The 115343-nt window shown below is 63.2% G+C and carries 104 protein-coding genes, 2 tRNA genes and 1 pseudogene; 56 read left to right on the top strand and 51 right to left on the bottom strand.

Going from position 1 to position 115343, the window contains the following annotated elements:
• The first annotated feature begins 172 nt into the window (after positions 1-172).
• The gene (locus NKH35_RS11510) at positions 173-1816 is read left to right on the top strand and encodes an MFS transporter (RefSeq protein WP_023671898.1); all 1644 of its coding nucleotides are present in this window, start codon (positions 173-175) and stop codon (positions 1814-1816) included.
• 23 nt (positions 1817-1839) lie between these two features.
• Here the strand turns inward: NKH35_RS11510 and NKH35_RS11505 are convergent, their stop codons facing one another.
• The 8 genes from NKH35_RS11505 to NKH35_RS11470 all read right to left on the bottom strand — a co-directional run bounded on the left by NKH35_RS11505 (position 1840) and on the right by NKH35_RS11470 (position 8684).
• Positions 1840-2208 carry a cupin domain-containing protein gene (locus NKH35_RS11505; protein WP_081725355.1) on the bottom strand — a complete coding sequence of 123 codons (369 nt, stop codon included), beginning with the start codon at positions 2206-2208 and terminating at the stop codon, positions 1840-1842.
• Positions 2209-2266: 58 nt separating this feature from the next.
• Positions 2267-3652: an NAD(P)/FAD-dependent oxidoreductase gene (locus NKH35_RS11500; protein WP_352914551.1), complete on the bottom strand. Its 1386-nt coding sequence runs from the start codon at positions 3650-3652 to the stop codon at positions 2267-2269.
• A gap of 50 nt (positions 3653-3702) precedes the next feature.
• Positions 3703-4818 (bottom strand): ABC transporter ATP-binding protein, encoded by a 1116-nt coding sequence (locus NKH35_RS11495; RefSeq protein WP_023686365.1) that lies wholly within the window; start codon positions 4816-4818, stop codon positions 3703-3705.
• Positions 4815-5612, bottom strand: a complete 798-nt coding sequence (locus NKH35_RS11490; protein ID WP_352914548.1) for an ABC transporter permease — start codon at positions 5610-5612, stop codon at positions 4815-4817. Before NKH35_RS11490 ends, NKH35_RS11495 begins: the two co-directional genes overlap by 4 nt.
• On the bottom strand, positions 5612-6394 hold the full coding sequence (locus NKH35_RS11485; protein WP_352914578.1) for an ABC transporter permease: 783 nt from the start codon (positions 6392-6394) through the stop codon (positions 5612-5614). The genes NKH35_RS11490 and NKH35_RS11485 overlap by 1 nt, the downstream gene beginning before the upstream one ends.
• A gap of 166 nt (positions 6395-6560) precedes the next feature.
• Positions 6561-7637 (bottom strand): extracellular solute-binding protein, encoded by a 1077-nt coding sequence (locus NKH35_RS11480; RefSeq protein WP_023728389.1) that lies wholly within the window; start codon positions 7635-7637, stop codon positions 6561-6563.
• Positions 7638-7674: 37 nt separating this feature from the next.
• A complete protein-coding gene (locus tag NKH35_RS11475; protein WP_027049833.1) occupies positions 7675-8328 on the bottom strand; it encodes a helix-turn-helix domain-containing protein in 654 nt (217 codons plus the stop codon).
• 71 nt (positions 8329-8399) lie between these two features.
• Positions 8400-8684: a hypothetical protein gene (locus tag NKH35_RS11470; protein ID WP_023671906.1), complete on the bottom strand. Its 285-nt coding sequence runs from the start codon at positions 8682-8684 to the stop codon at positions 8400-8402.
• 170 nt (positions 8685-8854) lie between these two features.
• Between NKH35_RS11470 and NKH35_RS11465 the strand changes: the two genes are divergently transcribed.
• Complete coding sequence (locus NKH35_RS11465) at positions 8855-9169, top strand: hypothetical protein (protein ID WP_155921527.1); 315 nt, start codon at positions 8855-8857, stop codon at positions 9167-9169.
• A 39-nt stretch (positions 9170-9208) separates the two neighbouring features.
• Here the strand turns inward: NKH35_RS11465 and NKH35_RS11460 are convergent, their stop codons facing one another.
• Positions 9209-9508 (bottom strand): putative quinol monooxygenase, encoded by a 300-nt coding sequence (locus NKH35_RS11460; protein ID WP_023671907.1) that lies wholly within the window; start codon positions 9506-9508, stop codon positions 9209-9211.
• A gap of 123 nt (positions 9509-9631) precedes the next feature.
• On the opposite strand from NKH35_RS11460, the gene flhA reads away from it, so the two are divergent.
• The 7 genes from flhA to NKH35_RS11425 all read left to right on the top strand — a co-directional run bounded on the left by flhA (position 9632) and on the right by NKH35_RS11425 (position 15203).
• A complete protein-coding gene (gene flhA, locus NKH35_RS11455) occupies positions 9632-11719 on the top strand; it encodes a flagellar biosynthesis protein FlhA (RefSeq protein WP_023671908.1) in 2088 nt (695 codons plus the stop codon).
• A complete protein-coding gene (fliR, locus tag NKH35_RS11450; RefSeq protein WP_352914545.1) occupies positions 11716-12468 on the top strand; it encodes a flagellar biosynthetic protein FliR in 753 nt (250 codons plus the stop codon). Before flhA ends, fliR begins: the two co-directional genes overlap by 4 nt.
• A gap of 1 nt (position 12469) precedes the next feature.
• Positions 12470-12853 carry a hypothetical protein gene (locus tag NKH35_RS11445; RefSeq protein WP_023701060.1) on the top strand — a complete coding sequence of 128 codons (384 nt, stop codon included), beginning with the start codon at positions 12470-12472 and terminating at the stop codon, positions 12851-12853.
• 290 nt (positions 12854-13143) lie between these two features.
• Positions 13144-13716, top strand: coding sequence for a rod-binding protein (locus NKH35_RS11440; RefSeq protein ID WP_023701058.1), 573 nt, complete (start codon positions 13144-13146; stop codon positions 13714-13716).
• A 13-nt stretch (positions 13717-13729) separates the two neighbouring features.
• Positions 13730-14146 carry a hypothetical protein gene (locus NKH35_RS11435; protein ID WP_023671919.1) on the top strand — a complete coding sequence of 139 codons (417 nt, stop codon included), beginning with the start codon at positions 13730-13732 and terminating at the stop codon, positions 14144-14146.
• A 28-nt stretch (positions 14147-14174) separates the two neighbouring features.
• The gene (locus NKH35_RS11430) at positions 14175-14723 is read left to right on the top strand and encodes a hypothetical protein (RefSeq protein WP_023683275.1); all 549 of its coding nucleotides are present in this window, start codon (positions 14175-14177) and stop codon (positions 14721-14723) included.
• 195 nt (positions 14724-14918) lie between these two features.
• Complete coding sequence (locus tag NKH35_RS11425; protein ID WP_023671921.1) at positions 14919-15203, top strand: SCP2 sterol-binding domain-containing protein; 285 nt, start codon at positions 14919-14921, stop codon at positions 15201-15203.
• Positions 15204-15272: 69 nt separating this feature from the next.
• On the opposite strand, the gene NKH35_RS11420 is transcribed toward NKH35_RS11425, so the two are convergent.
• Positions 15273-15944, bottom strand: a complete 672-nt coding sequence (locus tag NKH35_RS11420) for a GNAT family N-acetyltransferase (RefSeq protein ID WP_352914542.1) — start codon at positions 15942-15944, stop codon at positions 15273-15275.
• Between the two features lie 147 nt (positions 15945-16091).
• A complete protein-coding gene (gene odc2 / locus NKH35_RS11415) occupies positions 16092-17225 on the bottom strand; it encodes an ornithine/lysine decarboxylase (RefSeq protein ID WP_023671923.1) in 1134 nt (377 codons plus the stop codon).
• Between the two features lie 540 nt (positions 17226-17765).
• Here odc2 and NKH35_RS11410 point away from each other — a divergent pair.
• The 4 genes from NKH35_RS11410 to NKH35_RS11395 all read left to right on the top strand — a co-directional run bounded on the left by NKH35_RS11410 (position 17766) and on the right by NKH35_RS11395 (position 21794).
• Positions 17766-18965: an amidase gene (locus NKH35_RS11410; RefSeq protein WP_023683272.1), complete on the top strand. Its 1200-nt coding sequence runs from the start codon at positions 17766-17768 to the stop codon at positions 18963-18965.
• Positions 18966-18967: 2 nt separating this feature from the next.
• Complete coding sequence (locus NKH35_RS11405; RefSeq protein ID WP_023671925.1) at positions 18968-19867, top strand: LysR family transcriptional regulator; 900 nt, start codon at positions 18968-18970, stop codon at positions 19865-19867.
• 89 nt (positions 19868-19956) lie between these two features.
• A complete protein-coding gene (locus NKH35_RS11400; RefSeq protein ID WP_023683271.1) occupies positions 19957-20625 on the top strand; it encodes a DUF1007 family protein in 669 nt (222 codons plus the stop codon).
• Between the two features lie 8 nt (positions 20626-20633).
• Entirely contained in the window at positions 20634-21794 is a 1161-nt protein-coding gene (locus NKH35_RS11395) for a nickel/cobalt transporter (protein WP_198031495.1), read from the top strand.
• A 10-nt stretch (positions 21795-21804) separates the two neighbouring features.
• Here the strand turns inward: NKH35_RS11395 and denD are convergent, their stop codons facing one another.
• From denD to NKH35_RS11375, 4 genes are read right to left on the bottom strand one after another with little or no spacing between them, the layout of a single operon-like run.
• A complete protein-coding gene (denD, locus tag NKH35_RS11390; RefSeq protein ID WP_023683269.1) occupies positions 21805-22788 on the bottom strand; it encodes a D-erythronate dehydrogenase in 984 nt (327 codons plus the stop codon).
• A gap of 11 nt (positions 22789-22799) precedes the next feature.
• A complete protein-coding gene (locus tag NKH35_RS11385; protein ID WP_023683268.1) occupies positions 22800-23006 on the bottom strand; it encodes a hypothetical protein in 207 nt (68 codons plus the stop codon).
• Between the two features lie 58 nt (positions 23007-23064).
• A complete protein-coding gene (locus NKH35_RS11380) occupies positions 23065-24036 on the bottom strand; it encodes a cation diffusion facilitator family transporter (RefSeq protein ID WP_023714027.1) in 972 nt (323 codons plus the stop codon).
• 15 nt (positions 24037-24051) lie between these two features.
• The gene (locus NKH35_RS11375) at positions 24052-24738 is read right to left on the bottom strand and encodes a GNAT family N-acetyltransferase (RefSeq protein ID WP_023701049.1); all 687 of its coding nucleotides are present in this window, start codon (positions 24736-24738) and stop codon (positions 24052-24054) included.
• A gap of 83 nt (positions 24739-24821) precedes the next feature.
• Between NKH35_RS11375 and NKH35_RS11370 the strand changes: the two genes are divergently transcribed.
• Positions 24822-26006: a pyridoxal phosphate-dependent aminotransferase gene (locus NKH35_RS11370; RefSeq protein ID WP_023683265.1), complete on the top strand. Its 1185-nt coding sequence runs from the start codon at positions 24822-24824 to the stop codon at positions 26004-26006.
• Between the two features lie 12 nt (positions 26007-26018).
• Here NKH35_RS11370 and NKH35_RS11365 read toward each other — a convergent pair whose 3' ends face one another.
• Positions 26019-26780, bottom strand: coding sequence for an SDR family oxidoreductase (locus NKH35_RS11365; protein WP_023683264.1), 762 nt, complete (start codon positions 26778-26780; stop codon positions 26019-26021).
• A 332-nt stretch (positions 26781-27112) separates the two neighbouring features.
• Positions 27113-27850: a tellurite resistance TerB family protein gene (locus tag NKH35_RS11360; protein WP_023671935.1), complete on the bottom strand. Its 738-nt coding sequence runs from the start codon at positions 27848-27850 to the stop codon at positions 27113-27115.
• 204 nt (positions 27851-28054) lie between these two features.
• Here NKH35_RS11360 and NKH35_RS11355 point away from each other — a divergent pair, with 204 nt between their 5' ends.
• On the top strand, positions 28055-28417 hold the full coding sequence (locus tag NKH35_RS11355) for a YybH family protein (protein WP_023683263.1): 363 nt from the start codon (positions 28055-28057) through the stop codon (positions 28415-28417).
• Positions 28418-28440: 23 nt separating this feature from the next.
• Here the strand turns inward: NKH35_RS11355 and trhO are convergent, their stop codons facing one another.
• The gene (gene trhO, locus NKH35_RS11350) at positions 28441-29367 is read right to left on the bottom strand and encodes an oxygen-dependent tRNA uridine(34) hydroxylase TrhO (RefSeq protein WP_023683262.1); all 927 of its coding nucleotides are present in this window, start codon (positions 29365-29367) and stop codon (positions 28441-28443) included.
• A 174-nt stretch (positions 29368-29541) separates the two neighbouring features.
• Here trhO and NKH35_RS11345 point away from each other — a divergent pair, with 174 nt between their 5' ends.
• Complete coding sequence (locus tag NKH35_RS11345) at positions 29542-30180, top strand: 2-dehydro-3-deoxy-phosphogluconate aldolase (RefSeq protein WP_023683261.1); 639 nt, start codon at positions 29542-29544, stop codon at positions 30178-30180.
• A gap of 135 nt (positions 30181-30315) precedes the next feature.
• Here NKH35_RS11345 and NKH35_RS11340 read toward each other — a convergent pair.
• The 3 genes from NKH35_RS11340 to NKH35_RS11330 form a co-directional block, all read right to left on the bottom strand.
• Positions 30316-30389, bottom strand: a tRNA-Gln gene (locus NKH35_RS11340).
• A 115-nt stretch (positions 30390-30504) separates the two neighbouring features.
• Positions 30505-32331: a peptidoglycan L,D-endopeptidase MepK gene (mepK, locus tag NKH35_RS11335; RefSeq protein WP_352914536.1), complete on the bottom strand. Its 1827-nt coding sequence runs from the start codon at positions 32329-32331 to the stop codon at positions 30505-30507.
• Positions 32332-32719: 388 nt separating this feature from the next.
• A complete protein-coding gene (locus tag NKH35_RS11330) occupies positions 32720-34258 on the bottom strand; it encodes a sigma-54-dependent transcriptional regulator (protein ID WP_023686396.1) in 1539 nt (512 codons plus the stop codon).
• A 146-nt stretch (positions 34259-34404) separates the two neighbouring features.
• Between NKH35_RS11330 and NKH35_RS11325 the strand changes: the two genes are divergently transcribed.
• From NKH35_RS11325 to NKH35_RS11270, 12 genes are all read left to right on the top strand, one after another.
• Complete coding sequence (locus NKH35_RS11325) at positions 34405-36243, top strand: M3 family oligoendopeptidase (RefSeq protein ID WP_352914533.1); 1839 nt, start codon at positions 34405-34407, stop codon at positions 36241-36243.
• A gap of 413 nt (positions 36244-36656) precedes the next feature.
• Positions 36657-37358, top strand: coding sequence for a helix-hairpin-helix domain-containing protein (locus NKH35_RS11320; protein WP_352914530.1), 702 nt, complete (start codon positions 36657-36659; stop codon positions 37356-37358).
• Between the two features lie 163 nt (positions 37359-37521).
• Positions 37522-38667 carry an aminodeoxychorismate synthase component I gene (locus NKH35_RS11315; RefSeq protein WP_352914527.1) on the top strand — a complete coding sequence of 382 codons (1146 nt, stop codon included), beginning with the start codon at positions 37522-37524 and terminating at the stop codon, positions 38665-38667.
• Positions 38616-39278, top strand: a complete 663-nt coding sequence (locus NKH35_RS11310; RefSeq protein ID WP_027049822.1) for an aminotransferase class IV family protein — start codon at positions 38616-38618, stop codon at positions 39276-39278. Before NKH35_RS11315 ends, NKH35_RS11310 begins: the two co-directional genes overlap by 52 nt.
• 52 nt (positions 39279-39330) lie before the next feature.
• Positions 39331-40254, top strand: coding sequence for a heme-dependent oxidative N-demethylase family protein (locus NKH35_RS11305; RefSeq protein WP_352914524.1), 924 nt, complete (start codon positions 39331-39333; stop codon positions 40252-40254).
• A 2-nt stretch (positions 40255-40256) separates the two neighbouring features.
• A complete protein-coding gene (locus NKH35_RS11300; protein WP_352914521.1) occupies positions 40257-41495 on the top strand; it encodes a hypothetical protein in 1239 nt (412 codons plus the stop codon).
• Between the two features lie 127 nt (positions 41496-41622).
• Entirely contained in the window at positions 41623-43068 is a 1446-nt protein-coding gene (locus NKH35_RS11295) for a homospermidine synthase (protein WP_023691759.1), read from the top strand.
• A 188-nt stretch (positions 43069-43256) separates the two neighbouring features.
• The gene (locus NKH35_RS11290; RefSeq protein ID WP_023671949.1) at positions 43257-43634 is read left to right on the top strand and encodes an Omp10 family outer membrane lipoprotein; all 378 of its coding nucleotides are present in this window, start codon (positions 43257-43259) and stop codon (positions 43632-43634) included.
• Positions 43635-43831: 197 nt separating this feature from the next.
• Complete coding sequence (locus tag NKH35_RS11285) at positions 43832-45859, top strand: 5'-nucleotidase C-terminal domain-containing protein (protein ID WP_352914518.1); 2028 nt, start codon at positions 43832-43834, stop codon at positions 45857-45859.
• Between the two features lie 156 nt (positions 45860-46015).
• The gene (hemH, locus tag NKH35_RS11280) at positions 46016-47080 is read left to right on the top strand and encodes a ferrochelatase (protein ID WP_352914515.1); all 1065 of its coding nucleotides are present in this window, start codon (positions 46016-46018) and stop codon (positions 47078-47080) included.
• Positions 47081-47238: 158 nt separating this feature from the next.
• Positions 47239-48189: an SPFH domain-containing protein gene (locus NKH35_RS11275; RefSeq protein ID WP_023695711.1), complete on the top strand. Its 951-nt coding sequence runs from the start codon at positions 47239-47241 to the stop codon at positions 48187-48189.
• A 37-nt stretch (positions 48190-48226) separates the two neighbouring features.
• Complete coding sequence (locus NKH35_RS11270) at positions 48227-48691, top strand: NfeD family protein (RefSeq protein WP_023671953.1); 465 nt, start codon at positions 48227-48229, stop codon at positions 48689-48691.
• An 86-nt stretch (positions 48692-48777) separates the two neighbouring features.
• Here the strand turns inward: NKH35_RS11270 and NKH35_RS11265 are convergent, their stop codons facing one another.
• Positions 48778-49773: a KpsF/GutQ family sugar-phosphate isomerase gene (locus NKH35_RS11265; RefSeq protein ID WP_023704013.1), complete on the bottom strand. Its 996-nt coding sequence runs from the start codon at positions 49771-49773 to the stop codon at positions 48778-48780.
• A 150-nt stretch (positions 49774-49923) separates the two neighbouring features.
• Here NKH35_RS11265 and NKH35_RS11260 point away from each other — a divergent pair, with 150 nt between their 5' ends.
• On the top strand, positions 49924-51708 hold the full coding sequence (locus NKH35_RS11260; protein WP_031262117.1) for an outer membrane beta-barrel protein: 1785 nt from the start codon (positions 49924-49926) through the stop codon (positions 51706-51708).
• Here NKH35_RS11260 and galU read toward each other — a convergent pair whose 3' ends face one another.
• Entirely contained in the window at positions 51709-52614 is a 906-nt protein-coding gene (galU, locus tag NKH35_RS11255; RefSeq protein WP_023671956.1) for a UTP--glucose-1-phosphate uridylyltransferase GalU, read from the bottom strand.
• Positions 52615-52821: 207 nt separating this feature from the next.
• On the opposite strand from galU, the gene NKH35_RS11250 reads away from it, so the two are divergent.
• Positions 52822-54045, top strand: a complete 1224-nt coding sequence (locus NKH35_RS11250; protein WP_023714036.1) for a lytic murein transglycosylase — start codon at positions 52822-52824, stop codon at positions 54043-54045.
• Between the two features lie 103 nt (positions 54046-54148).
• Entirely contained in the window at positions 54149-55354 is a 1206-nt protein-coding gene (locus NKH35_RS11245; RefSeq protein ID WP_023710940.1) for an SGNH/GDSL hydrolase family protein, read from the top strand.
• On the opposite strand, the gene NKH35_RS11240 is transcribed toward NKH35_RS11245, so the two are convergent.
• On the bottom strand, positions 55351-56805 hold the full coding sequence (locus tag NKH35_RS11240) for a glutamate synthase subunit beta (protein ID WP_023671207.1): 1455 nt from the start codon (positions 56803-56805) through the stop codon (positions 55351-55353). The two genes, NKH35_RS11245 and NKH35_RS11240, sit on opposite strands and share 4 nt — an antisense overlap.
• A gap of 140 nt (positions 56806-56945) precedes the next feature.
• Positions 56946-61682: a glutamate synthase large subunit gene (gene gltB, locus NKH35_RS11235; RefSeq protein ID WP_352914511.1), complete on the bottom strand. Its 4737-nt coding sequence runs from the start codon at positions 61680-61682 to the stop codon at positions 56946-56948.
• Between the two features lie 508 nt (positions 61683-62190).
• Here gltB and NKH35_RS11230 point away from each other — a divergent pair.
• Together NKH35_RS11230 and NKH35_RS11225 are read left to right on the top strand one after the other, a co-directional pair.
• On the top strand, positions 62191-63240 hold the full coding sequence (locus tag NKH35_RS11230) for a threonine aldolase family protein (RefSeq protein ID WP_023686416.1): 1050 nt from the start codon (positions 62191-62193) through the stop codon (positions 63238-63240).
• Between the two features lie 18 nt (positions 63241-63258).
• The gene (locus NKH35_RS11225; protein ID WP_023733485.1) at positions 63259-64155 is read left to right on the top strand and encodes an MBL fold metallo-hydrolase; all 897 of its coding nucleotides are present in this window, start codon (positions 63259-63261) and stop codon (positions 64153-64155) included.
• Here the strand turns inward: NKH35_RS11225 and NKH35_RS11220 are convergent.
• Positions 64152-64916, bottom strand: a complete 765-nt coding sequence (locus tag NKH35_RS11220) for a sulfite exporter TauE/SafE family protein (protein WP_023733486.1) — start codon at positions 64914-64916, stop codon at positions 64152-64154. The genes NKH35_RS11225 and NKH35_RS11220 overlap by 4 nt on opposite strands.
• A gap of 157 nt (positions 64917-65073) precedes the next feature.
• The gene (locus NKH35_RS11215; protein ID WP_352914507.1) at positions 65074-65541 is read right to left on the bottom strand and encodes an Hsp20 family protein; all 468 of its coding nucleotides are present in this window, start codon (positions 65539-65541) and stop codon (positions 65074-65076) included.
• Between the two features lie 458 nt (positions 65542-65999).
• On the opposite strand from NKH35_RS11215, the gene NKH35_RS11210 reads away from it, so the two are divergent.
• The 4 genes from NKH35_RS11210 to NKH35_RS11195 all read left to right on the top strand — a co-directional run bounded on the left by NKH35_RS11210 (position 66000) and on the right by NKH35_RS11195 (position 68492).
• Positions 66000-66959, top strand: a complete 960-nt coding sequence (locus tag NKH35_RS11210) for an alpha/beta fold hydrolase (protein ID WP_023695700.1) — start codon at positions 66000-66002, stop codon at positions 66957-66959.
• 161 nt (positions 66960-67120) lie between these two features.
• On the top strand, positions 67121-67291 hold the full coding sequence (locus NKH35_RS11205) for a hypothetical protein (protein ID WP_023683236.1): 171 nt from the start codon (positions 67121-67123) through the stop codon (positions 67289-67291).
• A gap of 3 nt (positions 67292-67294) precedes the next feature.
• Complete coding sequence (locus tag NKH35_RS11200) at positions 67295-67534, top strand: DUF1127 domain-containing protein (RefSeq protein ID WP_023686421.1); 240 nt, start codon at positions 67295-67297, stop codon at positions 67532-67534.
• Positions 67535-67661: 127 nt separating this feature from the next.
• Positions 67662-68492 (top strand): helix-turn-helix domain-containing protein, encoded by an 831-nt coding sequence (locus NKH35_RS11195; protein ID WP_023728420.1) that lies wholly within the window; start codon positions 67662-67664, stop codon positions 68490-68492.
• A 12-nt stretch (positions 68493-68504) separates the two neighbouring features.
• Here the strand turns inward: NKH35_RS11195 and hisN are convergent, their stop codons facing one another.
• Entirely contained in the window at positions 68505-69278 is a 774-nt protein-coding gene (gene hisN / locus NKH35_RS11190; protein ID WP_023671197.1) for a histidinol-phosphatase, read from the bottom strand.
• Positions 69279-69615: 337 nt separating this feature from the next.
• Positions 69616-70557, bottom strand: a complete 942-nt coding sequence (locus tag NKH35_RS11185; protein WP_023710935.1) for an N-formylglutamate amidohydrolase — start codon at positions 70555-70557, stop codon at positions 69616-69618.
• A 164-nt stretch (positions 70558-70721) separates the two neighbouring features.
• On the opposite strand from NKH35_RS11185, the gene cpdR reads away from it, so the two are divergent.
• Both cpdR and NKH35_RS11175 read left to right on the top strand, forming a co-directional pair.
• Positions 70722-71084 carry a cell cycle two-component system response regulator CpdR gene (cpdR, locus tag NKH35_RS11180; RefSeq protein WP_023671195.1) on the top strand — a complete coding sequence of 121 codons (363 nt, stop codon included), beginning with the start codon at positions 70722-70724 and terminating at the stop codon, positions 71082-71084.
• A gap of 115 nt (positions 71085-71199) precedes the next feature.
• Positions 71200-71274 (top strand) — tRNA-Val (locus NKH35_RS11175).
• 207 nt (positions 71275-71481) lie between these two features.
• Here NKH35_RS11175 and NKH35_RS11170 read toward each other — a convergent pair.
• From NKH35_RS11170 to NKH35_RS11140, 7 genes are all read right to left on the bottom strand, one after another.
• A complete protein-coding gene (locus NKH35_RS11170) occupies positions 71482-71769 on the bottom strand; it encodes a DUF982 domain-containing protein (RefSeq protein WP_245263703.1) in 288 nt (95 codons plus the stop codon).
• 112 nt (positions 71770-71881) lie between these two features.
• Complete coding sequence (locus tag NKH35_RS11165) at positions 71882-72184, bottom strand: DUF982 domain-containing protein (RefSeq protein ID WP_023671193.1); 303 nt, start codon at positions 72182-72184, stop codon at positions 71882-71884.
• A 185-nt stretch (positions 72185-72369) separates the two neighbouring features.
• On the bottom strand, positions 72370-72834 hold the full coding sequence (locus tag NKH35_RS11160; RefSeq protein ID WP_023671192.1) for an Hsp20 family protein: 465 nt from the start codon (positions 72832-72834) through the stop codon (positions 72370-72372).
• 404 nt (positions 72835-73238) lie between these two features.
• Complete coding sequence (locus NKH35_RS11155; RefSeq protein ID WP_352914503.1) at positions 73239-73445, bottom strand: hypothetical protein; 207 nt, start codon at positions 73443-73445, stop codon at positions 73239-73241.
• Between the two features lie 81 nt (positions 73446-73526).
• The gene (gene fcl / locus NKH35_RS11150; protein ID WP_352914501.1) at positions 73527-74495 is read right to left on the bottom strand and encodes a GDP-L-fucose synthase; all 969 of its coding nucleotides are present in this window, start codon (positions 74493-74495) and stop codon (positions 73527-73529) included.
• 9 nt (positions 74496-74504) lie between these two features.
• Positions 74505-75575 (bottom strand): GDP-mannose 4,6-dehydratase, encoded by a 1071-nt coding sequence (gene gmd / locus NKH35_RS11145; protein ID WP_023701025.1) that lies wholly within the window; start codon positions 75573-75575, stop codon positions 74505-74507.
• Between the two features lie 104 nt (positions 75576-75679).
• Entirely contained in the window at positions 75680-76834 is a 1155-nt protein-coding gene (locus NKH35_RS11140) for a dihydrodipicolinate synthase family protein (RefSeq protein ID WP_023725193.1), read from the bottom strand.
• 228 nt (positions 76835-77062) lie between these two features.
• On the opposite strand from NKH35_RS11140, the gene NKH35_RS11135 reads away from it, so the two are divergent.
• The 14 genes and pseudogenes from NKH35_RS11135 to NKH35_RS11070 form a co-directional block, all read left to right on the top strand.
• Complete coding sequence (locus NKH35_RS11135; protein WP_352914498.1) at positions 77063-78121, top strand: LacI family DNA-binding transcriptional regulator; 1059 nt, start codon at positions 77063-77065, stop codon at positions 78119-78121.
• The gene (locus NKH35_RS11130) at positions 78118-79134 is read left to right on the top strand and encodes a Gfo/Idh/MocA family protein (RefSeq protein ID WP_023820638.1); all 1017 of its coding nucleotides are present in this window, start codon (positions 78118-78120) and stop codon (positions 79132-79134) included. The genes NKH35_RS11135 and NKH35_RS11130 overlap by 4 nt, the downstream gene beginning before the upstream one ends.
• Complete coding sequence (locus tag NKH35_RS11125; protein ID WP_023747126.1) at positions 79131-80732, top strand: acyl CoA:acetate/3-ketoacid CoA transferase; 1602 nt, start codon at positions 79131-79133, stop codon at positions 80730-80732. The genes NKH35_RS11130 and NKH35_RS11125 overlap by 4 nt, the downstream gene beginning before the upstream one ends.
• Positions 80725-81501 carry an enoyl-CoA hydratase/isomerase family protein gene (locus NKH35_RS11120; protein WP_023671185.1) on the top strand — a complete coding sequence of 259 codons (777 nt, stop codon included), beginning with the start codon at positions 80725-80727 and terminating at the stop codon, positions 81499-81501. Before NKH35_RS11125 ends, NKH35_RS11120 begins: the two co-directional genes overlap by 8 nt.
• A 10-nt stretch (positions 81502-81511) precedes the next feature.
• On the top strand, positions 81512-83023 hold the full coding sequence (locus NKH35_RS11115; RefSeq protein ID WP_352914573.1) for an aldehyde dehydrogenase family protein: 1512 nt from the start codon (positions 81512-81514) through the stop codon (positions 83021-83023).
• Between the two features lie 59 nt (positions 83024-83082).
• Complete coding sequence (locus NKH35_RS11110) at positions 83083-84336, top strand: ABC transporter substrate-binding protein (RefSeq protein ID WP_352914494.1); 1254 nt, start codon at positions 83083-83085, stop codon at positions 84334-84336.
• Between the two features lie 252 nt (positions 84337-84588).
• Positions 84589-85539, top strand: a complete 951-nt coding sequence (locus NKH35_RS11105; RefSeq protein WP_352498621.1) for a carbohydrate ABC transporter permease — start codon at positions 84589-84591, stop codon at positions 85537-85539.
• Positions 85536-86495, top strand: coding sequence for a carbohydrate ABC transporter permease (locus tag NKH35_RS11100; protein WP_023814627.1), 960 nt, complete (start codon positions 85536-85538; stop codon positions 86493-86495). Before NKH35_RS11105 ends, NKH35_RS11100 begins: the two co-directional genes overlap by 4 nt.
• Before the next feature lie 20 nt (positions 86496-86515).
• A complete protein-coding gene (locus tag NKH35_RS11095) occupies positions 86516-87631 on the top strand; it encodes an ABC transporter ATP-binding protein (RefSeq protein WP_352914489.1) in 1116 nt (371 codons plus the stop codon).
• A gap of 5 nt (positions 87632-87636) precedes the next feature.
• Entirely contained in the window at positions 87637-89139 is a 1503-nt protein-coding gene (locus tag NKH35_RS11090; protein ID WP_023695637.1) for a GMC oxidoreductase, read from the top strand.
• On the top strand, positions 89136-89897 hold the full coding sequence (locus NKH35_RS11085) for a 3-ketoacyl-ACP reductase (RefSeq protein WP_352914486.1): 762 nt from the start codon (positions 89136-89138) through the stop codon (positions 89895-89897). The genes NKH35_RS11090 and NKH35_RS11085 overlap by 4 nt, the downstream gene beginning before the upstream one ends.
• Positions 89898-89909: 12 nt before the next feature.
• On the top strand, positions 89910-91538 hold the full coding sequence (locus NKH35_RS11080) for a GMC family oxidoreductase (RefSeq protein WP_023691834.1): 1629 nt from the start codon (positions 89910-89912) through the stop codon (positions 91536-91538).
• Between the two features lie 20 nt (positions 91539-91558).
• The gene (locus NKH35_RS11075; RefSeq protein ID WP_352914483.1) at positions 91559-91876 is read left to right on the top strand and encodes a Dabb family protein; all 318 of its coding nucleotides are present in this window, start codon (positions 91559-91561) and stop codon (positions 91874-91876) included.
• Between the two features lie 221 nt (positions 91877-92097).
• Positions 92098-92922 (top strand): annotated as a pseudogene (locus NKH35_RS11070) (MFS transporter); the annotation flags it as partial.
• Here the strand turns inward: NKH35_RS11070 and NKH35_RS11065 are convergent.
• The 15 genes from NKH35_RS11065 to NKH35_RS10995 form a co-directional block, all read right to left on the bottom strand.
• Positions 92909-93754: an EamA family transporter gene (locus NKH35_RS11065; RefSeq protein ID WP_023828241.1), complete on the bottom strand. Its 846-nt coding sequence runs from the start codon at positions 93752-93754 to the stop codon at positions 92909-92911. The pseudogene NKH35_RS11070 and the gene NKH35_RS11065 overlap by 14 nt on opposite strands.
• A gap of 7 nt (positions 93755-93761) precedes the next feature.
• The gene (locus NKH35_RS11060) at positions 93762-94670 is read right to left on the bottom strand and encodes an endonuclease/exonuclease/phosphatase family protein (protein ID WP_023710922.1); all 909 of its coding nucleotides are present in this window, start codon (positions 94668-94670) and stop codon (positions 93762-93764) included.
• An 88-nt stretch (positions 94671-94758) separates the two neighbouring features.
• Complete coding sequence (locus tag NKH35_RS11055) at positions 94759-96312, bottom strand: cation:proton antiporter (protein WP_023695635.1); 1554 nt, start codon at positions 96310-96312, stop codon at positions 94759-94761.
• A gap of 149 nt (positions 96313-96461) precedes the next feature.
• A complete protein-coding gene (locus NKH35_RS11050; RefSeq protein WP_023686439.1) occupies positions 96462-97526 on the bottom strand; it encodes an ABC transporter ATP-binding protein in 1065 nt (354 codons plus the stop codon).
• A gap of 30 nt (positions 97527-97556) precedes the next feature.
• On the bottom strand, positions 97557-98348 hold the full coding sequence (locus NKH35_RS11045) for an ABC transporter permease (protein WP_023671171.1): 792 nt from the start codon (positions 98346-98348) through the stop codon (positions 97557-97559).
• Positions 98345-99259: an ABC transporter permease gene (locus NKH35_RS11040; RefSeq protein WP_352914480.1), complete on the bottom strand. Its 915-nt coding sequence runs from the start codon at positions 99257-99259 to the stop codon at positions 98345-98347. Before NKH35_RS11040 ends, NKH35_RS11045 begins: the two co-directional genes overlap by 4 nt.
• Positions 99260-99322: 63 nt before the next feature.
• Complete coding sequence (locus tag NKH35_RS11035) at positions 99323-100429, bottom strand: ABC transporter substrate-binding protein (RefSeq protein ID WP_023671169.1); 1107 nt, start codon at positions 100427-100429, stop codon at positions 99323-99325.
• A gap of 239 nt (positions 100430-100668) precedes the next feature.
• A complete protein-coding gene (locus NKH35_RS11030) occupies positions 100669-101841 on the bottom strand; it encodes an iron-containing alcohol dehydrogenase (RefSeq protein WP_352914477.1) in 1173 nt (390 codons plus the stop codon).
• Positions 101842-101860: 19 nt separating this feature from the next.
• Positions 101861-103246 carry an aldehyde dehydrogenase family protein gene (locus NKH35_RS11025; protein WP_352914474.1) on the bottom strand — a complete coding sequence of 462 codons (1386 nt, stop codon included), beginning with the start codon at positions 103244-103246 and terminating at the stop codon, positions 101861-101863.
• A 13-nt stretch (positions 103247-103259) separates the two neighbouring features.
• On the bottom strand, positions 103260-103679 hold the full coding sequence (locus tag NKH35_RS11020) for a type II toxin-antitoxin system VapC family toxin (RefSeq protein ID WP_031196520.1): 420 nt from the start codon (positions 103677-103679) through the stop codon (positions 103260-103262).
• Complete coding sequence (locus NKH35_RS11015) at positions 103676-104131, bottom strand: DUF7662 domain-containing protein (protein WP_023695631.1); 456 nt, start codon at positions 104129-104131, stop codon at positions 103676-103678. The genes NKH35_RS11020 and NKH35_RS11015 overlap by 4 nt, the downstream gene beginning before the upstream one ends.
• An 89-nt stretch (positions 104132-104220) precedes the next feature.
• Positions 104221-105591 (bottom strand): glutamine synthetase family protein, encoded by a 1371-nt coding sequence (locus NKH35_RS11010; protein WP_023671164.1) that lies wholly within the window; start codon positions 105589-105591, stop codon positions 104221-104223.
• 80 nt (positions 105592-105671) lie between these two features.
• The gene (locus NKH35_RS11005; RefSeq protein WP_023691841.1) at positions 105672-107228 is read right to left on the bottom strand and encodes an amino acid permease; all 1557 of its coding nucleotides are present in this window, start codon (positions 107226-107228) and stop codon (positions 105672-105674) included.
• 78 nt (positions 107229-107306) lie between these two features.
• Positions 107307-108851, bottom strand: coding sequence for an amino acid permease (locus NKH35_RS11000; RefSeq protein WP_023691842.1), 1545 nt, complete (start codon positions 108849-108851; stop codon positions 107307-107309).
• A gap of 15 nt (positions 108852-108866) precedes the next feature.
• Entirely contained in the window at positions 108867-109685 is an 819-nt protein-coding gene (locus NKH35_RS10995) for an N-formylglutamate amidohydrolase (protein ID WP_023671161.1), read from the bottom strand.
• Between the two features lie 147 nt (positions 109686-109832).
• On the opposite strand from NKH35_RS10995, the gene NKH35_RS10990 reads away from it, so the two are divergent.
• The 3 genes from NKH35_RS10990 to NKH35_RS10980 all read left to right on the top strand — a co-directional run bounded on the left by NKH35_RS10990 (position 109833) and on the right by NKH35_RS10980 (position 115119).
• Positions 109833-110657 (top strand): MurR/RpiR family transcriptional regulator, encoded by an 825-nt coding sequence (locus NKH35_RS10990; protein ID WP_023671160.1) that lies wholly within the window; start codon positions 109833-109835, stop codon positions 110655-110657.
• Between the two features lie 170 nt (positions 110658-110827).
• On the top strand, positions 110828-111991 hold the full coding sequence (locus NKH35_RS10985; protein ID WP_352914471.1) for an efflux RND transporter periplasmic adaptor subunit: 1164 nt from the start codon (positions 110828-110830) through the stop codon (positions 111989-111991).
• Entirely contained in the window at positions 111988-115119 is a 3132-nt protein-coding gene (locus tag NKH35_RS10980; RefSeq protein WP_352914468.1) for an efflux RND transporter permease subunit, read from the top strand. Before NKH35_RS10985 ends, NKH35_RS10980 begins: the two co-directional genes overlap by 4 nt.
• Positions 115120-115343: the final 224 nt, after the last annotated feature.

The raw sequence follows: 115343 nt of genomic DNA, 5'->3' as shown, positions 1-115343 counted from the left end.
TGGGTAGCGGACCATTCCCGGCTGACGTATTTTCGCCTTGCTATCCTGTTGTTGGACCATGATCTTTTTCGAAGACGCGTTCGCCCTTTTGGATGTCGTGCTCTATTTCAAACGGATGCCATGATTGTCGTCCCCGCGGACGAAACCAGCACGTTAAGGTGGGACAGGTCTGATGATCGATGACGAGCCGGACAGCGAACGCGTTTCGGCGCTGGCGCCGTTCCGGCACGGCATCTTCCGCGCCGTCTGGTCGGCCAGCCTGGTGTCGAATTTCGGTGGCCTGATCCAGGGCGTCGGCGCCGCCTGGATGATGACCACCATCGCCACGTCGCCCTATCAGGTGGCGCTGGTCCAGGCCTCGGCCACTCTGCCGATCATGCTGTTTGCACTCGTCGCCGGCGCCATCGCCGACAGCTTCAACCGGCGCAAGGTGATGCTGATCGCCCAAATCTTCATGCTGGTCGTCTCTGCACTTCTAACGCTGTTCACCTGGAACGGCTGGATGACGCCGTGGACGCTGCTTGCCTTCACCTTCCTAATCGACAGCGGCACGGCGCTCAACAACCCGTCCTGGCAGGCATCGGTCGGCGACATGGTGCCGCGCAACAAGCTGCCGGCCGCGGTTGCACTCAATTCACTGGGCTTCAACCTGACACGCAGCGTCGGCCCGGCGATCGGCGGCATCATCGTTGCCGCCGCTGGTGCGGCTGCTGCGTTCGCCGCCAATGCGCTGAGCTATATAGGTCTCATCATCGTGCTCTTCCGCTGGAAGCCGGAGCTGCCGGTCTCGACGCTGCCGCGCGAGACGCTGGGCGCCGCCATGGGCGCCGGCCTGCGCTATGTCGCCATGTCGCCCAACATCGGCAAGGTGCTGGTCAGGGGCTCCGCCTTCGGCTTCAGCGCCGGCGCGGTTTTGGCGCTGCTGCCGCTGGTGGCGCGCGACGTCGTCAAGGGCGATGCCTTGACCTACGGCATCATGCTCGGCGCCTTCGGCATCGGCGCCGTCGGCGGCGCGCTGATAAGCGTGCGTCTCAGACAATTGCTGTCCAGCGAGACGATGGTGCGGATGGCCTTCGCCGGCTTTGCCGTCTGCGCCTTCAATGCCGCCATCAGCCTCAATGCCTGGCAGACTGCGGCGGGTTTGCTCATCGGCGGCGCCTGCTGGGTGATCGCGCTGTCGCATTTCAACGTCACGGTGCAGATGTCGACGCCGCGCTGGGTCGTCGGCCGGGTGCTGTCGGTCTACCAGACGGCGACCTTCGGCGGCATTGCGCTGGGCAGCTGGATCTGGGGCGTCGTTGCCGATGCGCATGGCGCCGAAACCGCGCTGATTGCGGCGGCCATCGCGATGCTTGTTGGCGGCGCCATCGGCCTGTTCCTGCCGCTGCCGCAGCAGACGACTCTCAACCTCGACCCGCTCAACCGCTTCAAGGAGCCGCATCTCGGCCTCGACCTGAAGCCGCGCAGCGGCCCCATCGCCATCATGATAGAGTACATTATCCGCGACGAAGATGTACCCGAATTCCTCGCCACCATGGCCGAGCGCGGGCGCATCCGCCGCCGCGACGGCGCCCGCAACTGGACGCTGGCTCGGGACCTAGAAAATCCCGCAGTCTGGATCGAACACTACCACACGCCAACCTGGCTGGAATACATCCGCCACAACCGGCGCGCCACCCATGCCGACGCCGTCGTCGGCGAGCGGGTGCGGGCGCTGCACAGCGGCGACGAACCGCCGCGCGTGCGCCGCCTGATCGAGCGCCCGACGACCGCCGGCACCGCGCTGGTCTCGCCGAAGGGGCCGATCGATCACTGAGCTCGCCATAGCCGTAGCGCCGGTCAGCCGGCGCTCTGGATCATGTAGAGCTTGCGCGTGGTCTCGCGTATCAGCCACTCGCCCTTCCAGCCCTGCGGCAGGACGAGGAGATCGCCCGGACCGAGTTCCCGCACCTCGCCATCGATGCGGCTCAGTTCCACGCGCCCCGAAATGATGTGGCAGATCTCCGACGAGTCCGAACGATCGGCGGTGAAGCGGCCGGGCGTGCATTCCCAGATGCCGACATCGACAGTCCCGTCAGGCGATTGAAAGAACGAGCGCACGGCCTCGACCTGATCGCCTTCAATCGAGCTTGGCTTAGGAGAGAACGCGCCGATCTCGGCCTTGGCGAGATCGTGGAAGGTCGAAAGATCGATCAAGTCTAGCTCCATGGATAAGAGCAATTCCAGGAAAGGGGTCTGCCCCGGAATTGCGTGAGAACAAATGGCTTTAGTGGCCGGTGATGCTGTCGGCCAACGCGGCCAGCTTCGAGGTGCGCGCAAGCCCTGCCGCCTCGCGGCCATCGGCAATGCGATAAAGCTGGTACATCGAATGCACGCCCAGCCAGCGGAAGGGCTCCGGTTCCCATGGCCTGACCTTGCGGTTGACCCAGGGCAGCTTCGTCAGCTCGGTGTTTGCCCCGAGAACAAGGTCAGCCAGCGTGCGCCCCGAAAGGTTGGAGCTGGACACGCCGAGGCCGACATAGCCGCCGGCCCAGCCGATGCGGGTCGCGGGATCGAGGCCGACCGTGGTGCACCAGTCGCGCGGCACGCCGAGCACGCCGCACCAGGCTTGATCGATGCGGCATCCCTTGGTCTGCGGCAAGAGCGTCGTCAGGATCGTGTGCAGCTGGTCGATCGTGGCCTGCTGCGTCTGGCCGTTGACGTCGGTGCGCGAGCCGTAGCGATAAGGCACGCCGCGTCCGCCCATCGTGATGCGTCCCTCACGCGTGCGCTGGGCATAGCAATAGGCATGCGCCGCATTGCCGAGCAGTTCGTGCCCTTCCCAACCGATGTCGCGCCACAGGTCGGCAGGCAGCGGCTCAGTCACGATCTGCGCGCTGTTGAGCGCCAGCCAGGTCCGCTCCTCGCCGGGGATGCCTGATGTAAAACCCTCGGTCGCGCGGATGATCGTCTCCGCCTGCACCGTACCGCGGTCTGTCGTCACGCTGCCCTTGGCGATGCTTGTCACCGTCGTCTTCTCATAGATCGGCACGCCCAGCCGCTCGACGGCATCGGCAAGCCCGCGCACCAGCTTGGCCGGCTGCACCCGCGCCTGGCCATGGACGACGAAGCCGCCCATGACGTTACGGATGTTGATGCGCGTGCGCGTTGAGGCGGCGTCCAGCATCTCGACGCGGTTCGGGTCGACATCCCAGGAACGGATCGTCTCGCATTCTTCGCGCACGCGCTCCAACTGCGCTGCGTTGGTGGCCACCGTCAGATTGTCGACGCGGCGAATGTCGGCGTCGATGCCTTCCTCGGTCGCGACCCGGATCACTTCATCAACGCAGCCTGCCATCGCCGCCTGCATCGCCATCACGCCTTGGCGGCTCGATGTCTTGAGATATTTTTCGCGCGACCAGCTGAAGCCGCCCGACAGCCAGCCGCCATTGCGCCCCGAAGCGCCGAAGCCGGCAAATTCGCGCTCGACGATCACGACGCGCAGCGATGGCTTCGCCTTTTTCAGATAGTAGGCGGTCCACAGGCCGGTATAGCCGGCGCCGACAATGGCGACATCGGCCTCGATGTTTCCAGGCAAGGACGGGCGCGGAACGGGAACCGCCCCCAGATCCGCATACCAGAACGATATGTCGCCGTTGCGCTTGGCTTGCATGGAATGACTTTCAGATGGGATCAGGCCAGATGGGATCAGGCCAGATGGAATCAGGTGAGTGTGGTGTCGGCGCTTGCGTCGTCCGCGAGCAGCTTGGCATCGCTGCCGTCGAAGCAGAGCTCGACCTTGTCGCCGAGGCCAAAACTCTCGCCGGTCAGTGGTGAGCGCACGATCGCGGCCGAGCCGTCGGCGAGCTTAACTTCGTATTTCGATTCCGAGCCGAGATAGATGGCTTCCGCGATCGTCCCCGACAGGCGGTTGGCGCCATTGGCAGCACTTTGGCCGGCTCTTCGGATCGCGAGCTTTTCGGGACGCAGCAGCATCACCGGACTGGCTTCTCCCGACAGCTTACGCGGTACCGTCACCGTCTCGCCGGCGATGCTCAGCGCGGTGCTGTTGCCATCGCTGCGCGCCTTGCCGCGCAGCACGGTGGAATCGCCGATGAAGCGGCCGACGAACAGCGTTGCCGGCTCGTCATAGAGCTGGCGGCCGGTGCCGACCTGCTCGATGCGCCCGCGGTTGAACACGGCGATGCGGTCCGACAGCACCAGCGCCTCTTCCTGATCGTGCGTGACATAGACGAAGGTGGTGCCGAGTTCGCGATGGATGCGCTTGATCTCGAGCTGAAGCCATTCGCGCAGCTTCTTGTCGAGCGCGCCGAGCGGCTCGTCCATCAGGAGCAGCGGCGGGTCGAAGACGATGGCGCGTGCCAACGCCACGCGCTGCTGCTGGCCGCCCGACAATTCGCTGGGATAGCGATGCGCGAAATCGCCCATCTTGACCATGTCGAGCGCCCTTGCCACGCGTGTCTGCCTCGTCGCCTGGTCGACGCCGCGAAGCGTCAGCGGATAGGCGACGTTGCGGCCGACGCTCATATGCGGGAACAGCGCGTAATGCTGGAAGACGACGCCGATGTTGCGCTTGTGCGCCGGCACGCCGACGACGCTTTTTTCCCCGACCAGAAGCTTGCCGCTGGTGACATCGGTGAAACCGGCAATCACGTTGAGCGTCGTCGTCTTGCCCGAGCCGCTGGGGCCGAGCAGCGTCATGAACTCGCCGGGCTCGATGCGCAGCGACACGCCGTCCAGCGCCTTGAAGCCGCCATAGGCCTTGCTGATCGCTTCGAGATCGATCGCCGCGCCCTTGCTTGTCGGCTTCGGATTCATTGGCGTCCTTTCCGCTCGCGGCCAAGAAGGAGCATGCCGCCGCCGATCAGGATCGTGGTCGCGAAAAGCAGGATCGTGCCGACAGCCGCCACCGTCGGATCGGCGTCGCGCGTGATCGAGGCAAAAATCTGCACCGGCAATGTCTTGAGATAGGGGTTCGTGATGAACAGCGACACGACAATCTCGTCGAACGAGGTGGCGAAAGCGAACAGCAGGCCTGAGAGCACGCCCGGCGCGATCAGCGGCAGCGTCACCGTGCGAAACGTGGTCAGTGCGCCGGCGCCCAGGCTCGCGGCGGCTGTCTCCAGCCGGCGGTCGAACACTTCGAGACTGGCCGAGACCGCGATCAGCACGAAGGGCAGCGCAAGGATGGTGTGGGCCAGCACGAAGCCGAGCAGCGTGCCGACGAGCTGCGTGTCGAGATAGACGGCATAGATGCCGATCGCCAGCACCACGCCCGGCACCACCATCGGCGTCAGCATCAGCATACGCAAAAGGTTCGCCGGCCGCGCCTTCATGCGGTAGAGGCCGAAGGCGGCAAGCGTGCCGAGCACCGTTGCCAGGACGGCAACGATGGAGGCGACTTTCAGCGAGTTCAGGAAGCTGTTCGACCAGTCCGGATTGGTGGCGAAATTCTGGTACCACTGCCAGGAAAAGCCTTGCGGCGGAAACGCCAGCGATTTGTTTTCGTTGAACGACATCGGCACCACGACCAGCGTCGGCGCCACCAGCCATATCGCCACCAGCAGGCAGACGAGCCCGAGAAGAACGCGGGTGAGCGGCTTCATCTCCATTAGCGCCGCCCCGCTTCCCGATGCCTGGACCGCATCACGGGTGCTGCCAGCGCCAGCAGCACGAAGGTGGTGACCAGCAGAACGACGCCCATGGCGCCGCCCCTGCCCCATTGCAGCAGGCTCAGCACCTGCGTCTGCACCAGCGTCGACAGCATGGTCGAGCGCGGGCCGCCGAGCAAAGCAGGCGTGATGTAGAAGCCGAGCGACAGGATGAAGACGATGATCGCGCCGGCATAGACGCCGGGCAGCGACAGCGGCAGATAGACGGTGAAGAACGCGCGCGACGGCCGCGCACCGAGGCTTTGCGCCGCACGCATCAGCCTGAGGTCGATGCCTTGCATCACGGAATAGAGCGGCAGGATCATGAACGGCAACAGCACCTGCGCCATGCCGATGACCACGCCGGTCTGGGTGCGGATCAGCTTGACGCCGCCGAACCCGACCGAGCGCAGCAACGAATTGATGACGCCCGAATCCTGCAGCAGGATCACCCATGACAGCGTTCGCACCACACCACTCACCCAGAACGGGATCAGCACGCAAAGCACAAGCACCAGCCGGACGCGCGGCCCGACCGCGGTCATCAGATAGGCATAGGGATAGGCCGCGATGACGCAGACCAGCGTCACCCAGGCCGAAATGACGAAAGTCCGCTGCAGCACTGTCAGGTTGACCGGCGCGCCGAAGAACCAGGCATAGTTCTGCAGCCCCCACTCAGGTTCCGACAGGCTGCGCAGCACGATGGTGAGCAGCGGATACCCGATCACCGCGACGAGCAGGATGAGCGCCGGCGGCGGGGGGGCGGCCCGCCCCCCCGCCCCCCCCCCCCCCCGCCGGGGGGGGGGGGGGGGGGGGGGGGTGGGCGGGCCGCCCGCCGGGGGCGGGCCTGGGGGGGGGGGTGGGGGGAGGGGTGCGGCCGCGCGCACGGCCTGGCTCTCACTTGGCTGTTCAGTTGCCTGCCATCAGCGCCGACCACTTCTCCTGCGCCACCGGGAAGTTCTCGACCCAGAACTTGATGTTCTGCTTGTAACCCTGCTTCTGGCGCTCGGGCGTGTTGGTCAGGAAGGCGGCGACCGACGCATCGACCTTGGGCTGCGCGTCATTGTTGATCGGCGTATAGGAGGTCTGCTGCGCCAGGATCTCCTGCGCCCCCTTGCCGAGATAGGCATTGAGCAGCGCATAAGCCGCATCCGTATCCTTGACGCCGACCGGAATGGTCATCTGGTCCATCACCACCAGCCAGTCCTGCCAGGCCGGCGCATATTTGGCGCCGTTCTTCACCGCCGTCATGGCACGTCCGGTCCACATCATCAGCATGTCGGCTTCGCCAGATTCGGCAAGCTGCTGCGACTCAGCGCCGGTCTTCCAATAGATCGTGTCGGGACCGAGCTTGCGGATGACATCGATGGCCTTGTCGATGTCGGCCGCCGTCATCGCCTTCGGGTCGCCGCCAGACGCCTTCAACGCCTGCTCCAGCAGGCCGCCCGTCGGGTCGCCCGAACCGTCGAGCGCGCGCGTGCCGGGGAATTTTGCCGTGTCGAAGAAATCGGCCCAGTTCTTGGGCGGGTTATCCCCATACTTCTCCTTGTTGTACATCAGCACGACGCCGTAGTTCATGGCCGGCACCGAGCATTCGCCGACCTGGCCCTCGGGCACCTTGGAGACGTCAAGCTTGCTGAAATCAAGCTTCTGGAACAGCTTGCCGCAATAGACGTAAGGCGGCAGGTCGGCGGTGTCGACGACGTCCCAGGTGACGTTGCCGGATTCGACCTGCGCCTGCAGCTTGGCGATCTCTGTCGGCCCGTCATTGAGCAGCGTGGCGCCGGACTTTTCGACGAACTCCTTGAGCGCGGCGGCCTGGCCGTCCTGGTAGATGCCGCCATAAGAGACGAGCGTCAGCGTCTTGCCCTTGAGCGAGCCTTCCTTGACCTCACCCGCGACAGGCTTTTCCTGCGCGAACGCTGCGGTTGCCAGAACGCCGAGCGCCAGCACGGCGCCAAGGCCAAGATGTCTTGTTTTCAGCATGATTATTGTTCTCCCATTTGACCCGCATGGATTGAACCTACCTGGCTGCGAGCGGTTTCCAGGCCCTGTATTGATCGAGTTCGGCGCGCACCGAAGTCGGTGGCGCAATGATCCACATCACCTCGGCTCGGCCACTGCCGATGTTCTCTGAGCGATGTGCTGTCGATGTCGCGTATTCGATGCTGTCGCCCTCTTCCAGCACATGCCTGACATCGCCGAGCGAAACCTCGACGATGCCGCGCAGCACGACGAGCATCTCGTGCGCGTCGCCATGGGTGTAGAGCGCTGGGCCGGTCGAGCCGCCGATTTCGAACTCGCCGACATAGACTTCCATGTCGCTTAAAGGGGGACGCGAGAGCAGCATCTTGCGGCAGCCGTCGCTGGGCGGCAGGCTCGGCCGCTCGCTGCGCAGCAAGACCCCGCGCTGCCCGGCGGCACTATCCTCGAACAGCATCGCCACGCTTACACCCAGCGCCGAGGCCATCTGGTTGAGCGAGGCGGTGCTGGCGCCGGTCAGGCCGCGCTCGAGCTGGCTGATGAAGCTGGCGCTGGTCCCGGTCAGCTCGGCGAGTTCGCGCAGCGAAAGCCGCCGGCCGAGACGCAGGCTCTTCAGCCGCTGGCCCAGCATCTGATGGGCATGCGTCGCCGTCGAGGCGACGCCATTCTTGACCGGAGCCTGGTCGGTGCTCATCCCGTCTTTTTCTCCCACTGAACAATTTGTACAGTGACACTGTACACGTGGCAAGCGCCGAGTAGGGACATTTAAGATGCCGGCCGAGGCCTAGTCTTCGCCCGGTCGCGCCGCGCCTTGTCGAGTTCCTCGGCGTAGCGCCGCATCAGATGGCCCTCGGTCAAAAGCCCGACAACGGCCCGGTTGTCGAAATTCTCGACCACCGCCAGTTCCTCGGCGACGGCGCGCTGGATGGTTTCGGCGGTGGACCGGACGTTCATGGTCGGCACCAGCACCGCATGCCGGAATTTGGCCGGCGCCAGCACCGGCGTCTCACCATCGGACGGATCGCTGTGCAGTTCGGCGACGATCAGCACGCCGACATAATGCCGGCTGCTTGCGGCGCCATTCTGGCGCTGAGGCGCAGTCAGGCTTGCCGCCCCGCTTCAATTCCCCGCGAGCGTGTCGAGGTATATGAGCGATCGCTTACGCAATCGACGCAGCTGTGTTATTTTTGGCCGTCTCTATTTCCCTCAAGGAGGAGAAGATGAGTGCGCGGGGATTTTTTTCATTAGCTGTTGGCATGATTTTTTTGAGCTCGTCTGCGGTGAGCAATTCAAGCATGGATATGCCGGTTAGGTCTGTTGTGTCACACCCGATGTCTCTTTTTTTGGCGGGAGGCAATCCGGAAAACCAAAGCCGGCCGGCAAAGGAATTTATCCAGACTGCACAACAAGATGTTTGCTGTCCCGGCGGCTACCCTTGGTATCGCAATTCGACGAACACCTGCTACGGCAGCTATGAAGACTGCCACGATACCGATGGCGGCGGATGGTCCTGCAGACAGGTCAACGCCTGCTAGATTTTCTTGGGCCCACGCCTTCTTGACTGTGCCCGGTCCTCAGATCGGCTTCGGCTCGCCGGCCTCATAGAGCATGAGGTTGCGCTCGCCTATGCCGAGCGATGCCCAGCTCGCCCGCCAATCGGCGATGTGAGGCGAGCGGAAATGCGCGTCGAGCGCGGCCCTGTCGCTCCACACCTCGGTTACATGGATGAGCCCGACGTCGAGCACGTCCTGCGCGTAGGAGTATTCGATGCAGCCGGGCTCCGCACGGCTGCCCAGTATCATGCGCCGCATGGCCGGCCTTGCCTCGTCGAGCAGTTGCGCAGGCAGGCGAATGGTGCCGATGATCACCAGCATGATCTCTCTCCTCAAGGCCTCTGTCGTCCTGGCAAGTAACCAGTCCTCCCACCCTCGCGCAAGCTTGACCGGTTAGGCTCGAAGGGCTGTCGCGTGCTCGGCAGGCTTGTGATTGGGGACGATATGGCCGTCAGCGAAAGCTTAGCGACAGGAACAGTGGCCAAGAACGGCCGCGATGTCTTCTTCGCCATCGGCATCGTCATCATCCTGGCCGTGCTGTTCCTCCCGATCCCGGCCTTCCTCATCGACATCGGCCTCGCCTTCTCGATCGCACTGTCGGTGCTGATCCTGATGGTGGCGCTGTGGATCCAGCGGCCGCTCGATTTCTCGTCCTTCCCGACCGTGCTGCTGATCGCCACCATGCTACGGCTATCGCTCAACATCGCCACCACGCGCATGATCCTGTCGCACGGCAATGAGGGCACGCACGCCGCCGGCTATGTCATCGCCGGCTTCTCCAAACTTGTGATGGCCAGCGATTTCGTCATCGGCCTGATCGTCTTCATGATCCTGATTGTGGTCAACTTCATCGTCATCACCAAAGGCGCCACCCGTATTGCCGAAGTCGGCGCCCGCTTCACCCTCGACGCGATCCCCGGCAAGCAGATGTCGATCGACGCCGACCTGTCCGCCGGCATGATCGACGACAAGACAGCGCAACTGCGCCGCCGCGAGCTGGAAGAGGAATCCTCCTTCTTCGGCTCGATGGACGGCGCCTCGAAATTCGTCCGCGGCGACGCCATTGCCGGCCTCATCATCACCGCCATCAACATCGTCGGCGGCATCGCCATCGGTTACATCAGGCACGGCATGGGCATGGGCGAAGCCGCCGATGTCTTCATCAAACTGTCGGTCGGCGACGGCCTCGTCACCCAGATCCCGGCGCTTATCGTTTCGCTCGCCGCCGGCCTGCTTGTGTCCAAGGGCGGCACGCGCGGCTCGACCAACCAGGCGGTGTTCGGCCAGCTCGGTGCGCATCCGCGCGCGCTCTATGTCGCGGCCTCGCTGCTCGTCCTGCTCGGCCTGATGCCCGGCCTGCCGTTCTTCCCGTTCTTCACGCTAGCCGCCGGCATGGCCGGCCTTGGCTACGTCATCCCGATGCGCGCCAACCGCGAGGCTGCCGCCGCCGAAGCGATCAAGGATCTGGAGAAGGCGAACAAGGTCGAGGAAGAGAAGAACTCGGTCAAGGCTTCGCTGACCACCGCCGAGATCGAGCTTCTGATCGGCAAACAGCTGTCGACGCGGCTGCTGGTGTCGCATCAGGAACTGGTGTTCCGCATGGCCAAGATGCGCAAGAAATTTGCCACGCAATATGGCTTCGTCGTGCCGGAAGTGCGCGTCGCCGACGATTTCGGCATCCCGCCGAAAAGCTACCAGATCAAGGTCCACGGCACCGTCGTCGCCGAATACCAGATGCGCGTCGGCGAGATCATGGTGCTGCTCGGCAACCGGGATTTGCCCGACGTTCCCGGCGAGGAAATCCGCGAGCCGGCCTTCGGCATGCGCGCCTTCTCGGTGCTCGAAACCTTCGCCGAGGATCTGAAGCGCGAGAACTACACCTTTGCCGACAACATGTCGGTGCTGCTCACCCATTTGTCCGAGGTGATCCGCAACAACCTGCCGCAGCTTCTGTCCTACAAGGACATGAAGGCGCTGCTCGAGCGCCAGGATCCGGAATACCGCAAGCTCGCCGACGAGATCTGCACCTCGCACATCTCCTATCCCGGCCTGCAGGCGGTGCTGAAATTGCTGCTGGCCGAACGCGTATCGATCCGCAACCTGCATTTGATCATCGAGGCCATCGCCGAGATCGCGCCGCATGTGCGCCGCACCGAGCAGATCGTCGAGCATGTCCGCATCCGCATGGCCCAACAGATCTGCGGCGATCTCTCCGAGGGCGGCATGCTCAAGGTGCTGCGCCTCGGCAACCGCTGGGACCTCGCCTTCCACCAGAGCCTCAAGCGCGACGCCAAGGGCGAGGTGCGCGAATTCGACATCGACCCGCGCCAGCTGGAGGAATTCGGCCAGGACGCGACCAAGGCGATCCGCAAGCATCTCGAGGCCGGCGAGCGTTTTGTCCTCGTCACCGCGCCCGATGCGCGGCCTTATGTGCGCATGATCATCGAGCGCCTGTTCACGACGCTTCCCGTTCTCTCCCATGTCGAAATCGCCAAGGGCGTCGAGATCAAGGTGCTCGGGACGATCTCGTGAACATACTGTCGCAAGGCGTCGTCATCGCCGCCTTCCTCGCCTTCTGTCGCATCGGCGCCTGCTTCATGCTGATGCCGGGCCTGTCCAGCGCCCGCGTGCCGATCCAGGTTCGGCTGTTCGCGTCGATCGCCGCAACCGGTGGCCTGCTCGCCTTCCTGTGGGACAAGATCTTTCCCTTCGTCGATGCGCGTCCGCAGGTGCTGGCGCCGATGATCATCTCCGAACTTTTGGTCGGCGGGCTGATCGGCGCGATGACCAGGCTTTACATGGAGGCGCTGCGCTTCATGGGTTCGGCCATCGCCATGCTGATCGGCTATGGCGGCACAGGCGGACCGGCGATCGAGGAGCCGGAACCGCAGGCGGCGCTCGCCGCCATCATCTCGTTTTCGGCGCTGCTGCTGCTCTTCGTTTTCGATTTCGACCACGAGATCATCCGCGCTCTGGTCGCCTCCTACACGGTGGCGCCGGTCAACGTCTTCTTCAATCCGCAGGCCGCCCTGGTCGATCTCACCGACACGGTGTCGGACGCCTTCTTCCTGGTCATCCGGCTCGGCAGCCCGTTCATCGCCTATGCCATCCTGGTCAATTTGACGATCGGCTTCGTCAACAAGCTGACGCCGCAAATCCCGGTCTACTTCATCTCGCTGCCTTTCGTCATCGCCGGCGGCATCATCATCTTCTATTTCGCCATCGGGACCATGCTGTCGCTGTTCGTCGACGGCTTTGTCGACCTGACGCTGGCGAGGTGAGATGAGCACGCGCAAGGAACGGCTGAAGAAACTGGTCAAGGTGCAGGAGCAGCTGAAGGCCCTGCACGAGACGCGCCATGCGGCCTTCCTGGCGGCAGCGGCAACCGCCGAAACCGAGGCCAAGGAACTAGTCCAGCATTTCGACGCCGACCAGTCGATGGCGGTGCTGTTCCCTGACCTCTACCATCGCCGCATCGCGAATGCGCTGGTCCGGCAGGAAGCGAGCTTGGAAAGCGCCAGGCAGGAGGTCACGCTCATCGCCACTGCGACGGCGCGCACCAACATGGTCGAGCGCGCCTACAAGGACGTGCGCCGACAGGACGAACGCGAACGCTCCGACCGCGACCGGCTCGATCTGATCGCGCAGAGGCGAGGGCAGGAATAATCGGAAGTTAGAGCCGGGTCACCTGCGGACGGCGTTCGGTTTCGTTCCGTGCGGCGGGCTGTGTTGGGTGTACGGCGCCGTGTTCGGCCTCTGCGCCTACGCCACCTACGATCTGACCATGGCGACGCCGGCAGCGCCCACCGCAAACGACCAGATCGCATCGACCCAGCCGGAGTTGCCGCTGCTGATAGCAATGCCTAGCATCCGGCGAAGGATTTCGAGCCGGCAAGCCTGCCACAAGCTTGCTGCGGCATGGTCGCTCAGGAAACCCGGCAAAGAGGCGGACTTTCTTGGCGATTTCTCCACCCAGCGACATCGTTCTCGATGTTGCCCGAGCCGTCGACCCGACGGATATCGAGGCTGCCCGTGCCGCGCTGGCCAAGCGGGCCAACGGCGTTGGCGGCGCCTTTTTGGTCGACATGGCGGCTTCGGTGGATACCGGCTCGATCTTGTCGCGTGCCACGGCCGACAAGGCCGCGGCAGGCGCCGATCCCGCGGGAAAATTCAAGAAGTTCGAGGCCATGGTCTTGCAGACCTTCATCCAGAACATGCTGCCCAAGGACACAGAGGGCGTCTACGGCAAGGGGCTGGCCGGCGACATGTGGAAATCGCAGCTTGCCGAGCGTGTCGCCGACGTCATGGCCGAGCGCGGAGGGATCGGCATTGCCAAATCGCTGCTCGCCGACCACTACAAGGACGGCAAGCGCACCGTGCCGATCGGCCCGGTGTCAACCGGGCCGCACAAGACCGAGATCGACCAGCAGGCGCGGCTGTCCACCTCGCTGGTCGAGGAATTGCAGCGCAAGGCCGCACGGTCGATGACCGGCGACGAGACGACCATCAAAACCGAAATCAAGATCTAGACCAGGATTTTCAATGGCCGATTTTTCAAAATACTCTTCCAACCTGCCGGCGCGTACGTCCGAAGCGCCGATCCCGTTTGCACGGCCGGGCAACCTTGCCGCCATCATCGGCCGCATCGAGGAAGCGGTCGAGGAAGAGACGGCCGGTTTGAAGAACGACACCAGCTATGACCTCAAGGCCTCCAACGCCCGCAAGAGCCGCTACCTCTATGAGCTGACCCGCGCCATGAAGGGCGCCAACGAGATCGAATTCCTGGAACAGCATCGCGACAGTCTGGCGCGGCTGCGCCAGAAGCTCGCGAAAAACGAGGCTGCAATCCTCGCCCACCTCAACGCGGTCAACGAAGTCGCCACGCTGTTGAAGAACGCCATTCAGCGCGCCGAAGCCGACGGCACCTATTCGGCCGGTGAATTCGGTTGGGCGAGCTGATGATCTCGGCAACAGGCGGGAACAACCGGTGATCAAATTCATCGCCGCCGCGATCTGGATCTGCGCCGCCACGCTTGGCGCGGTGTTCTATTCGTTCCAGGCGGCCGGTGAGCGCGGCGTCGGCGAGACGCCGAAACCGATGCTGGGTGGCCTCGACTACGTCAAGACCGACATCATCTCGGTGCCGCTGATCCGCGATTCCAAGATCGACGGCTATTTCCTCACCAAGCTCGTCTACACGGTCGAGCCGGCCGAGATAAAGAAGATGTCGATCCCGGCCGAAGCGCTGATGACCGATCAGGTCTATTCCTATCTCTACTCCAATCCTCAGATCGACTTCACCAAGAAGGAAACCATCGATCTCGATGCCTTCCGCAAGGCCATACGCGACACCGTCAACGCCCGCGTCGGCGCCGACCTGGTGCATGAAGTGCTGATAGACCAAGTCAACTTCCTGACCAAGGATGAAATCCGCGACAACGCCATGCGCCGCCGCAAGGATCCGGCCACGCCGACCGAACCGGCCCCGGCGGAATCGGCCCAGGCCGAGGCGGCGAAGCCCGCTGCTGAACACTAACCTTCGTCGCAGGGTGAATGTTCTCTGCCGCATTCCTTCCGACTGAAACGAGATGACGCATCGCGCGTTGACGTTTACGTCAACTCGAAGCTATATGCGCCAAGCGACCAGGATCGCGGCACGCGCGAGACAGCGACTTCGGCGGAGGCCGGTCACTGAAGCGCGGCAAAACGCAACGAGACCAGGAGAACAGTCATGAGCGTTCAGGACATTGCCGAGAAGATGAGGTCGCGCGTGGCGAGCGCCGGGTTCGAACATTCCGTGAAGTTCGATACCGGCAGTGACGGCGTCATCGTCATCGACGGTGCAACCGTCTCGACCACCGACGCGCCGACCGACTGCACCATAAAGCTGTCGCTCGACGATCTGGATTCGCTGATCGCCGGCGACCTCAACCCGACCATGGCGTTCATGTCCGGCAAGATAAAGGTCGAAGGCGATATGTCGGTCGCCATGGCGCTCAGCCAACTGATCGGCTGAGCCCTTCGCAAAAACAAAACGCCGCCCTCGCTGAAATGCAAACGACCGGCGGCGTTTGTTTTTGGACAATCAGGCGGCCAGCGACAGCCTCTGTGCCTTGAGCTTGCGACCTGCAGCCTTCAGCGTGCCACGCGCGCCGTCGAGCGCACCATCGATCAGTTCCAGCGCCAGCAGGCGGTGCCGCTCGTACGGACCAGGCATGGCGAGCGCGCCGGTCTTCTCCGCCGAGAAGCCGAAGCGGCCATAGTAAGGCGCATCGCCGACCAGCAGCACCGCGGCATGGCCGAGACGCGCGGCCTCGGCCAAAGCATGGTGCATCAGCGCCGAGCCGATGCCGGCGTTCTTCAGCGCAGGATCGACGGCGAGCGGTCCGAGCAGAAGTGCTCCCGGGCCGCCCTCGCCAAGACGCACGTCCCACAGCCGCACCGTGCCGGCAACCGCGCCGGCGGCATCCCGCACGACAAAAGCGAGGCCTTCGGAAGGCCGGCGGCCGCGCCGCAGCTTCTCCGACGATTTCTTGCGCCGCATCGGCCCCATGGCGCGATCGAGCAACGCTTCACGCGATGCAATGTCTGCCGCAGTTTCGGCGACGATGGGAATGGCGCGGGCACTCTCCCCCCTCGAGGGGGAGATGTCGCCGAAGGCGACAGAGGGGGTCGGCACGACCTGACGCGACACCGCGTCGTGGACGAGGGATGCCGGCGCTTCACGCGAGACGACCCCCTCTGGCCTGCCTGCCATCTCCCCCTCAAGGGGGGAGATTCCCACGGCACCATCAATGTAATTTACAATGTCCATTTCCGCGATCCTTCACGAGCGGAGCTTGTTCCACAGGCGAACCCGAGCGGACGCAAACGTCCGCCTGAGGTGATCTGAAGGCCGAAGCCGTCAGATCACGTAGGATCGGAGAGGCTCGAAGCCGTTGAAGGCGACCGCCGAGTAGGTGGTCGTGTAGGCGCCGGTGCCTTCGATCAGCACATCGTCGCCGATGGTCAGCGACAGAGGCAGCGGATACGGCGTCTTCTCGTACATCACGTCGGCCGAATCGCAGGTCGGGCCGGCGAGCACGCAAGGTGCTGTCTCCGAGCCGTCATGGCGGGTGACGATCGGATAGCGGATCGCCTCGTCCATCGTCTCGGCCAGACCGCCGAACTTGCCGATGTCGAGGAACACCCAGCGCACATTGTCGTTTTCGGCCTTCTTGGAGATCAGCACGACTTCCGACTTGATGACGCCGGCATTGCCGACCATGCCGCGGCCCGGCTCGATGATGGTCTCAGGGATCGCATTGCCGAAATGCTTGCGCAGCGCCGAGAAGATGGCCTGGCCATAGGCCTGGGCCGCCGGCACGTCACGCAGATAGCGCGTCGGGAAACCGCCGCCCATATTGACCATCTTGAGGACGATGCCTTCGTCGGCGAGCGTGGCGAACACCTTCTTGGCGTCGGCCAGCGCACGGTCCCACGCCGTCAGGTCGGTCTGCTGCGAGCCGACATGGAACGACACGCCATAGGCGTCGAGGCCGAGCGTCCTGGCATGGCGCAGCACGTCGACGGCCATCGCCGGCACGCAGCCGAACTTGCGCGACAGCGGCCACTCGGCGCCTTCGCCGTCGGTCAAAACGCGGCAGAACACGCGCGCGCCGGGAGCGACGCGGGCGATCTTGTCGACCTCCTCGACGCAGTCGACGGCAAACAGCCGAATGCCGAGCTGGTAGGCGCGTGCAATGTCACGCTCCTTCTTGATGGTGTTGCCGAAGGAGATGCGGTCCGCCGGCGCACCGGCGTCCATCGCCATCTCGACCTCGGCAACGGAAGCGGTGTCGAAGGACGAGCCCATCGCAGCAAGCAGGCGCAGGATCTCCGGCGCAGGGTTTGCTTTCACCGCATAGTAGATCCTGGAATCGGGCAGCGCCTTCTCGAAGGCACGGAAATTGTCGCGCACGACATCGAGGTCGACGACGAGGCAGGGGCCGGACGGACGTCGGGTGGCGAGGAAGTCGAGGATGCGCTGGGTGGCCATCGGGGTCTCTCCATTAACGCCTTGCGGCGCGCAATAAGGCTGCGGGACGCGGGCTTTCGGCCTCGCGAACACGCGGTCAAACAAAGGCGGGACGGAAATCCATGGAACCAGCCGGTGGAGACCCCGGAACCATGAAACGCCGTCTCGCGGCGGTGAACCTTGGCCTTGCCCGGCCTCGGTTCGCTTTGTCTGCCTTGGCTTGGATGGGAGACCCGTCCGCACTGCCGGCAATGAAGGTGTGCCTCTTCAGTAACCCCGGTCTTTGGACGACCGGCAGAACACCAGAAAGGCCCGCACCGTCGTTGCTTCAAGGTGTCCTCGGGCTGGCGGTTGGCCGCTAGACCGACTGGAGGGGTTAGCTCCAGTTACCTTACCGATTTCCCTCACCATTCGAGGATCGGCGGACACCCACAGGCACGTGCGACTTTGGGCAAGCGCGATATAAGATCGAAAGATTTCACAATCAATAAAAATCGTATCCCAGGTTGTAAAATTTCCGGCATCGAACAATGCTGGCCTACTGTATACGGATATCGAACGATGCCAGGCACACACGGCCCGCTCAACGCCTTTCTCGACCTGCGCCGCATGCCGGTCGCCAATGCGGAACTGGGGCCGCTGGCGGGGCTCAAACTGGCGGTAAAGGACATTTACGACGTCGCCGGCTATCGCACCGGTTGCGGCAATCCGGTGAAGTTCGCCGAGTCCCACGCCGCGTCGAGCACCGCACCGGCCGTACAGGTGATTCTCGATGCCGGCGCGCGCTTCATCGGCAAGACGCAGACCGACGAGTTCGCCTTCTCGCTGATGGGCCAGAACGCGCATTTTCCGTTTCCGGTGAACCCGGCTGCCCCCGACCGCGTCACCGGCGGCTCGTCCTCCGGATCGGCCGCGGCGGTGGCCGGCAAGCTTGCCGACATCGCCACCGGCTCGGACACCGGCGGCTCGATCCGCGCCCCGGCGAGCTTTTGCGGATTGATCGGGCTGCGCACCACGCATGGCCGCATCTCGCTCGAAGGCACGATGAAGCTGGCGCCGAGCTTCGATACGTTCGGCTGGTTCGCCGACGACATCGAAACCTATGAGACGATCGGCAAGCTGTTGCTTGGCCGCGACCCGCATCAGCATCCGCTCAACCGGCCGCTGTCGATCCGCTGGCTGGACGCCTTCGTCGCCGGCCCGGCCGAGGCAGCCGAATATGCCAGGATGAGAGCGCTGGCCGCCAGTCTTGTCGGTGAGCCGGCGCCGGTAGAGTACAGCTTCGCCTCCTTCCCCGACGAGCTCTACTGGTGCTTTCGCCGCCTCCAGGCCGCCGAGGCCTGGCAGCAACATGGCGCCTGGATCATTTCGGGCGAGCGCAATCTCGGGCCGGGCGTCGAGGAGCGCTTTGGTTTTGGCAGGACAATCGACGAAAAGACCGCGCGGGCCGAGGCGGTGCGCCGCCTGACCTTCCGCTCCGAGCTGGCTGCCTTGCTCGGCCAAGACGGGTTTCTTGTCCTGCCCACCGTTCCAGGCCCCGCACCTCTGGTCAAAAGCGAGCCGCAGCAGCTCCAGGCCTACCGCGAAAGGGCCTTGCATCTTTTGTGCCTTTCGGGTCTTTCAGGCTTTCCGCAAATCACCCTGCCGCTGGGCTCGGTCGACGGTGCCCCTTTCGGCCTCTCGCTGCTCGGCCCTCCCGGCAGCGACATTGCCCTGATACGGCTCGGCCGGCGAATTCTCGATGCGGCACGAAAGGCCTGATGATGGATACACTGACCCGCATGCGCGCCTTCATCGACGTCGTCGAGGCCGAAGGCTTTTCGGCGGCCGCGCGCAAGATCGGTCGCTCCAAGGCGCTGCTGTCGAAATATGTGCGCGAACTCGAGGACGAACTCGGCGCGCTGCTGCTCAACCGCACCACGCGGCAGTTCTCGTTGACTGAGGCCGGCCATACCTATTACAGCCGCGCTTCGGAAATCGTGCGCGAGGTCGACAGCCTAGCCGACGCCGTGCGCGAATCCTCCGGCGACGTGCGCGGCAGGATCAAGCTCTCCGCGGCGCGCACCTTCGCCGACGCGCCGATAGGCCAGTCGCTCATCGACTTCGCCAAACAGCATCCCGACATCGTGCTCGACATCCATCTCGACGACCGTTTTGTCGATCTGGTCGAGGAAGGTTTCGATCTTGCCGTGCGCATCTCGCGCCTGGAGAACTCATCGCTGATCGCCCGCCGCCTGGGGCCGTTTTCGATCAAGCTTTGCGCCTCGCCGGAGCTGATCGCCAAGCACGGCAAGCCGACGCGCCCGCAGGATCTCGCCAACTTGCCCTGCATCGTCGACACCAATGGCCGCTCGCTCGCCAACTGGCGCTTCAGGGGCGATGGCGAGGAGTCAGTCAGTGTCAACGTATCGGGTCCCATCGAGGTCAACAGCCCGATGGCCGCGCGAGCCGCCGCCGTGTCCGGTCTGGGCTTCACCATCCTGCCGGATTTCATCGCCGCGCCCGACCTCGCATCCGGGCTTCTGGTGTCGTTGCTCGACGACCGCATCCAGTCGGGCAGCGGCATTTTCGCCGTCTACCCGCACCGTCGCTATCTGCCGGCCAAGGTCCGTGTCTTCGTCGATTTCCTGGTGCAATGGTTCAAGAACCGCGAGAGCGCTTGAGCCGGTCCTGCCGTGCCGCGGTCCCAATTTCGCCCCGTTTCTGGTAACCTCTCGAAATCTCTCCGAGGCCGATGGAACAGCGACCGAGAATGCATCTGAAACGGCACGCAATCATGCTGGCTTCGGCCCTGGCGACGACTTTTGCCTCCGTCGGAGCGGCTGGCGCGCATCCTCATGTCTTCGCCGAGGCCCGCCTCGACGTGATCCTCTCTCCGGATCACCAAAGTGTGAAAGCGCTGCGTCACCTCTGGCGTTTCGATGATCTGTTTTCGAGTACGGTGATGATGGAGTTCGACAAGAACTCCGACCTGAAGCTTGACGACAAGGAGCTGAAGGATGTCGCCGACACCGTTCATGCCTCGCTGGCCGAGTTCAATTATTTCCAGCTCGTCACCGTCGACGGCAAGGACGTGCCGATGACGCCGCCACCGCATCTTATGGCCAATTTCGAAAACGACCAGCTGATCATCCTGTTCGAATCCGAACCCAAGGTGCCGATCAAGCTCGCCGGCAAGATCGATTTCGGCGTCTACGATCCAACCTTCTACACAGCGATCGACTTCACCGAGGATAGCAACATCACGGTGGAAGGCCTGCCCTCGAGCTGCACCAAGAGCGTCATCCGGCCTGATCCAGACGAGGCGATCAAGGAAAACCAGAAGACCCTGACGGACGCGTTCTTCAACGACCCGACAGGCACCGACATGAGCAAGATCTTCGCCACCAAGCTCGAACTGAATTGCCCGCCAGAAGGATAGATCCGGTGATGAAACCGTCCCTGCGTTTGGCATTCGGCCTCGTGGCCGCTGCCCTGCTGATGACGCACTTTCTCGGGCAGGCCCATGCCCAGAGCTCACTCGGCATCGGTGTCAATGACGGCATGGCGCCCACCACCGGCCCGTTCGCCCACATCCTGATGTGGATCAATCTGCGCCAGCAGGAATTCTACCGCGCATTGGCCACGGCGATGAAAGCAATGCGCGAGGACGGCAGCAAGATGTGGCTGCTGATCGGCCTGTCCTTCGCCTATGGCATTTTCCACGCCGCCGGCCCCGGCCACGGCAAGGCGGTGATCTCGTCCTACATGGTGGCCAATGAAGTGGCGCTCAGGCGCGGTATCCTGCTGTCCTTCGTCTCGGCGCTGCTGCAGGGCCTGACCGCGATCCTGGTGATGCTGCTTGCCTATTTCGTCCTGCGCGGCACCGCCATCTCGATGACCGACGCAGCCTGGTTCATGGAGATCATGAGCTATGTCTTCGTCACTTTGTTCGGCGCCTGGCTGCTGTGGCGCAAGCTTGGGCCCACGGTCCAGCGCTGGTTCGGCAGGGCGCCCGCCTACAGCCTGTCGGCAGCCCACGCCGGCCATGGCGGCCATTCGCATGCCGGTCACAGCCACGCGGCGCAGGCGCATGCCTTGCATGTGCATCACGACCATTCGCATGATCATCACGATCACGCCGCGCACGACCACGACACGCACGATCATTCCGATCACGACCACGCTCATCACAATCACGCCGCTCACGATCAACCGGCCGGCGAGGTCTGCGACACGTGCGGCCATTCGCATGCGCCTGATCCGGCGCTGCTGTCGGGCGACCGCTTCGACTGGCGCACGGCCTGGTCGGCTGTAGCCGCCGTCGGCATCCGCCCCTGCTCCGGCGCGCTGATTGTGCTCAGCTTCGCGCTGCTCAACGGCCTGTGGCTCGGCGGCCTGCTGTCGGTGCTGGCGATGTCTATCGGCACCGCCATCACAGTCTCGGCGTTGGCGACGATCGCTGTGACAGCCAAGAACTGGGCGGTCTATTTCGCCGGCGATGGCCGCATGGGCAACCGTATCCACACATTCGTCGAAATCGGCGGCGCCGCGTTCGTCTTCCTGTTCGGGCTGTTGCTGTTGTCGGCGAGCCTGTCCGGAACTGTATGACCTCGGCGGGTCAGGCCTGACCCGCGATCTTTCCGCCCAACTCATCCTCGATATGAGCGCGGATGATTTCATCGAAACTGTTTTCGGCGCTGAAGCCGAGGTCCCTTGCACGGCGCGCCTCGAAGCGCGTCGGCCAACCCTTGACGATCGCCCAGATGGTCTCATCCGGCTGTTCGCGGATCAGCTTCACGACGTCGGCGCCTGCAATGCGCTCCAGCGCCTCGATCTGCTCGCCGACGGTGACGGCAACGCCGGGCATTGTGAGGTTGCGGCGCGGCCCGACAGCGGCACCGTCGAGCCCGGCGGCATGGATCAGGAAGTTCACCGCCGAACGCGGGCTGGCATGGGTGTGCAGCACCGAGCGCGGCACCGGCAGGATCGCCTCGTGGCCGCTCAGCGGCTCGCGGATGATGCCGGAGAAGAAACCTGACGCCGCCTTGTTCGGCTTGCCGGGCCGCACGCAGATGGTCGGCAGCCTTATGCCGATGCCGTCGAAGAAGCCGCGCCTGGAATAGTCGGCCAGCAGCGCCTCGCTCATCTGCTTCTGGGTGCCGTAGGAGGTCAGCGGCGTCGGATGAAAGTCGTCCGGGATCACATCGGGGAACGGCGCGCCAAACACCGCGATCGACGAGGTGAAGACGAGGCGCGGCGAAAAGCCCGCCAGCCGGACCGCATCGAACAGAGCCCGTGTGCCGTCGAGATTGACGCGGTAGCCGAGATCGAAATTGGCTTCCGCCTCACCCGACACGATGCCGGCGAGATGGAACATGACGTCGGGGCGTGACGCCACCAGGCTCTCGGCAGCACCGGCGTCGGCAAGGTCGCCGGTATGCGTGGCGATGCTGACGCCGTCCATCGCCGGCGCCTGCGGCGGCACGATGTCGTGCAGGTCGAGCCCGGTGATCTTGCGGCCGTTGAGCGTGCCGTCCTTGGCCAGCCGGTCGACAAGTTTGCGGCCGACCATGCCGGCGGCGCCAGTAATCAGGATGCGCATTTCAAAGCCTCTTATTTGCCCTTGTTCTGGCTGCGACCCCGCAACCAGAACACCAGAAAGAATGCCAGCACGAAGGCGATGCCGACGATGCCGGCAAGTACGGTCGAGATATTGCCGACAGCCAGCATCACCGTCGGCAGATAGAACGCCGCGATGCCGAACAGCAGCATGATCCAGGCTGCGGCAATCAGCGCGTTTCGCGTGTCGCGATCCATCATGCCGTCCCGCCACAGCGGGAACTCGTCAACTCGGATGCCAATGCCATGAAATTCCCTGTCAGTGATAATGGCCGTGATGCGGTGGCGCACCATGGTCGTGGTCATGATCGTGCTCGTCACGGCTGTCGGCGCACTGGCCGAATTCCGGTTCAACCGTGGCGTGGCTGATGCCGTGTTCGGCGGCGAGCCGCTTCTTGATGGCGCTGACCGCCTGGTGCGGATCGACGCCATCGTTGAGGCAGGCATGCAGCGTCGCCATGTTGCTGGACCCGTCGAGCGACCAGACATGCATGTGATGCACTTCGCGCACGCCGTTGACGGTGCCGGCAATGTCCTTGGCGATGAGGTCGCGGTCGAGGCTTGCCGGTACGCCTTCGAGAAGGACGTGGGCGGCTTCGCGCATCAACGACCATGCGGTGGACAGGATCAGCACCGAGACCAGCACCGACAGAATCGGGTCGATCGGCGTCCAGCCGGTGGCCAGGATGACCAGCGCCGCCACGATCGCCGCCGCCGAACCGAGCAGGTCGCCCAGCACATGCAGGATGGCGCCGCGCATGTTGAGGCTGTCGTGGTCGCCGCCATGCAGCACGAAGAACGAGGCGAAGTTTACCAGAAGGCCGGCGATCGCCACCACCAGCATCGGCCCGCCCAGCACCGGCGCCGGCGTCATCAGCCGGCCCCAGGCTTCGTAGACGATCCACAAAGCAATGGCGAAGATGGCGATGCCGTTGGTGTAGGCGACCAGCGTCTTGACCCGGCCGAAACCATAGGTCAGGCGCACTGTCGCCGGCCGTCCGCCAAGATGGAAGGCGTACCAGGCAAGGCCAAGCGCGATCGAGTCGGCGAGCATGTGGCCGGCGTCGGCCAGCAGCGCCAGTGATCCCGTCAAAAGGCCGCCAAGCACTTCGGCCACCATGAAGCCGGCGGTCAGGCAGGCTGCGATCAGCACACGCTTCTTGTCGGTCGAGCCATGCACGTGGCCGGCGCCATGCCCAGCATGCGAACCATGATCATGGCTGTGCGCCATCGGAAAAAACTCCTGTTACGCGCCGAACTCGGCGCGGAAATCCTCGAGCCGCCGCTTCTGCCGGCCTTCGCCATCGAAATTGGCGGGATCGAGCCATGCCTCATAGGCTTTGCGCAGCGCCGGCCATTCCTTGTCGATGATCGAGTACCATGCGGTATCGCGGTTTTCACCCTTGACCACAAGATGCTGGCGGAAAATGCCCTCGAACTTGAAGCCGAACCGTTCCGCCGCGCGCTTTGACGGCTCGTTGCGGTTGTTGCATTTCCACTCGTAGCGGCGATAGCCGAGCCCGTCGAAAATATACTTCATGAACAGGAACTGCGCCTCGGTCGCTGCCGGCTTGCGCGAGATCAGCGGCCCCCAATAGATGTTGCCGATCTCGATGACGCCATAGGTGGGATCGATGCGCATCAGCGTCTGTCGCCCGGCGACCTTGCCGCTGGCCTTGTCGATGACGGTGAAGAACAGCGGATCCTCGCTCGCCTCGACCTTGTCCAGCCATGGCTGGAAATCGGCGCGGGTTTGCGGCGGGTAGTCGGGCAGCCAGGCAAAGCGTCCATCGATGTCGGGCACGGACGACGCCTCGTACAACCCATCGCCGTGCTTTTCGGCGCTCAGCGGTTCGAGCCGGACATAGCGGCCGTCAATGGGCTTGCGCTCGGGCCGCGGACGCGCTTGCCAATCTTTGAGATTTTCCGACACGCAAAACTCCAATCCGTTTGACTTTTGTGAGCAGACGCTCACAAAAACGCGACCTAACAGCAAGAACCACACGGACGGGAAAAATGCTCCACACGATTTCGGCCTTCGACCGTCTCGGCGAGGAAAACGCCTTTGCCGTGTTGGCGCGCGCGACTGCACTGGCTCAACAGGGCCGCGACATCGTCAACCTCGGCATCGGCCAGCCCGACTTCAAAACGCCGCAGCACATTGTCGAGGCCGCGATCAAGGCGCTGCGCGACGGCCACCATGGCTACACCCCGGCCAATGGCCTGCTGGCGACGCGCGAAGCGGTGGTGCGGCGCACGCTGACCACTACCGGCGTCGAAGTCTCGCCCGAGAATGTAATGATCCTGCCCGGCGGCAAGCCGACCATGTTCGCGGCCATCTTGATGTTCGGCGAACCCGGCGCCGAGATCCTCTATCCAGACCCAGGCTTTCCGATCTACCGCTCGATGATCGAGTTCACCGGCGCCGCGCCCATTCCGGTGCCGATCCGCGAGGAGAACGGCTTTGCCTTCTCGGCAGAAGAGACGCTGGCGCTGATCACGTCGAAGACCAGACTGCTAATCCTCAACTCACCGGCCAACCCGACCGGCGGCGTCACGCCGCGCGCCGAGATCGAGAAGCTGGTAAAGGGACTGCAAGCGCATCCGCAGGTCGCTATCCTCTCCGACGAAATCTACGACGTCATGACCTATGACGGCGAGACGCATTTTTCGCTGCTCAATTTTCCGGAAATTCGCGACCGGCTGATCGTGCTCAACGGCTGGTCGAAGACATGGGCGATGACCGGCTGGCGCATGGGCTGGTCGATCTGGCCGAATGGCGACAAGGGCGGGCATCTCTACGACAAGGTCCGCAAGCTGGCGGTCAATTGCTGGTCCTGCGTCAACGCGCCGAGCCAGTTCGCCGGCATCGCCGCCATCGACGGCCCGCAGGACGATGTCGACAAGATGATGTGCGCCTTCGACAACCGCAGGAAGATGGTGGTCGAGGGGCTGAACGCGCTGCCCGGCGTCTCCTGCATCACGCCCAAGGGCGCATTCTATGCCTTCCCGAATGTTTCGAAGACCGGCTGGAAGGCCAAGAAGCTCGCCTCGGCACTGCTCGAGGAGGCCGGCGTGGCGCTGATCGGCGGCCCCGATTTCGGCATTCTCGGCGAAGGCTACATCAGGCTCTCCTACGCCAATTCCGAAGAGAACATCTTGCGCGCGCTGGAGCGGATCGAGTCGTTTTTGAAGAGGTAGGCCTTCGGCTCTTCACCCACGCCCCACGAACGGCATCTTGGTCGCCATCACCGTCATGAACAGCACATTGGCATCGAGCGGCAGGCTGGCCATGTGGACGACGGCGTCGGCGACGCGCTGGACGTCCATCACCGCTTCGGCGGCGATGGTGCCATTGGCCTGCGGCACGCCGACCGTCATGGCATGCGCCATATCGGTCAGCGCGTTGCCTATGTCGATCTGGCCGCAGGCGATGTCATAGGGCCGGCCGTCGAGCGCCAGCGTCTTGGTCAGCCCCGATATGGCGTGCTTGGTCGCGGTGTAGGGCACCGAGCCCGGCCGTGGCGCATAGGCCGACACCGAGCCATTGTTGATGATGCGGCCGCCCATTGGCTTTTGCTTGCGCATGACGCCGAAGGCGGCGCGGGCGCACAGGAACGATCCGGTGAGATTGACGCCGACAATATCGTTCCAGACCTCGACCGGGATCTCGTCGATCGGCGTCGACTTGTAGCTCATGCCGGCATTGTTGAAGAGCAGGTCGACGCGGCCGAAGGCTGCGGCCACCGTCTCGAACAGATCATCGACTTCGCCGGCCTTGCTGATGTCGCAGGCAACCGCCAGCGCCTTGGCGTCCGTTTTCCCGGCCTCGGTAATGGCGGCATCGAGCACCGCTTTGCGGCGGCCGCAAAACACCGTGTTCCAGCCGGCCTTGAGCAGCGCCGTGGCGACGCTCTTGCCGATGCCGGTGCCGGCGCCGGTGACGATGGCGGTTTTCTCTGTGAGGACTGTCATGATTTTGCTCCTGCGCGCCGCGCATCCCCGGCACAGATCGGGGTGCATCCGAATGCACCGACCCATCGCAAATGAGGGCGATCATGGCAAGCCGGACACTAATGCATGTCGCTCAAAAGTGGCCCCGGTTCTGAGAGAACGACATGCATCCGGACAAAAACATGAAGCGCCACGCGCTTTATGTGATCGGTCCGACAAAAAGGGCGGTCATTGGCGACCGCCCCCTGATCTGAACCGGGCTTGGGAGGAGGAAAAGCCGATCCGACTAACTAAAATCATGCGCTTCCTCGGTAAACGAGCAGTTAACGCTTTTCCCGCCGCGGCTGCGTTGTCTACCAGCGCGGGTTCGGCGCCGTGCCTGACGGAACCGGCACCTTGGCCGCCGACACCGTCGCCTCGACATGATCGACGAGCGCATCCGGCAGGCCGAGCCGGCCGGCGAGCAGGTCGAGATAGCCGCGTTCGGCGCGCGTATCGGGGTCGATCGTCAGTCGCGACGCCGTGTAGAGCTCGAGCCTCTGCTCATCGGTCTTGGCGCCTGCGACCAGCGTATCGAGGTCGAGCGGGCTATCCAGCTCGGCCATCAGAAACTTTTCCGCTTCCGTGCCGATGCCGGCCAGACTGAGCTTGCCGGCGATCTTTTGGCGTTCCGCGTCATCGACATGGCCATCGGCCTTGGCCGCCGAGATCATCGCCCGCACCAGGGTCAGCGTGAACTCGTCCTCCCCCTGTGGCGCCTGTGAAGGATGAAAGCCGGTGTCGGCGGGCGGCGGCAGCAATTCCGGCTGGCCGGCCGCCGGCGCCTGCTCGGGTGCATTGCCGGCCTTGTAATTCTGGTAGGCCTTGTAGGCGAGACCGCCGATCGCAGCCAGTCCGCCGAGCTTCACGGCCGTGCCGGTGACCTGCCGTCCCGTGCCGGTTCCAAGCAGCACCGCGGCCAGCGCACCGGCGGCCAGCGGATTGTCCTTGGCCATCTGCACAGCCTGCCCGGCCTTGTCGCGAACGGTGCCGGTTGTGCCGGGAACTTGCGAGCCGAGCAGATCGTCGAGAAGCTTCTTGGGGTCGAACATGGTGCCTCCAGAAAAGGGCCCGCACCAACGTGGACGGGCAGGTTTTGGACGTTGCAGACGTAGGTCCCGCACACTGACATTACAATGACGGAGGCGCGCTTTGCTATCGGCGCCGGCAATGCCGCAAATCAGTGATCCGTGTGTCGATACCGGCCTCGGCTTGCGCTAATGTCGCCGCCGCATTGCCGAGGGAGGAACCTTGCTGTGACCGATCAACCTGGCCGGGAACCGGCGCGCGATCCGCAGGATCTGGAACGTTTGTTGATCGACCGGCAGTGGGCCGGAGACATTGACGGCATGGTGGCGTTGTTCCAACCCGATGCCGTCATCGACACCGGAGCAGCCGAATTGACGCGTGGCCACGAGGCGATCCGCGCTTTGTTCGAAGCCTTTGCCGCGAGCGGGCGAAAATTCCAGCGCGGCGAGCAGCGCCCGGCGGCCATCAACGGCGACCTCGCGTTGACGTCGACCAGGCTTGCCGACGGATCGATAACCTCAGAGATCGCGCGCCGGCAGGCCGACGGCACATGGCTGTGGGTGATCGACCGCTATTCTGTCGTGTGGTGATCCAGTCAGGGCGTCGGCGGCACTTAACTGCCGATATGTCCCCTGCCCTGCGCCTGCGCAAGTTCGACCTGGCGCTGGCGCTCGGCATAGCGGGTGCGATCCTCATCCGAGCGTGCCTCGTAGCAATGCGGGCATGTCACGCCGGTGGAAAAATGCGGCGACAGCCGGTCCTCCCGCGTCAGCGGATGCCGGCAGGCGCGGCAGAGTTCGGCCTCGCCTTCGGTCAACCCATGCGACACCGAGACCCGATCGTCGAAGACGAAACACTCGCCCTGCCAAAGGCTGTCTTCGGCCGGCACCTCTTCAAGATATCTGAGGATGCCGCCCTTGAGATGGAACACATCCTCGAAGCCGAGCGACTTCACATAGGCCGTCGCCTTTTCGCAGCGGATGCCGCCGGTGCAGAACATCGCAACCTTGCGGCCGTCGAGTTGGTCGCGGTGTTTTTCCACCCAGGCCGGGAATTCGCGAAAGCTCGACGTGCGTGGATCCACCGCACCCTCGAACGTGCCTATCGACACTTCGTACGCGTTGCGTGTGTCGATGACGATGGTGCCGGGGTCCGAGATCAGCGCGTTCCAGTCGGCCGGCGCGACATAGGTCCCCGCACCCGTCGCCGGGTCGAGGTCTTCGACGCCCATGGTGACGATCTCGCGCTTCAGCCGCACCTTCATGCGATGAAACGGCATTTCGGCGGCAGTGCTGTATTTGACCTCGAGATCGGCAAGACCCTCGATGGCCTCAAGATAAGCGATCAGGTCGGCTATGTCGGTTTCGCTGCCGGCGACCGTGCCGTTAATACCTTCCTGCGCCAGAAGCAATGTGCCCTTGATGCCCCGCCCGCAGCAGAAGGCGGCAAGTGGCGTGCGCAAGACCCGCAGCACCTCGAAGTCGCCCAGCCTCGCAAATTTGTAGAGTGCGGCAACGCGCACGGGTTCACGGTTGGTCATCGCCAAGCCACTAAACCGTGGTCAAAGCGGATTCAAGGCAGAGCTAAAGACACTTCGTCGGTATTCGCCCGCAGGCTCGTTGGCCGACATGTGACATCGCGGCAGGCCGGGTTTCGTGGACTCGGAATCGGCCTTCTGCTAATCGGTTGAAATCACCTAGGGAGAGACAAGCCAATGCTCAGCAAGACCGAAACGCTCCTGTCGCTGCTCAATGGCCAGCCGGTCATTCCGGTGCTGAAGATCGCCAATGTCGCGGACGCCGTCCCGCTCGCCCGGGCGCTGGCCGCCGGCGGCCTGCCGGCAATCGAGATCACGTTGAGAACCGCCGATGCGCTGGAAGCGATCCGCCGCGTCGCCGGTGAGGTCGAGGGCGCCATTGTCGGCGCCGGCACAATTCTCGATGCCAAGCAGTTCGACGAGGCAGCGGCCGCTGGCTCGAAATTCATCGTCAGCCCCGGCATCACGCGAGAGTTGCTGGCGGCGGCCAAGGACAGCGACGTTCCCTTGCTGCCCGGCGCCATCACGCCCGGCGAGATCATGGCTGCCCGCGAGGCCGGCCTGCGGTTCCTGAAATTCTTCCCGGCCGAACAATCCGGCGGCATCGCCTCGCTCAAGGCCTTTGCCTCGCCGCTGGCCGACGTGAAATTCTGCCCGACCGGCGGCATCTCGGCCAAGAACGCCGCCGACTATCTCAGCCTGCCCAATGTCGTCTGCGTCGGCGGCTCGTGGGTGGCGCCGGACGAGTTGGTCAAGGCCGGCAAGTGGGATGAGATCGAGGCGCTCGCGAAGGCCGCGAGCAAGCTCGGAAAATAACCTCCGCTACTTTGTCTTTGCGCAATTCCCAAGGGAAGCGCTCTTTTCCCGGGAAAATCACAGTGTTCCCGGAATTGCACTCGGCACAAAAACCCGCCAGCTGCGCCGACCGGGTTTGCTACGCATTGAAATTTTTGGTTCCCGCTCATGGGCTCGAACCACGATTCACGCCTTCAAAGGGCGCTGTCCTACCATTAGACGAAGCGGGAATGCAGGCTGGTGGTTAGCATTCCGGGACGCTAGAAGCCAGTGCTGGAGATTCGCCAACAGCAAAAAGCCGCGCGGGTTGCCCAGCGCGGCTTCGATGTTTACCCCGTCGAGCTCTTACTTCGTCTGGAAGCGGGCGACCGAAAGGAATTTTACGGCATTGCCGGTGAAGCGGTTGGCATCGGCCATCTGGTTGTCCGCCTGGAAGCCTGCGGTGTAGACCTCGCTCGGCGGCGTATGCACGATGTTGTAGGCATAGCGCGGCGCTGTCGTCGGGCTGGAAACGGTGGCGATGTTGTCGCCGCTGCTCAGCGCCCAGCGCGCCGCCTGCGGTTCGGCTGCCACCACCACTGCCTTCGGTCCTGGCTTCAGGTCGCGGGCCGAAGCCCTTGCTTCCTTGCGTGTCGTCTTGACGCCGGCGCCGATCACCGAGGCTGGATCGGTACCGGCGGGACGGGCAGCAATAGCACCGCGCGGCGATGCGGCATCGACACCTGACGGATCGTTGAACGCCGAGCGAGGCTCGAGCGACGCAACCTGATAGTCGTCGGTAGCACCGGCTGTATCGGCGGCACTGGCCTGTTCGAGAACCGCCTTGACCTCGTCCGGACGCTGCGACGGTAGCACCGAGAACGCGTCGGTTGCGGTCTGCTTGTGGGCAGCCGTATCGGCCAGCGCCAGCAGAACGCCCTTGTCCTGCGGCGCAAGCTCAGCCGGCTGCGAAGAGCGGTCGGGACGCCAGGTCGGCAACGGGACGTTGACCGCGACCTGCGCCGGAGCGGCAGCTTGATCGACCCCCTGGTCGGCATTGCTCGCATCGGCCGTGCCGAACGGCACATTGGCCGGCGCCTGCGCCGTCGCCACCGTCTGTTCGGTGGTGGCATCGGCCACGCCGAACGGCACGGTCTCAGGTTGTTGCGCGCCGACATCGGCCTTCGGCCGCGGTGCGAAAGCGGGCCGCGGCACTTCCTTGGCGGGCAGCGCGGCGATGATCGTCTCCGGCGTGTCCTGCGGCTCCGAATCGTCAGCGCTGTCGTCGGCAAGCTGTGGAATGTTGGCGCGCTTGGCGTTCTGCGGCGACACGATCGCGATGCCAGGCAGATTGCTGTTGTTGTTGCTCGTGGCAGCCAGCACCGGCTTCACGCTTCTCGGCGGCGGCGCGGCGGTAGCGACATCGGCGCTGTCGTCGGCTTCGTCTTCGCCGCCACCGCCAAAGAAAGCGGACAGGAAGCCACCGGATTTCTTGGTGCTGCCGCCTGCGCTGGCCATCATGATGGCAGGAGAACCGGCGCCCTTGCGCGCCTTGTAGGAGGCGAGCGCCTGGTCATAACCCGGCAACGGCCTGCCGTCGCTCGGCACATGCAGCGTCTTGCCATTGGGGAACAGGCTGACCAGTTCCTGGCGGCTGATGCCTGGCCAATGCCGCACATTGCCGACGTCCATGTGGACGAAGGGCGAACCCGACGACGGATAGTAGCCGACGCCGCCGCCCTGCATCTTCAGGCCGATGTTGCGCAGCTTTTTCAGCGGCACACCCGGAATGTAGAAGTCCATCGCCTTGCCCAGCATATGCTGGCTTTCCTTGGCGACACCGCGGCTGCGGCTGCGCAGCATCGAATTGGTCGACGGCGAGCGATAGCCGCAAACGACCTGGATGTAGTCGGTGGCGCCGGCCTGCCGGTAAGCTTCCCACACCAGATCGAGCAGGCGCGGATCCATCTTGGTCGGTTCGTTGCGACGCCAGTCGCGCAGGATGATGTTGATCTTCCTGAGGCCTGCCGGATCGTAGCGGCCATTGCGCTTGTAGACGATCTCGGCCTTTTCGTGCGTGTGGAGGTGATAGAGCTTGAGCGAGCGCGTTTCAGCGCTGGCGCCGGCAGCAGTTGCGGCGAGGAAAGCGAACGCAACGATCAACGCTGCCAGCCATCTCGGCCAGACGCCCATGTGATCGCGCCGCCCGTTTCTGTGTCGTTCGACTTTGTTCAAATCAAAAGGCCTTGCAGGCTGCCGTTTGTCCCCGGATTTGTCCAAACGGATGCGTGGTTCTCACATCCGAGTATCGATCCTAATGGTTAATCATCGCTTATTGAAGCCGAAATGCGGTAACACCGTGGCGATATCCCGTCAAAAATAATACACAGGATTTCTTGGTAAACTGCTGGTTTAGATCAAGATTCAGCCTTTTCCCGCTACACGATCTGTTACCGCTGGCCTTAATGCGTGAACAACGCTGTCCGCATCAGCCATATTCCCGCCCCAACCCTTATGCAGCGCCGGATGGGCATGGCAAGCTGGTCCCGGCCTTGCGTTGGCAAGCTGTGGAATTCGGCGTTCAGGAGGCAAGGCGGTCGAGGCGGCCGGTTTCCGGGTCGATGCCGTATTCCTTGAGCTTGCGGTAGAGCGTCGAGCGGCCGATGCCGAGACGCCGTGCGACCTCGCTCATCTGGCCGTTGTAATGGTCGATGGCGAGCTTGATCATTTCGAGTTCGACATCGGCCAGCGCACGCACATTGCCACGCTCGTCCAGCGCCCTCAATGTGCCGAAACGCTGAAGCAACCTGGCCGGAGGGGCGAGCTCGGCAGCTGCCGTACCGGCGTCATCAGTCTGCGCGCCATCGCCTTGCGATCCGGTGCTCAAGGCCATGCCGGGGTCCGACAAGGACGCATCGGCGTCGAGATTGACGGTGCCGTCGACCTGCGCCCGGATCTGCGGAAATTCGTCAGTCGTGAGCACATCGCCTTCGGCAAGCACCGAGGCCCTGAACACGGCGTTTTCCAGCTGCCTGATGTTTCCCGGCCAATCATAGGCCTGCAGCATGGCCAGTGCGGCATCCGAGATGCCGTGCAGGCGATTGCCCGCCGGCGCCACCTTGTCCATGAAATGCTTGACCAGATAGGGGATGTCGTCGCGGCGGTCGCGCAGCGGCGGCACGACGATCGGGTAAACGTTGAGCCGGTAGAACAGGTCCTCGCGAAACTTGCCGTCCTTGACCTGCTGCAGAAGGTTGCGGTGCGTGGCCGAGATCAGCCTGATGTCGACCCTGACGGTGGAACGGCCGCCGACCGGATCGACCTCGCCATCCTGCACGGCGCGCAACAGCTTGACCTGCACGTCGAGCGGCAGGTCGCCGATCTCATCCAGGAACAGCGTGCCCGAATGCGCCTCGACGAACTTGCCGGTGTGCTTTTCGGTGGCGCCGGTGAACGAGCCTTTTTCGTGACCGAACAGGATCGATTCGACCAGATTGTCGGGGATGGCGCCGCAATTGACGGTGACGAACGGTTTTGTGCGGCGTTCGCCGCTGCCCTGGATGGCGCGCGCCACCAATTCCTTGCCGACGCCTGATTCGCCCTCGATCAGGATCGGGATGTTGGAGGCCGCAGCCTTCTGGCCGAGGCGGATCACCCGGTCCATCGCCGGGCTGTGCGTGATCATGTCCTTGAAGGTCAGGTGGCCGCCGCGACGCCGCGACGTGCGCTTGACCTCGTCCTCGACCGCCTCGACCTTGAGCGCGTTGCCGATCGCGGTCTGCAGCCGGTCGGGAGACGCCGGCTTGACGACAAAATCGAAGGCGCCGTGGCGCATCGCCGAAACCACCGTTTCGATGCCGCCCTGCGCAGTCTGCACGATGACGGGAACAGTGATGCCGCGCTCGCGCATCGCCTTCAGCACGCCGATGCCGTCGAGGCCCGGCATGACAAGGTCGAGGATGACTGCCGAAATATCCCTCGCATTGGGTCCGTCAAGCGCGCTCAGACCGGCCTCGCCGCCATCGGCAACGATGGCGCTGTGGCCGAATTTCGTCACCGCCGCCTCGAGCAGCCGGCGCTGCACGGGATCGTCATCGACTATAAGAATGGAACCTGTCATGACTGATTTGAGTTGCCCGCCTTGGGAAATTCCCATGGATCATCTTGGCACAGGGTTCTAAACAAGGTTTCAAAAAACCCGGTGAACGAATTCCTTAGGATTTGACCGGCTTGTCCTTTCCCCTTGATTCCAGAAGGTAATTGTTGATGAGCAGGATTCTCGGTCGGCAGCTTACGGCGGTAGCGTCCGGTCAGGGCGCGGCGGAACTCGGCGACCTACCGGAATGGAATCTCGCCGACCTCTATTCCGGCATGGAAGCACCCGAACTGAAGCGCGACCTTGCCAAGGCGGCGGCCGATGCCGTCGCCTTCGAGAACCGCTGGAAGGGCACGCTGGCTGCGGAGGCCGAGCGCGGCAGCGCCGGCAGGCTTGGCGAGGCGCTGACAGCCTATGAGGCGCTGGAGGAACTGATCGGCCGCATCGTCTCCTATGCCGGCCTGATCTATGCCGGCAACACCGCCGATCCGCAGCGCGCAAAGCTCTATGGCGACATCCAGGAAAAGATGACCGACGCCAGCGCGCATCTTCTGTTCTTCGCGCTGGAGCTGAACCTGATCGACGACAAGGCGCTCGAATCCGCCCTCGCCGCCGACGCCGGCTTTGCCCACTACCGGCCTTGGGTGCTCGACCTCAGAATGGACAAGCCCTACCAGCTCGAGGATCGGGTCGAGCAGCTGTTCCATGAGAAGTCGATCACCGGGCGCGGTGCCTGGAACCGGCTGTTCGACGAGACGATGACCGATCTGCGCTTCGACATAGACGGCGAGGAACTGACGCTGGAGCCGGCGCTGAACCGCCTGCAGGACGCCGATGGGGAGGTCCGCCGCCGCGCCTCCGAAGCGCTGGCCGCAACCTTCCGCAAGAGCCTGCGCACCTTCACGCTGATCACCAACACGCTGGCCAAGGACAAGGAGATTTCCGACCGCTGGCGCGGCTTCGAGGACATCGCCGATTCACGCCATCTCGCCAACCGCGTCGAGCGCAGCGTGGTCGATGCGCTGGCGTCGGCCGTGCGCGAAGCCTATCCGCGCCTGTCGCATCGCTACTACGCGATGAAGGCGCGCTGGCTCGGCATGGAGGTGATGAACCACTGGGACCGCAACGCCCCCTTGCCCGAGACGCCGCAGGCCGTGATCCCTTGGGACGACGCCAGGAACACCGTGCTGTCGGCCTATCAGCGCTTTTCCCCCGATATGGCGGAGATCGCCCGCGTCTTCTTCGACCGCAACTGGATCGACGCGCCGGTCAGGCCCGGCAAATCGCCCGGCGCCTTCGCCCATCCGACCGTGCCTTCGGCGCACCCTTACGTGCTGCTCAACTACATGGGCAAGCCGCGCGATGTGATGACGCTGGCGCATGAACTCGGCCACGGCGTGCATCAGGTGCTGGCCGGCGGCCAGGGCGCCCTGATGGCTTCGACGCCGCTGACTTTGGCCGAGACGGCCTCGGTATTCGGCGAGATGCTGACCTTCCGTTCGCTGCTCGACCAGACCACCGACAAGCGCGAGCGCAAGGCGATGCTCGCCCAGAAGGTCGAGGACATGATCAACACGGTCGTGCGCCAGATCGCCTTCTACGAGTTCGAGCGCAAGGTGCATGCAGAGCGCAAGAACGGCGAACTGACCTCCGACAAGCTCGGCCAGTTCTGGCTCGAGGTGCAGGCAGAAAGCCTGGGGCCGGCGATCAAGCTGCGCGAGGGCTATGAGGTCTTCTGGACCTACATCCCGCACTTCGTCCACTCCCCCTTCTACGTCTACGCCTATGCCTTTGGCGACTGCCTGGTGAACTCGCTGTACGCGGTCTACCAGAACGCCGAGCATGGCTTCCAGGACAAGTATTTCGAGATGTTGCGCGCCGGCGGCACCAAGCATCACTCGGAGCTTCTCGCGCCCTTCGGCCTCGACGCCACCGACCCCGCCTTCTGGCAGATCGGGCTTGGCGTGATCGGCGGCCTGATCGACGAGCTGGAAGCGCTCGACAGTTAATGCGCGCACCCATTGGACCGATGGCGCAGAGTGACAGGTTCAGCAGCGGTCTCGACTTTGCGGAATCGCAGAACAGTTTAGCCGGAATGCATGTGACGGCAGCGCTGTTCTTGTTCTAAATATCTGTTCTTGAATAACTCTCCGGCGAAATTTTCCGTTAGCTTTCCCGAAGCCGTATGATAGCTTTTCGACCGAAGCTCAGCCGGGCGCGCGGGTTAAGGCCGGACAGTATCCCGGCCCATGGCAGCGGTCTGACGAATGCGACAGCGACGGTTGGCAATGGGCGGAAAGCCGAACGCCGACACTCGACGACAGACCGGCTGTTCCATGAACCGCCGAACCACATTGGATGATCCGATCTGCCAAGGTCATGACTTGAGACGGCGGCGGACGGATCCGACTGGAGAGAGACGATGACCTTCTTCTACATTGTCCTGGCGTTCCTTGTAGGTTTGTTGGTTGGCTGGTTTATCTGGGGCCGGCTGCGCGGTGAGCTTGACAGCTTGCGCGGCGATCTCGACCGCACTCGCAGCGAGCGTGACAGACTGCGCGCCGACGCCGATCGCCTGACTGGCGAACTCGACGCCTGCGGCAAGACCCGCGCCGATCTCGAACGCCGGCTGCGTGAAACATCGGCTCCATCCGCCAAGCCTTCCAGTTCGGCGCCGGCCGCGCTGGTGTCGACAGCGGCAACGGCCAAGTCCGCCGCGGCCGCGAAACCGGCCCCCGCCAAACCCGCCGCGGCCAAATCCGCGGCCGCAAAACCAGCGGCCAGCAAACCTGCCGCCGCCAAGGCCGCGCCCAAAGCCGCGGCTTCAAAGGCCGCCGCCGTCCCGAAGAAGGCCGCCCCGGCAGCTGGGAAGGCCGATAATCTGCGCCGCCTGATCGGTATCGGCCCGGTCAACGACAAACTGCTCAAGGGCCTTGGCGTCACGACCTACGCGCAGATCGCCGGCTGGACCGCGGCCGACGTCAAGCGCATCGAGGACACGCTGAATTTCGACGGCCGCATCGCTCGCGAAAAGTGGGTCGAGCAGGCCAAGCTGCTTGCCGCCGGCGACGAAAAGGAGTTCGCACGCCAATTCCCGAGCGCCGGGACCGCCAACAACAGCTGATCTGTCATCGGCAACATAACCAGAAGGCGGCGCTCTCGGGCGCCGTCTTTGTTTTTGCATTCGCCACTGTCTTTGCGCCCTGCGACGCCGCTCCCTCGATTGCACGCCGCCCGGCCCCCATATAGAGCGGTTCTGGCGTCATCGACCGCAGTACCCGAGCCCCATGCCCCTGCCCTCTGCCATTTTCCGCAACGATGAAAGCGGCCGTCGGTTGGTCTTCGACCACCCGGCCGACATCATCATTGCCTATGATGCCAAGGATTTTCTGCCGGCGCTGGCGGCTGCGCAGGCGGCGAGCGATGCCGGCAAATGGCTGGCGGGCTATTTCTCCTACGAAGCGGGCTATCTGCTCGAACCGAAACTCGTGCCGCTGCTGCCTGAAGGCCGGCGCGCGCCATTGGTTTGTCTGGGTGTCTTCGATGCTCCGGCCGAAGAGGCCGTGCCGCGCAACGATGCGCCGGCCACCAATGGCCCCATCTTCGACGCCAGGGCCAGTTGGTCCGCTCAGGACTACGCCAAACGCTTCGCGCGCCTTCACGACCACATCCGCAAGGGCGACTGCTACCAAGGCAACCTGACCTTTCCGGTCCGTGCCCAATGGTCGGGCGATCCGGTTGCTGCCTTCGACGCACTGACAGGGCGCCAACCGGTCAAGTATGGTGCGCTGATTTCGCTCGGCGATCCCATCGTCTTGTCGCGTTCGCCCGAGCTGTTCTTCGAGATCAATGCCTTAGGCATGATCGAAACCCATCCGATGAAGGGTACCGCACCGCGCGGCGCGACCAAGGCCGAGGACGCGCGGTTGAAGTCCTTCTTGCGCAGCGACGAAAAGAACCAGGCCGAGAACCGGATGATCGTCGATCTCCTGCGCAACGACATCTCCCTGATCAGCGAGATCGGCACGCTGGAAGTGCCGGAACTGTTCCGCATCGAGAGCTACCCGACCGTCCATCAGATGGTGAGCCGTGTGCGGGCGAAGCTTCTGCCTGATCTCGGCATCCGCCAAATCTTTGGCGCGCTGTTTCCCTGTGGCTCGATCACCGGCGCGCCGAAAATCCGCGCGATGGAAATCCTGCGCGAGCTGGAAGACACACCGCGCGACGTCTATTGCGGCGCCATCGGCTGGATCGCGCCTGGCGGCATGATGCGCTTTTCGGTGGCGATCCGCACTATATCGCTCTTTTCCAGTGGCGAGGCCGTTTACAATGTCGGCGGCGGCGTCGTCTTCGATTCGACGGCGCAAGAGGAGTATCAGGAGTGTCTGCTGAAGGCGCGCTTCGCGACGGGGACACCGCCGATTTCGAGCTGATCGAGACCATGCGCTGGGAGCCCGGCCAGGGCTTTCTGCGCTTCGAACGCCATCTCGCGCGCCTTTACGGCTCGGCGGAAGAACTCGGCTTTGCCTGCGATCCGCAGCGGATCGGCGAGGTGCTGGCGAATACTGTCGGGGCGCAGCAAAAGGCGCTGCGCACCCGGCTCGTCCTGCAGCGCAATGGCGAAGTGACCGCCTCGGTCCAGCCCTATGAGCCGTTCGCCGCCGACAAGGTCTGGCGGCTGCAGCTGGCACGGGTGCGGCTCTCCTCCACCGACACGCTGCTGCGCCACAAGACCGGCCGGCGGCAAGTCTACACTCACGCCCGCTCCGAATATCTGATCACCCAGGCCGACGAAGTGTTGCTCGCAAATGAGCGCAGTGAAATCTGCGAAGGCACCATCACCAACGTCTTCGCCGATTTCGGTGATGGCATGCTGATGACACCCAGGCTCGACTGCGGCCTGCTGCCTGGCGTATTGCGCGCCGAGCTGCTGGACGAAGGGCGCGCCCAGGAGGCGATCTACAGCTATGACGAGTTGAAATCCGCCAAAACACTGTTCGTCGGCAATTCTCTGCGCGGCTTGATCCCGGCAACATTGGCCTGATACGAAGCGGCTGCGAGAATAACCGCCGGCATTGGACACTTTCTAGCGAAGCATGAATTCTCGTCAGCCCACGCACACGCCCTATGATGGCTCCTCAAAGCTCTTCACCATCGGGCTGAAGCCGCTCGAGCTCGACAAGTGGATCGAGGTCGACCGGTATCTCTTCGACCATCTCGCCGAAAAGCGCCGGCTCTATGCCGAAATTCCCGACAAGGTGTTTGTCGAGGAAGACGGCACGCGCGACACCCAGCGCGAAGTGCGCGGCCTCATCGAAGCACATCTGCTGTCGACATTTCCCGGGATGTACCGGCGCACCAATGCCGGGGTTGAGGTCATTGGCGCCAAAGCCGACTCTGACGCCACCTTCCCCGATGCCCCGCTGGTCGCAGCGTCGCTGCTCGTCCAGGAAGACCTGATCCTGATGCGCCGTGACGACACCGGCTGGCGGCTCGCCGCCGGCTCGCTGTGTTTCCCGTCATCCTGGTCGCTGGTCGAGAAATTCGGCCGGCCGCTGCAGCAGATCCACGCACCGGTGCCGGGCTTCGGTCCGGGCACCAGGCCGGCCGAGCTCATCAACCGCATGTTCGACGGCCTGCAGGGCCAGGCCGTCGAACGCTTCAACTGGTCGATCCAGGCCGGCGACGCGCTCTATCATCCGCTCTCCAATGTCGAGCGCATCGACCGTGCCACCAACCGCCCCTCGCGATTTCCCGACGGCGACGTCAACGCCCACGCCTTCATCCGCGTCGAGCGCCAGACGCTGCGCAAACTGCCTCTGTCGCGCGACATCCTGTTCACCATCCGCATCCATCTCGACCCGCTGAAAGTGCTGGCGCGGCATCCCGACCGGGTAACGCTTGCCGCCTCTTTCGCGGCGCAATTGCAGGCGCTGGATGAGGCTCAACTCGACTATAAGGGGATGACATCAGACCGTGACCGGCTGGTGCAACGCCTGCAAACCATGGCTCAGGAGTGACGATGATCCGACATGTTCTGAAGCTAGCCGTCCTGCTCGGTGCATTGCTGGCGTTACCGGCAACAGCGCATGCGGAACCGGTGACCTATGCGGGGAAGCTCGGCAACATCGACATCGTCGTCGAGTTTACCGGTAATCCGGCGACGGCTGGAGAGGTACTGGCGGGCCGCTATTTCTACCGCTCCAAGGGCGTCGATATTCCTCTGCAGGCGAAGTCGAGCAAGGGCGCCACCTTTCAATTGGCCGAGGAAGAAGCCTGCGATGCCAAGAAGTGCGGCGACGGCCAGGCTCCACCCATCGGCGCCGTCTGGCGGTTGAGTTCCGCCGACAAGGGCAAGACGCTGGAAGGCACCTGGACGGCCAAAAAGACCCTGCCGCTGAAGCTGACAAGGATCGCCAGCCGTGCCCAGACGGAGACGCCGGCGACGACGCCACGCGATCTCTATGATTTCACCGACATCACATTCTCGGGCAACGATGCGCCGATCACCATGGCGGCATCGCCCTACGACTATCTCAAGCTGGATTTCGCGCCCAAGGCAGACGCCAAGGAAGGTTGGCCGGATGCAGCCTACAACTATGTCACCGATCCGCGCACCAAATTCGCCAGGCCGCGCATCGTCGATCTCGCCGGCAGTGCGCCGATCGAAGCCGCCAATGCCTTGCTGCAGAACCGCCATTGGCATGACAGCCTCAGCGCCTTGACGTGCGCGGCGCTGCAATATGCCGGTTTCCACGACGGGCCGCCGATGGAGGGCATGGATGACGATTCGCTTGGCGGCTATGAAGACACGACGTCCAAAGTGACGTCATTGACGCCGAAGCTGATGAGCTGGTCGGAATCCGGCAGCCTCTATTGCGGTGGTGCGCATCCGAACAACTATTCCGACGCCTATGTCATGGACGTACGCCGTGGCGCCTTGCTTACCCTTCACGACATGTTTTCCGATACGGTCGAGGGCAAGCCAGGCCCCTCGCTGGCCACCTTCGTCAAGGAGAAGCGCAAGAAGCCAAGCGACCAGACCGAGGTGGATTACGAGGCCGAATGCGGCATCGACGATTTGATCAGCGACTATCTCGGCGCCAGCCTGAAACGCGATGGCGACAGGCAGGTTCTGGTCTTCGGGCTGCAAGGTTTGCCCAACGTCATCCAGGCTTGCGGCGACGATCTCGTTGAAATCCCGGTCTCCGAAGCACAAGCGCTGTTCACACCGGAATTCGCGAAACTGCTCGAACCGTAGGCGCATCTGCGCCGTCGGGAACTAACCTTATCCCTGCTTTTCGCTTTATTGTGACAATGATCTATGGTTTGTCGCGCGGCGGTCGAACGGCCGTTTTGGCGCGTTGCTTTAAGGAGTGCTCGATAAAATGGCGAATGAAAACTGGCCCGTTTACGGTGAAATCACCGGCCCTGTCGTGATGATCGGCTTTGGTTCGATCGGACGGGGAACGCTGCCTCTGATCGAGCGCCATTTCAAATTCGACAAGTCGCGCATGACGGTCATCGACCCGCTCGACACCGACCGCAAGCTGCTCGACGAGCGCGGCATCGCCTTCGTGCAGGAGCACGTGACCGAGAAAAACTACAAGAAACTGCTGACGCCGCTTTTGACCAATGGTGGCGGCCAGGGCTTTTGCATCAATCTGTCGGTCGATACCGGCTCGGTCGACCTGATGCGGCTCTGCCGCAAGCTCGGCGTGCTCTACATCGACACCGTCGTCGAGCCGTGGCTCGGCTTCTATTTCGACGCCAAGGCCGACAATGCCAGCCGCACCAACTACGCGCTGCGCGAAGCCTTGATCAAGGAGAAGCACGACAAGCCCGGCGGCGCTACCGCGGTTTCGACCTGTGGCGCCAATCCGGGCATGGTCTCGTGGTTCGTCAAGCAGGCGCTGCTGAACCTTGCCGGCGACCTCGGCCTCGAGTTTTCCGAACCCGCGCAGGACGACCGTGACGGCTGGGCGAAGCTGATGAAGAAGGCCGGCGTCAAGGGCATCCACATCGCCGAGCGCGACACCCAGCGCACCAAGAAGCCGAAGCCGATGAACGTGTTCTGGAACACCTGGTCGGTCGAAGGTTTCATCTCGGAAGGGCTGCAGCCGGCCGAGCTCGGCTGGGGCACGCATGAGAGATGGATGCCGAAGAACGGCAAGGAGCACAAGCATGGCTCCAAGGCCGCGATCTATCTCGAACAGCCCGGCGCCAACACCCGCGTGCGCTCCTGGTGCCCGACGCCGGGCGCGCAATACGGTTTCCTGGTGACGCATAATGAGGCGATCTCGATCGCCGACTTCTTCACCGTGCGCGGTAAGAAGGGCAAGGTCCAATACCGCCCGACCTGCCACTATGCCTATCACCCCTGCAACGACGCCGTGTTGTCACTCCACGAAATGTTCGGCGCTGCCGGCAAGCCGCAGCCGGTCCACCATGTGCTCGACGAAAACGAGCTGGTCGACGGCGTCGACGAGCTTGGCGTGCTGCTCTACGGCCATGCCAAGAACGCCTACTGGTACGGTTCGCAGCTGTCGCTGGCCGAAGCCCGCAAGCTGGCGCCCTACCAGAACGCTACCGGCATGCAGGTCACCTCGGCCGTGCTCGCCGGCATGGTCTGGGCGCTGGAAAACCCGGAAGCCGGCATCGTCGAGGCCGACGAGATGGACTACAAGCGCTGCCTGGAAGTGCAGTCCCAGTATCTCGGACCGGTCAAGGGCTACTACACCGACTGGACGCCGCTCGATAACCGTCCGGGCCTGTTTCCCGAAGACCTCGACAAAAGCGACCCGTGGCAATTCCGCAACATCCTCGTTCGATAGCGGTTCCATACCCCTGCCTCACTGCCTTGCAATCGCCCGGAAATCGGGCGATTGAAGGGATGCGGACGAGAGCAGTGTGCATCCATTTGGACGCACGAGGGACGGCTCTGGAAACTTGAGGCCACGCACATCGTGTTCCCCAAAACGTCGTTTGACGATTGGGCCGATGCGTCAGGAGAGGATTTGATATGACGATTGCGCGCAAAATTCTTTCTGCGGGAGCGGCGGGCGTTCTTGCGACGATGCTTGCCGCCTGCACCACCGGCGGCTCCGACGGGCCACCGATCTCATCGCAGGCGCGAGGCGTCGAAGGCTCATGGCTGAACGCCGAAGGCAAGGCGGTCTCGACATTGAACGGCGGCGTCTTCACCACCGTTTCGGCGGAGACCGGTGAGAAATTCGCTGACGGCAGCTACACCAAGACCGGCGCCACCTCGGTCGAGATCAACGGAACCTCGCTGATCCGGCAGCAGCCAATCGCTTTCAACTGCCTGCTGGTGTCCATAAACCAGCTGAATTGCACCAGCTCCGCCGGGCAGAACTTCGTGCTGACCAGGCGCGGCTGAACCTTTCCCATGCGGCTTTGCGGATGGCGGCGCCGCGATGCCGCCGCCTCTTTTATGCCGGCAAACCGATGCCGGTTATCCGCCCTGATTCTTCTTGCATCGCCACAACCGCGATGTGAACATACCCGAAATGCTGGCTGTTATCCTGCAGTCGGGCAAGAGCGTTAAACGCCTTTGATCATATCCGGGAGACGAAGATGAAGAAGCTCGCCGCCATTGCCGCCCTCTCTGCCTCGACACTCGGCCTGTCGGCCGCACCATCCTTTGCCGACTACACGTTGAACATCCTGCATTTCAACGATTGGCACAGCCGCATCGAAGGCAACAACAAATACGAGTCGACCTGCTCGGCCGAGGAAGAGACCAAGGGTGAGTGCATCGGCGGCGCCGGCCGGCTGGTCACCGCGATCGCACAGGAGCGCAAGAAGCTCGAAGGCCAGAACGTGCTGCTGCTCAATGCCGGCGACAGCTTTCAGGGATCGCTGTTCTACATCACCTACAAGGGCACGGCGGAGGAGGAATTCCTCAATCAGATCAAGCCCGACGCGGTGACGCTCGGCAACCACGAATTCGACGATGGCGAGAGCGCGCTGGTGCCTTATCTCGACAAGGCGAAGTTCCCGATCGTCAGCGCCAATGTCGTGCCCAACGACAAGTCCGGCGCCGCAGGCAAGATCAAGCCGTCGATTGTGCTTGAGGTCGGCGGCCAGAAGATCGGCATTGTCGGCGCCGTGACCAACGACACGCCGGAACTCGCCTCTCCCGGCCCCAACATTACCATCGAGGACGACGTCAAGTCGATCACCGCCGAGGTCGAGAAGCTGAAGGCGCAAGGCGTCAACAAGATCATTGCCGTCACCCATATCGGCTACAGGCGCGAGCGCGATGTCATCGCCAAGATCCCGGGCATCGATGTGGTGGTCGGCGGCCACAGCCATTCGCTTCTGTCCAACACCGACCCGAAGGCTGAAGGCCCCTACCCGACGATGGTCGACAACCCCGACGGCTCCAAGGTGCCTGTGGTGCAGGCCGCGTCCTATTCGAAATATCTCGGCGAATTCAAGGTCGTGTTCGACGACAATGGCAACGTCAAGGAAGCCAGCGGCGACCCGATCTTCCTCGACAAGTCGATCACTCCCGATCCGGCCGTTCTTGCCCGCATCAAGGAGCTTGGCGCGCCGATCGAGGCGCTGAAGAACAAGGAAGTGGCCGAGACCACCGAGGCCATCGACGGCAGCCGCGAAAGCTGCCGCACCAAGGAATGCGCGATGGGCAACCTCGTCTCCGACGCCATCCTCGACCGCGTCAAGGGACAGGGCGTCGAGATCGTCGTCTCGAATGGCGGCGGCCTGCGTGCTTCGATCGCCAAGGGCACCGTCACCATGGGCGAGGTGCTGACGGTGCTGCCGTTCCAGAACACGCTGGCGACCTTCCAGATTTCAGGCAAGGATCTGGTTGCCGGGCTGGAAAACGGCGTCAGCCAGGTCGAGGACGGCGGCGGCCGCTTCCCGCAGGTGGCAGGTCTCAAATACTCCTTCGACAAGTCGGTCGCGCCCAATGCCGGCCGAGTCAAGTCGGTCGAGGTGATGCAGAACGGTGCCTGGGCGCCGATCAATCCGGACAAGGACTATCTGGTCGCCACCAACAATTACGTCCGCCAGGGCGGCGACGGCTACAAGGTCTTCGCCGAGAAGGCCAAGAACGCCTATGATTACGGCCCGGGCCTCGAACAGGTGGTCGCCGACTATCTCGCCGCGCACCGGCCCTATACGCCCAAGCTCGACGGCCGCATCACCGAGGTTGCCGCAACCGTAGCGGCTGCCCCGGCCGCCGAGCCGGCAAAACCAGCCGAACCGGCACCTGCTCCAGCGGAACCGGCAAAACCGGCCGAGGCTGCACCGGCGGAGCCGGCGATGCCCGCATTGCCGGCAGGCTCCGGCGACATCACCACCACGCCGCCGACTGTCCCGGCGGAAACCGCCCCGGCAACGCCGGCTCCGGCCGAACCGGCAAAACCGGCCGAAGCCGCACCTGCTCCGGCAAAGCCGGCTGACGCCGCCCCGGCCGAAGCCAGCCATGTCATCGTCGCCGGCGATACCTATTGGGATCTCGCCAAAAAGGCCTACGGCGACGGCGCCAAGTGGAAGGTGATCTCCGAGGCCAACAAAGGCTACGAACCACGCCGGCTTCCTGTCGGCGCGACCTTGACCATTCCGGCGAAGTAACCTCGCTTCGCACTTGCGACCAGCAAAACGCGTCCGGGTAACCGGACGGGTTTTTGGCTTTCAAGGTAAGGTGCGGCCAGACGCAGCATTGAAAACTCGCGCCGCATCGCTAGTTTCGCCCGACATCGTCGGTTTTCGCGGTGTCGGGAGACCTTCATGACGCTTTCCACGCCTGTCGACCCCAAAGCCGCGAAACCGCTCGACCCGCTACCGGCCGGACATCCGCCGGTAAAGGCAGGCAAGATCGGCGTCATGTTGGTCAATCTCGGCACGCCGGACGGCACCGATTTCAAGCCGATGTGGCGCTATCTCCGCGAATTCCTGTCCGATCCGCGGGTCATCGAGCTCAACAAGGCGATCTGGTATCCGATCCTCTACGGCTTGGTGCTGACCACGAGACCGAACAAGTCCGGCGCCAATTACGCCAGGATATGGAACCGCGAGAGGAACGAGTCGCCGCTGCGCACCTACACCCGGGCGCAGGGCGAAAAGCTGGCCGCAGCGCTCATCGACCTACCCGATGTCGTGGTCGACTGGGCGATGCGCTACGGCAACCCCTCGACCGCGAGCGTCGCGCAAAGGCTGGTCGAGCAAGGCTGCGACCGCATCCTGTCGTTCCCACTCTACCCGCAATACTCCGCGACCACCACCGCGACCGCCAACGACCAGCTGTTTCGCGCCTTGATGAAGATGCGCCGCGCGCCTGCCGTGCGCAGTGTTCCGCCCTACTATGACGAGCCGGTCTACATCGAGGCGCTCGCCCATTCGATCGAACGGCATCTGGCAACGCTAGACTTCGAGCCCGAGGTGGTCATCACCTCCTATCACGGCATCCCGAAGCCCTATTTCGAGAAGGGCGATCCCTATCACTGCCACTGCCAGAAGACGACACGGCTGTTGCGTGAACGACTGGGGTGGGATGAAAAGAAGCTGATCATCACCTTCCAGTCGCGCTTCGGCGCCCAGGAATGGCTGCAGCCCTACACCGACAAGACGGTCGAGAAACTGGCGAAGGACGGCGTGAAATCGATCGCCATCGTCAACCCAGGCTTTTCCGTCGACTGCATCGAGACGCTGGACGAAATCGGCCGCGAGGCGGCCGAGACCTTCCATCACGCCGGCGGCGAGAAATTCGCCCACATCCCGTGCCTCAACGACAGTGCAGAAGGCATGGCGGTGATCGAGGCGATGGTGCGGCGCGAGCTGTCGGGCTGGGTCTGAGGCCGCCACGTTGCGGCGATCGATCGCCGCAGTTGCGCTATTCCATGCACTAATAATCAACGATCACCTGATTGTAACATTATTGAAACACACCTAAGTGTTTGGTGAAGTCGGTTGCATGGAATCAACGCCATGGCCGGCATCTGAGGGAGATTCAAATGGACTTCAGTGGTTTCGGTATTGCGATTGGTGCGCTTGCCTTTCTGGTATTGGTGCTTCTTATCAAAGGCATCCGGACAATCCCGCAAGGCTATAATTATACGGTGGAGCGCTTTGGTCGTTACACCAAAACACTAAGCCCCGGCCTCAACCTCATCGTGCCGTTCGTCGACCGAATCGGCGCCAAGATGAACATGATGGAGCAGGTGCTCGACGTTCCGAGCCAGGAAATCATCACGCGCGACAACGCCATTGTCGGCGTCGACGGCATCGCCTTCTACCAGATCCTCAATGCGGCGCAGGCCGCCTACCAGGTCGCCGGCCTGGAGAACGCCATTCTCAATTTGACGATGACCAACATCCGTACCGTCATGGGCTCGATGGACCTCGACGAATTGCTGTCGAACCGCGACGCCATCAACGAGCGCCTGCTGCGCGTCGTCGACGAAGCGGCGCATCCGTGGGGCATCAAGATCACCCGCGTCGAGATCAAGGATATCAATCCGCCGGCCAACCTCATCGAATCGATGGGTCGTCAGATGACGGCTGAACGTAACAAGCGTGCGCAGATCCTCGCCGCCGAAGGCCTCAAGCAGTCGCAGATCCTCGAGGCCGAAGGCCGCAAGGAAGCCGCCTTCCGCGACGCCGAGGCACGCGAACGCTCGGCCGAGGCCGAAGCGCGAGCCACCCAGGTTGTATCGGAAGCCATCTCCAAGGGCGACGTGCAGGCACTCAACTACTTCGTGGCGCTCAAATACACCGAAGCGATGGGCAAGATCGGTACCGCCAACAACAGCAAGGTCGTGCTGATGCCGATGGAAGCCTCGGCGCTGATCGGCACGCTCGGCGGCATAAGCGAGATCGCCAGGGAGGTGTTCCGCAGCGAAGGCACCGCCGGCGCCGCCAGGCAGGCCGCCCGCCCTCCGGTGGTTCGCCCAGGCGAGAATTGAGGCTAGCTGAGAACTGAGATCATAGGAGCGCACTCCCATGTTCGACCGCATCATTTCCGAACTTGGTCCGTGGAACTGGATGGTTCTGGGCTTCGTCCTCCTGGTGATGGAGGTCATCGCGCCAGGAATATTCATGCTGTGGATCGGCATCGCCGCATTGGTGATCGGTGTGATTTCCCTGCTCGTCTGGGACGCAAGCTTCTGGGCCTGGGAAGTCCAGGTCCTCGCCTTCCTGGCCCTGTCGCTGGTCTCGGCCTTTGCCGGAAAGAAGCTGGTTGGTGGGCGTAATACTCCTAGCGACCAGCCGCTGCTCAACCGGCGCGGCGCGCAGTTGGTCGGCAGGATGGCAACGCTGGCCGAGCCGATCAAGGACGGTCGCGGCCGCATCAAACTCGGCGACACACTGTGGCGCGTCTCCGGTCCCGACCTGCCGGCCGGCACGCAGGTGCGCGTCGTCAGTTCGGCCGACACCGATCTGGAACTGACCGTCGAGGCAGTATGACATTTCGAAAGCGCATGGCGCTTTCGATCCGGAAAATCAGGCCGCGTCGCCTGGGCTTCCCGAACGCGACGCGTCCTTTGATTTTTTCAGGCGGCGCCGATGCGCAGCAGGTCGTGCAGATGAACCAGTCCCACGAGCCGCCTGCCTTCGACCACCATCAGGCTCGTAATGGCCGAATTGTTGATAATCTGCAGCGCCGTCGCCACCAGCGTGTCCGGTGTGGCCGTCTTCGGCTTTTTCGTCATCACCTGATCGACGCTCATTTCCATGAGATTGCTGCCGATGTGACGCCTGATGTCGCCATCGGTGATGATGCCCACCAACGCGCCATCCGCCGTCGCGATCGCCACGCAGCCGAAGCCCTTGTTCGACAATTCGAGGATCGCCTCGCGCATGCCCGTGCCGGAAGCCACCAGCGGCAGCCTTTCGCCGACATGCATGATCTCGTGGATCTGCGTGAGGTTGGCGCCGAGCTGGCCGCCGGGGTGGAACGTGCGGAAATGGTCGGGCGTGAAGCCGCGCGCTTCGAGCAGCGCTATGGCCAGCGCATCGCCGACCACCAGTTGCAGCAGGGTCGACGTCGTCGGCGCCAGACCGTGCGGGCAGGCTTCCGGCGCGGACGGCAGGAGCACCACCACGTCGGCCGCGCGCGCCAGCGCCGAGGCCGCGCCCGCAGTAATCGCAATCAGCGGGATCGAGAAGCGCCTGGAATAGGCGACGATGCCCATCAATTCTTTGCTCTCGCCGGACCATGACATGGCGATGATGGCATCGTCTCTGGCGATCATGCCAAGGTCGCCATGATTGGCCTCCGCCGGATGGACGAAGAAGGCTGGCGTGCCGGTCGAAGCCAGACTAGCCGCGATCTTAGTGCCGATATGGCCGCTTTTGCCGACGCCGGTGACTATGACGCGGCCATTGATGCGCGACACCATGTCGACGGCGCGGGCGAAAGGTTCGGCCAGTTCGTTCTCCAGCGCGGCGGCCAATGCCGCCACGCCGGCCTGTTCCGTGGCTACCGTTCTCAGCGCCGAGGCGACCGAAGCCTCCAAAGGCTTCTTTTCTGGGGATCCCGCATGCATGGCTGATGCGATTAGCGCTTTGCCGTTCGCCTGTCCAACAGAATTGCCGTCCAGCCATGTCGTACAGGCACACCTTCAACCCTCCGTTAACCATCCCCGTTTACGGTTCGGTAAGTATGGCGCGCTTGCGCCGCGCAAGCAGTGGTGACGATGTCGCGGGCCCAGCCTCAAGAGAAAAAAGGTCGAACGGGCAGAGCCTTTTGCGCTCTGCTTCTGGCGACGAGCGTGCTCGCTTTGCTGCGGCCAACTGCGCTTCATGCCCAGGAGACCGAGCTGCGCGGCGAAGTTTCGGAATCGGCGATCCTGTCCGACCAGCAGCGCCGGGCCAGGCAATTGACCAAGGCCAACACGCAGGTCAAGCCCGCCCCTGCCGACACCGCCCCCACGGGAAACACGCCAACCGCTTATGTGCCGGCCAGCGATGGCGCCTTGCCTGACGACACCGACCCGTCACAGGCCGGCGCAAACAGCATTTTCGACCCGCCGGCGACCATCGACGATTCGTTCACCGACAAGCCGCCAACCGTCCAGCCACGCCGTCCGTCGACGGCAAAGCAACGCGCCGCCGCGGATGCAGACAAGGCCAAGGACAAAACCAAGGCTGCCGACAAGAAGAAGCCTGGCAAAGCCACGGACCAGACCACCACCGGAACGACCCCGGACGGCACTGCGGCAGGCGACGCCGATCAGGACACAGCTAACCGCCGTGTCCTCACCGTCGACGGCGTCGACCGACGAAAGCTCGACCCCGGCGCCGAGCGCACCGACGCCATCGAGGGCCAGAAGAAGAAGCTCGAGGACGACCCGTACGCGGCAACCGGCATCAAGGTCGGCTCGTTCCTGCTGCGGCCGACGCTCGAGCAGGGCGTTGCCGTCACGTCGAACGCCGATTCCAGCGCTGGCGGCAAGTCGGCGGTGCTGTCCGAAACGGCGCTGCGTTTCTCCGCCGCCTCCGATTGGCGCGAGAATTCGGCGGTCATCGACGGCTACGGCAATTTCCGCAACACCATTTCGGGCCAGAAGATCAATGAGGCACGCGGCCGTATCCAAGGCACGTACAATGTCGACCTCGACAATGAACTGCGCGCCATCGCCAAGCTCGGCTACGAGATTGCGCCGGAATCGGCCTCCGCGCCCGACGCCATTGCCGGCGTCAAATCGCAGCCGATCCGCCAGACGGTCGACGGCAGCCTCGGCGTCGAGAAGGACGTTGGCAAGATGCGCTTTGCGCTGACCGGCGCAGTCTCCCGCGACATCTATGGCGATGCCGAACTTACCGATGGCACCTCGCTGTCGCAGAAGGACCAGGACAACACGCTCTATACCGCAACGTTGCGGACCGGCTATGAAATTTCCCCGGCTCTGACGCCCTTTGCCGAGATTGAGCTCGGCCGCCGGGTATATGACCAACGGGTCGACAACAAGGGCTTCGAGCGCTCTTCGACCCGGCTTGGCGCACGCGCCGGTATCGAAGTCGACATGGGCGAGAAGCTCAAAGGTGAGTTCTCGGCCGGCTGGCTGCGGGAAGCGATCGACGACAAGAACCTGGAGGCGATTTCGGGAGCCACCATCAATGCCGACCTCAAATGGTCGCCCGAGCGCGGCACCATCATCGGCCTCACCGGGCGAACCACGGTCGAAGGCACAACGAATGCCGGTGAGAGCGGCGACATCCTCTATTCCGGCCGCCTCACCGGCGAGCGGCAGATCCGCGCCGACCTGACCGGCAACGCAGCCCTTGGGCTCGACTGGCGCAATTACACCGGCTCCGACGGCCATGACATGACGCTGAGTGCAGAGGCCGGGCTGACCTGGTGGCTGAACCGCTATGTCGGCCTCACCAGCCGCGCCCGCACCGAAAAGCTGACCAGCAATCTGCCCGGGCGCAACTACACCGCCAACAGCATCTATTTGGGGCTGAAGCTGCAGCGGTAGCTAAAAAGCAGCGCCGCGACGCTCGGACGGCTTCATCTCATCGAGCAGCGTGCGGATGACGCCGGCCATGTTCTCGTTCATGTCGCTGCGCCACAGCGCGAAGGCGACATTGGCCTCGACGAAGCCTTCCGGCGAGCCGCAATCGAAGGTGCGGCCCTGAAAGTGGTAGCCAAAGAAGGGCTGCTGCTTTTCCAGCTTCAGCATCGCGTCGGTGAGCTGGATCTCGTTGCCGGCGCCCTTTTCCTGGCTTTCGAGGATCTTGAAAATCTCGGGCTGCAGGATGTAGCGGCCGTTGATGTAGAGATTGGACGGCGCGGTGCCGGTCTTCGGCTTTTCGACCATCTCGGTGATGCGGAAGCCGTGATGCGTGTCCTCGCCGCGGCCGACAATGCCATATTTGTGGGTCTCGGCCGGATCGCATTCCTGCACGGCGATGATGTTGTTGCCCGTCTCCTCGTAGAGCTCGACCATGGCCTTCGTGCAGCTCTTCTCCGACTGCATGATCATGTCGGGCAGCAACAGCGCGAAGGGTTCGTCGCCGACCAGTTCGCGGGCGCACCAGACGGCGTGGCCGAGCCCCATCGGCACCTGCTGGCGGGTGAACGAGGTCTGCCCCGGCGCCGGCTGCAGCCGCTGCAAGCGGGCCAGCTGATCGTCCTTGCCGCGCTGTGCCAGCGTATCATAGAGCTCGAACTGGATATCGAAATGGTCTTCTATGACCGCCTTGTTGCGGCCGGTGACGAAGATGAAATGTTCGATGCCGGCCTCGCGCGCCTCATCGACGACATACTGGATGACCGGCCGGTCGACGACGGTCAGCATCTCCTTGGGAATGGCCTTGGTGGCCGGGAGAAACCGTGTGCCGAGACCGGCGACCGGGAAAACTGCCTTGCGAACTCGCTTCATGCGTCAATTATCCGTTTGAGGGCGTGCCCGGCAATCCCGCCTCGCGACATTTTCGCGCCGGAATTGTGGATTATCGGGCCATTGAGGGAAACATCAACCGGTAAAGCATCCAGGTGTCTTTTCGTTCCAGGCGCCGCCTATGGTAAACCAATTGCTAACCCGGTTCGGCGATGAATGGTCTTTCCTGAGATAGAGAAAGGGGAAAATATGTCCGTTCGCAGTGCCGCAAAACTCTTTACCAGCGTGCTGACGGCGGCCAGCCTCTCGCTCGCCTTGCTGATGCCGGCCGGACCGGCCTTCGCCGATGCCGGGTTTCGGCAATGGGTCGCCGGCTTCCGCGCCACCGCCGTGGCGGGCGGCGTTTCCGGCGCGGTCTACGACCGGGCGTTCCGGGGCATCAATGAACCCGACCCGGTGGTGCTGGAAAAGGCACGCACCCAGCCCGAATTCACCGCACCTGCCTGGGACTATTTCGACAACCGCGTCCACGACCAGTCCGTTGCCGTCGGCCAGCAGATGGCCAGGAAATGGAAGCCGTGGCTGGAACGGATCGAGGCGAGGTTCGGCGTCGACCGCTACATCCTGCTCGCCATCTGGTCGATGGAATCGAATTATGGCGAGATCCTCAAGCGCGACGACATCATGCGCAATGTCATCCGCTCGCTGGCAACCCTCGCCTATGGCGACCCGAAGCGTTCGAAATTCGCCCGCACCCAATTGGTCGCCGCGCTGAAAATCCTGCAGACCGGCGACATCGACGAAAGCCACCTGATGGGCTCCTGGGCCGGCGCCATGGGCCAGACCCAGTTCATCCCGACCAGCTACCAGCATTATGCCGTCGACATGGACGGCAACGGCAAGCGCGACATCTGGAATTCGATCCCCGATGCGTTGGCGACATCAGCCAATCTGCTGAAGAAGAATGGCTGGCAGGGCGGCAAGACCTGGGGCTACGAGGTCACCATTCCGGCGGGCAAACTGCCGGCCGGCTCGAAGACATTGGCGCAGTGGCAGGCGCTCGGCGTCGCCAGGGCCAATGGCAAGCCGTTCAAGAACGCAACCGACAAGGCGACGCTGAAAGTGCCGGACGGCCGCGGCGGACCGGCCTTCCTGATGATCAAGAACTTCTCCGTCATCAAGGCCTACAACAACGCCGACAAATATGCCCTGGCCGTCGGCCTTCTTGCCGACGAAATCGCCGGTTCTAATGGTCTGGTGCAGGACTGGAAGCGGCCTTTCACCAAACTGTCCTTCGAGGAAAGGCAGGAGTTGCAGAAGCGGCTTTCGCAGCACGGACTTTACGACGGCAAGTTCGACGGCAAGATCGGTGACGGCACGAAAACCGCCATCATGACCTATCAGGCAACGGTCGGCTTGACCCAGGACGGGTATCCGAGCATGGAAGTGCTCAAATGGCTCAGAAAGAAATAGAGCCATCGGCAGCGCCGCGCATTGCGGCGCTCAAGGGATGCCGTAGCATTGATGTGTGCATGATCCGCTGCGAGGGCCATGCACCAAGGGATGGAGAGGGTGCTTGGTTTCGGCAGCGCGTATCCGTGTGATCGTTTTCCGCTTGCCGATCCTCGTTCTGGCCATCGTTGTCCTGGCGACGGGACTCGCCGGCAGTTTCCACACACCGGCTTTGGCGCAGGAACAACCGCAGAACCGCGGCTGGTCGCTGCGCGACCTTCTGTTCCCGCGCCGCAGCGAACGCATCGAGCCGCCGCTCGACGTCCGCAAGGCAAAGCCGAAGGTCAAGAAGAAGCCCCGTGCACCCGTTGAACCTTCCGCTCCGATTGTCGAGAAGACACCGGATGCCCGCGTCGTTCTGGTGATCGGCGATTTCATGGCCAACGGCCTGGCCGAAGGCCTCGAAACAGCCTTTGCCGACAATGCCAACGTCAGGATCGTCGAGCGCGCCAACGGTTCTTCGGGTTTCGTGCGCGATGATGTCTACAATTGGCCCGAACAGGTCAAATCGCTGGTCGAGACCGAAAAACCCTCCGTGGTCGTCGTCATGCTCGGCTCCAACGACCGCCAGCAGATGCGCGTCAACGATGTGCGCGAGCAGCCGCGCTCCGAGAACTGGACCAAGGAATACGAACGCCGGACCGAAGCCTTGGGAAAGGCACTGGCGGCGACCAAGGTGCCTTATCTGTGGGTCGGCATGCCAGCCTTCAAGACGCCGAAGATGACCTCCGACATGCTCGCATTCAACGACATCTACCACTCGGCTGCCGAGAAGAACGGCGGCGAATTCGTCGATGTCTGGGATGGGTTCGTCGACGAGAACGGCGCCTTTGTCTCGACCGGCCCCGACATTAACGGCCAGGCCGTGCGGCTGCGCTCCGACGACGGCATCAACGTCTCGAAAGCCGGCAAGCGAAAGCTCGCCTTCTACACCGAAAAGCCGCTGGCCAAGATCCTCGGCCTGGCAGCGCCGGGAAGCGTGGTGACGGCTGCCGCACCGGCCGGCGCCCCGGTCGAGGCGCCGTCGCTGCCCGCCGCCCCGATCGTGGTCGACCGCACCGTTCCAATGCTGCTCAACGATCCGGCGCTCGACGGCGGTACCGAACTTCTCGGTGCGGCGGCGGCGCCGAAAGCCAATCCGGATCTGCCCGGCGAAAAACTAATCCTCGAAGGCAAGGCGCCCGAGGCCTCGCCCGGCCGCGCCGACGACTTCTCGTGGCCGCCCAAGGCCGCTGCCGCGACGGATACGACGACGGCGATCAACCGTTAACGGGGGAGTACCGTCGACCCCATCAGCGCTTCATCGATCGAGCGCGCGGCCTGGCGGCCTTCGCGGATCGCCCACACAACCAGCGACTGGCCGCGGCGCACATCACCTGCGGCGTAGAGCTTGTCGACGCTGGTCTTGTAGTCGCGATCGTTGGCTTCGACATTGCGGGAACGGCGGCTGTCGGTGGTGATTTTCATCTCACCGTCCAGCTCTTTCGCGACGCCGGCGGCAGCCGGTCCGGCAAAGCCGATGGCGATGAAGGCGAGGTCTGCACGGATGACGAATTCGGTGCCGGCGATCGGCTTGCGCTTCTCGTCGACTTCGCAGCATTTGACGCCGGTCAGTTGGCCGTCCTCGCCGATGAATTCGAGCGTCGCCACCTGGAATTCGCGCTCCGCACCTTCGGCCTGTGAGGACGAGGTGCGCATCTTGGTCGCCCAGTAAGGCCAGACCGAAAGCTTGTCTTCCTTCTCCGGCGGCTGCGGGCGGATGTCGAGCTGGGTGACGCGCACCGCGCCCTGGCGGAAGGCGGTGCCGACGCAGTCGGACGCGGTATCGCCGCCGCCGACGACGACGACATGCTGGCCGCCGGCGATGATCGGATGCGACGGCCAGGCCACCGACTGGATCGGCTCGCCGCCGACGCGACGGTTCTGCTGCACCAGATAGGGCATGGCGTCATAGACGCCGCCGAGATCGTCGCCCGGAATGTTGGCCGGACGCGGCGATTCCGAACCGCCGCAATAGAGCACCGCATCGTATCCGGCGAGCAACTCTGCCACCGGCTTGTCGACGCCGACATTGACGCCGCAATGGAAGGTCACGCCCTCGCCCTGCATCTGCTCGATGCGGCGGTCGATATAGTGCTTCTCGATCTTGAAGTCGGGAATGCCGTAGCGCATCAGCCCGCCGGGACGGCTCTCACGCTCATAAACGCTGACCTCGTGGCCGGCGCGGCCAAGCTGCTGCGCCGCCGCCATCCCTGCCGGGCCGGAGCCGATGACAGCGACCCGCTTGCCCGTCTTCTTCTCTGGCGGATAAGGCCGGATATGGCCGGTTTCATAAGCCTTGTCGGCGATTGCCTGTTCGACAGTCTTGATGGCAACCGGAATGTCCTCGAGGTTCAGCGTGCAGGCTTCCTCGCAGGGCGCGGGGCAGATGCGGCCGGTGAACTCGGGGAAATTGTTGGTCGAATGCAGGTTGCGGATCGCATTGTCCCAGTCGCCATTGTAGACGAGGTCGTTCCAGTCCGGGATCTGGTTGTGGATCGGGCAACCGGTCGGCCCGTGGCAGAACGGGATGCCGCAATCCATGCAGCGCGCCGCCTGTTTCTCGACCTCCTTGTCCGACATCGGCAGCGTGAATTCCCGGAAATGCCGGATGCGGTCGGAGGCCGGCTGGTACTTGTGCACCTGCCGGTCGATTTCGAGAAAGCCTGTTACCTTGCCCATAGTCCAGTTCCTGCTGTCCAGATGGTGCGGTTTTCGCACCCGTTAACCCCTTGAGGCAGCCGTGGCAACCTTGCATCCGAGGTCAAACTGTCGCTGAAAGTTCCGCCGGGAAGCCTGCGCCTCCCGGCAAGTCGAAAAACCTATTCCGCCGCCACGCCCATGCGCATGCGTTCCATCTCGATCAGCGCGCGGCGGTATTCGACCGGCATGATCTTGCGGAATTTCGGCCGGAAGGTCGTCCAGTCGTCGAGTATCTCGCGGCCGCGTACCGAACCGGTGAAATGGACGTGGTTCGAGATAAGCTGGTAAAGCCGTTCCTCGTCATGGGTGGTCATGTCACCCGAGACGTCGACGCGACCCTTGTGGTCGAGGTCACCGCCATGATGCAGCAGCCTTTCCATCAGATCGTCTTCTTCCGGAACCGGCTCCAGCTCGACCATCGCCATGTTGCAGCGCGCGGCGAAATCGCCGGCCTCATCCAGAACATAGGCCACGCCGCCCGACATGCCGGCAGCGAAGTTGCGACCGGTCTGGCCGATGACGACGACGATGCCGCCGGTCATGTATTCGCAGCCATGATCGCCGACGCCTTCAACGACGGCGGCGACGCCCGAATTGCGCACCGCGAAGCGCTCGCCGGCGACACCTGCGAAATAGGCCTCGCCCTCGGTCGCGCCATAGAGGACGGTGTTGCCGACGATGATCGATTCCGCCGCGACGATCGTGGACTCCTCCGGCGGCCGGATGACGATGCGTCCGCCCGACAGGCCCTTGCCGACATAGTCGTTGGCCGCACCGACGAGATCGAACGAGATGCCGCGCGCCAGGAAGGCGCCGAACGACTGGCCGGCGGTGCCGGTCAGCTTCACCTGGATCGTGTCCTCGCGCAGGCCCTTGTGCCTGAAGCGCTTGGCGACTTCGCCCGACAGCATGGCGCCCGTGGAGCGATCGACATTGCGGATGTCGACCTCGATCTTGACCGGCTGCTTGCTTTCGAGCGCGGGCTTCGCCAGTTCGATCAGCTTGCGATCGAGTACATCGTCGATCGGGTGTTTCTGCCGTTCGGTCCAGTGCACCGCCTCATGCGGCGCGCCCGGCTTGAAGAACATCTTGCCGAAATCGAGCCCACGCGCCTTCCAATGCTGGATCATCTCGCGCTTTTCCAGCAGGTCGCTGTCGCCGATGATCTGGTCGATATGGGTGTAGCCCATCTCGGCCAGCAGCCCCCTCACCTCTTCCGCAACATAGAAGAAGAAGTTGATGACATGCTCGGGCGTGCCCTTGAAACGCTTGCGCAGAACCGGGTCCTGCGTCGCGACGCCGACCGGGCAGGTGTTCAAGTGGCACTTGCGCATCATGATGCAGCCGGCCGCGATCAGCGGCGCGGTCGAGAAGCCGAACTCGTCGGCACCGAGCAGCGCACCGATGATGACGTCGCGCCCCGTGCGCAAGCCACCATCGACCTGCAGCGCAACGCGCGAGCGCAGCCCGTTCAGCACCAGCGTCTGGTGCGTCTCGGCTAGGCCCATTTCCCACGGGCTGCCGGCATGCTTGAGCGAGGTCAGCGGCGACGCGCCGGTGCCGCCATCATAGCCGGAGATGGTGATGTGGTCGGCGCGCGCCTTGGCGACGCCCGCCGCGACCGTGCCGACACCGACTTCCGACACCAGCTTTACCGAGACATCGGCCGCCGGGTTGACGTTCTTCAGATCGTAGATCAGCTGCGCCAGATCCTCGATCGAATAGATGTCGTGATGCGGCGGCGGCGAGATCAGGCCGACGCCAGGCGTCGAGTGCCGGACCTTGGCGATGGTGGCGTCGACCTTGTGGCCGGGCAGCTGGCCGCCCTCACCGGGCTTGGCGCCCTGCGCGACCTTGATCTGCATGACATCGGAATTGACGAGATACTCGGCGGTGACGCCAAACCGCCCCGAGGCGACCTGCTTGATCGCCGAACGTTCGGGGTTCTTGCTGCCGCCGGGCAGCGGCAGATAGCGGTCGGCCTCTTCGCCGCCCTCGCCGGTGTTCGACTTGCCGCCGATCTGGTTCATGGCGCGCGCCAGCGTCGTGTGTGCCTCGCGCGAGATCGAGCCGAACGACATCGCCCCGGTCGAGAAGCGCTTGACGATATCGGCCGCCGACATCACGTTCTCTATCGCCACCTTCTTGCGGCCGGTCTCTTCCGCAAGCTTGATCCTGAACAGGCCGCGTATGGTCTGGGCACGGGCCGTCTCGCTGTTGATCTGCGCGGAATACTCCTTGAACGTCTCCCACGAGCCCTGACGCACGGCGTGCTGCAAGGTGGCGACGGCGTCGGGCGACCACATATGGGCTTCGCCGCGCATGCGGTACATGTACTCGCCGCCGACCTCGAGGCTGTTGCGCAGCACCGGATCGTTGCCGAAACCGTCGGTGTGGCGGCTGAGCGTCTCGGCCGCGACCTCGTCCAGGCCGACACCTTCGATCAGCGTCGCTGTGCCGGTGAAGTACTTCTCGACGAAATCCGACTTCAGCCCGATGGCGTCGAATATCTGCGCGCCGCAATAGGACTGATAGGTGGAGATGCCCATCTTCGACATCACCTTGAGGATGCCCTTGCCGATCGACTTGATGTAGCGCGAGACCACCTCGTAGGCGTCAACCTCAGCCGGCAGTTCGCCACGCTTGTGCATGTCGAGCAGCGTATCGAAGGCAAGGTAGGGGTTGATCGCCTCGGCGCCGTAGCCGGCGAGACAGCAGAAATGATGCACTTCGCGTGGCTCGCCGGATTCCACGACCAGGCCGACCGCGGTGCGCAGACCCTTGCGGATCAGATGGTGGTGCACGGCAGCCGTCGCCAGCAGTGCCGGAATGGCGATACGGTCGGGACCGACCTGGCGGTCGGACAGGATGATGATGTTATAGCCGCCGGCGACAGCGGCTTCCGCCCGCTCGCACAGACGTTCGACCGCGCCCTGCATGCCGGCAGCGCCCTCGCTCGACCCGTAGGTGACGTCGATGGTCTTGGTGTCGAAACGGTCCTCGGTGTGGCCGATCGAGCGGATCTTTTCCAGATCGCCATTGGTCAGGATCGGCTGGCGCACTTCGAGCCGCTTGCGGCGCGAATTGCCGACCAGGTCGAAGATGTTCGGCCGCGGCCCGATGAACGACACCAGGCTCATCACCAGCTCCTCGCGGATCGGGTCGATCGGCGGGTTGGTGACCTGGGCGAAATTCTGTTTGAAATAGGTGTAGAGCAGCTTCGACTTGTCCGACATCGCCGAGATCGGCGTGTCGGTGCCCATCGAACCCACGGCTTCCTGGCCGGTGGTCGCCATCGGCGACATCAACAGCTTGGTGTCTTCCTGCGTGTAGCCGAAAGCCTGCTGGCGATCGAGCAGGCTGACATCCTTGCGCAGCGCGCGCGGCTCGACCGGCTTCAGATCCTCGAGGATCAGCTGCGTGTTGTTGAGCCAAGTCTTGTAGGGATGCCTGGTGGCGATCTCCGACTTGATCTCCTCGTCGGAAATGATGCGGCCCTTGGCGAGGTCGATCAAAAGCATGCGGCCGGGCTGCAGCCGCCACTTCTTGACGATCCTCTCCTCCGGCACCGGCAGCACGCCGGCCTCTGACGCCATGATGACGCGGTCGTCGTCGGTGACGATGTAGCGCGCCGGCCGCAGCCCGTTGCGGTCGAGCGTGGCGCCGATCTGGCGGCCGTCGGTGAAGGCGACCGCGGCCGGCCCGTCCCACGGCTCCATAAGCGCTGCATGGTATTCGTAGAAAGCCTTGCGATCGGCATCCATCAGCTTGTTGCCGGCCCAGGCTTCCGGGATCAGCATCATCATGGCGTGGCTGAGGCTGTAGCCGCCCTGGAACAGGAATTCGAGCGCATTGTCGAAGCACGCCGTGTCGGACTGGCCGTCATAGGAGATCGGCCACAGCTTGGAGATGTTGTTGCCGAACAGTTCGGAATCGACCGAGGCCTGGCGCGCCGCCATCCAGTTGTTGTTGCCGCGCACCGTGTTGATCTCGCCATTATGCGCGACCATGCGGTAGGGGTGCGCGAGCTTCCATGACGGGAAGGTGTTGGTCGAGAAGCGCTGGTGGACGAGGATCAGCGCGGTCTCGAAACGCGGATCCGACAAATCCTTGTAATAGGCGCCGACCTGGTAGGCCAGGAACATGCCCTTGTAGACGATGGTACGCGCCGATAGCGACACACAGTAGGCGCCAATATCCTTGTTGTTGTTCTCGGCGTAGATGCGGCCGGAAATCACCTTGCGCAGCAGGTACAGCCTGGCCTCGTATTCCTCGTCATCTGGAATGTCCGATGTGCGGCCGATGAAGACCTGGCGATGGAACGGTTCGGAGGCCGCAATATCGGGCGCCTTCGACAGCGATGAATTGTCGACCGGCACGTCGCGAAAGCCGAGCAGCGGCAGCCCTTCTGACTGCGCCGATTCGGCGATGATCTCTTCGATATGGGCGCGCAGTGCCGCATCCTGCGGCATGAACCAGTGGCCGACGCCGTATTGGCCTGCCGCCGGCAGTTCGACGCCCTGGGCCGCCATCTCTTCGCGGAAGAAATGATCGGGAATCTGCACCAGCACGCCGGCGCCGTCGCCCATCAGCGGATCGGCGCCGACAGCGCCGCGATGCGTCAGGTTTTCGAGCACGAAGAGCCCGTCCTTGACGATCTGGTGCGACTTCACGTTCTTCATGTTGACGATGAAGCCGACGCCGCACGCGTCATGCTCGTTGCGCGGATCGTAGAGACCCTGCGCGGCCATGCCATTGGTGGTCTGGCCTTCTTTGGTCAGAACGGTATTTTTAACGGCTGCCGCTTTCGTCTGCGCGGCCTGGCCGATAATCGCAGATGGCGTCAGTTCCGTCATCGTCCTGTCCTCCGTTCCGGCCCCTTGCACGTCTAGCATTTGGGGCGCTGGTCTACCTTGGGAAGCGACTGGCTTCCGCTCTCATCTTGCGGCACGTCTTTTCGAAATCCTTGGCGGACCGTGCGGTGCACCGCCGGTTCGTATCCGGTATCGTACAGGCCACAGCCGAGCCGTCTACCCGTCGCTCGCGGCAACGGCCGGAGTGGCCCAAATGATACGCCAATCCAGCCTGACTTGTGCGACAAAATAAGACAGCACTACTGTCCTAAATTTTTATGTCAGAAATCCTGGGCGTACACAAGACCGATTCACCAAATTCTTGGACGTTTGGCGACAGAAAATTACGTCGGGCGCTGCCGAAACGAAATTTCGGTCCCGGCACTCCTTCGTGATCGCCTTTGGCTTTACCGCTTTTTCAGCCCTTGGCCCTTGCGCGTCAAACCCCGAAACGGCCATGGTCGCGCTCTTGTCGCAACCAGACTTTCTCAACCAGACAGGGACTTTCCTGATGTTCTTTGCATCCGACAACTGGGCGGGCGTCCATTCCAACATTGCCGCCGGGCTGTCAGCCAACGCCGGCGGCTTTTCGACCGCCTATGGCGATGGCGATCTCGACCGCGCCGTCTACCAGCGTTTCAGCGAGATCTTCGAACGCGAGGTCGCGGTGTTCTTCGTCGCTACCGGCACGGCGGCCAACTCGCTGTCCCTGGCCGCTTACAACAAGCCCGGCGGCATTTCCTTTGCGCACCGCGAATCGCACATCATCGAGGACGAATGCGGCGCGCCGGAATATTTCAGCGGCGGCTCGCGTCTCCATGCTGTCGACGGCGCCCTGGGCAAGATCGACCCGCACAATCTTGAACGGGCCGTCGCCCGTTTCGCACCCGAAATCGTCCATTGGGGACGCCCGACGGCCGTCTCGATCACCCAATCGACCGAAGTCGGCACAGTGTACGGGCTCGACGACATTTCCACCATTTCGGAGATCGCCAAACGCTTTTCCCTGCCGCTGCATATGGACGGCGCCCGTTTTGCCAACGCATTGGTCGCGCTTGAGACGACGCCGGCCGAAATGACCTGGAAGCGCGGCGTCGATATCGTCTCGTTCGGCGGCACCAAGAACGGCTGCTGGTGCGCCGAAGCGGTGGTGCTGTTCGATCTAGACCGCGCCAAGGAGCTGTCCTTCCTGCGCAAGCGCGCCGCACAGCTGTTCTCCAAGTCGCGCTTCATCGCAGCGCAGTTCGACGCCTACTTCACGGACGGCCTGTGGCTGGACACGGCCCGTCATGCCAATGCCATGGCCGCGCGCCTGGCGGCTGCGATCGAGGATTCGGCAACGGCTAAGCTCGCTTGGTTGCCGCAGGCCAACGAGGTGTTCGCGGTGATGAAAAAGGCGGAAGCCGAAAGGCTGCAATCCGTCGGCGCCGCCTTTTACGACTGGCACCGGCCGCACGGCTTCGACGGCCATGTCGGCGAGGACGAGTTGCTCTATCGCTTCGTCACCAGCTTTGCCACGACTTCAGATGAGGTCGATCGCTTCGGCCAGATGATCGCCTGAACCCGCGAGACCGCGCCAATGACAAAGCCACCTCTCGGCTCAACCATGCGGCTGGTTCGCCCGGCGCCAAACGTGCTCGGCTTCTACGATGGCCGCGTTGACGGCGTTCGCGCCTGGTCGGACGAGCCGAACTGGCTGGACGACGGCGCCTATGCCCTCGGCATCTGCACCTATGCGATCGTCGACGGCTCGCAGGCGCTTGTCTACGACACGCATATTTCGCTGCCTCACGCGCGCTTCATCAGGCAGACGCTCGAAGACATGGGCGCAACATCGATCCGGGTCGTGCTCAGCCACTGGCATGACGATCATATTGCCGGCAATGAGGTGTTTCAGGATTGCGAGATTATCGCCAACACGCTCACCGCCTCGGCGCTCGCGAACAACCGGGCTGAGATCGAAAGCGGTGTTCCACCGATCAAGCCTCTCGTGCTGCCGAACAGGACCTTCGAAGGCAGTCTTGACCTCGCCGTTGGATCAATCGCCGTCGAACTGCGTCAGGTCGAAATCCACAGCCATGACGGCACGGTGCTGTTCATGGCTGGGATCGGCCTGCTGCTGGCAGGCGACACGCTGGAGGATCCGATCACCTTTGTCAGCGAGGCGGATCGGCTGGCGCAACATCTGGTCGATCTCGAACGCATGAGCGGGTGGCCGATAGACCGCATCTTGCCCAATCACGGCTCGCTCGAAGCGATTGAGCGAGGCGGCTACGACAAAGGCCTCATCGCCGCCACGCAAGCCTACGTTCAAAAACTGCTTCGCTGCCGGCATGAGCCTGATCTTGCGAAGCAGGATCTGAAAACCTTCGGCGCCGACATGTTCGCCACGGGCGCGGTCGAGTACTTCGCGCTGTACGAGCCCGTCCACCGGCAAAACGTCGAGGCCGTTCTCGCAACCGGCACCGGTCGCTAAGCAAGGAAAGGCCGCGCCAAAAGCTCGAGGCCAAGCAAGATCAGGAAAATAAGAAACCAGCGCCGGAAGGTCGCCGGGCTGATCCGCTGCCGGAGCAACTGTCCGAGCCACATGCCGAGCAAGGCCGGCGCAACCGCCAGCGACGACATGGCGACATGCCCGACCTGGAACGCGCCGTGCGAGGCAAGGCCGGCAGCGAGCGCGATCGTCGACACGGTGAAGGACAGGCCGAGCGCCTGGATCAGATCGTCACGGCTCAAGCCCAGCGCCTGAATGTAAGGTACAGCGGGCACGACGAACACGACGGTGCCGCCGGTGACGAGGCCGGTAAGGAAACCGACGATGGGCGACGACCATCGCTCGGCTGACGCGGGAACCGTCAACTGCCGCGCCAGCAGCGTATAGACGGCATAGACGATCAGCGCCGCCCCGAGGCCGGCCGTCGTCCATTTGACATTGTCGCTGGCCAGCAGCCATGAGCCGGCCAGCGTGCCGGCGACGATGCCGACCATCATCAGCCACAGCCGCCTGAGGATCCAGCCGAAGCTCGGGCCGGCAAACAGCTGCCAGATATTGGTGACGAAGGACGGCACGATCAGCAGCGAAGCCGCGGCGACCGGCGGCATGATTGTGCCCAGCAGCCCCATCGCCAACGTCGGCAGTCCCATACCGGTAACGCCCTTGACGATGCCGGCCAGCAGGAAGGTCACCGCAATGGTTGCCGTTAGGGCCAGGGAAAAATCAGCCGAGAGATCAGACATCGCCCTTCATGGGAAGACGGCGCCCGCCGCAAAAGAGCCAGAACTCTTCGGTTGGGGTGACAGAGGCTGCGGCGAAAAAAAGCGGCGCCTCGCGGCGCCGCTTTCGTCTCGGGAGGAAACGCTTTTAACCTTGGGCGTTGTGACGCCGCCGTCTTGATCACGCGGCGTTCTTGGCCTCGATCTGCTTGGCGTTGGCCGAAGAGGCGGTAATCGCGATCTTGCGCGGCTTCAGCTCCTCGGGGATGTTGCGCTTAAGGTCGACGAAAAGCAGGCCGTTCTTCAGCGAGGCGCCGACGACCTCGACATGGTCGGCAAGCTGGAAGCGGCGCTCGAACGAACGCGAGGCAATGCCGCGGTAGAGCAGCTCGGAGCCTTCGCCATTGCCCTCTTCCTTGCGCTCACCCTTGACGGTCAGCACGTTGCGGTGGGCTTCGATCGAAATCTCTTCGTCCGAGAAGCCGGCAACCGCCATCGAGATGCGATAGGCGTCCTCGCCGGTGCGCTCGATGTTGTAGGGCGGATAGGTCTGCGCGCCATCGGGCTGGGCCAGCGAGTCGAGCATGGTGAACAGGCGGTCGAAGCCGACGGTCGAGCGATAGAGCGGGGAAAAATCAACGTGACGCATGAGGTGTTCTCCTGTTGAGCAACATGTTTGCGTGTGGCCGGTGCGAAACCCTGGAAAGGCGTTTCGGGTGGACCAGCAGCCCCGACATCGGCGGCTGCATCCGACATTTGGGGAGCGCAAAAGCGCATTTCAAGGATTTTTGAAGAGCGCCAATCGAGGCGTCGATGAACGGCAGATGAACCGCCGCTTCGGCGCCCGTTCAGCCGGCCGGCGCTAGAGTGCCCCACGATAAAGAACCAGGCGGCGCCGGATAAAAGCGCCGCGACGAGGCCGACCGGGTGTAACGTCCCTTCCTCCCGGATCGACAGAGGCCGGAAGCACGCCGCCGCAGGCTGCTTCCGGCCTTGCTCGTTGTTCGTCCGCCCCCTTGGCGCCCTCCCTTTGCTTTTCATCCATTGGCGTCTATCACCATGCCGACGCCCCTGCCGGGTGAGACACCACGAACACGCAAGCGCCTAATGACGGATCTCTTCCATCCCACGCCAGGCAATCCGCCGCCGCAAAATGTCGGCGGCGGCTTTTTCACCACGCGCGACGGCAAGAAGATCCGCTACGGCCTGTTTGCCGCGGTCACCCGGCCGCTGAAAGGCACCGTCGTGCTGCTGCCCGGCCGCAACGAGTGCATCGAGAAATATTTCGAAACCATCCGCAACCTGACCGACCGCGGCCTCGGCGTCGCCACCCTCGACTGGCGCGGCCAGGGCGATTCCGACCGGCTGATCGCCGACCCGCAACGCGGCTATGTCCGCTCCTTCTACGATTACACCGGCGACCTCGAACAGTTCTTCGAGGATATCGTGCTGCCCGACTGCCGCGGCCCGTATTACATCCTCGCCCATTCCATGGGCGCCGTGATCGCGCTGCTCGCGGCGCCGTCGATGGTCAACCGGGTGCGTCGCATGGTGCTGATTGCGCCTTTCCTGACGGTGCCCGACTCGCCCGTGTCGGCAAAAACGGCGCGCCGCGTCTGCTCGGTATTGTGCTTTCTCGGCCTCGGCCGACTCTACGCCGCCTGGGGTCCGCGTCCCAGGGAAACCCTGCCCTTCGCCCTCAACAAGGTGACATCGGACCCCGAGCGCTATCAGCGCAACACGAAAATCTACGAGCACTATCCGCAACTGGCGCTCGGCGGGCCGACGATCCGCTGGCTGCAGGCGGCAATCAAGGCAGGCGAAGCCATCAGCGAGCCCGACTTCATGGCCAGGATCCAGGTGCCGCTGCTGATGATCGCCGCCGGCGCCGATCAGGTCGTCTCGACCAAGGCCGTGGAAGCCTATGCCAGGCGTCTGCGTCTGGGCTCGCTGCTGATGATCGATGGCTCGAAACACGAGATCCTGCAGGAGGCCGATGTCTATCGCGAGCAGTTGCTCGCCGCCTTCGACGCCTTCATACCCGGCAACGACGACCCGACAGCCTGATGCCGCCGGCGCTGCATGTTGCGGCGCCTTGAGCTTGCGCCTGCTGACAGCCTTCTGTCAGGAGCAGCGCCGGCAGCACACAAAGAGCTAAAGATTCTGACAGCCGGTGCCGCCCCGGAATGTTCATCTCTCCGCGTACTGAACGCCAAGGAGATGACGTCATGACCGAGAAAACCTGCGCTGCCTGCGATTGCCAGCTGGACGCCAACCCGATCCGCGTCAAGGTCGGCGGCAAGACCGTCGAGGTCTGCTGCGAGGAATGCGCGATTGCGCTGAACGAAGCCGGCGCCTCAGTGGCCGGCGCATCAGTGGCCGGCAACGGGGAAGCCTGAGCGATGCGCCCCGATCATGCAGCGGCGGCGCAATGCCTCGCACATCAGCCGACAACTCAAACCGCGACGTTCCGGCGGTCCTTGCGGACACAAGGCATCGCGGCGGCCAACTGGATCGGCCGTCAACTGGAAAGGCGCCGAAGCCGCCTTGCCTTGCTCGAAATGACCGACGAACAGCTCAAGGACATCGGTCTGTCGCGCAGCGACGCTCACTGCGAATACATGCGCCGTTTGTGGGACTGAGCCATGGCCGTTACGAAGGGCCCGACAGGTGAAGTCGCCTGACAGGTTTGGACAAGCCAATCGCCTAAATGTGCCGGAGCAGCTTTCGGTGCAAGGGTAGAATGCAACGGCCATGTCTCAGCTCACCATGTCGCAGTTCACGGTACAGACGCTTCTGGACACCGGCACCGTCAGGGTGAGGGATGTCCTCTGCAGCGGCGAATGCCGGCACAAGAGCGAAGAAGAGTGCACCGCTGCCACGCATCTTGTGTTTCCCTATCGCGGCGTCTTCGTGCGCCATGTCGGCCGCAACGATGCGGTCGCCGAAGCCAACCAGTTGTTGTTCTTCAACAACGCCGAAGGCTACCGGATCAGCCATCCCGTCGAGGGTGGCGATTCCTGCCTCGATCTCGTTGTCGAGGAGGCGCAAATGCAGGAGCTGACGCCGAAGGAGCAGTTGCGCTTGGGCAGCGCCGTGGCGTTTCGTCGTCAGCGCCGCCGCATCGACCCGCGGGCTCAGGCGCTGGTGGCGGTGCTGCGCCACAGCCTGAGCCGCAACATTGCCGAAACGCTGGAGGCCGAAACCCTGGCGCTGACGCTGGTGCGGCGCTCCCTCGGCGAGCGCACCTCGCATGCCGCCGGCGCAAGCGCTGGCCGGCAGAAGCTGGTCGACCGCGCCAAGCTCGTCCTGTCCTCGGATCTTTCGCGGCGCTGGACGCTGGCCGAGATCGCCGCTGAAGTCGGGGTATCACCGGTTTATCTCACGCAGGTTTTCCAGCAGGTCGAGGCGATGCCGCTCTATCGCTACCATCTGCGCCTGCGGCTGGCGCGCGCGCTCGACCTGCTTGGCCGCTACGACAATCTGACCACGCTCGGCCTGGACCTCGGCTTCTCCAGCCACAGTCATTTCAGCTCAGCGTTCAGGCAGGTCTACGGGCGAACGCCGGCGGAATTCCAGCGCTCGATCAAGCCGCGCTGATCGGGTCGACTATCAGCCGCGCAAGGCTGCCATTGCAGCCGCGTGAAGCTCCGGCGTTGCGGCGGCCAGGATGTCGCCGCCCTTTTCCGCCGGACCGCCCTCGAATGTGGTGACGACGCCGCCGGCCTTTTCAATGATCGGGATCAGCGCCACGATGTCGTAGGGTTTCAATCCGGGATCGGCGACGATGTCGACGCTGCCGGACGCGATCATGGCAAAGGCGTAGCAATCGGCTCCGTAGCGGGCGAGCTGGATCTGTTTCTCGAACGCGTCGTAGCGGGTGCGCGCCTCGCCCTTGAAAAGCGCCGGCGTGGTGGTGAACAAGGTCGCCTCGTCAAGCTTCGTCCTCTTGCGGGTCGACAGCTTCCGCGGCCCGCCGGGGCCTTCGTAGTGGGAGCCGGAAGCGTTGGCGTAGAACAGCTCGCCGGTGAAGGGCTGCGCCATCATGCCGGCGACGGCGTCACCGTCGACCGTCAATCCGACCAGCGTTCCCCACACCGGCAGGCCTGAGATGAAGGCGCGGGTACCATCGATCGGATCGATCACCCAGACATGCCTTGAGGAGATGTTTTCGCTGCCATGTTCTTCGCCAAGGATACCGTGATCGGGATACTCAGCCGAGATCAGCGCCCGGATGGCGCGCTCGGCCTCGCGGTCGGCCTCGGTGACCGGGTCGAAACTGCCTTTTTCCTTGTTGGCCACGGCGCCCTGTGCGCGGAAACGCGGCAAGGTTTCAGCCGCCGCCGCTTGCGCGATCCGGCGCATGAAATCGATGCTGATGTCCACGCGATTCTCCCGCATTACAGAGTGCCAACCCGGTCTGCCGGCACTTTCCCGCCAAAACAAGCCGGTTTATCGATTTATCAGAGACATCAGCGTTGCCGAAATGTCACACATCGGGACCATCGAAACGCATTTTCACATCAGAGTGAATTAAAAAAGCGTGGGATCGATTGACATTTGTGCATCGCACAATAAATTTGTTCTCGGACAGGTTTTCCTGTCCATGCCCTCCTTGGGCGTTTCCTCCCTAGACTTCGACCGTGTCGTGCAAACGATGCGGTCTTTTTTTACGCTGCGGGATGGCCAGCGCGGGATTGCATGAACAGCCGCCGCTCCGGCGTCATTCGGCGGCCAGTGGCAGGTCGACGAAGTGGTGGTCGGGCATCGCCATCAGGTCGGCCGAAAAGCGCGCCATATCGTCGGCCAGCGCATCGAAGCCGGCCGATTTCTGGAACGTCCGCTCATTCATGTAGAGGCCGCGATTGACCTCGATCTGCAGCGCATGCAGGTGGCGCGCCGGCCGGCCGTAATGCTCGGTGATGAAACCGCCTGCATAGGGTTTGTTGTGGGCGACGGTGTAGCCCATGCCGATGAGCAGGCCGATCGCCGTTTCGGTCAGGGCCGCCGTGGCCGAGATGCCGAAACGGTCGCCGACGATGAAATCCGGCCGCAGGCCGCTGTCGCCCACCCTGATGCTCGCCGGCATCGAATGGCAGTCGATCAGCACGGCATAGCCGAACCTGGCATGGGTTCTGGTCAAAAGCCGCTTCAGCGTCTCGTGATAGGGTTTGTAGACCGCCTCTATGCGCTGGACGGCCTCCGCCAGCGGCAGACGGCCGGAATAGATGTCGAGCCCCTCACCCACCAGCTTGGGCACGGTGCCGAGCCCGCCGGCAACGCGCGCCGAGCGGATGTTGCAGAAGGACGGCACCGGCTCGGCGAACATGCGCGGGTCGAGTTCCCAGGGCTCGCGGTTGACGTCGAGGTAGGCGCGCGGAAAATTCGCCGCCAGTATCGGCGCGCCCAGCGCCACCGCGCCGCCGAACAGCTCGTCGACATAGCAGTCCTCGGAGCGGCGGATGGCGTTCCGGTCGAGCCGCGCCATGGCCAGGAAGCGGTCTGGATAATAGCGGCCGCTATGCGGTGAGTTGAAGACGAAGGGAACGCGCTGCTCGGCGCCCGATCGGATTTCGAAGGGTGGAACGACCGAAAAATCTTCGGCTGCCGTCGTCAATTTGAACGAACCCGGAAACAGCAATGCATCATGATGGGAAACTGCCACCTCATCGGCCGCATGTCCAGCATTTCGGCATGTCAGGAACCCCGTCAAATCAGGATTAATGCAGCCAACGTTCACTTGATGTTTACCGTCAGCTCCTCATATACAGGATGGTTAACGGGCTTGCCGGACGGCAGGCTCGGCTGGGGTGATTCGGACGGGACAAGATGGCACGCATTCTGCTGGCGGAAGACGACGACGACATGCGCCGGTTCCTGGTCAAGGCACTGGAGCGGGCCGGCTATCACGTCAGCGATTTCGACAATGGCGCCAGCGCCTACGAGCGGCTGCGCGAAGAACCTTTCTCCCTGCTGCTGACCGATATCGTCATGCCGGAGATGGACGGCATCGAACTCGCCCGCCGCGCCACCGAGATCGATCCCGACCTCAAGGTGATGTTCATCACCGGTTTCGCGGCCGTCGCGCTCAACCCCGATTCCAAGGCGCCGAAAGACGCCAAGGTGCTGTCCAAGCCCTTCCACCTGCGCGATCTCGTCAATGAGGTCGAAAAAATGCTTCAGGCCGCCTGAAGCGCGCACAGTGTGATCTCGCCGCTTCGTCGGCGGCGCGGCAAAACGAGCCTTTCTTTCCCTTTTCCGGCTATTGACGCGCTGGACCAAAAATGGTGTATGCGCGGCTTCGGATGGGCGTGTAGCTCAGCGGGAGAGCACTGCATTGACATTGCAGGGGTCACAGGTTCAATCCCTGTCACGCCCACCATCCTTTCGATAACTTAGCCAAGCCCGTTTTTGGCGCACCCCTTCGACGACTTAGCCGGTAAGGCGGCCACCGCTTATGGCAGCCGCCTCGTGTTTGTGGACATTCTAATGCATGGCGCTCAAAAGTGGCCCCGGTTTTGAGACTACGACATGCATAAAAACAAAGACCTAAAGCGCGTCGTCTGAGTCCGTTCAAACGCGACGCGCTTTAGACGTGGCGCGGACTTAGCGTCCTTGAAGGCGCAGGCTCGATGCCGTCCTCCATAAGAATATCCTTCTTGCGAGCGAACGCGACGAAGACGCCTCGTGCTGTCTCGGGTTCCACATCACCAATCAGAGCGGCTTTGCAAGCGCGAATAGCAGCTCTCTGCTCCGGGCTGTTGCCACACCATTCGGCTGCGAATTGATAAGCATCCGCGACCGTGTTGAGTTGGCGGGGAAAGCCCAATCCCACCCACACCCGGACTGGCTTTTCAAAAGGTTTCGATAGCATCATGACCTCCTTTCCTAATGCATGTCACCCAGAAGTATGCCGCGGTTCTGGGACAACGACATGCATCAAAACAAAGACTTAAAGCGTGTCGCATGAATCCGTTTCGCGACGCGCTTTAGGCAGTCACTCCTCCGCCTTCGCCACCTCTGCCCATCATCCACGGCATTGTCGTGGATACTTCCTCAAGGATTCTGGCTGCTTTCGCAAAACCGCTGAACGCGTCTCTGGCTGCGGAAAGCGGATAATCGCTATCGAAAGCTCGCTGGCAGGCCCGCAATGCGGTTTGGTGAATGGGGCCGCGCCTGTCCTTCGGCCATTCATAGAGGAACTCCAGAGCGTCCTCGAGACACGTGATTTCCTGAACAAGGTTGTCGCCGCTTTTCACGAAAACGGCGCTGTCGAACATCCGATCGTTCATATGATCCTCCAAATCGAACGAACCATTGAGTTTCATGGTTTGCGCGGTCCAGGCCAACTGCGGGCGCGCGACAGAGGCGCGCCAGTACGTCCTGCAGTGATCATCTTCGTTTCTCCGCAATCACAGCCTCCCGGCCGAAAACCGGGAGGCGGACCCGCAGTTCAAAGTGTGACAGATCGACAGGATTACGCGGCTTTACGCGCGCGGTCCGTGTCTTGCGTGATCTGAGTGGCGGCCGTCGGCGTGTCGCCCACGCCGATGCTGATGCGGCGCGGCTTCAGCTCTTCGGGAATCTCGCGGACAATGTCGATCGAGAGGAGGCCATTCTCCAGTTTGGCTGCCTTGATCTTCATGTGGTCGGCAAGCTTGAACGTCTGCCTGAAACTGCGGTAGGCGATGCCCTGGTGCAGCAGCTGGCGTCCGCTCTGATCATCAGCTTTCTGGCCTACCACGACCAGTTCGGGTCCATGCTGGGTAAGCTCGACCTCATCCTGGCTGAAGCCTGCGATGGCCATCGAGATACGGTAATCGTTCTCGTCGACCTTCTCGATGTTATAGGGCGGCCAGTCTGGACGCGTGCCGCTGTCGAGCATGTCGAAAAGCCGGTCGAAACCGACGGTGGTCCGATAGAGGGTATCAAAGGTTCTCATAGCCACATCCTCCTTGAAGCAACATGGGTACAAGGACGCCGCCCTGTGCGGCGCCGCCATTTTTTGCCGAGCCTTATGGCCTTGGCGGAAATCGAATTAGGAGGCGCCCCAAATGAGTTCAAGAGCATCTCGAATTTTTTTTAGTAGCATCCTTCGCATCGACGGAAAGCGAAATCTGAGTTTCTACGGGACCTTCCCTTCGAACAGTCGAACAGCCCCTTGAAGTACAGATCCGGCGGGAAGTTTTCGCGCGATCTGCGCGACCGCATCGTCTACTGCCCCGCCGTCCCGTTTCGTGTTCAAATGCCGGCCAGCAAGGAACCGGGTAGCGGCCTTCCGATCCGTATCCGCCCTGTCGGGGGCGAAACGTCCCGGCCCGTGCCGGGACGTTTCTGGCTCGCGGATCACTGTGGCCGCGGATCGGGCCTGTCGGGCTTGTCATGAGGGGTGTTGTTGCCTTCACGGCACGGTGTGCCGATGCCGCAGCATTTGCCGTTGTAGGTGACACCGGGCTTGGTCTTCTCGCATTCCCTCGGCGGTGCCGTCTGACACCCTGCCAGCACCGAAACCGCGATGGCGGCGAGAACTGCGTTTCTTGAAGTGATAAACATTGACGTTCTCCTTGATGGACCGTGTTTGCTACACACCGCTTGGTCGCGGGCGGCAGCGAAATGGTTCAAGGAAAATTGGAATCAGGCCGCGCCGAGGCGGACACCACCCTTCCCAATATGGTTGAGAAACCACGCATATGTCTGTTCCAATCCACCGCGAAGTGCGTAGCGCGGGCGCCATCCCGTTGCAAACAGCCGCGAAACATCCATCAACTTGCGCGGCGTGCCGTCTGGCTTGGTCGTATCGAAGGCGATATTAGCCTCGACGCCGGCGACCGATGCGACGGTCTGGGCAAGCTCGGCAATGGTGACATCCTCGCCCGAACCGACATTGACGTGGCCGTCGCCGGCATAATTCTTCAACAGCCAGACCAAGGCATCGGCGGCGTCGTCGACATGCAGGAATTCACGCCGTGGCGTGCCCGAGCCCCAGACATTGAGGCTGTTGCCGCCGCTCAGCGCCAGCGCATGCGCCTTTCGCATCAGGGCCGGCACGACATGGCTGCTCTGCAGGTCGAAATTGTCACCCGGTCCGTAGAGGCTGGCCGGCATCGCCGAGATGTAGTCGACGCCATGCTGGCGCCGATAGGCCTGGCACAGTTTGAGCCCGGCGATCTTGGCGATCGCATACCATTCATTGGTGGGTTCGAGCGGACCGGTCAGCAGCGCGTCTTCCCTGATCGGCTGCGGCGCGAGCTTTGGATAGATGCAGGACGAGCCGAGAAACAAAAGCTTGCCGACCTCGCTGCGAAAGGCGCCGTCAATGACATTGCCCTGCATAACCAGGTTTTGCTGCAGGAAATCGACAGGGAACCGGTCATTGGCCAGGATACCGCCGACTTTGGCGGCCGCCATCACCACCGCATCCGGCCTGTGCTCGGCCATCCAGCGCCGCACCCCTGCCTGGTCGAGCAGGTCGAGCCTGTCGCGCGATACGGTGAGTATCTCGCAGTCCTCGCTCGCCAGCCGGCGCACGACGGCCGAACCGACCATGCCGCGATGCCCGGCGACGAAGACACGCTTGCCTTTCAGATCAAATGTCGCGTCCATGAACCTGCCTCACGCAGAACGGCTGTTCTGCCGCGTGCCGCCGGCGGTGCGCGCCAGATCGGCCTGCACCATTTCCGCCACCAGATCCCTGAAGCCGGTCGTGTGCGACCACCCCAGCCTGGCTTTGGCCTTGGCGGGGTCGCCGAGCAGCAGGTCGACCTCGGTCGGCCGGAAATAGCGCGGATCGATGCGCACCAGGACAGTGCCCGAACCGGCATCGACACCGACTTCATCGACACCCTCGCCTTGCCAGCGGATGGTGCGGCCGGTCTCGGCAAACGCCAGCTCGACGAATTCGCGCACCGAATGCGCCTCGCCGGTCGCCAGCACGAAATCGTCGGCTTCGCTGTGCTGCAGAATGCGCCACATGCCCTCCACATAGTCGCGCGCATGGCCCCAATCACGCTTGGCGTCGAGATTGCCGAGATAGAGCGTGTCCTGCAGGCCATGATGGATCGAGGCGACGGCCCGCGTAATCTTGCGGGTGACGAAGGTCTCGCCGCGTGTCGGGCTTTCGTGGTTGAACAGGATGCCGTTGGCGGCGAACATGCCGTAAGCCTCGCGGTAGTTGACCGTGATCCAGTAGGCGTAAAGCTTGGCCGCGGCATAGGGCGAGCGCGGATGGAAGGGCGTCGCCTCGCTTTGCGGGACCTCGCGCGCCTTGCCGTAAAGCTCCGACGTCGATGCCTGATAGAAGCGCACCGACTTCTCCAGGCGCAGGATGCGGATCGCCTCGAGCAGCCTGAGTGTTCCCAGCGCATCGGCATTGCCGGTGTATTCCGGCGTCTCGAAACTCACCTGGACATGACTCTGGGCGCCGAGATTGTAGATCTCGCCGGGCTGTGTCTCCTGCACCAGGCGAATAAGGTTGGTCGCGTCGGTCAGGTCGCCATAATGCAGGAAGAAACGCGCACCGCGCTCGTGCGGATCGACATAGATGTCGTCAACGCGCTCGGTGTTGAACGAGGACGAGCGGCGTTTGACGCCATGGACAATATAGCCCTTCTGCAGAAGCAATTCTGCGAGATAGGCCCCGTCCTGCCCGGTAACCCCGGTGATGAGCGCCACTTTTTCCGTCATTGCCGCTCCGTCCGCATCCAATCCCGGCAACCGAATACAGATTTGGCGCGAGAACGCAAATCCCCCATACGGGGGACAGGTTTCAGCCAGCGATTGTGTCGTTCTCAGGCACCTGCAACCGCGCAGAAATGCTTCATCCTGGCCAGCGCAAGCTCGGGATCGGCGAGCAACCCTGCCTGGTCGGCAAGGCGGAAGATGTCGGCATAGTGCAGGATGCCGCGCGCCGACTGCATGCCGCCGACCATGGCGAAATGGTCCTGATGGCCGTTGAGCCAGGCCATGAAGACGATGCCGGCCTTGTAATACTCCGTCGGCGCCTCGAAGATCTTGCGCGACAACGGCACTGTCGGCGCCATCAGCGCGTCAAATCCGGCGCGGTCGCCGTCAGCCAGTTTCGCGAGCGCCGCACTGGCGACTGGCGCGATGGCGTCGAATATGCCGAGCAAGGCGTGCGAGTGCCGCTTCCCGTCGCCGGCAATCAGTTCGGGATAGTTGAAATCGTCGCCGGTGAACATGACGACGCCTTCCGGCAACCGGTTGCGCAAGGCAACTTCCTTGCCGGCATCGAGCAGGGAAATCTTTATCCCCTCGACCTTGCCGGCATGGCGCTCGATGATGGCGACGACGGTGTCGAGCGCGGCCTCGAAATTGCCGCTGCCCCAATAACCTTTCAGTGCAGGATCGAACATGTCGCCCAGCCAGTGCAGGATGACCTTGCCGGATGCCTGGCTGAGGATGCGATCGTAGACCCTGATATAGTCGTCCGGACCCTTTGCGACCGCTGCCAGCGCCCGGCTGGCCATCATGATCGCCTTGCCGCCCTCGCCTTCAATGAAAGCGAACTGCTCCTCATAGGCGGCGATCACATCTTCGAGTGATCTCGAATTGGCCGGCGCCAGATGATCGGTGCCGGCGCCCGAGGAGAGGTCTGCGCCTTCGACGCTGCGCGCCTCGGCGATCGAGCGGCGGATCAATTCCTGCGCATTCGCCCAGTCGAAACCCATGCCGCGCTGGGAGGTGTCCATCGCCTCGGCGATGCGGAAGCCAAGCCGCCACAAATGATGCCGAAACGCCATCGTCTTGTCCCAATCGACCGCAGGCTTCGACCAGGGGTCGGTCATCGCGAAAGGATCGGCGACGACGTGGGCCGCGGCATAGGCGATGCGCGGGAAAACCGCACCGATTACGGGCTCGACCGGACTGCCCGCGAGCTTGTAGCTGACGCGGCCGCCATTCTGCGTAGGCAGGGTGATATCCATGGCAACCTCCGTTTTCGGCATCCTATAAATGGAACGTTCCAATAAATCAAGAACCTTTATGATTGTGGCGATTGAACCGGTCCAAATGCCAAGAAGGCTAAGAGTCCTTGCTAGGAACCACATTCATCACCTTTTCGACCTCCGCAAGAATCCCGATTGACTCTCGGTTGGCAGAGTGATTAGAACGTTCCAATAGATTTGCCCATCTAAGCGGAGGAAACCACCGACATGGCCAGCCGGGCCAAGGCAACGATCCTGGACATCGCCCGCGAGGCTGGTGTGTCCAAATCGACGGTGTCGCTTGTGCTGCAAGGCTCAGGGCTGATCCGGCCTGAAACCGCGGTCAAGGTTCGCAAGGCGATCGAGGATGTCGGCTATGTCTACAACCGCGGCGCCGCCAATCTGCGCAAAGCCCATTCCAACGTCATCGGCATGGTCATCAACGATCTCACCAACCCCTTTTTCGCCGAGCTGGCGGTCGGCATGGAGCGCGTCTTCCAGTCGGCCGGCATCGTGCCCTTCATCGCCAACACGGCGGAGAACCCGGTGCGCCAGGAAGAAGTGCTGAAGTCGCTGATGGAACAGGGCGTCGCAGGCCTGATCGTGTCACCGGCACGCGGCACCACGCCGGGCGCCTTCCGTCGCCTCGAGATGGCGGGCGTGCCGGTCGTCTTCGCCATGCGCCGCCTGCCGGACAGCCGCCTCCCGGTGATCGCTCCTGACAACCATCGCGGCGCGTATCTCGCCGCCGCCCATCTGATCGGCAAGGGCCATCGCCGGCTGGCCTTCTTCGGCGGCACCTCCGACCTGGTCGTCTATCAGGAGCGCCTGGGCGGTTTTCGTGAAGCTTGCGAAACATTGGGCATTGCCAGGCGCGACGTGCTTGTCGTCGAAGGCGAGACCAGCCGCAGGGGCGGCATCGCGTGCCTGGAAACCGCCCTTGCCATGGCCGAGCCGCCGACGGCGGCACTGTGCTTCAACGATGCCGTCGCCTTCGGCGTCATGCTGGCGCTGCGCAAGCGCGGGCTGGAGCCCGGCGCGGACTTTGCCGTCGTCGGCTTCGACGACGTGGTCGAGGCCGAGCATTATATGCCGGCGCTGACCAGCGTCTCGGTGGACACACCCGGCCTCGGCGAACGCGCCGCCCACGTCATGCTGAAGATGATCCAGTCGCGCATCACGCATGCCGAGGACCATATCGGCGCCGTCAATCTGGTCGTCAGGGACAGCTGCGGTCCCGATCGCGGCACCCAGGACACATCAGCAGGAATGGGAGACGCGGCATGAGCGTCAAATGGGGACTGATCGGCGCCAGCACGATCGCCAAACAGTTCATGATCAACGCCATTCGCGCGCAAGAGGGTGGCGAAATATCAGCGGTGATGAGCTCCAGCCCGGAGCGCGCCAAGACCTATGCCGATGAACACAACATCCCGCTTGCCGTCTCGACGCTCGATGACCTGCTCAGCGCCGACATCGACGCCGTCTACATCTCGACCACCAATGAACTGCATCTCGAACAGGCGCTGGCCGCGATCGACGCGGGAAAGCATGTTCTGTGCGAAAAGCCGCTGGCGCTGAACAGCGCCGACGCGCGCACAATGGTCGCCGCCGCCAAGGAAGCCGGTGTCGTGCTTGGCACCAATCATCATCTGCGCAATGCCGGCGCCCACCGCGCCATGCGCGACGCCATATCAGCCGGCCATATCGGCAAGCCGATTGCCGCGCGCGTCTTCCATTCCGTCTATTTGCCGGAAAACCTGCAGGGCTGGCGCATTACCAAGCCTGAGGCCGGCGGCGGCGTGGTGCTCGACATCACCGTGCATGATGCCGACACGCTGCGCTTCGTGCTCGGCGACGACCCGGTCGAGATTTCGGCCTTCACCCAGTTGGCCGGCATGGCCGGCAGCGGGCTGGAAGACGGTGCCATGTGCATCTGGCGCTTCAGGTCCGGTTTGATTGCCCAGTCGCATGAAGGCTTCACAACCAAGTTCGCCGATACCGGCTTTGAGGTGCATGGTTCCGAAGGTTCGCTGATCGCAAAAAATGTGATGACGCAGAAGCCAGTCGGCTCGGTGCTGCTACGCACCGCCAAAGGCGAGGAAGAACTGAGCTTCGACCGAGAAGACCTCTACGCCAGGTCGCTGCGCCAGTTCCATGCCGCCATGCGTGGAGAAGGCCAGCCCTCCGCCACCGGCGAGGACGGCGTCTGGTCGCTGGCGTCGGCCGAAGCAGCGTTGCTGTCCGGGAAATCCGGCAAGGCGGTTGCCATCGAGCCGAAACTCGGGAGCGCCAAGTGAGCAAGCTCGTCTCCGCTCAGCAGGCCGCCAACCTCATCAAGGACGGCATGACCGTGTCGGTCTCGTCGTCGAGCGGGCTCGGCTGCCCGGACGCCGTGCTCGCCGCCATCGGCGGGCGCTTCGACGCGGAAGGCCATCCGAAAAATATCACCACGCTGCACCCTATCGCCGCCGGCGACATGTATGGCATCAAGGGCATCGACCATCTGGCCAAGCCCGGTTTGTTGAAGCGCACGCTCTGCGGCTCCTATCCCTCGGGCCCCTCCTCGTCCGAGCCGCCGCAGATCTGGAAGATGATCGGCGACAATTCGGTCGCCGCCTACAATGTGCCGTCGGGCATCCTGTTCGACATGCACCGCGAGGCCGCCGCCAAGCGGCCGGGCGTGCTGACCAAGGTCGGCCTTGACACTTTTGCCGACCCGCGCCACCAGGGCTGCGCCATGAACGCGGCTGCAAGCGAGCCGATCGTCTCGGTGCAGCAGTTCGACGGCGAGGAATGGCTCTATTTCCGCTCGATCGTGCCCAACATTTCGATCATCCGCGCTACCACCGCCGACGAGCGCGGCAACCTGACCTATGAACATGAGGGCGCCTATCTCGGCGGCCTCGAACAGGCGCTTGCCGCGCGCAACAATGGCGGCATCGTCATTGCGCAGGTCAAGCGCGTCGTCGAGAACGGCACGCTGAAGCCGCATGACGTGCGCGTGCCCGGCGTGCTGGTAGACCACATCGTGGTGGCGCCGGACCAGTTGCAGACGACGCTGACGCCTTACGACCCGGCGATTTCGGGCGAGATCTTCCGCCCGCTGTCAAGCTTTCGCAACGCCGAAATGAACATCCAGAAAGTAATCGCGCGCCGCGTCGCCATGGAGTTGCGCGATGGCATGGCCGTCAATATCGGCTTCGGCATCTCGGCCAATGTGCCGCGTATCCTTCTCGAGGAAGGCCAGCACGGCAAGGTCACCTGGGTGATCGAGCAGGGCGCGGTCGGCGGCGTGCCGCTGCTCGACTTCAAGTTCGGCTGCGCTTCCAACGCCGAGGCGATCATGCCCTCGCCGCACCAGTTCATCTATTTCCAGGCCGGCGGCTTCGATGCCTCGCTGCTCTCCTTCTTGCAGATCGACCGCCATGGCTCCGTCAACGTGTCGAAACTCTCGGCCCGGCCACATGTCACCGCCGGGGCCGGCGGCTTTGTCGACATCACGGCACGGGCGAAAAAGATCGTCTTCTCCGGCTTCTTCAATGCCGGCGCAAAACTGTCGCTCGCCGATGGCGGCATCCGCATCGATGCAGAAGGCAAGGTCAAGAAGGTGGTCAACGAGGTCGAACACATCTCCTTCTCCGGCAAGCGCGCCGTCGCGCAAGGGCAGGACATCACCTACGTCACCGAGCGCTGCGTGATGAAGCTGACGCCGGACGGTCTGATGGTGACGGAACTGGCGCCCGGCATCGACCTCGAACGCGATGTGCTGGCGCAGTCAGAGATTCCGCTCGGCATCGCCAACGATCTCAAGGTCACGCCGGCGGCTCTCTATCAGGACCGGCCGATCGGCCTGTCGCTGAATGGTGGCGCTTCGCTCGGAGGCGCGCATGGCTGAGCGCCTCGTCACCTTCGAGCAGGACGGCGCCATCGGCATCGTCACGCTGCGCCGGCCGGAGAAGTTCAACGCGCTGGACATTCCGATGCTGCGCGCGCTCGAGACAGCGCTCGACGAAGCCGAAATGGCTGAAGGCGTGCGCGTCGTGCTGATCCGCGGCGAAGGCAAAGGCTTTTGCGCCGGCGGCGACGTCGAGGCCTGGGCACAAATGAGCGCTGCCGACTTTCAGGTGCAATGGGTGCGCTACGGCCACCGTGTCTTCGACCGACTGGCGCGGCTGCGGCAGCCGACCATCGCGGTGCTTTCCGGCCATGCGCTGGGTGGCGGGCTGGAGCTGGCGGTCGCCTGCGACTTCCGTGTCGCCGAAACGCAGGTGAAGCTCGGCTTTCCCGAGACATCGATCGGCGTCGTCCCCGGTTGGTCCGGCACGCAGCGCGCCGTGCGCCGCTTTGGGGCCCAGATCGTGCGCCGCATGGCACTCGGCGGCGAGCTCTTTGCCGCCTCCGACGCGCTTGCCCTCGGCGTCGTTGACCGCGTGGTCGAGACCGGCCAGGCGCTGGCAGAGGCCAGGACTTGGGCCGAAAAAATCGCCGGGCGCGGGCCGCTCGCAACCGAAGCCGCCAAGCTGATGATCGCAGTCGCCGAAGGCGAGGAAAGTGCGGCCGCCACCGAGGCGCTCGCCAGCGGCTTCGTTGCGCTGACCGGCGACCTCAAAGCCGGCGTGAGCGCCTTCAAGGCCAAGCAGAAGCCGGCCTTTTCAAGATCCTAGAGAAAGCATGATGAACGCACCGCTCAACATTTCCATGCCGGCCGAGGCGTCCAAGGCGCCGAAGGCTTACAAGCTCCTGATCGACGGCAAGCATGTCGATGCCCGTGACGGCCGCACGATTGCGCGCAACAGCCCCGGCCATGGCTTCACCGTTTCGCGCTATGCGCAGGCCGGCGAGGCCGAGGTGGAGGCGGCCATGCAGGCCGCGCACAAGGCATTCGAGACCGGCCCGTGGCCGCGCACGAAGGCGGCCGAGCGCGCCGCGATCTTGCTCAAGACGGCTGACCTGATCGAGGCCCAGCTCGAAGACATCGCCCGCCTCGATGCGCTGGAACCCGGCAAGCCGATCGCCCAGGCGCGCGGCGAGATCGGCGGCGCCGTCGACATCTGGCGCTATGCCGCCTCGCTCGCCCGCACGCTGCACGGCGAGAGTTACGCCAATCTCGGCGACGCCATGCTGGGCGTGGTGCTGCGCGAGCCGATCGGCGTCGTCTCGATCATCACCCCGTGGAATTTCCCGTTCCTGATCGTCAGCCAGAAACTGCCCTTCGCGCTCGCCGCCGGCTGCACCGCGGTGGTCAAGCCGAGCGAAATGACCTCGGCCTCGACCTTCGTGCTCGGCGACATCCTGATGCAGGCCGGCCTGCCCGCGGGCGTCGTCAACATCCTGGCCGGCCTCGGCGCCGATGTCGGGGGGCCGATGGTCAGCCATCCGCTGGTCGAGATGGTGTCGTTCACCGGCTCTACCCGCGTCGGCAAGATGACCATGGCTTCCGCCGCGCAGTCGCTGAAGAAAGTCTCGATGGAGCTCGGCGGCAAGAACGGCCAGATCGTCTTCCCCGATGCCGATCTCGAGGCGGCCGCTGACGCAGCAGTGTTCGGCGGCTTCTTCAACGCCGGCGAATGCTGCAATGCCGGCAGCCGGCTGATCGTGCATGAAGCCATCGCCGACGATTTCCTCTCCACTGTCAAGGCCCTGACCGCCAAGGTAACGGTCGGCGACCCACTCGACGACCGAACCAAGGTTGGCGCGATGATTTCCGCCGACCATCTGACCAAGGTGGCGGATTACGTCGTGGCGGCAGCAAAAGACGGCAGCAATGTCTATACCGGTGGCGGCCAATTGGCGTCCAATGCCGGCCAGTACCTCGATCCGACCATCATCCGCGGCGTTACCGAAGACATGGCTATTGCGCGCGAGGAAGTGTTTGGCCCGGTGCTCTCCGTGCTGACTTTTGGATCGATTGAAAAGGCGTTGCACATCGCCAACAACACGCCCTATGGTCTGTCTGCAGGGGTGTGGAGCGCCAGCATCGACACTTGTATGTCGGTGGCGCGTGGTGTGCGTTCGGGGACCGTTTGGGTGAACACATTCATGGAAGGCTTTCCCGAGTTGCCATTCGGGGGCTACAAGCAGTCCGGCATCGGACGCGAACTCGGCAAACGCGCTGTCGAGGATTATACCGAGGAAAAGACAATCCAGTTTCATCGCGGCCAGCGCACCGGTTGGTGGGTCGGCTGAGTTTGGAAGAACCCGGTGGGGCTTCCACCGGTCGTGTAATGCAACAAGGGAGGTAGAACATGTTGCGCAAACTGCTTATCGGAACGGCTCTGGCGACGGCCTTTGCTTTCTCGGCCCATGCCGAGGACGTCAAGGAAGTGCAGATGCTGCATTGGTGGACGTCGGGCGGCGAAGCGGCTGCTCTCAACGTCCTCAAGGGCGACCTTGCCAAGGAAGGCTATGCCTGGAAGGACGTGCCGGTGGCCGGTGGTGGCGGGGGCGCCGCCATGACTGCGCTGAAGGCGATGGTCGCGGCCGGCAATTACCCGACCGCGTCGCAGATGCTCGGCTACACCGTGCTCGACTATGCGGCGGCCGGCGTGATGGGCGACCTGACCGAGACGGCGAAGAAGGAAGGCTGGGACAAGTCGGTTCCGGCAGCCCTGCAGAAGTTCTCCGTCTATGACGGCAAGTGGGTCGCTGCTCCGGTCAACGTCCACTCCGTCAACTGGCTGTGGATCAACAAGGCGGTGATGGACAAGATCGGCGGCACCGAGCCAAAGACCTTCGACGACTTCGTCGCCCTGCTCGACAAAGCCAAGGCGGCTGGCGTCATTCCGCTCGCCCTTGGCGGCCAGAACTGGCAGGAAGCCACCATGTTCGACTCGGTCGTGCTGTCGACCGGCGGACCTGAGTTCTACAAGAAGGCCTTCAACGACCTCGACGACGAGTCCCTCAAGTCGGACACGATGAAGAAGTCGTTCGACAACCTCGCCAAGCTCGTCACCTATGTCGACCCGAACTTCTCGGGCCGCGACTGGAACCTTGCCACCGCCATGGTCATCAAGGGCGATGCCCTGGTGCAGGTGATGGGTGACTGGGCCAAGGGCGAGTTCAACGCCGCCAAGAAAACGCCGGGCACCGACTTCCTGTGCTATCGCTTCCCGGGCACGGAAGGCTCGGTGGTCTACAACTCCGACATGTTCGGCATGTTCAACGTTCCGGACGACCGCAAGGCCGCCCAGGTCGCGTTGGCCACCGCCACCCTGTCGAAGAGCTTCCAGTCCGCCTTCAACGTCGTCAAGGGTTCGGTTCCCGCCCGTACCGACGTTCCGGACACCGACTTCGACGCGTGCGGCAAGAAGGGCATCGCCGACCTGAAGGCTGCCAACGAAGGCGGCACACTGTTCGGCTCGCTTGCCCAGGGCTATGGCGCGCCTCCGGCGGTCGCCAATGCCTACAAGGACGTCGTTTCGAAGTTCGTCCACGGTCAGATCAAGACCTCGGACGAAGCCGTGACCGAACTGGTCAAGGCAATCGACGACGCCAAGTAAGCGCTGGCCAGCAAGACACCTTCCCCGCTTCGGCGGGGAAGGTTCGCCTCAGGATTGGCCGGCTGGCGCAATTCCAGGAAAAGTGTGAGCGGTTTTCCGGCCGGAATTGCGTGAAAGAAAGAGTTAGAGAGGTTCGCCGTTTCCGTGAAACGGTGAAACCCTTTTGAACACCATGCCGACCAGAGACCCGTATGCACGGGGCCGCCTTGCCGCCTGACGGCAGGCACGGACGACCCGAACGGGAGGAGCCCTATGAGCAGTGTAGCGACAACCCAGATCAAGCTGACGCCCGAGCGGTCTCGCCCCTCCGTGCGCGCGCGACTGCAGGACGCGCTGCCGAAGATTGTGCTGGCGCCGAGCTTCGCCATCACCATCGTCTTCGTCTATGGCTTCATCCTGTGGACGGTCTATCTGTCCTTCACCAATTCCAAGACTTTTCCGTCCTATGTCATCACCGGACCGCGCGCCTACCTACGGCTATGGGGCTGGACGTTCGACTCCGACCCGCCATCGAGCTGGTACACGTCGATCGTCAATATGGGCATTTTCGGTTTTCTCTACATCACCATCTGCCTGGCGCTCGGCCTGTTCCTGGCCATCCTGCTCGACCAGAAGATCCGCGGCGAAGGCGTGCTGCGGCCGATCTATCTCTACCCGATGGCGCTGTCCTTCATCGTCACCGGCGTCGCCTGGAAATGGTTCCTCGACCCGGGCCTCGGCCTCGAACAGACATTGCATCAATGGGGCTGGACAAGCTTCCATTTCGACTGGATCAAGAACAAGGATTTCGTCATCTACACGGTGGTCATTGCCGGCGTCTGGCAGGCCTCCGGCTTCATCATGGCGATGTTCCTGGCCGGCCTGCGCGGCATCGACGGCGAGATCATGAAGGCGGCGCAGATCGACGGTGCCACCACCTTCCAGCTCTATCGCCGCATCGTCATTCCGCTGCTGCGGCCAATCTTCCTGTCGGCCTTCATCGTGCTCGCCCACCTCGCCATCAAGTCGTACGATCTGGTGGTGGCGCTGACCAGCGGCGGCCCCGGTGGCTCGGCCTGGCTGCCGTCCAACTTCATGTATGAGTACACCTTCAAGCGCAACGAAATGGCCGTCGGCTCGGCCAGTGCCGTGATCATGCTGATGACCATCGTCGCCATCATCGTGCCTTATCTCTATTCGGAACTGCGGGAGAAGCCGCGATGAGCGCTGTCGCCACCCCTGCCCGTCCCGCTGCTTCCCGACAGGCCTCCGGCGGCATCAGCACCAAGACCCTCAACCGCATCGTCATCTACGGGCTTCTGGCGCTGTTTGCGCTGTTTTATCTGATGCCGCTGTTCGTCATGCTGGTGACCTCGTTCAAGACCATGGACGAGATCCAGAACGGCAACATGCTGGCGTTGCCCAAGGCGCCGACCTTCGACCCGTGGCTGAAGGCCTGGGGCGAGACCTGCGTCGGCCTAACCTGCGCCGGCATCAAGGGCTATTTCTGGAACTCGATCAAGATGGTGGTTCCAGCCGTACTGATCTCGACCATGCTCGGCGCGCTCAACGGCTACGTCTTGACCAAATGGCGTTTTCGCGGCGCCACGCTGGTGTTCGGGCTGATGCTGTTTGCCTGCTTCATTCCGTTCCAGTCGGTGCTGCTGCCGATGGCGACCATCCTCGGCAGCCTGGGACGTTTCGGCGTGAAGCTGCAGAATGCGACGGGTACGACCTTCGGTCTCGGCAATCCGACGGTCAACCTGGTTTTCGTCCATGTCGTCTACGGCATCGGCTTCACCACGCTGTTTTTCCGCAACTATTACGAGGCGTTCCCGAACGAACTGATCAAGGCGGCGCAGGTCGACGGCGCCTCCTTCTTCCAGATCTTCCGCCGCATCATGCTGCCGAACTCGATGCCGATCTTCGTCGTCACCGTCATCTACCAGTTCACCAACATCTGGAACGACTTCCTGTTCGCTTCGGCTTACGCCGGCACAGGCGACTCCATGCCGATGACGGTGGCGCTCAACAACGTCGTCAACACCTCGACCGGCGTCGTCGAATACAACGTCAACATGGCGGCCGCGATGATCGCGGCTCTGCCCACCCTGATCGTCTACGTCGTCGCCGGCCGCTATTTCGTGCGCGGGCTGATGGCTGGCGCGGTCAAGGGCTGATCAATTCGGAAGGAACGACCATGGCTTTTCTGGAAATTGATGGGCTGAAGAAGCGCTTCGGGAATGTCGAGATCCTGAAGGGCATCGATGTCGAGCTCGAAAAGGGCGGCTTCCTGGTGCTGGTCGGCCCGTCCGGCTGCGGCAAGTCCACCTTGCTCAACACGATTGCCGGCCTGGAGCAGATCACCGAGGGCGAAATCCGCGTCGACGGCCGCGCCATCAACGATCTGCACCCATCCAAGCGCGACATCGCCATGGTGTTCCAGAGCTATGCGCTCTATCCGAACATGACGGTGGCCGGAAACATCTCCTTCGGCATGGAGATGCGCGGCGTGCCGGCCGACGAACGCCAAAAGGCGATCGACAAGGTGGCCAAGGTCCTGCAGATCGGCCACCTCCTGCAGCGCAAGCCGAGCCAGCTTTCCGGCGGCCAGCGCCAGCGCGTCGCCATGGGCCGGGCACTGGTGCGCGACCCCAAGCTGTTCCTGTTCGACGAGCCTTTGTCCAACCTCGACGCCAAATTGCGCGTTGACATGCGCATCGAGATCAAGCGCCTGCATGCCACCACCGGCACAACCATCGTCTACGTCACCCACGACCAGATCGAGGCGATGACGCTGGCTACCAAGATCGCCGTCATGCGCGACGGCGAGGTGCAGCAGTTCGGCACCCCGGCCGAGATCTACAACAACCCGACCAATTTGTTCGTCGCCGACTTCATGGGTTCGCCAGCGATGAACCTGATCCCGGCGACCATTGCCACGTCGGGCAATGCGCTGTCCGTCGTGTTGGAGCGCGAGGCGCGCGAGCCGATCACGCTGCCGATGGCCAACGCGCCGGCGGGTCTTTCGGCATTCCAGGGCAAGCCGATCTTCTTCGGGGTGCGCCCGGAAGCGCTGACCGATCCGGAAGGTGCGGAACGCAACGCCTCCAACATTGCCACTGCCGACCTGCACATCGAAGTGGTCGAGCCGGCAGGGTCCGACACGTTCGCGGTGACCAACCTCGGCGGCAAGGGCGTGGTGGCGCGGTTGCGGGCCGACGCCAACATCCAGCCGGGCACCAGCATGCCGCTCGCCTTCAACCTGACCAAGGCCGTGTTCTTCGATCCGGCGACCGAACACCGCATCCGCTGATCGAGATGGTCAGCCCCGATATCGTCATCATCGGCTCCGGTATCGGCGGCGCTACGATCGCATCCGGCCTGGCGGGCAGCGGTGCCTCGATCCTGATGCTGGAGCGCGGCGAGCCCTTGACGGCAACGCCGCATGCCCGCGACACGCGCTCCATCTTCGTCGACGGCCACTACCGTCCGAAGGAGATGTGGCGCGAGGCCGGCGGCGGCGCCTTCAACCCCGGCAATTACTACTATGTCGGCGGCAATTCGAAATTCTACGGCGCGGTGCTGATCCGCTACCGCAAAGAGGATTTCGCCGCCATGGAGCACTTCGGTGGCGTCTCGCCGGCATGGCCGTTTTCCTACGATGAATTCGAGCCTTGGTATTCGAAAGCCGAGCAGCTGTTTCGCGTCCGCGGCTCACTCGGCGAGGATCCGACCGAACCGTTCCACTCGGTCCCCTATGCCTTCAAGCCGGTGCCCGACGAGGCGCCGATTGCGCGCGCCCGCGCCGAGTTGAAAGGCCTCGGCCTGCATCCGGCCTCGCTGCCGCTAGGCGTCGACATCGACACCTGGCTGAAAGAGGGCAAGACCGGCTGGGACGCATTCCCCAACACCGCCCAGGGCAAGGTCGATGCGCAGACCGGACCGCTGACGGCTGCACTTAAGGACAGCAATATCCGGCTCAAAACCGGCTGCCATGTCGAATATCTCGAAGCGTCGTCCGACGGCAAAAGCATCGCTGCCGTTCACTACCGTCAGAATGGCGAGCTGAAGAAAGTCGCGCCGAAGCTGGTCATCCTGTCCGCCGGCGCGGTCAATTCCGCCGTCATCCTGCTGCGCTCGCCTTCACCAGATGGCAAAGGCCTCGCCAACAGCTCCGACCAGGTCGGCCGCAATTTCATGAACCATAATTCGAGCGCCATGCTGGCGATCGATCCGCGCCGCAGGAACGACAGCGTCTACCAGAAGACGCTTATGCTGAATGACTACTATCTCTCCGACGGCAAAGGCGGCAAGCCGCTCGGCAACGTCCAACTGCTCGGCAAGATCGACGGCAACATGTTGAAGGCCAACGTCAAACGCGTGCCGAAATTCGCGCTCGATTACATGGCCGGTCGCGCCGTCGACTGGTATCTGATGTGCGAGGATCTGCCCGATCCGGAAAGCCGCATCATGGTCGACGGCAAGGACATCGTCATGCAATGGCGGCGCTCCAACATGCAGTCGCTGGACGGGCTGACCAAGGTGATGCGTGAGAACTTCCGCGCCTGCGGTTATCCCATCGTGCTGTCGCGTCCCTTCGACAAGCGCACGCCCTCGCACCAGTGCGGCACGGTGAAAATGGGCGACGATCCGGCGACGTCGCCGCTCGACCCTTTCTGCCGCGCCTTCGACCACCCGAACCTGTTCGTTGTCGACGCCAGTTTTTTGCCGAACTCGGCCGCCGTGAATCCGGCGCTGTCGATTGCGGCACAGGCGCTGCGCGTGGCCGAGCATATTCGCCGAACGGACCTCGCGGCATGACCCGCCCCGCAGCAATCGTCACCGGCGGTGCGCGCGGCATTGGGCTCGCCTGCGCCGAGGCGCTGGCCGGGGACGGCTTCGACATTTTGATCGCCGACCTTGCCGAACAAGCGCCGGACGAACTGGCCGCCAACATCACCGCACGGGGTGCGGAGTTCGCCTATGTCCGTTGTGATATCGCCAACCTCGAGGATCACACGGCCCTCGTCGACGCCGCCATACGTGCCTTCAGCCGCATCGACTGCCTCGTCAACAATGCCGGCATCGGCGCCGTGGTGCGCGGCGATCTGCTGGAACTGACGCCCGAAAACTTCGACCGTGCGCTCGGCATCAATCTGCGCGGCACCGTATTCCTTAGCCAGGCCGTCGCCAAGGCGATGCTGGCGGCTCCCAGCAATCATCCGCGCTCGATCATCACCATCACCTCGGTCAGCGCCGATATGGCCTCGCCGGAACGCCCCGACTACTGCATCTCGAAAGCCGGCCTTTCGATGTGGGTGAAGAACCTGGCGCTACGGCTTGCGCCGGAAAACATCGGCGTGTTCGAACTGCGGCCCGGCATCATTCGCACCGACATGACCGCGAGCGTATCAGCCAAATACGACGCGCTTATCGACAGCGGCCTGGTGCCGGCAAAACGCTGGGGCGAAGCATCGGACATCGGCGCCGTGGTGGCGACGCTTGCCGCCGGCAAGCTCGGCTTTTCCACAGGCTCGATTATCAATGTCGACGGCGCGCTCTCCGTGCCTCGACTGTAGGTGGATAGAGTTATGACCGACTACATCATCGTAGGTGCCGGCCCGGCCGGCTGCGTTCTGGCCAACCGGCTGAGCGAGGATCCAGCGAATTCCGTGCTGCTGCTCGAGGCCGGCGGCAAGGACTGGCACCCCTACATCCACATGCCGGCGGGCTTTGCCAAGATGACCAAGGGCATCGCTTCCTGGGGCTGGTCGACTGTGCCGCAGAGGCACATGCAGGACCGCGTCTTCTGGTATACGCAGGCGAAGGTGGTCGGCGGCGGCTCGTCCATCAATGCCCAGATATACACGCGCGGCAACGCTCGCGACTACGACGCATGGGAGAAGGAAGAGGGCCTCGCGGGCTGGGGCTATCGCGACGTGCTGCCCTATTTCAAGCGCGCCGAGAACAACCAGCGCTTCGCCAACGATTTTCACGGCGACCAGGGGCCGCTCGGCGTGTCGAACCCGATTTCGCCGCTGCCGATTTGCGAGGCCTATTTCCGCGCCGGCCAAGAGATGGGCATCCCCTTCAACCCGGATTTCAACGGCGCTAGCCAGGAAGGCGTCGGCTACTACCAGCTGACCCAGAAGGACGCCCGGCGCTCATCCGCTTCGGTCGCCTATTTGAAGCCCATCCGCGCCCGCAAGAACCTGACAGTCCGAACCGATGTGCTGGTCACCCGCATCGTGGTCGAGAAAGGCCGCGCCATCGGCGTCGAGATCGTCGACAAACCCGGCGGCGAGAAGACCATCATGCGCGCCGAGCGCGAAGTGATCGTCTCGTCCGGCGCCATCGGTTCGCCGAAGCTGTTGATGCAGTCGGGCATCGGCCCGGCTGATCACCTGAAATCGGTCGGCGTGACGCCGGTGCATGATCTGCCCGGTGTCGGCTCCAACATGCAGGACCATCTCGATTTGTTCGTCATCGCCGAATGCACCGGCGACCACACCTATGACAACTACGCCAAGCTGCACCGCACCGCGTGGGCCGGCTTGCAGTATCTGCTGCTGAAGAAAGGGCCGGTCGCCTCCAGCCTGTTCGAGACCGGCGGCTTCTGGTACGCCGATCCGACCGCCGCCTCGCCCGACATCCAGTTCCATCTGGGACTGGGCTCCGGCATCGAGGCCGGCGTCGAGAGGTTGAAGAACCCCGGCGTGACCTTGAACTCGGCCTTCCTGCGCCCGCGCTCGCGCGGCACGGTGCGGCTGAGCAGCGCCGACCCGGCCGACCACCCGCTGATCGATCCCAACTATTGGTCGGACCCTTATGACCGCGCCATGTCGATCAAGGGCCTCAGGCTTGCGCGCGAGATCATGCGGCAGAAGGCGCTTGCGCCTTACGTGTTGCGCGAGGTGCTGCCCGGACCATCGCTCGCCAGCGATGACGAGCTGATCGACTATGCCTGCCGCACCGCCAAGACCGACCATCACCCCGTGGGTACCTGCCGCATGGGCCATGACGATATGGCGGTGGTCACACCGGACCTGCGTCTGCGCGGCATCGAGGGCCTGCGCGTCTGCGATGCCTCGGTGATGCCGCGCGTGCCTTCCTCCAACACCAATGCGCCGACCATCATGGTCGGCGAAAAAGGCGCCGACATCATCCTCGGCCGCGAGCCGCTTCCGCCGGCGGTGTTCTCCGGCAATCGGGCCGCATAGCCACTTAGGAGAACGAACCAATGATCAGACACTGCGTCTTCGTACGCTTCCGCAGCGATGTGCCCGCCACCGAGCGCACGGCAATCCAAGCCGATCTCGAAGCACTGCGCTCCGTTGTCGACGGCATGGACACGGTCCATTTCAGCACCAATGTCAGCCCGGAGCCGTTCGCGCGCGGCTTCAGCCATGCCTTCACCATCGACTTCCGCGATGCCGCCGCCCGCGACGCCTATCTCGTGCATGAAGCGCATCAGCGCGCCGGCGCCCGATTGGTCGCAGCGCTCGAAGGCGGCACCGACGGGCTGATGGTGTTCGATCTCGACATTACGAAAAAGTGACCGCGCTTCTTTCGAAAGCCGGCTGACGCCTGTTCTCTTTTGCGCCCCAAGGAACATATCGTTCCCCGGGGGCGTTTAGGAGGAACGTCGTGGCTCTCACCGCGCAGCAGAAGAAAACCGTCCTTGCCTCCTTCCTCGGCTGGACGCTCGACGCTTTTGATTTCTTCCTTCTGACGTTCCTGCTCACCGATATCGCAACCTGATTCAACACTGACGTCCCGGCAGTCTCCAAAGCGTTGTTCCTGACGCTGGCGACACGCTTCATCGGCGCCTTCTTCTTCGGCAGGCTGGCCGACAAATATGGCCGCAAGCCCATTCTGATGCTCAACATCGTCAGCTATTCGGTGATCGGCGCGCTGGCTGCCTTCTCGCCCAATCTCGGCATTTTCCTGGCGCTGCGCGCTCTGTTCGGCATCGCCATGGGCGGCGAATGGGGGCTGGGCAGTTCGCTCGCCATGGAGTCCATTCCGCCCAGTGCCCGCGGCATGGTCTCGGGCATCCTGCAATGCGGCTATCCCACCGGCTACCTTCTGGCGGCCGTGGTTTACGGCGTGCTTTACGAGCAGACGATCGGCGGTTACACGATCGGCTGGCGCGCCATGTTCCTGCTCTCCTTCCTGCCGGCACTTATCGTGCTCTTCATCCGCTCGCATGTGCCGGAATCGCCGGCCTTCGTCGAGGCGCAGAAATCCGTCAGACCTGGCCTTCTTGAAACGCTGCGGAAGCACTGGGGCGTCGCCGTCTATGCGGTCGTGCTGATGATGTTCTTCAATTTCTTCAGCCACGGCACGCAGGACCTCTACCCGACCTTCCTCAAGAAGCAGCATGGCTTCGACCCGCACACGGTGAGCTGGATCACCATCGTCGCCAATATCGGCGCCATCGTCGGCGGGTTGGCGTTCGGCGCACTGTCGGAGAAGATCGGCCGCGTCAACGCGATAACGCTCGCCTGCCTGATTGCCTTGCCCTCGATTCCGCTCTGGGCCACGGCGCGGACAGGTGATGACGGTGCTCGGCTGAAGTATCAGGCTCTCAGCCCAGTCTGAGGGCCACGACACCTGCGACGATGCCGAGCGCGGCGGCGACGCGCCAGCCTGTCATCTTCTCGCCGAGCGCGAAAACCGAGATCATCATGGCAAACAGGATCGACGTCTCGCGCAACGACGCCACCGAGGCGATCGGCGCCTTGGTCATCGCCCACATGACGATCCAGTATGCCGCGCCGCTGAGCACGCCGGTGAACAGGCCTGCCTTCCAGTCGCGCGCCAGCACGGGCAGCGCCTTGGGCCCGCGAAAGATGAGGCACAGCACCAGCGCCCACGTGGCATCGCAGATGAACAGCCATGCGGCATAGCTCGTTGCCGTTGCGGCCAGCCGCGCGCCGCTGCCGTCGGAGAGCGTGTAGCTGGATATGAAGATCGAAGTGCCGAGCGCAAAGCCGACCGCCCGCACATTGATCCGCTCCAGATGCGCGCCGCCGCGAAACGACATCACCAACGTGCCGGCCGACAGCAGCAGGATGCCGAGGATGGCGAAAGGCGCCGGCATCTCCTGCACCACGGCAACGCCGCCGAGGGCGGTCAAAAGCGGCGCCGTGCCGCGCGCCAGCGGATAGGTCTGGGCGAAATCGCCGGCCTTGTAGGCGCCGATCAGGAAAGTCCGGTAGCCCATGTGGAAAATCACCGAGGCGATGATGAAAGGCCACACTTCGGCCTTCGGAAACTCGACGAAGGGCAGCACGAAAAGCGCGGCAAACCCCATGCCCAGTGTCATCAGCGTGATCGACAGGAAGCGATCGAGATGGACCTTGACCAGCGCGTTCCAGATCGCGTGCATGGCGGCGGCGGCTAGCACCGCGAAGAAGACGAAAAGCGTCATCGAGGGCTCACCGATCTCCTGAGCTCAAAGGCGTTTCGAGATCGATATCGATCCGGACCGGAAAATGGTCTGAAGCGATCTCGCCTATATCGGCACTGACCGAGCGCACACGGTCCGCGAACATACCGCCGACGAAGCAATGGTCGAGCCGGCGTTTTGCCACTTTCCCGTCGATCGTTTTCACATGGGTGTGGAAATCGGCAGCCGGCTCGCTAGCGACGGCAGCGGCATCAACAAAGCCGTCGAGATAAGCTGCCCCGCGATGATAGGGCGTGCTGCCGACGATGCGGCTGTATTCGGCGCTGCCAGGCTCCATGTTGAAATCGCCCATCCAGATCGCAGCTGTCGGGTTCTCCGGCTCGGCCTCGCCGCTGGTCCAGTTGCGCGAAGGCTCATCGTCCGCGCCGCTCCACGGGCCGCCCTCGGACGGCGCGCGGCGATGCTCGGCCAAGAGATAGTCGATCTGCTCCAGCCGCTCCTCCGCCGCGACATGGGCGAGGTGCAGCGACAGGACCCTTACCGGTCCGGCGGGTGTGCGGATCATGCATTCGAGCGCCGCATTGCGGGTGTTGAGCGGCTTGAGCGTGCGGCGCATGGGCAGCGCGTGCAGCCGCGACCAGGCGATCGGCAGCTTCGACAGCAGCATGGTGCCGAACTGGCGGCGGCGGTTGACGACCCGGCCGTCGCGCCGCTCACTGGCGTCCATGTCGAAGGCCGGGCCATAGACCCAGTAATAGCTAGGCAGCAGCTTGGACAGGACCTCCGGCTGGTCGTCCTCATTGGTGCGCTGCCAATGCCGCTCGACCTCCTGCAGCGCGATGATATCGGCGCCGTCGACCAGCTTGGTGCAGCGCGAAAGATCGTAACGGCCATCGCCGCCGAACCCGTACTGGATGTTGTAGCTGACCAGCTTCATTGCTTATCCGGCTCAATTTCGCTTTGGCAGTAGCGGTTCGGCAGATGGGTTGCAATGTACCGGCACGACGGCGGAACTGGGCCAGCGTCTATGATGTGGTCAGCGGCTGGAACCGGCCCGCCGGCGATGCCGCCAGTTCGGCCCAGTCGATCTCTTCCTCCAGCCGGTGGTAGGCTTCGTCGCCGATCGTGCCGTTGCTGCGCAACTCCTCGAGCGTGTCGCGCTGGCGGTTGATGGCATAGAGGCGCAGCCGGTCGTATTCGGTCGCGGCCTGAGCGTCCTCCGGGTTTTCCGCAATCAGGCGCTGCGCTTCATACTGTTCGCGCACGACGGCGGCGGCCGCAGATGTCTTGCGGCTCAGCACGTCCAGTGCTGCCTGCATGATGGCGACGCGCGCTTGCGCCACCTCATTGTCGACGGTTCTATCGGGGTCGAAGTTGATCCAGCGCAGCAGCGGCTTCAGCGTCATGCCTTGCAGCACCAGCGTGCCCAGCACCACCGCGAAGGCGGCAAGCACGATCGGGTCTCGGCCGGGAAAATCGGCCGGCAGCGCAATGGCGACCACCAGCGTCACCAACCCACGCATGCCGCACCAGCCGACAATGACGGCGCCGCCGAATGTCGGCAATTCCCGCCTTGCCTCTTGGCTGCCGAAGCGGGCAAGCCACCGGATGATCGCGACGTAACTCGCCACCCAGACAAGGCGCGCGACGATAACGACGACCAGCACCGTTGCGGCGAAAAGGAATGCTTCGCCTTGCCCGTCGCCGGCCAGCCTGCCAACGATCGTGCGTGCCTGCAGGCCCATCAGCACGAAAGCCAGCACGTTGAGCACGAACACGGCCGACTCCCAGACCGAATAGGTGCTGACGCGGCGTCTCGCCGACGACTGGCGCGGCGCCCTGCGCGCAATGGTCATGGCATAGACGACGATGGTGATGATGGCGGAAAGGCCCAGCCTGTCGGCGATGATCCACACGGCGAAGGTTCCGGCAAACTGCACCACCGTGCTGCTCGCCGCATCCTCGATGCGGCCGAGCGACAGCAGCGAGACGCGGCCAAACAGATAGCCCGCGATCACACTGCCGATCGTTGCCAGCAGGATCACCGGAACGGCGTTGCTGAGCATGATCGTGCCAAGCGCCGCCGAAACCGCCAGCCGGTAGATCAGCAGCGCCGTGGCATCGTTGAGCAGGCTCTCGCCCTGCAGGATGGCGGTAATGCGGTGCGGTACCTTGAACTGGCTGAGCACGGCGGATGCGGCCACCGCATCCGGTGGCGCGACGATGGCGCCGAGCGCGATTGCCGCCGCGATCGGCAGGCCGGCCATCTTCCAGCCGACCAAGGCAACCACCACGGTGGTGAAGACCACGGCGCCTAGCGCCAGCAGCGCGAGCGACAGCCGGTAGCGCTTGAGGTCGCGCAGCGACGTGTCATAGGCGGCGTCGAGAAGCACCGGCGCGATGAACAGGGCAAGCGCCAGCTCCGGATCGATCTCGATCGTCGGCGCACCGGGTACGAAGGCAATCGCGACGCCGGCCAGAGCCAGCAGGGACGGATAGGGAATTTCCAGCCGCCGCGACAGCGCCGTCAGCGCGACGGCAGCCAGAAGCAGGATGAGGGTAAGTTCGAATAGCGCCATGGCCCATCGTAGCGGCGAAGCGGCATCATGGGCAGTGGCTGGATGGCAAGATGCTGTTGATTATCCAGCACTCGGGGTCCGGCAATGATACGGCCGTTCATCGCGCCAGCTTGAATCGACCGCCTCGGTCGCCCCAGGATGCTGCTTTGCTAGTGCAGCACCAGCATATCGCTCGATGAGAACGATATGTCGGCCTTCTCGCCGACAGCCGGCGGTGGCGTTGCCGGGCTGTTGAAGGTGTCGAGCGACACCGTGTTGCCGCCGATACCGACGCGAACGCGAATGACCGAGCCGAGGAAGTGCACTTCGGAGATTTCGCCCGACAGGCTTGAATCGCGACCGGGCTGGCGTCCGAGCGAGATCGCCTCGGGACGCAGCGCCAGCGACAGCGTGTCGCCCGACTTCGAGCCGTTGAGCTTGCCCTTGAGCGAGACTTCCTGCGTGTTGACTTGCACCGTGCCGGCCGCGGCGTCAGTGACCTTGCCTTCGAGCACGTTCAGCGTGCCGACGAAGTTGGCGACGAACTTGGTCGCCGGCCGGTTGTAGATCTCGAACGGCGTGCCGACCTGCTCGGCCTTGCCGCCATACATCACCGCGATGCGGTCGGAGATCGACAGCGCCTCTTCCTGGTCATGGGTGACGAAGATGGTGGTGATGCCGAGCTTCTTCTGGATCGAGCGGATTTCCTCGCGCAACGACACACGTACCTTGGCGTCGAGCGCCGACAGCGGCTCGTCGAGCAAAAGCAGCTTCGGCTTCGGCGCGATGGCACGCGCCAGCGCGATGCGCTGCTGCTGGCCGCCGGAGAGCTGGTAGGGATAGCGGTCGGCCATCTGCGGCAGCTTGATGATGTCGAGCATCTCGGCCACGCGTCTGTCGATGTCCGCCTTGGGCATGCCGGCGACCTTCAGGCCAAAGCCGATGTTTTGCGCCACCGTCAGGTTGGGGAACAGCGCATAGGCTTGGAACACCATGCCGACATTGCGCTGGTTGGGCTTTAGCCTCGTGATGTCCTTGCCTGCGACGACGATCTTGCCCGCCGACGGCTCTTCGAAACCGGCGACCATGCGCAGCACGGTGGTCTTGCCGCAACCCGATGGCCCAAGGAAGGATACGAACTCGCCCGGCTCGACATCAAGATTGAAATCTTCGACCACGGTGGTGGCGCCGAAGGATTTTCGCACATGCTGGATGGAGAGGAATGGTTCGGCCATGGCTTTTTCTTTCGATCAGTACTTTGTCGATCAGTTCGGGCGGTTCGCCGATCTCGGCGCGAAACGGGACAGGATCTGGATCAGCGACATACAGCCCCAGGTGATGGCGAAGGCGATGATGGCAAGCGCCGCCGGCTCATAGGCGCGGTTGGCGCCAACGTTTTGCAGATAGGGGCCGAAGGCGGGCCGGTTGAGCAAGCTGGCCATGGTGAATTCGCCAATGACGATGGCGAAGGTAAGGAAGGCGCCCGACAGCACGGCGATCAGCACATTGGGCAGGATCACACGACCAATGATCGTGCCCCAACCGGCGCCAAGGATCTGCGCCGCTTCGGTCAGCGTCCTGACGTCGATGGTGCGCAGTCCGGTATCGACCGCGCGATACATGTAGGGCAGCGCCAGCATTGCATAGCCGATGACCAGCAAGGCATTTGTGCCCATGTCGGTCGCCAGGAACGGCAGCGGCGAATTCGAACCGTACATCCTGATATAGCCGAAGACGATGACGATGGCGGGAATGACCAGCGGCAGCAGCGTGATGAACTCTACGATCGGGCGCAGTTGCGGCAGGCGCAGTCGAATCCAGTAGGCGGCGGGCACCACGATCAACACGCCCAGAATGATGGTGAAGATGGCGGCAAGCACTGAGTAGCCAAAGGTCGCCTGAAAACGAGGGTCGCCAAGCACGATCTGATAGGCGTCGAAGGAATAAGCGCCGCGCCGCATGCGCAAGGAAAATTCCACCGTCGCGATCAGCGGAATGAAGAAATAGGCCGCGCCCAGCCCGAAGACGACCCAGGCCCAGAATTTTCCGGACTTCATTTCAGCCACCTCTCCGAGCGCGTCCGGAACCAGATGTAGAAGACATTGGCCAGCCCGGTGATGACGATCATGCCGAAGGCGATCGCATAGCCGAGATGGGCATTGTGCAGCACGTCACCGCGTATCTGCGCATAGAGCAGGATCGGCACGATGTTGAGTGAAGAGCCGGTCAGCGCATAGGCGGTGGCGATGGCGCCGAAGGCATTGGCGAAGAGCAGGATGACCGTGCCGAGGAAACTCGGCCAGATCACCGGGAGGACCACCATGCGCCAGTATTGCGTCTGGGTGGCGCCAAGCGTCGCCGCAGCCTCGCCCCACTCCTTCTTCAAGCCGTCGATCGCCGGCGTGATGATGACCACCATTAGGGGAATCTGGAAATAGACATAGGTCAGCGTCAGGCCCCAGAACGATAGGATGTTGAAGCCGTGCGCATAAATGTTGAGGCCGAACACTGTGTTGAGCAGCACCGTGGCGAGACCGAGGCGTCCGAGCGTGGCGATGAAGGCGAAGGCCAGCGGTACGCCGGCGAAATTGGAAGCCACGCCGGAGAATGTCAGCGTCGCCGAACGTATCCACTCCGGCAGGCCGCCGCGCACGATGGCGATGGCGATGCCGAGACCTGCGAAGGCGCCGATCAGCGACGAGGAAAGGCTGACCTTGAGCGAGATCCAGTAGGCGGCGACAATCGATGGCTGCGCCAGTGCTGCTATGTTTTCGAACGTGAATTCGCCGGCATCGTTCTGGAATGCACCCAGCATCAGATAGAGCGTGGGTAGGATCAGGAACATGATGGCGAAGATGAAGAATGGCGCAACGCCGAGCCATTGCGTCGGCAGTCGCATTGCACGCGCCTCGCTGGGGGGCGCGGTCTTCCCGGCAACTGCGTGATCGGAAAGCGAGATATCTGTCATGCGCCGGCTACCGTCTCCGAGGAACACCGGGCGGCCGCGAGGCCGCCCGGTTGGTTTCAAGCCTTACTTGACGTTGGCGCCGACGACGGCATCCCAGTTCTTGGTGACGGCTTCCTTTGCCTTGCCCTGCTCGTCCAGCGTCGGGAACACCGCGGCAGCGTAAGCCTCGGCCGGCGGCAGCTTGGCCATCACGTCCGCCGGGAGCTTGCCGTTCTTGGCAAGATCGTTGAAGCGGATCGGGTGGCAATAGCCCTTCAGCCAGCCGATCTGGCCTTCGTCGGAGTAGAGATACTCCAGCCAGAGCTTGGCAGCGTTCGGATGCGGTGCGAAAGCACTGATCGCCTGCACATAGACGCCGGCAACGACACCGGTCTTGGGCACGACGACGTCGACGGGCGGATTGCCCTTCAGCGTGTCGCGACCGGCAAGTGCATTGTAATCCCAGGTCACCAGGATCGGCGTCTGGCCTTGTGCCAGGGTCGCCGGTTTGCCGATGACCGGCACGAAATTGCCGGCGGCGTTAAGCTTCTTGAAGAAGTCGAGACCAGCAGTGCCAGCAGCTTCGCCGGCAGCCGCACCACCGGAAATGCCGGCCGCGTAGACGGCCTGGATGGCCTGGTTCGAGGCGCGCGGGTCGCCGGCAAGCGCCACGGTGTTGGCGAATTCCGGCTTCAGCAGGTCAGCCCAGTCAGCAGGCGCTTCCTTGACGAGGTCCTTGTTCACCAGGAAGGATAGCACGCCATAGTAGTCGCCGGTCCAGTAACCATCGGCATCCTTGGCGCTGTCGGGGATCGAGTCCCAGGTCGACACTTTGTAGGGCTGGATCAGGCCGTCAGCCTTGGCGGTCGGGCCGAAGGACAGGCCAACGTCGATGACGTCGGGCGCCTGCGGGCCCTTGTTGTCCTTGTTGGCCTTGATCGCCTCGACCTCGTCGCCGGAGCCGGCATCGGGGTTGAGTTCGTTGATGGTGATCTCAGGATACTTTGCCTTGAAGCCGTCGATAACGGCGCCGTAGCCGCACCAGTCATGCGGCAGCGCGATGGTCGTGAGCTGGCCTTCCTTCTTCGCAGCGGCAACCAGTTCATCCATGGACTGGGCCGACGAGATAGCAGAGGTCGCCATGAGGGCGACGGCCGAAAGGGAAAGCACTTTCCCTGTGAACTTGAACATGTGTTCTCTCCGTTGAACTGGCGTCCTGGACGCCTGGGATGCGGTATCGGTTTCATATGACAGCCAGATGAAAGCTTTTTGAAACTGGCCCCCGGCGGTACGAAAAGTTAACTCTTTTTAACCGGCTGTAGCAATTAGCCTCGACTTAATTTCCCGGCTAATGGTTTATTGCCTTGCTTTTTGCCCCCTTGCCCTTCCTTTCCCTTCGTTTTTAGATCACGTCCGGCGCAGAAACCGCCTCAGACAGTGCCGGCGATAGTGTTCTCGAGCAGCGTCAGCGCCGCCTTTTTGGTCAGCTTGACCGGGTTGCCGCCGGCTGTCGGATCGACCACCGCCATGTCGGCGATCAGCCCCTTGCGCTTCTTGTCCATGTCGAGCCCCTTGATCAGATCGGGCAGCGCATGCGGCACCTTCAATTCCTTGCGCAGCTTGATGATCGCTTTGGCAAAGCCGTCGAAGCCACCCTTGATGCCGCAATAGGCAGCGAGCCGGGCAATCCCCTCCTCGATGGAGTCGCGATTGAAGGCCAAGACATAGGGCATGAACACCGCATTCGTCATGCCGTGATGGGTGTCGTAGAGCGCGCCGATCGGATGCGACAGCGAGTGGATGGCGCCAAGACCCTTCTGGAAGGCGGCAGCACCCATGGCGGCCGCACTCATCATGTGGGCGCGCGCGACAAGGTCCTTGCCGTTGGCGTAGGCCTTGGGCAGGTTCTCGAACACCAGGCGCACACCTTCCACCGCAATGCCGTCGGCCATCGGGTGATAGCCCGGCGCGCAATAGGCTTCGAGGCAGTGCGCCAGCGCATCCATGCCGGTGCCGGCGGTGATGAAGCCGGGCATGCCGACCGACAGTTCCGGATCGGCAATGACGATTGCCGGCAAAAGCTTCGGATGGAAGATCACCTTCTTAGTGTGCGTCGCCTCATTGGTGATGACGCCGGCACGCCCGACTTCCGAGCCTGTGCCGGCAGTGGTCGGCACGGCTATGATCGGCGCGATGGCATCCGAATTGGCGCGCGTCCACCAGTCGCCGACATCCTCAAAGTCCCAGATCGGCCGCGTCTGGCCAGCCTGGAACGCGATCAGCTTGCCGAGATCGAGCGCTGAACCGCCGCCGAAGGCGATGACGCCGTCATGCTTGCCCTTCTTGAACACGGCGATCCCGGCGGTGAGGTTGGAATCGACCGGGTTCGGCTTCACCTCGGAGAACACGCCATAGGATACCTTGGCGTCGTCGAGGATTTTCAGCGTCGAAGCGACGACCGGCAGTTTCGCCAACCCCGGATCGGTGACGAAAAGCGGCCGCTTAATGCCGGTGGCAGCGAGCACCTCAGGCAGTTCCTTGATGCGCCCGGCGCCGAAGCGGACGGTGGTCGGGTAGTTCCATTTGGAGATCAGCTTGGACATGTCTTGTCTTTCCAAAAAATCAGATGGCTTCGCGCAGATGGAAGGATTTCGGCCGGGTCAGATTGTCGTAGCCGAGCGCCGAAAGGGCGACGCCTTTGCCGGTGTCCTTGACGCCGGTCCAGACCAGCGCCGGATCGAGGTAGTCGCAGCGGTTCATGAACACGGTGCCGGTCTCGACGCGGTCGCCGATCGCCACCGCATGCTCGATATCGTCGGTCCAGATCGAAGCGGTCAGCCCGTAGGGGCTGTCGTTCATCAGCGCGATCGCCTCCTCGTCGTTGCGCACCTTCATGATGCCGACGATCGGGCCAAAACTTTCCTCGCGCATGACGCTCATCTGGTGGTCGACGCCGGTCAGCACTTCCGGCGCCAGATAGGGCGAGCCGGCCTTGTCGTTAGCCACCTTCATATTGATGTGTGCGGTTGCACCCTTGCGCAGCGCCTCGGCCTTCTGCTCGCGGATCAGGTCGGCAAAGCGCGCCTGCGCCATCGGCCCCATTGTCGTCGCCTGTTCCAGCGGATTGCCGACGGCATAATTCTTCGTCTCGGCGATGAAACCTTCGACGAACTGGTCGTAGACCTTCTCATGCACATAGACGCGCTCGATGCCGCAGCAGCACTGGCCGGAATTGTAGAAGGCGCCGTCGACCAGATTGGCCACCGCATGGTCGAGCTTGGCGTCGGGCAGCACATAGGCCGGATCCTTGCCGCCGAGTTCGAGCCCGAGCGTCATGAAGGTGCCGGCCGCCGCCTTCTCGATGGCGCGGCCGCCGCCGACCGAACCGGTGAAATTGACATGGTCGATCTTGCCCGAGCCGAGCAACTTCTCGGTCTGGGCATGGTTCAGCACGACATTCTGGAACACGCCCTTGGGCAGCCCAACCTTGTCGAACGCCTGCTGGAACCGTTCGCCGACCAGCAGCGTCTGCGCCGCATGCTTGAGGATAACGGTATTGCCGGCCATCAGTGCCGGCACGATGGTGTTGACGGCGGTCAGATAGGGATAGTTCCACGGCGCGATCACCATGACGACGCCGAGCGGATCCTTCTTCACATAGCGTCGGAAGCCGTCCTTCGGGTTGGATGCCGGCACGGATTTCAGCGCGGCTTCAGCGATCTCGACCATGTAATTGGTGCGTTCCCTGACGCCGCCGAACTCGCCGCCATAGCGCACCGGTCGCCCCATCTGCCAAGCGATCTCCGGCACGATCTCGTCGGTCATCGCGACCAGCGCTTCGAGCATAGCCAGCATAAATTTGCCGCGCTCGACGATCGGCGTCAGCGCCCACTTCTCCTGCGCCGCCTTGGCGCGCTCGACCGCGGCATTGATCGCCTGGTCGGTCGCGATCGGTCGCTCGGCATAGATCGAACCATCGATGGGCGATTTGAGTTTTACGGTTTCCAAAGGATGCTCCAGTTTAGCAGGCTAGCGTACGCAGATGGCCGTTGCGGCCATAGCGAAGGATGGGCTCGTCACGCGTCACCAGAACCATGTCCAACGCTCTCGCACTTGCCATCAGTATCCGATCCATGGGATCACCATGAGGCGGACCGGGCAGGTTGGATGACGCAATCAGAATGGCTGGTGAGATAGCGCTGAGCTTTGCCGACATTCGCTCGATGAATCGCTCCACGAAGTCGAGTGGCGCCAATGGCAGATTGAGCCGGCCCTTGGCTACGCCAATTCCGATCTCCCATGCCGACATCGGCGAAAGATACAGACGGCCGTCATAGGCCGCTTCCGAAATCTCCCGGCTTGCGTGCGGATCGATCAGACTATCGTTGGCGACAAAGATCATCGCACATGTATCCAGAAGCAGGTTTGGCTCTTCGCTCATTTACGCACCGCAAGTTTGCCGTCACGCGCGTCAGCCTCACCGCCCAGATAGCCCCGGTCCCATGGCTCGTCATCGAAAGGTTTGGTGATATCAAATCCGGCTTCGATTGTTATCAGGCCCTTCATGAAACCAAAACCGGGGTGGCGATCCGCGCGCGCCTCCTTTGGCGCGGCAGGCACGCTACCACTGGGCGGCGCCGAAATGGGTACTTTGCGAACGCGGCGAAATACCAGTTTCCCACTCCCTATATTGACGGATTCGGTCTCGAACCCAGCCTCAAGCCACTCCCTTGTCATGGGATTGTTGCTCGGATTGTTGCTCCACCATGCAGGGTATTGCTTCGATGCGGGCAGCGGCAGATTGAGCACTCTCTCGATTTCGGCGAATGACATCGGAACGCGATCGACATTTTGGGCAATGAGAAAGTCCTTGAGCGGCGCATATTTGGACATTGCAAACTCCTCAATGTAGCGCACTGCAGTTTACAGGTACCATATGGTACTAACTTCACTACAGTGTCAACATTAAAGCTGTATAAAGTTTAATACCGCTCGAACCCCCTGTGCAGTTCCCAATCCGTAATGCGGCGGTCGTATTCGAATTGCTCCCACTTTGCGGTGTGGACATAATGTTCGAGCACATCGTCGCCGAGCGCCTGCTTCAGCATCTTCGACTTGGCCAGCGTCTCGGTGGCGTCGCGCAGCGTCTTCGGGATCTCCGGCAGGCGCGAGGCCTGGTAGGCATCGCCGACGAACGGCTTCTGCAGTTCGAGCTTCTCGTCGATGCCGGCAAGGCCGGCGGCGATCAGCGCCGCGAAAGCGAGATAGGGGTTCAGGTCGGCGCCGCCGATGCGGCATTCCATGCGGATGCCCTTGGTGCCCTCACCGCACAGGCGGAAGCCGGCGGTGCGGTTGTCCTCGCTCCACATGATCTTGGTCGGTGCGAAGGTGCCGGCCTGGAAGCGCTTGTAGGAGTTGATGTAGGGCGCCAGGAACCAGGTAAACTCCCTGGCATATTTCAGTTGCCCAGCCGCCCATTGCTGGCCAAGCGTGGACAAAGTCCAGTCCGCCTTCTTGTCGAAGAACAATGGCGTCTTGCCATCGGCGCTCCACAGCGAATTGTGGATGTGGCTGGAATTACCGGCGAGCCCGTAATTGTATTTCGACATGAAGGAAATCGACTTGCCTTCGGACTCGGCAATCTCCTTGGCGCCGTTCTTCAGGATGACGTGGCGGTCCGCCATGTCGAGCGCCTCGGCATAGCGGACATTGATCTCTTCCTGGCCCGGGCCCCATTCGCCCTTGGAGTTTTCGATCGGAATGCCCGCCGCTTCCATCTCGTTGCGAAGCCGGCGCATGACGCCTTCTTCCTTGGTGGTGATGCCGATCTGGTAGTCGCCGATATAGGGCGACGCGGTGTCGAGCCCCTGCCAGTGCTTCTTGCGGGCGGAATCGTAGGTCTCGTTGAACAGGTAGAATTCGAGCTCGGAGGCGAAGTAGCCGATATAGCCGCGTTCGGTGAGCCGCTTGACCTGCTTTTTCAGCATCGCGCGCGGCGAATGCGGAAGGTCGTCATGGGTGTGGTGGTCGAGCACGTCGCAGATCACCAGCGCGGTCTTTTCCAGCCACGGAATCCGCCGCAGCGTGGCAAGGTCCGGCTTCATGACGAAGTCGCCATAGCCCTTCGACCAGCTTGCCGCCTTGTAGCCCGGCACCGGCTCCATATCGATGTCGGCGGCGAGCAGATAGTTGCAGCCATGCGTCTCGTCATGAGCAGAATCCACAAAGTACTGCGCCAGGAAACGCTTTCCCGCGAGCCGCCCCTGCATGTCGACGATGCAGGCCAGCACCGTGTCGATCTCGCCATTGGAGACCGCTTTCTTCAACTGATCGAACGAGAAATTTCCGGCCATTTCCTTTGGCACTCCAGTGCTTGGTCGTTGAGGACGAAACCATAGCCGGCTGCACGCCGGCCATGGCCATGATGGTGACGTCAGTGGCCGGTTTCGCCGACAGCCTGTTCGGCAGCCTTGATCGCTGCCTGACGCGCCGCGATGATGTCGCCCAGCGGCGGGCCCTGGAAGCGATTGCGCTCGAAGGCGAACCAGACAATCGCCGTCAGGATGAAGAAGCCGACGGTGATGTACAGCGCCCAGTCGTTCGGCGGCTGGATGCCGATGATGAAGATCAGGATCATCGACACTATGGAAAGGACCCCGAACAGCATGAAGATGCCACGGCCCAGGTTCCACGGTCCCATCTTGTCCCACTTCGGCGTGCCCCAGGCCACCATGCCGAGCACGATCGGCACGGTGAAGGACAGGAACAGGAAGATGACGGTGCAGGACACGACGATGGTGTAGGCCGAAGTACCGGCGACCGAAACCAGCGTCGAACCCCAGACGAACAGCACCGACAGGACCGACGCCGTCCAGATCGCCGCCACCGGCGTGCGATAGGTCGGGCTGACCTTGGCCAGTGCCGACGAGCCCGGCAGGCCGCCGTCACGCGAGAAGGCAAAGATCATGCGCGAAGCCGAGGTGACGGTTGCGAGGCCGCACAACAGCTGGGCGATGAACACGACGAGGTAGACGAACTCCTTGAGGCCGGGACTGACGCGCTGGTCGAAGGCCCAGAAGAACACGTTCCAACCCTGCTTGGCGGCGTCGTCCATGTTGGGGATCATCAGCACGAAGGCGGCCAGGAACAAATAGCCGAAGACCGCCGACCAGATAACCGACATCACCATCGCACGCGGCACCGATGAGGCCGCCTTGATGGTTTCCTCGGAAGTGTGTGCCGAAGCATCGTAGCCGGTGATGGTGTAGATCGGCAGCAGAAGGCCGAGAGCGAACACCCAGGCGTTCGAGACGGACGGCCAGACGCTGGCGCCGGCCTCACCCGAGTAGTTGTGGAAGGTGAAGAGCCGGCTGAAATCCCAGGTCTCGGCGGAGAACAGGCAGACGACAGCAATCAGGATCGAGCCGAAGAAGATCAGGTAGCCCGAAAAGTCGGTCAACTTCGCAGTCAGCTTGATGCCGAGATGGTTGATCAGCGCCTGGGCGCCAGTGATGATGACCAGGAAGATCATCTGATTGGTCAGCGTACCCTCGATGCCGAGCGTCGGCCCGAAGGCGCCGATGAAGAACGTCCAGGTGCCGACATTGATGGCGCCGAGCACGGTGATCAGGCCGAGCAGGTTGAGCCAGGCCGTCACCCAGCCGGTGCCGCGATTGCCGAGGATCGAACCCCAGTGATAGAGGCCGCCGGCCGTCGGATAGGCCGAGCTGATCTGCGACATGGCGACCGCGAAGGTGAGCGAAACGAAGCAGCCGACCAGCCAGCCGATGCCGATACCGATACCGCCGGCGCCCGACGTTGCCTGCGCCAGCGAATTGATGCCGCCCGACAGGATGCAGATGATGGAGAAGGAAACGGCGAAGTTGGAGAAGCGGCTTAGCCGCCGCTCAAGTTCCTGGGCGTAGCCCATGGAATGGAGGTGCTTTACGTCTTCCGCCTTGTCTGTGTCTGAATAACCCGGTGCTGCCATTGTAGTCCCCTTTGCATTCTTAGCTGGCCGGCCCTGCTCCGGTCGGCTTGCGCCGGCCGGAGCATCTAGTCTTTGCTGTTAGCCTGCCGTCTGGCCGACGGCTGCTTCCGCGGCCGCGATCTCCGAAGCGCGGCGAGCAATGTCGGCGCCGATCGGCGGGCCCTTGAAGCGGCGCGATTCGATGCCGAACCACAGCACCACGAGCAGAACGATCAGGCCGATGGCATAGTTGATCAGGATGTCGAAGGGCGGCTGGATGCCGGCATACATCAGCACCAGAACGCCAAGCACCGTGATGACGGCGAACGGCTTGGACCAGATGCCGAGGCGGAACGGGCCGAATTCGGTCCAGCTCTTGCCCTCGGCAAGCAGGCCGGCGGCCACGGGCATGGCGTAGGACACGTAGAGGAACAATGCACAGCCGGCCGCCAGTGCGGCAAAAGCCGGCGAGTACAATGTCGCTGCGACCGCGAGCACCGCTCCGAGCCAGATTGCCGCCACCGGCGTGCGCCATGTCGGGCTGACGGTTTTCCACACCGACGAACCGGGCAGGCCGCCGTCACGCGCGAAGGCAAAGATCATGCGCGAGGTCGACGTCAGTCCGGCGAGAGCGCAGATGAAGTTCGCCAGCACGATTGCGATGGCAATGATGCTCTTCAGCAGGAATGGTGCCGGCAGGTTGTTGAAGAGATTGAACCAGGCATTGGCGCCATCCTTGGCCGTCGCTGCCAGATCGGGGCTGGCCAGTACGAACGAAACGGCCATGACGAAGCCGAACACCAGCGACCACAGGACCGAATGGATCATGCCGCGCGGCACCGCCACGCGGGCATTGTGGGTCTCTTCGGACGTGTGGGCCGAAGCGTCGAAGCCGGTGATGGTGTAGAGTGGGTAGAGCAGGCCGATCAGGAAGGCGACGAGTGCCGTCCGTGCGGTCGGAACGTAGCCTGCGCCTGGATCACCGGTGTTGTTGACGAAGGTGGTGAGCCGCGAGAAATCCCAGCTTGCGCCCCAGATCAGGAACATCGCGGTCAACACGACGGCGACGACCAGAATGAGGTAGCCCGAGAAATCCGTCAGCATGGTGGTGAGCCTGATACCGAAATGGTTGATCAGCGCCTGTGCGACCGTGATGATCACAACGCCGATCACCTGCTCCTGATAGCCCCACGCGGAGACGTCGTTGCCGAACACGCCGGACCAGACAAGGTCCTTGAACAGCGCGTAGACGCCGACATTGACCGAGGCGACGACGAAGACCAGGCCGAGCAAGTTGATCCAGGCCGTGGCCCAGCCCCAGCCGCGCCCGCCGAGAATTGACGACCAGTGGTAGAGACCGCCGGCCGTTGGGTAGGCCGAGCCGATCTGGCCAAGGGACGCGGCAACGACAAGTGCAAAGACGCCGCCGATGACCCAGCCGACAGTCGCCTCGAAGCCGCTGCCGGTCGCCATGGCCAGCGGGAAGGACGTGATGCCGCCCGCCAGAATACAAATGATCGAAAAGGAAATTGCGAAATTCGAGAAGCCGCTCATGCGGCGAGCCAACTCCTGGGCATAGCCCATGCTATGGAGGGTTTTTACATCCTCCGATCTTTCAGCGTCTGATTTGTCCGGTCCTGCCATTTTCGTCCCCTGTTTCTAGCTGGCCGATTGAACTGACTTTCCCATTGCGTGTCGCCGGGAACCCTTGGCCTCCTCGGGTTCCAGGTCAGAAAAAATGCCCGTGAGCAGATCCGCCCATTTCCGCTGCCCGGTCTCGCCGGAGATCTCGTCGTTGCGGATTTCGATCATTGCGCAGGCAAGGCCGCGCGAGCGTGCATGGCGCTCCAAAGTGAAATAGACGCGGTCGGCCGGCGAATAGGGCTCGTTGATGCCGACAGTGACGCCGGAGAGCCGCTGCAGTGCCGCTATCAGCGGCGACGCCAGCCGGCGGTCGTCATCATGGATGATGCCGATATGCCAAGGCCGGTTCTTGCCCTTGTAGACCGGCGTGAAGGAATGCACCGACACCAGCCGGGTGTCCTGCCCACGCGCCTGCCGGTCGTCGATGATCGATGCGATCGTGTCGTGGAACGGCCGCCACGACAAAGCGATGCGCTCGGCGCGCTCACTGTCCGACAGGCCGGCATTGCCCGGAATGGCCGTCGTCTCGCTGACCGGCGGCACCAGGTCCGGTGCGTCGAGCGGACGGTTGCAGTCGATTATCAGGCGCGAGATGCGGGTTTCGATGAGCGTCGCATCGAGGGCGGTCGCGATGCGGCGCGCCACCGGCAGCGCGCCGGGGTCCCAGGCGATGTGGCGGGAGAGGTCCTCGGCCGGCAGGCCAAGCGTGCCGAATTCGGACGGCAGGAAGTTGGAAGCGTGGTCGCAGGTCAGCACGAAAGGGCTGGACCCGCCGGGGTTCGTCACCCCTACGGTATCAGACGATGCAAGGCTGGCGGGCCGTGCTCTCTCCATAGTCTGCCGTCCCCTGGGGAGCGCTGTATCTTATGTTACGTATTTTGCCTCATTGCGTCCCTGTGGATGATTTCATACAGTTTGTCCGGCTTTGTCAAATGCGATTTCGGGGAAGCGGTCTGGACGGGCTCAGGGGTGGGGAAAACGATGATTTCCAGCATTGCCGAACTGATTTCGGACCGCATCGGCACGATGCCGGCCGGCGAGCGCCGCGCCGCGCAGACACTGATTGCGAACTATCCGCTGATCGGGCTGAAGACGGTCGCCGAGTTCTCGACCGCCGCCGGCGTATCGTCGCCGACCATCCTGCGCTTTGTCTCCAGGCTGGGGTTCCAGAACTATCCCGAATTCCAGTCGGCGCTGCAGGACGAACTGGCGGCGCAATTGCAGTCGCCGGCATCGCGCACGCTCAACCCGGCCTCCCCAAGCGGTGCAGTATCGCCAATGCTGGAGGCGACGCTGGACAATATGCGCGAGACCTTCAGGCATCTCTCCGACAGACAGCTTGCCGACATCGCCGCAAGGCTTGCCGACCGGCGCGGCAAGACATTCCTGATCGGCGGCCGCTTCACCGATCCGTTGGCACGCTACATGGCCGCCCATCTCGCCATCATCCAGCCCGATGTCTATCACCTTGCCGGCCAGGAGAGCATCTGGCGCGACCGGCTGATCGACATGGGCAAGCGCGACGTGCTGGTGATCTTCGACATCAGGCGCTACCAGGACAGTCTGGTACGCTTTGCCCAGACCGCGCATCAGCGCGGCGTGCAGATCGTGCTGTTCACCGACCAGTGGCTATCGCCGATCGCCCGCTTCGCCCGCCATGTCATTGCCGGACGCACCGCCGTGCCTTCGGCGTGGGACTCTTCCGCCGCTCTGTTCGTTGTCGCCGAGACGCTGATCGGCGCCGTCACCAGGCAGCTCGAGGCCGACAGCGCCAGGCGCATCCGCGACCTGGAAAGCCTGCGCTGACACGCTCAATCCCGGCCGCAGGTGCGCAAAATTACGCAGATTTAATGTGCATGGAAGCGGCAGAATTGCCATAAAGCCATGATATTGCGGCGGCTTCGCACATACCGGGTGCGTCGCTGCGCGTTTTTTGCTTGGTGAAACCGGTAGACGTTTTGCCAACCGGAGTGTCGATGGTCGCCTGGAAACAGATCGTTTTTGCGCTTGTGATCCTGGTCGCGGCTGTCCTCGCCTGGGCGAGATTCTTCCCGGGCGCGCCGGAGGTTCTGGCACGCTGGGGCATCGACTGGACCTATGCTTCGGCGCCCGCCACAACCGGTGCGGTCGACACGACAAAACAGGCAGGCGGCCGCAACGCTGCCGGCCGGCCGGCAAATGTCGTCGCCTTGCCTGCGGCCACCGCCACCATCAACGATCGCCTGCAGGCGATCGGCACCGGCCGCGCCAACGCCTCGGTGACGGTCAACCCGTACAGCTCTGGGCGCCTCGTTGAATTTCTCGTCCAATCCGGCACCCGCGTCGACAAGGGGCAGATCATCGCTGTTCTCGATTCCGAGACCGAGGTGATCTCGCAGGATCGTGCCAAGCTTGCCTTGCAGGATGCCCAGGACAAGCTCGAGCGGGTGAAATCATTGAGGGCCTCCAACGCCGCGACTCCGGTCGCCGTCGCCGATGCCCAAGTGGTGCTGGCCGGCGCCAAACTGGCGCTGCAGGATGCCGAACTCGCCTTGCAGCGTCGTTCGATCGTCGCCCCTATCGCCGGCACGGTCGGCATCCTGCCGATATCGGCCGGCAATTACGTCACCAGCCAGTCGGCGATCGCCACGCTTGACGACCGCTCCTCCATCCTGGTCGATTTCCTGGTGCCCGAGCGCTTCGCCGCCGCCGTCAAGGTCGGCGCGCAACTGTCGGCGACGCCGATCGCCAATCCGAGCAAGGCCTATACCGGCACTGTGTCGGCCATCGACAACCACATCGACGAAAAGAGCCGCACCCTGCTAGTCAAGGCTGCAATCGCCAATCCAGCGGATTCGCTGCGCGCCGGCATGTCGTTCGGCATCACCATGCGCTTCCCCGGCGACACCTACCCGGCCGTCAGCCCGCTGGCGATCCTGTGGGGTTCCGACGGCGCCTATGTCTGGCAGATCGAGGACGGCAAGGCCAGGCGCGTTCCCGTGCGCATCATCCAGCGCAACACTGAGACGGTGCTGATCGACGCGGAGATCGAGGATGGCGACATGGTCGTCACCGAAGGCACCCAGAGCGTCAGCGAAGGCGGCGCGGTCCGCATCGCCGGCCAGGATCAGCGGGCCGCGGACGCGGCCGAAGGCTCATGACCGCGCCTGTCAGCACCGCCAGCGAAACCGGCTTCACCGCTCTCTTCATCCGCAGGCCGGTCATGGCCTTCGTGCTGAACACGCTGATCGCAGTGGCCGGCCTTGCCGCTTTCTACGGCGTCGAAATCCGCGAACTGCCCGATGTCGACCGCGCCGTGGTCACCGTGTCGACGGCCTTCGAGGGTGCCGCCGCCGAAACCGTCGACCGTGAACTGACCGACACCATCGAGGGCGCGGTCGCGCGCGTCTCCGGCGTCAAGTCGATCTCGTCGACCTCTTCCTTCGGCCAGAGCCGCGTCACCATCGAGTTCAACGACGGCGTCGATTTGAACGTCGCCGCCTCCGACGTGCGCGACGCGGTCGGCCGTGTCGCCAACTTGATACCGGAGACCGCCGACCCGCCGCGCATCGTCAAGGCCGATGCGAATTCCGATGCCGTGATGCGACTGGCCGTCACCTCCGACACCATGTCGGTGCAGGACATGACGGTGATCGTCCAGGACCAGATCGAGGACGAATTGGCCGCCGTGCCCGGCGTCGCCGACGTTCAGGTCTATGGCGACCGCGACAAGATCTTCCGCATCGATGTCGACCAGAACAAGCTCGCCAGCCTCGGCTTCACTGTGGCCGATCTGAGGGCAGCGCTTGCCTCGGTCGCTTTCGATTCACCAGCCGGTTCGATCACCACCACCAACCAGGATCTCATCGTCCGCACCACGGCCGATGTGACGACGCCGGAAGAATTCGAAAACATCATCATCGGGGGCACGACGCGCATCCGCGACGTCGCCACCGTCACGCTCGGTCCCGACATCGGCCAGACCTCGTTGCGCTCCGACGGCAAGACCGGCATTGGCCTTGGCATCATCCGCCAGGCGGAATCGAACACGCTGGATATTTCCACCGGAGTGAAGGCAGCCGTCGCCAAGCTGCAGGAAAACCTGCCCAAGGGCATGTCGATCAAGATCACCAGCGACGACGCCGTCTTCGTCAACGGCGCCGTGCACGAGGTCGAGATCGCGCTCGGCCTGTCGATCTCCATGGTGCTGATCGTCATCTACATCTTCCTGCTCGACTGGCGCGCGACGCTGATCCCCGGTCTCTCAATGCCGGTCGCCATGATTGGCACCATCGCCGCCATCTATCTCGCCGGCTTCTCCATCAACATCCTGACGCTTCTGGCGCTGGTGCTGGCGACCGGCCTTGTCGTCGACGACGCCATAGTCGTTCTGGAAAACATCGTGCGACGGCGCAACGAAGGCATGGGGCCTCGTGCCGCCGCCGTGCTCGGCGCCCAGGAAGTGTTCTTCGCCGTCATCGCCACGACGCTGACGCTCGTTGCCGTTTTCGTGCCGATCTCCTTCCTGCCGGGACAGACCGGCGGCCTGTTTCGCGAATTCGGCTTCGTCCTCGCCATGTCGGTGCTGCTCTCCTGCGTGGTCGCGCTGACGCTGTGCCCGATGCTGGCCTCGCGCATGTTGACCGGCGCATCGCTCCACCATGAAGGCGGTCACGGCATTGGCGCGCGCATCGGCGGTGCGCTGAACGCGGCCTACAAACGCGCCCTGCATGCCTGCCTTGGCGCGCCGTGGATCGTGCTGCTGGTTGCGGTGCTGTTTGCGGGCGTCGCCTTCAGCCTGTTCGGCACCATCCGCCAGGAACTGACGCCGAGCGAGGACCGCGCCGTCGTGCTGTTGCGCATCAACGCGCCGCAAGGCGTCAGCCTCGATTACACCACGCAGCAGATGCAGAAGATCGAGCGGCTGATCCAGCCGCTGCGCGATTCCGGCGAGATCGTCTCGACCTTCGAAAACGCCGGCCAGAACGGCGCCTACAATTCCGGCTTCATGGTGATGACGCTGGCGCCGTGGGACGAGCGCACGCGCAGCCAGCAGGAGATCATGGCGCAGATAAGCCAGCTGACCCGGCAGGTGCCATCCGTGCGCATCTTCCCGGTGCAGGCCAATAGCCTCGGCATTCGCGGCGCCGGCAACGGCCTGCAATTCGCGCTGGTCGGCAACGACCGCAAGGCGCTCGGCGACGCGGCGGTGAAGATCATCGCCCGGATGCAGGCCGATCCGCGCTTCCAGACGCCGCGGCTTTCCATCGACCCGACGCAGCCGCAGCTGGCGGTGGCCATCGACCGCGAGCGCGCCTCCGATCTCGGCATCGACATATCGGGTCTCGCCAACACCTTGCAGGCGATGCTCGACGGCAACGATGTCGTCGATGTCTACATCGCCGACCGCAGCTATGGCGTGAAGCTGGTCTCGACCACCAACCCGATCAATGATCCGACCGATCTGGAAAACATCTTCCTGAAGACCGCCGACGGCCGCTTCGTGCCGATGTCGACCATCGCCACGCTGACCGAGCGCGCCGTGCCGCCGTCGCTGACCCGCGAACAGCAGCAGCCTTCGGTGGCGATCACCTCGAACCTGAACGGCAATTTCGCACTGGGTGACGCGCTCGGCGTTGCCGAGCAGATCGCCGCCCCGCTGCTGCCGCCGGGCAGCCGCGTCCTGCCGCTGGCCGAAGCCGCGACGCTCGGCGAGACCAACAGCGCCATGATCACCATTTTCGGCTTCGCGCTGGTCATCATCCTCCTGGTGCTCGCCGCCCAGTTCGAAAGCTTCGTCAGCGCCGTCATCATCATGGCGACGGTCCCCCTCGGCCTTGCCTGCGCAATCTTTGCGCTGCTTTTGTCAGGCACCAGCCTCAATGCCTACAGCCAGATTGGCCTCGTGCTTCTGGTCGGCGTCATGGCCAAGAACGGCATCCTCATCGTCGAATTCGCCAACCAACTGCGCGACCGCGGCCTCGGCGTGCGCCAGGCGATCGAGCAGGCCTCGATCATCCGCCTGCGGCCGGTGATGATGACGATGATCTGCACCATCCTCGGCGGGGTCCCGCTGGTGCTGGCCGCCGGCGCCGGTGCCGAAGCGCGCATCGCGCTCGGCTGGGTCATCGTCGGCGGGCTGGGTCTCGCCACCGTCTCGACGCTGTTCCTGACCCCGGTCGCCTACCTCCTGCTCGGCCGCTTCGTCACGCCGAAGGCGCATGAGGAAGCGAGGCTGAAGCGGGAGCTTGAGGAAGCGGCGTACGCCAATGTCGAGCCGGCGGAATAGCTCCGCTTACCCTCCCCCTTGTGGGGAGGGTCGGACCGCAGGTCCGGGGTGGGGTGCAGCGCCAACTAACGTCGGTGCAGCGCTCCCGCGAATAACAGAGGTAGGAGCCAAGACCCCCACCCCGACGAAAGAGCAAAATTGCTCTTTCGTCGCCCCCCCCCCCCCACCGGGCGCGGCTGGGCCAACGGGCTGTGATGAAAAAACAACGCCACCCCCCCGCCCCG

Origin of the sequence: Mesorhizobium sp. M1143 (assembly GCF_040318435.1) — a bacterium.
Classification (GTDB): Bacteria; Pseudomonadota; Alphaproteobacteria; order Rhizobiales; family Rhizobiaceae; genus Mesorhizobium.
The sequence above is the reverse complement of the archived record's forward strand: the minus strand, read 5'-3'. Positions and strand labels throughout refer to the sequence as shown.

Bases quoted from the DNA above. Each gene is read 5' to 3' on its own strand.
- NKH35_RS11110 (WP_352914494.1), top strand. From the start codon at position 83,083: ATGTTGCGCAAACTGCTTATCGGAACGGCTCTGGCGACGGCCTTTGCT.
- NKH35_RS11195 (WP_023728420.1), top strand. From the start codon at position 67,662: ATGTCGCAGTTCACGGTACAGACGCTTCTGGACACCGGCACCGTCAGG.
- NKH35_RS11365 (WP_023683264.1), bottom strand. From the start codon at position 26,780: ATGACAGTCCTCACAGAGAAAACCGCCATCGTCACCGGCGCCGGCACC.
- NKH35_RS11285 (WP_352914518.1), top strand. From the start codon at position 43,832: ATGAAGAAGCTCGCCGCCATTGCCGCCCTCTCTGCCTCGACACTCGGC.
- NKH35_RS11215 (WP_352914507.1), bottom strand. From the start codon at position 65,541: ATGCGTCACGTTGATTTTTCCCCGCTCTATCGCTCGACCGTCGGCTTC.
- NKH35_RS11040 (WP_352914480.1), bottom strand. From the start codon at position 99,259: ATGACAGATATCTCGCTTTCCGATCACGCAGTTGCCGGGAAGACCGCG.
- NKH35_RS11035 (WP_023671169.1), bottom strand. From the start codon at position 100,429: ATGTTCAAGTTCACAGGGAAAGTGCTTTCCCTTTCGGCCGTCGCCCTC.
- NKH35_RS11290 (WP_023671949.1), top strand. From the start codon at position 43,257: ATGACGATTGCGCGCAAAATTCTTTCTGCGGGAGCGGCGGGCGTTCTT.
- NKH35_RS11005 (WP_023691841.1), bottom strand. From the start codon at position 107,228: ATGGCAGCACCGGGTTATTCAGACACAGACAAGGCGGAAGACGTAAAG.
- NKH35_RS11045 (WP_023671171.1), bottom strand. From the start codon at position 98,348: ATGAAGTCCGGAAAATTCTGGGCCTGGGTCGTCTTCGGGCTGGGCGCG.
- NKH35_RS11010 (WP_023671164.1), bottom strand. From the start codon at position 105,591: ATGGCCGGAAATTTCTCGTTCGATCAGTTGAAGAAAGCGGTCTCCAAT.
- NKH35_RS11275 (WP_023695711.1), top strand. From the start codon at position 47,239: ATGGACTTCAGTGGTTTCGGTATTGCGATTGGTGCGCTTGCCTTTCTG.
- odc2 (WP_023671923.1), bottom strand. From the start codon at position 17,225: ATGGCCACCCAGCGCATCCTCGACTTCCTCGCCACCCGACGTCCGTCC.
- NKH35_RS11265 (WP_023704013.1), bottom strand. From the start codon at position 49,773: ATGCATGCGGGATCCCCAGAAAAGAAGCCTTTGGAGGCTTCGGTCGCC.
- NKH35_RS11320 (WP_352914530.1), top strand. From the start codon at position 36,657: ATGACCTTCTTCTACATTGTCCTGGCGTTCCTTGTAGGTTTGTTGGTT.
- NKH35_RS11210 (WP_023695700.1), top strand. From the start codon at position 66,000: ATGACGGATCTCTTCCATCCCACGCCAGGCAATCCGCCGCCGCAAAAT.
- NKH35_RS11490 (WP_352914548.1), bottom strand. From the start codon at position 5,612: ATGGAGATGAAGCCGCTCACCCGCGTTCTTCTCGGGCTCGTCTGCCTG.
- NKH35_RS11435 (WP_023671919.1), top strand. From the start codon at position 13,730: ATGGCCGATTTTTCAAAATACTCTTCCAACCTGCCGGCGCGTACGTCC.
- NKH35_RS11480 (WP_023728389.1), bottom strand. From the start codon at position 7,637: ATGCTGAAAACAAGACATCTTGGCCTTGGCGCCGTGCTGGCGCTCGGC.
- NKH35_RS11080 (WP_023691834.1), top strand. From the start codon at position 89,910: ATGACCGACTACATCATCGTAGGTGCCGGCCCGGCCGGCTGCGTTCTG.
- NKH35_RS11100 (WP_023814627.1), top strand. From the start codon at position 85,536: ATGAGCGCTGTCGCCACCCCTGCCCGTCCCGCTGCTTCCCGACAGGCC.
- NKH35_RS11510 (WP_023671898.1), top strand. From the start codon at position 173: ATGATCGATGACGAGCCGGACAGCGAACGCGTTTCGGCGCTGGCGCCG.
- NKH35_RS11120 (WP_023671185.1), top strand. From the start codon at position 80,725: ATGGCTGAGCGCCTCGTCACCTTCGAGCAGGACGGCGCCATCGGCATC.
- denD (WP_023683269.1), bottom strand. From the start codon at position 22,788: ATGCGCATCCTGATTACTGGCGCCGCCGGCATGGTCGGCCGCAAACTT.
- NKH35_RS11220 (WP_023733486.1), bottom strand. From the start codon at position 64,916: ATGTCTGATCTCTCGGCTGATTTTTCCCTGGCCCTAACGGCAACCATT.
- NKH35_RS10990 (WP_023671160.1), top strand. From the start codon at position 109,833: ATGATTTCCAGCATTGCCGAACTGATTTCGGACCGCATCGGCACGATG.
- NKH35_RS11295 (WP_023691759.1), top strand. From the start codon at position 41,623: ATGGCGAATGAAAACTGGCCCGTTTACGGTGAAATCACCGGCCCTGTC.
- NKH35_RS11115 (WP_352914573.1), top strand. From the start codon at position 81,512: ATGAACGCACCGCTCAACATTTCCATGCCGGCCGAGGCGTCCAAGGCG.
- NKH35_RS10980 (WP_352914468.1), top strand. From the start codon at position 111,988: ATGACCGCGCCTGTCAGCACCGCCAGCGAAACCGGCTTCACCGCTCTC.
- gmd (WP_023701025.1), bottom strand. From the start codon at position 75,575: ATGACGGAAAAAGTGGCGCTCATCACCGGGGTTACCGGGCAGGACGGG.
- trhO (WP_023683262.1), bottom strand. From the start codon at position 29,367: ATGACCAACCGTGAACCCGTGCGCGTTGCCGCACTCTACAAATTTGCG.
- NKH35_RS11095 (WP_352914489.1), top strand. From the start codon at position 86,516: ATGGCTTTTCTGGAAATTGATGGGCTGAAGAAGCGCTTCGGGAATGTC.
- NKH35_RS11090 (WP_023695637.1), top strand. From the start codon at position 87,637: ATGGTCAGCCCCGATATCGTCATCATCGGCTCCGGTATCGGCGGCGCT.
- NKH35_RS11465 (WP_155921527.1), top strand. From the start codon at position 8,855: ATGAGTGCGCGGGGATTTTTTTCATTAGCTGTTGGCATGATTTTTTTG.
- NKH35_RS11130 (WP_023820638.1), top strand. From the start codon at position 78,118: ATGAGCGTCAAATGGGGACTGATCGGCGCCAGCACGATCGCCAAACAG.
- gltB (WP_352914511.1), bottom strand. From the start codon at position 61,682: ATGACGGAACTGACGCCATCTGCGATTATCGGCCAGGCCGCGCAGACG.
- NKH35_RS11475 (WP_027049833.1), bottom strand. From the start codon at position 8,328: ATGAGCACCGACCAGGCTCCGGTCAAGAATGGCGTCGCCTCGACGGCG.
- NKH35_RS11225 (WP_023733485.1), top strand. From the start codon at position 63,259: ATGACAAAGCCACCTCTCGGCTCAACCATGCGGCTGGTTCGCCCGGCG.
- NKH35_RS11105 (WP_352498621.1), top strand. From the start codon at position 84,589: ATGAGCAGTGTAGCGACAACCCAGATCAAGCTGACGCCCGAGCGGTCT.
- NKH35_RS11380 (WP_023714027.1), bottom strand. From the start codon at position 24,036: ATGGCGCACAGCCATGATCATGGTTCGCATGCTGGGCATGGCGCCGGC.
- NKH35_RS11385 (WP_023683268.1), bottom strand. From the start codon at position 23,006: ATGATGGATCGCGACACGCGAAACGCGCTGATTGCCGCAGCCTGGATC.
- NKH35_RS11305 (WP_352914524.1), top strand. From the start codon at position 39,331: ATGAATTCTCGTCAGCCCACGCACACGCCCTATGATGGCTCCTCAAAG.
- NKH35_RS11230 (WP_023686416.1), top strand. From the start codon at position 62,191: ATGTTCTTTGCATCCGACAACTGGGCGGGCGTCCATTCCAACATTGCC.
- NKH35_RS11300 (WP_352914521.1), top strand. From the start codon at position 40,257: ATGATCCGACATGTTCTGAAGCTAGCCGTCCTGCTCGGTGCATTGCTG.
- NKH35_RS11315 (WP_352914527.1), top strand. From the start codon at position 37,522: ATGCCCCTGCCCTCTGCCATTTTCCGCAACGATGAAAGCGGCCGTCGG.
- NKH35_RS11240 (WP_023671207.1), bottom strand. From the start codon at position 56,805: ATGGGCAAGGTAACAGGCTTTCTCGAAATCGACCGGCAGGTGCACAAG.
- NKH35_RS11165 (WP_023671193.1), bottom strand. From the start codon at position 72,184: ATGAACGATCGGATGTTCGACAGCGCCGTTTTCGTGAAAAGCGGCGAC.
- NKH35_RS11325 (WP_352914533.1), top strand. From the start codon at position 34,405: ATGAGCAGGATTCTCGGTCGGCAGCTTACGGCGGTAGCGTCCGGTCAG.
- NKH35_RS11495 (WP_023686365.1), bottom strand. From the start codon at position 4,818: ATGAATCCGAAGCCGACAAGCAAGGGCGCGGCGATCGATCTCGAAGCG.
- NKH35_RS11055 (WP_023695635.1), bottom strand. From the start codon at position 96,312: ATGGCGCTATTCGAACTTACCCTCATCCTGCTTCTGGCTGCCGTCGCG.
- NKH35_RS11270 (WP_023671953.1), top strand. From the start codon at position 48,227: ATGTTCGACCGCATCATTTCCGAACTTGGTCCGTGGAACTGGATGGTT.
- NKH35_RS11425 (WP_023671921.1), top strand. From the start codon at position 14,919: ATGAGCGTTCAGGACATTGCCGAGAAGATGAGGTCGCGCGTGGCGAGC.
- NKH35_RS11160 (WP_023671192.1), bottom strand. From the start codon at position 72,834: ATGAGAACCTTTGATACCCTCTATCGGACCACCGTCGGTTTCGACCGG.
- NKH35_RS11330 (WP_023686396.1), bottom strand. From the start codon at position 34,258: ATGACAGGTTCCATTCTTATAGTCGATGACGATCCCGTGCAGCGCCGG.
- NKH35_RS11075 (WP_352914483.1), top strand. From the start codon at position 91,559: ATGATCAGACACTGCGTCTTCGTACGCTTCCGCAGCGATGTGCCCGCC.
- NKH35_RS11420 (WP_352914542.1), bottom strand. From the start codon at position 15,944: ATGGCAGGCAGGCCAGAGGGGGTCGTCTCGCGTGAAGCGCCGGCATCC.
- NKH35_RS11360 (WP_023671935.1), bottom strand. From the start codon at position 27,850: ATGTTCGACCCCAAGAAGCTTCTCGACGATCTGCTCGGCTCGCAAGTT.
- NKH35_RS11500 (WP_352914551.1), bottom strand. From the start codon at position 3,652: ATGCAAGCCAAGCGCAACGGCGACATATCGTTCTGGTATGCGGATCTG.
- galU (WP_023671956.1), bottom strand. From the start codon at position 52,614: ATGAAGCGAGTTCGCAAGGCAGTTTTCCCGGTCGCCGGTCTCGGCACA.
- flhA (WP_023671908.1), top strand. From the start codon at position 9,632: ATGGCCGTCAGCGAAAGCTTAGCGACAGGAACAGTGGCCAAGAACGGC.
- NKH35_RS11205 (WP_023683236.1), top strand. From the start codon at position 67,121: ATGACCGAGAAAACCTGCGCTGCCTGCGATTGCCAGCTGGACGCCAAC.
- fcl (WP_352914501.1), bottom strand. From the start codon at position 74,495: ATGGACGCGACATTTGATCTGAAAGGCAAGCGTGTCTTCGTCGCCGGG.
- NKH35_RS11505 (WP_081725355.1), bottom strand. From the start codon at position 2,208: ATGGAGCTAGACTTGATCGATCTTTCGACCTTCCACGATCTCGCCAAG.
- NKH35_RS11170 (WP_245263703.1), bottom strand. From the start codon at position 71,769: ATGATGCTATCGAAACCTTTTGAAAAGCCAGTCCGGGTGTGGGTGGGA.
- NKH35_RS11015 (WP_023695631.1), bottom strand. From the start codon at position 104,131: ATGTCCAAATATGCGCCGCTCAAGGACTTTCTCATTGCCCAAAATGTC.
- NKH35_RS11050 (WP_023686439.1), bottom strand. From the start codon at position 97,526: ATGGCCGAACCATTCCTCTCCATCCAGCATGTGCGAAAATCCTTCGGC.
- NKH35_RS11030 (WP_352914477.1), bottom strand. From the start codon at position 101,841: ATGTCCAAGCTGATCTCCAAATGGAACTACCCGACCACCGTCCGCTTC.
- mepK (WP_352914536.1), bottom strand. From the start codon at position 32,331: ATGGGCGTCTGGCCGAGATGGCTGGCAGCGTTGATCGTTGCGTTCGCT.
- NKH35_RS10985 (WP_352914471.1), top strand. From the start codon at position 110,828: ATGGTCGCCTGGAAACAGATCGTTTTTGCGCTTGTGATCCTGGTCGCG.
- NKH35_RS11000 (WP_023691842.1), bottom strand. From the start codon at position 108,851: ATGGCAGGACCGGACAAATCAGACGCTGAAAGATCGGAGGATGTAAAA.
- NKH35_RS11405 (WP_023671925.1), top strand. From the start codon at position 18,968: ATGGATACACTGACCCGCATGCGCGCCTTCATCGACGTCGTCGAGGCC.
- NKH35_RS11460 (WP_023671907.1), bottom strand. From the start codon at position 9,508: ATGCTGGTGATCATCGGCACCATTCGCCTGCCTGCGCAACTGCTCGAC.
- NKH35_RS11020 (WP_031196520.1), bottom strand. From the start codon at position 103,679: ATGAGCGAAGAGCCAAACCTGCTTCTGGATACATGTGCGATGATCTTT.
- NKH35_RS11445 (WP_023701060.1), top strand. From the start codon at position 12,470: ATGAGCACGCGCAAGGAACGGCTGAAGAAACTGGTCAAGGTGCAGGAG.
- NKH35_RS11135 (WP_352914498.1), top strand. From the start codon at position 77,063: ATGGCCAGCCGGGCCAAGGCAACGATCCTGGACATCGCCCGCGAGGCT.
- NKH35_RS11200 (WP_023686421.1), top strand. From the start codon at position 67,295: ATGCGCCCCGATCATGCAGCGGCGGCGCAATGCCTCGCACATCAGCCG.
- NKH35_RS11395 (WP_198031495.1), top strand. From the start codon at position 20,634: ATGAAACCGTCCCTGCGTTTGGCATTCGGCCTCGTGGCCGCTGCCCTG.
- NKH35_RS10995 (WP_023671161.1), bottom strand. From the start codon at position 109,685: ATGGAGAGAGCACGGCCCGCCAGCCTTGCATCGTCTGATACCGTAGGG.
- NKH35_RS11400 (WP_023683271.1), top strand. From the start codon at position 19,957: ATGCATCTGAAACGGCACGCAATCATGCTGGCTTCGGCCCTGGCGACG.
- NKH35_RS11155 (WP_352914503.1), bottom strand. From the start codon at position 73,445: ATGTTTATCACTTCAAGAAACGCAGTTCTCGCCGCCATCGCGGTTTCG.
- hemH (WP_352914515.1), top strand. From the start codon at position 46,016: ATGACGCTTTCCACGCCTGTCGACCCCAAAGCCGCGAAACCGCTCGAC.
- NKH35_RS11065 (WP_023828241.1), bottom strand. From the start codon at position 93,754: ATGACGCTTTTCGTCTTCTTCGCGGTGCTAGCCGCCGCCGCCATGCAC.
- NKH35_RS11410 (WP_023683272.1), top strand. From the start codon at position 17,766: ATGCCAGGCACACACGGCCCGCTCAACGCCTTTCTCGACCTGCGCCGC.
- NKH35_RS11345 (WP_023683261.1), top strand. From the start codon at position 29,542: ATGCTCAGCAAGACCGAAACGCTCCTGTCGCTGCTCAATGGCCAGCCG.
- NKH35_RS11140 (WP_023725193.1), bottom strand. From the start codon at position 76,834: ATGGATATCACCCTGCCTACGCAGAATGGCGGCCGCGTCAGCTACAAG.
- NKH35_RS11370 (WP_023683265.1), top strand. From the start codon at position 24,822: ATGCTCCACACGATTTCGGCCTTCGACCGTCTCGGCGAGGAAAACGCC.
- cpdR (WP_023671195.1), top strand. From the start codon at position 70,722: ATGGCACGCATTCTGCTGGCGGAAGACGACGACGACATGCGCCGGTTC.
- NKH35_RS11060 (WP_023710922.1), bottom strand. From the start codon at position 94,670: ATGAAGCTGGTCAGCTACAACATCCAGTACGGGTTCGGCGGCGATGGC.
- NKH35_RS11260 (WP_031262117.1), top strand. From the start codon at position 49,924: ATGTCGCGGGCCCAGCCTCAAGAGAAAAAAGGTCGAACGGGCAGAGCC.
- NKH35_RS11085 (WP_352914486.1), top strand. From the start codon at position 89,136: ATGACCCGCCCCGCAGCAATCGTCACCGGCGGTGCGCGCGGCATTGGG.
- NKH35_RS11250 (WP_023714036.1), top strand. From the start codon at position 52,822: ATGTCCGTTCGCAGTGCCGCAAAACTCTTTACCAGCGTGCTGACGGCG.